The sequence below is a fragment of the Mesorhizobium sp. WSM4823 genome, assembly GCF_055811195.1.
Window position 1 is genome coordinate 282,458 of record NZ_JBVVQL010000002.1, and the last position, 110,787, is coordinate 393,244.

The 110,787-nt window shown below is 62.1% G+C and carries 112 protein-coding genes (2 of these 112 only partly in view); 55 read left to right on the forward strand and 57 right to left on the reverse strand.

The annotated features are described in order from the left end of the window. Window positions 1-1,113, reverse strand: the 5' portion of a protein-coding gene (locus tag AC0L26_RS06225; protein ID WP_473631758.1) for an NADP-dependent isocitrate dehydrogenase. The gene continues 99 nt to the left of window position 1, outside the view; only the first 1,113 of its 1,212 coding nucleotides appear in the window; the start codon lies at window positions 1,111-1,113; the stop codon falls past the left edge of the window. Between the two features lie 218 nt (window positions 1,114-1,331). On the opposite strand from AC0L26_RS06225, the gene AC0L26_RS06230 reads away from it, so the two are divergent. The 6 genes from AC0L26_RS06230 (at window position 1,332) to AC0L26_RS06255 (ending at window position 6,254) form a co-directional block, all read left to right on the forward strand. After that, window positions 1,332-2,177 (forward strand): RNA methyltransferase, encoded by an 846-nt coding sequence (locus AC0L26_RS06230; protein ID WP_473631759.1) that lies wholly within the window; start codon window positions 1,332-1,334, stop codon window positions 2,175-2,177. A gap of 189 nt (window positions 2,178-2,366) precedes the next feature. Continuing rightward, on the forward strand, window positions 2,367-3,179 hold the full coding sequence (gene murI / locus AC0L26_RS06235) for a glutamate racemase (protein WP_473631760.1): 813 nt from the start codon (window positions 2,367-2,369) through the stop codon (window positions 3,177-3,179). A 60-nt stretch (window positions 3,180-3,239) separates the two neighbouring features. Then, window positions 3,240-3,428, forward strand: coding sequence for a DUF3008 family protein (locus AC0L26_RS06240; protein ID WP_023717374.1), 189 nt, complete (start codon window positions 3,240-3,242; stop codon window positions 3,426-3,428). A gap of 366 nt (window positions 3,429-3,794) precedes the next feature. Then, window positions 3,795-4,412, forward strand: coding sequence for a 30S ribosomal protein S4 (rpsD, locus tag AC0L26_RS06245; RefSeq protein WP_029353615.1), 618 nt, complete (start codon window positions 3,795-3,797; stop codon window positions 4,410-4,412). Window positions 4,413-4,549: 137 nt separating this feature from the next. Further along, window positions 4,550-5,437 carry a tRNA 2-thiocytidine(32) synthetase TtcA gene (gene ttcA, locus AC0L26_RS06250; protein WP_473631761.1) on the forward strand — a complete coding sequence of 296 codons (888 nt, stop codon included), beginning with the start codon at window positions 4,550-4,552 and terminating at the stop codon, window positions 5,435-5,437. Then, window positions 5,427-6,254, forward strand: coding sequence for an inositol monophosphatase family protein (locus tag AC0L26_RS06255; RefSeq protein WP_473631762.1), 828 nt, complete (start codon window positions 5,427-5,429; stop codon window positions 6,252-6,254). The genes ttcA and AC0L26_RS06255 overlap by 11 nt, the downstream gene beginning before the upstream one ends. Window positions 6,255-6,291: 37 nt before the next feature. On the opposite strand, the gene AC0L26_RS06260 is transcribed toward AC0L26_RS06255, so the two are convergent. Next, window positions 6,292-7,536: a multidrug effflux MFS transporter gene (locus AC0L26_RS06260; protein WP_354493398.1), complete on the reverse strand. Its 1,245-nt coding sequence runs from the start codon at window positions 7,534-7,536 to the stop codon at window positions 6,292-6,294. Between the two features lie 170 nt (window positions 7,537-7,706). Continuing rightward, window positions 7,707-8,042 carry a Grx4 family monothiol glutaredoxin gene (gene grxD / locus AC0L26_RS06265; protein ID WP_145715131.1) on the reverse strand — a complete coding sequence of 112 codons (336 nt, stop codon included), beginning with the start codon at window positions 8,040-8,042 and terminating at the stop codon, window positions 7,707-7,709. 164 nt (window positions 8,043-8,206) lie between these two features. Between grxD and AC0L26_RS06270 the strand changes: the two genes are divergently transcribed. After that, a complete protein-coding gene (locus AC0L26_RS06270) occupies window positions 8,207-9,001 on the forward strand; it encodes a phosphodiester glycosidase family protein (RefSeq protein ID WP_473631763.1) in 795 nt (264 codons plus the stop codon). Between the two features lie 14 nt (window positions 9,002-9,015). Here AC0L26_RS06270 and AC0L26_RS06275 read toward each other — a convergent pair whose 3' ends face one another. The 3 genes from AC0L26_RS06275 to AC0L26_RS06285 form a co-directional block, all read right to left on the reverse strand. Beyond that, a complete protein-coding gene (locus AC0L26_RS06275; protein ID WP_023674714.1) occupies window positions 9,016-9,249 on the reverse strand; it encodes a BolA/IbaG family iron-sulfur metabolism protein in 234 nt (77 codons plus the stop codon). Window positions 9,250-9,259: 10 nt separating this feature from the next. Continuing rightward, window positions 9,260-11,488: a phosphoribosylformylglycinamidine synthase subunit PurL gene (gene purL / locus AC0L26_RS06280; RefSeq protein WP_473631764.1), complete on the reverse strand. Its 2,229-nt coding sequence runs from the start codon at window positions 11,486-11,488 to the stop codon at window positions 9,260-9,262. 148 nt (window positions 11,489-11,636) lie between these two features. Next, on the reverse strand, window positions 11,637-13,052 hold the full coding sequence (locus AC0L26_RS06285) for an aminotransferase-like domain-containing protein (protein ID WP_473631765.1): 1,416 nt from the start codon (window positions 13,050-13,052) through the stop codon (window positions 11,637-11,639). A 95-nt stretch (window positions 13,053-13,147) separates the two neighbouring features. Here AC0L26_RS06285 and AC0L26_RS06290 point away from each other — a divergent pair, with 95 nt between their 5' ends. Continuing rightward, entirely contained in the window at window positions 13,148-13,393 is a 246-nt protein-coding gene (locus AC0L26_RS06290) for a DUF1127 domain-containing protein (protein WP_473631766.1), read from the forward strand. 40 nt (window positions 13,394-13,433) lie between these two features. Here the strand turns inward: AC0L26_RS06290 and AC0L26_RS06295 are convergent, their stop codons facing one another. The 6 genes from AC0L26_RS06295 to purC are packed head-to-tail and all read right to left on the reverse strand — an operon-like array spanning window position 13,434 to window position 16,581. After that, on the reverse strand, window positions 13,434-14,096 hold the full coding sequence (locus tag AC0L26_RS06295) for a Pr6Pr family membrane protein (RefSeq protein WP_473631767.1): 663 nt from the start codon (window positions 14,094-14,096) through the stop codon (window positions 13,434-13,436). 4 nt (window positions 14,097-14,100) lie between these two features. Next, on the reverse strand, window positions 14,101-14,517 hold the full coding sequence (locus tag AC0L26_RS06300) for a hypothetical protein (protein WP_473631768.1): 417 nt from the start codon (window positions 14,515-14,517) through the stop codon (window positions 14,101-14,103). 46 nt (window positions 14,518-14,563) lie between these two features. Next, window positions 14,564-15,232 (reverse strand): phosphoribosylformylglycinamidine synthase subunit PurQ, encoded by a 669-nt coding sequence (gene purQ, locus AC0L26_RS06305; RefSeq protein ID WP_473631769.1) that lies wholly within the window; start codon window positions 15,230-15,232, stop codon window positions 14,564-14,566. Beyond that, window positions 15,229-15,483: a hypothetical protein gene (locus AC0L26_RS06310; RefSeq protein WP_473631770.1), complete on the reverse strand. Its 255-nt coding sequence runs from the start codon at window positions 15,481-15,483 to the stop codon at window positions 15,229-15,231. The genes purQ and AC0L26_RS06310 overlap by 4 nt, the downstream gene beginning before the upstream one ends. A gap of 19 nt (window positions 15,484-15,502) precedes the next feature. After that, the gene (gene purS, locus AC0L26_RS06315) at window positions 15,503-15,745 is read right to left on the reverse strand and encodes a phosphoribosylformylglycinamidine synthase subunit PurS (RefSeq protein WP_473632137.1); all 243 of its coding nucleotides are present in this window, start codon (window positions 15,743-15,745) and stop codon (window positions 15,503-15,505) included. 41 nt (window positions 15,746-15,786) lie between these two features. Then, a complete protein-coding gene (gene purC, locus AC0L26_RS06320; RefSeq protein ID WP_023674725.1) occupies window positions 15,787-16,581 on the reverse strand; it encodes a phosphoribosylaminoimidazolesuccinocarboxamide synthase in 795 nt (264 codons plus the stop codon). 273 nt (window positions 16,582-16,854) lie between these two features. Between purC and AC0L26_RS06325 the strand changes: the two genes are divergently transcribed. Then, window positions 16,855-17,175 carry a DUF1476 domain-containing protein gene (locus AC0L26_RS06325; RefSeq protein ID WP_473631771.1) on the forward strand — a complete coding sequence of 107 codons (321 nt, stop codon included), beginning with the start codon at window positions 16,855-16,857 and terminating at the stop codon, window positions 17,173-17,175. Window positions 17,176-17,356: 181 nt separating this feature from the next. Continuing rightward, entirely contained in the window at window positions 17,357-18,130 is a 774-nt protein-coding gene (locus tag AC0L26_RS06330) for an HpcH/HpaI aldolase family protein (protein WP_473631772.1), read from the forward strand. On the opposite strand, the gene AC0L26_RS06335 is transcribed toward AC0L26_RS06330, so the two are convergent. After that, window positions 18,127-18,675: an RBBP9/YdeN family alpha/beta hydrolase gene (locus AC0L26_RS06335; RefSeq protein ID WP_354493498.1), complete on the reverse strand. Its 549-nt coding sequence runs from the start codon at window positions 18,673-18,675 to the stop codon at window positions 18,127-18,129. The two genes, AC0L26_RS06330 and AC0L26_RS06335, sit on opposite strands and share 4 nt — an antisense overlap. 248 nt (window positions 18,676-18,923) lie before the next feature. Here AC0L26_RS06335 and AC0L26_RS06340 point away from each other — a divergent pair, with 248 nt between their 5' ends. Then, complete coding sequence (locus AC0L26_RS06340; RefSeq protein WP_473631773.1) at window positions 18,924-19,736, forward strand: VOC family protein; 813 nt, start codon at window positions 18,924-18,926, stop codon at window positions 19,734-19,736. 16 nt (window positions 19,737-19,752) lie between these two features. Here AC0L26_RS06340 and AC0L26_RS06345 read toward each other — a convergent pair whose 3' ends face one another. From AC0L26_RS06345 to AC0L26_RS06360, 4 genes are read right to left on the reverse strand one after another with little or no spacing between them, the layout of a single operon-like run. Beyond that, a complete protein-coding gene (locus tag AC0L26_RS06345) occupies window positions 19,753-20,325 on the reverse strand; it encodes an RBBP9/YdeN family alpha/beta hydrolase (RefSeq protein ID WP_473631774.1) in 573 nt (190 codons plus the stop codon). Next, window positions 20,325-21,632 carry an adenylosuccinate lyase gene (purB, locus tag AC0L26_RS06350; RefSeq protein WP_473631775.1) on the reverse strand — a complete coding sequence of 436 codons (1,308 nt, stop codon included), beginning with the start codon at window positions 21,630-21,632 and terminating at the stop codon, window positions 20,325-20,327. The genes AC0L26_RS06345 and purB overlap by 1 nt, the downstream gene beginning before the upstream one ends. Window positions 21,633-21,691: 59 nt before the next feature. Continuing rightward, the gene (locus AC0L26_RS06355; RefSeq protein ID WP_473631776.1) at window positions 21,692-22,210 is read right to left on the reverse strand and encodes a hypothetical protein; all 519 of its coding nucleotides are present in this window, start codon (window positions 22,208-22,210) and stop codon (window positions 21,692-21,694) included. Then, window positions 22,207-22,932, reverse strand: coding sequence for a DUF2259 domain-containing protein (locus AC0L26_RS06360; RefSeq protein WP_473631777.1), 726 nt, complete (start codon window positions 22,930-22,932; stop codon window positions 22,207-22,209). The genes AC0L26_RS06355 and AC0L26_RS06360 overlap by 4 nt, the downstream gene beginning before the upstream one ends. A 140-nt stretch (window positions 22,933-23,072) precedes the next feature. Here AC0L26_RS06360 and AC0L26_RS06365 point away from each other — a divergent pair, with 140 nt between their 5' ends. After that, complete coding sequence (locus AC0L26_RS06365; RefSeq protein ID WP_473631778.1) at window positions 23,073-23,327, forward strand: DUF2171 domain-containing protein; 255 nt, start codon at window positions 23,073-23,075, stop codon at window positions 23,325-23,327. Between the two features lie 28 nt (window positions 23,328-23,355). Here AC0L26_RS06365 and AC0L26_RS06370 read toward each other — a convergent pair whose 3' ends face one another. Together AC0L26_RS06370 and AC0L26_RS06375 are read right to left on the reverse strand one after the other, a co-directional pair. Next, complete coding sequence (locus AC0L26_RS06370) at window positions 23,356-24,375, reverse strand: P1 family peptidase (RefSeq protein WP_473632138.1); 1,020 nt, start codon at window positions 24,373-24,375, stop codon at window positions 23,356-23,358. Beyond that, complete coding sequence (locus tag AC0L26_RS06375; RefSeq protein WP_473631779.1) at window positions 24,375-25,448, reverse strand: branched-chain amino acid ABC transporter substrate-binding protein; 1,074 nt, start codon at window positions 25,446-25,448, stop codon at window positions 24,375-24,377. Before AC0L26_RS06375 ends, AC0L26_RS06370 begins: the two co-directional genes overlap by 1 nt. A 191-nt stretch (window positions 25,449-25,639) precedes the next feature. Here AC0L26_RS06375 and AC0L26_RS06380 point away from each other — a divergent pair, with 191 nt between their 5' ends. From AC0L26_RS06380 to AC0L26_RS06410, 7 genes are all read left to right on the forward strand, one after another. After that, a complete protein-coding gene (locus AC0L26_RS06380) occupies window positions 25,640-26,134 on the forward strand; it encodes a flavin reductase (protein WP_473631780.1) in 495 nt (164 codons plus the stop codon). 28 nt (window positions 26,135-26,162) lie between these two features. Beyond that, window positions 26,163-27,092, forward strand: a complete 930-nt coding sequence (locus tag AC0L26_RS06385) for an AAA family ATPase (protein WP_473631781.1) — start codon at window positions 26,163-26,165, stop codon at window positions 27,090-27,092. Window positions 27,093-27,096: 4 nt separating this feature from the next. After that, on the forward strand, window positions 27,097-28,347 hold the full coding sequence (locus AC0L26_RS06390) for a vWA domain-containing protein (RefSeq protein WP_473631783.1): 1,251 nt from the start codon (window positions 27,097-27,099) through the stop codon (window positions 28,345-28,347). A gap of 28 nt (window positions 28,348-28,375) precedes the next feature. Beyond that, window positions 28,376-28,714, forward strand: coding sequence for an XdhC family protein (locus AC0L26_RS06395; protein WP_254018040.1), 339 nt, complete (start codon window positions 28,376-28,378; stop codon window positions 28,712-28,714). 6 nt (window positions 28,715-28,720) lie between these two features. Further along, window positions 28,721-29,458, forward strand: a complete 738-nt coding sequence (locus AC0L26_RS06400) for an XdhC family protein (protein ID WP_473631784.1) — start codon at window positions 28,721-28,723, stop codon at window positions 29,456-29,458. Window positions 29,459-29,524: 66 nt separating this feature from the next. Then, on the forward strand, window positions 29,525-31,135 hold the full coding sequence (locus AC0L26_RS06405) for an NTP transferase domain-containing protein (RefSeq protein WP_473631785.1): 1,611 nt from the start codon (window positions 29,525-29,527) through the stop codon (window positions 31,133-31,135). A 31-nt stretch (window positions 31,136-31,166) separates the two neighbouring features. Then, window positions 31,167-32,048, forward strand: a complete 882-nt coding sequence (locus AC0L26_RS06410; protein ID WP_473631786.1) for an alpha/beta hydrolase — start codon at window positions 31,167-31,169, stop codon at window positions 32,046-32,048. Here AC0L26_RS06410 and AC0L26_RS06415 read toward each other — a convergent pair. Continuing rightward, window positions 32,045-33,094, reverse strand: coding sequence for a DUF1176 domain-containing protein (locus AC0L26_RS06415; RefSeq protein ID WP_473631787.1), 1,050 nt, complete (start codon window positions 33,092-33,094; stop codon window positions 32,045-32,047). The two genes, AC0L26_RS06410 and AC0L26_RS06415, sit on opposite strands and share 4 nt — an antisense overlap. A gap of 123 nt (window positions 33,095-33,217) precedes the next feature. Here AC0L26_RS06415 and AC0L26_RS06420 point away from each other — a divergent pair, with 123 nt between their 5' ends. Continuing rightward, the gene (locus tag AC0L26_RS06420; protein ID WP_473631788.1) at window positions 33,218-33,724 is read left to right on the forward strand and encodes a DUF1993 domain-containing protein; all 507 of its coding nucleotides are present in this window, start codon (window positions 33,218-33,220) and stop codon (window positions 33,722-33,724) included. A 49-nt stretch (window positions 33,725-33,773) separates the two neighbouring features. Here AC0L26_RS06420 and AC0L26_RS06425 read toward each other — a convergent pair whose 3' ends face one another. Next, window positions 33,774-33,938, reverse strand: a complete 165-nt coding sequence (locus tag AC0L26_RS06425; protein WP_352934771.1) for a hypothetical protein — start codon at window positions 33,936-33,938, stop codon at window positions 33,774-33,776. Between the two features lie 46 nt (window positions 33,939-33,984). Next, window positions 33,985-34,308, reverse strand: a complete 324-nt coding sequence (locus AC0L26_RS06430) for a hypothetical protein (RefSeq protein ID WP_473631789.1) — start codon at window positions 34,306-34,308, stop codon at window positions 33,985-33,987. Between AC0L26_RS06430 and AC0L26_RS06435 the strand changes: the two genes are divergently transcribed. After that, window positions 34,307-35,374 (forward strand): aldo/keto reductase, encoded by a 1,068-nt coding sequence (locus AC0L26_RS06435; protein ID WP_473631790.1) that lies wholly within the window; start codon window positions 34,307-34,309, stop codon window positions 35,372-35,374. The genes AC0L26_RS06430 and AC0L26_RS06435 overlap by 2 nt on opposite strands. A gap of 57 nt (window positions 35,375-35,431) precedes the next feature. Then, complete coding sequence (locus AC0L26_RS06440; RefSeq protein ID WP_473631791.1) at window positions 35,432-36,697, forward strand: cysteine desulfurase-like protein; 1,266 nt, start codon at window positions 35,432-35,434, stop codon at window positions 36,695-36,697. An 18-nt stretch (window positions 36,698-36,715) separates the two neighbouring features. Here AC0L26_RS06440 and AC0L26_RS06445 read toward each other — a convergent pair whose 3' ends face one another. From AC0L26_RS06445 to AC0L26_RS06465, 5 genes are read right to left on the reverse strand one after another with little or no spacing between them, the layout of a single operon-like run. Then, the gene (locus AC0L26_RS06445; protein WP_473631792.1) at window positions 36,716-37,747 is read right to left on the reverse strand and encodes a histone deacetylase family protein; all 1,032 of its coding nucleotides are present in this window, start codon (window positions 37,745-37,747) and stop codon (window positions 36,716-36,718) included. Continuing rightward, window positions 37,744-38,268, reverse strand: a complete 525-nt coding sequence (locus AC0L26_RS06450) for a GNAT family N-acetyltransferase (RefSeq protein ID WP_473631793.1) — start codon at window positions 38,266-38,268, stop codon at window positions 37,744-37,746. Before AC0L26_RS06450 ends, AC0L26_RS06445 begins: the two co-directional genes overlap by 4 nt. A 39-nt stretch (window positions 38,269-38,307) precedes the next feature. Beyond that, complete coding sequence (gene kce / locus AC0L26_RS06455; RefSeq protein WP_473631794.1) at window positions 38,308-39,237, reverse strand: 3,5-dioxohexanoate:acetyl-CoA acetone transferase; 930 nt, start codon at window positions 39,235-39,237, stop codon at window positions 38,308-38,310. Between the two features lie 3 nt (window positions 39,238-39,240). Next, window positions 39,241-40,620, reverse strand: a complete 1,380-nt coding sequence (locus tag AC0L26_RS06460) for an aminotransferase family protein (RefSeq protein WP_473631795.1) — start codon at window positions 40,618-40,620, stop codon at window positions 39,241-39,243. A gap of 1 nt (window position 40,621) precedes the next feature. Next, complete coding sequence (locus AC0L26_RS06465; protein ID WP_473631796.1) at window positions 40,622-42,262, reverse strand: N,N-dimethylformamidase beta subunit family domain-containing protein; 1,641 nt, start codon at window positions 42,260-42,262, stop codon at window positions 40,622-40,624. 157 nt (window positions 42,263-42,419) lie between these two features. Between AC0L26_RS06465 and AC0L26_RS06470 the strand changes: the two genes are divergently transcribed. The 8 genes from AC0L26_RS06470 to AC0L26_RS06505 all read left to right on the forward strand — a co-directional run bounded on the left by AC0L26_RS06470 (window position 42,420) and on the right by AC0L26_RS06505 (window position 49,522). Beyond that, entirely contained in the window at window positions 42,420-42,668 is a 249-nt protein-coding gene (locus AC0L26_RS06470; protein WP_095489540.1) for a ParB N-terminal domain-containing protein, read from the forward strand. A 234-nt stretch (window positions 42,669-42,902) separates the two neighbouring features. Then, a complete protein-coding gene (locus tag AC0L26_RS06475) occupies window positions 42,903-43,388 on the forward strand; it encodes an SRPBCC family protein (RefSeq protein ID WP_473631797.1) in 486 nt (161 codons plus the stop codon). Between the two features lie 25 nt (window positions 43,389-43,413). After that, complete coding sequence (locus tag AC0L26_RS06480) at window positions 43,414-44,370, forward strand: alpha/beta fold hydrolase (protein ID WP_473631798.1); 957 nt, start codon at window positions 43,414-43,416, stop codon at window positions 44,368-44,370. A gap of 188 nt (window positions 44,371-44,558) precedes the next feature. Then, a complete protein-coding gene (locus tag AC0L26_RS06485) occupies window positions 44,559-44,957 on the forward strand; it encodes a GFA family protein (protein ID WP_473631799.1) in 399 nt (132 codons plus the stop codon). A gap of 139 nt (window positions 44,958-45,096) precedes the next feature. Continuing rightward, the gene (locus AC0L26_RS06490; RefSeq protein ID WP_473631800.1) at window positions 45,097-45,312 is read left to right on the forward strand and encodes a hypothetical protein; all 216 of its coding nucleotides are present in this window, start codon (window positions 45,097-45,099) and stop codon (window positions 45,310-45,312) included. Window positions 45,313-45,487: 175 nt separating this feature from the next. Continuing rightward, window positions 45,488-46,507: a glycoside hydrolase family 25 protein gene (locus AC0L26_RS06495; protein WP_473631801.1), complete on the forward strand. Its 1,020-nt coding sequence runs from the start codon at window positions 45,488-45,490 to the stop codon at window positions 46,505-46,507. A gap of 193 nt (window positions 46,508-46,700) precedes the next feature. Beyond that, on the forward strand, window positions 46,701-48,899 hold the full coding sequence (locus AC0L26_RS06500) for an esterase-like activity of phytase family protein (protein ID WP_473631802.1): 2,199 nt from the start codon (window positions 46,701-46,703) through the stop codon (window positions 48,897-48,899). A gap of 251 nt (window positions 48,900-49,150) precedes the next feature. Further along, on the forward strand, window positions 49,151-49,522 hold the full coding sequence (locus AC0L26_RS06505) for an endonuclease domain-containing protein (RefSeq protein ID WP_473632139.1): 372 nt from the start codon (window positions 49,151-49,153) through the stop codon (window positions 49,520-49,522). Window positions 49,523-49,721: 199 nt separating this feature from the next. On the opposite strand, the gene AC0L26_RS06510 is transcribed toward AC0L26_RS06505, so the two are convergent. The 4 genes from AC0L26_RS06510 to AC0L26_RS06525 all read right to left on the reverse strand — a co-directional run bounded on the left by AC0L26_RS06510 (window position 49,722) and on the right by AC0L26_RS06525 (window position 56,832). Continuing rightward, the gene (locus AC0L26_RS06510) at window positions 49,722-53,501 is read right to left on the reverse strand and encodes a vitamin B12-dependent ribonucleotide reductase (RefSeq protein ID WP_473631803.1); all 3,780 of its coding nucleotides are present in this window, start codon (window positions 53,499-53,501) and stop codon (window positions 49,722-49,724) included. A 615-nt stretch (window positions 53,502-54,116) separates the two neighbouring features. After that, the gene (locus AC0L26_RS06515; protein WP_352934722.1) at window positions 54,117-54,605 is read right to left on the reverse strand and encodes an NUDIX hydrolase; all 489 of its coding nucleotides are present in this window, start codon (window positions 54,603-54,605) and stop codon (window positions 54,117-54,119) included. 216 nt (window positions 54,606-54,821) lie between these two features. Next, window positions 54,822-55,322, reverse strand: coding sequence for a xanthine phosphoribosyltransferase (gene gpt / locus AC0L26_RS06520; protein ID WP_352934719.1), 501 nt, complete (start codon window positions 55,320-55,322; stop codon window positions 54,822-54,824). Window positions 55,323-55,398: 76 nt separating this feature from the next. Beyond that, window positions 55,399-56,832, reverse strand: a complete 1,434-nt coding sequence (locus AC0L26_RS06525) for a pyridoxal phosphate-dependent decarboxylase family protein (RefSeq protein ID WP_473631804.1) — start codon at window positions 56,830-56,832, stop codon at window positions 55,399-55,401. 212 nt (window positions 56,833-57,044) lie between these two features. On the opposite strand from AC0L26_RS06525, the gene AC0L26_RS06530 reads away from it, so the two are divergent. Then, complete coding sequence (locus AC0L26_RS06530; protein ID WP_473631805.1) at window positions 57,045-57,914, forward strand: LysR family transcriptional regulator; 870 nt, start codon at window positions 57,045-57,047, stop codon at window positions 57,912-57,914. A gap of 10 nt (window positions 57,915-57,924) precedes the next feature. On the opposite strand, the gene AC0L26_RS06535 is transcribed toward AC0L26_RS06530, so the two are convergent. From AC0L26_RS06535 to AC0L26_RS06545, 3 genes are all read right to left on the reverse strand, one after another. After that, a complete protein-coding gene (locus AC0L26_RS06535) occupies window positions 57,925-58,758 on the reverse strand; it encodes a universal stress protein (protein WP_473631806.1) in 834 nt (277 codons plus the stop codon). Window positions 58,759-58,931: 173 nt separating this feature from the next. After that, window positions 58,932-59,675, reverse strand: coding sequence for a competence/damage-inducible protein A (locus AC0L26_RS06540; RefSeq protein WP_473631807.1), 744 nt, complete (start codon window positions 59,673-59,675; stop codon window positions 58,932-58,934). Window positions 59,676-60,023: 348 nt separating this feature from the next. Then, window positions 60,024-66,347 carry a kinesin gene (locus AC0L26_RS06545; RefSeq protein ID WP_473631808.1) on the reverse strand — a complete coding sequence of 2,108 codons (6,324 nt, stop codon included), beginning with the start codon at window positions 66,345-66,347 and terminating at the stop codon, window positions 60,024-60,026. A 273-nt stretch (window positions 66,348-66,620) separates the two neighbouring features. On the opposite strand from AC0L26_RS06545, the gene AC0L26_RS06550 reads away from it, so the two are divergent. The 3 genes from AC0L26_RS06550 (at window position 66,621) to AC0L26_RS06560 (ending at window position 68,645) form a co-directional block, all read left to right on the forward strand. Then, window positions 66,621-66,989, forward strand: a complete 369-nt coding sequence (locus tag AC0L26_RS06550) for an Hpt domain-containing protein (RefSeq protein ID WP_473631809.1) — start codon at window positions 66,621-66,623, stop codon at window positions 66,987-66,989. Between the two features lie 99 nt (window positions 66,990-67,088). Next, on the forward strand, window positions 67,089-67,409 hold the full coding sequence (locus AC0L26_RS06555) for a 2Fe-2S iron-sulfur cluster-binding protein (RefSeq protein ID WP_006334837.1): 321 nt from the start codon (window positions 67,089-67,091) through the stop codon (window positions 67,407-67,409). 207 nt (window positions 67,410-67,616) lie between these two features. After that, window positions 67,617-68,645 (forward strand): NAD(P)/FAD-dependent oxidoreductase, encoded by a 1,029-nt coding sequence (locus tag AC0L26_RS06560; protein ID WP_473631810.1) that lies wholly within the window; start codon window positions 67,617-67,619, stop codon window positions 68,643-68,645. Between the two features lie 277 nt (window positions 68,646-68,922). Here the strand turns inward: AC0L26_RS06560 and AC0L26_RS06565 are convergent, their stop codons facing one another. Next, a complete protein-coding gene (locus AC0L26_RS06565; RefSeq protein ID WP_473631812.1) occupies window positions 68,923-69,540 on the reverse strand; it encodes a DUF922 domain-containing Zn-dependent protease in 618 nt (205 codons plus the stop codon). 84 nt (window positions 69,541-69,624) lie between these two features. Here AC0L26_RS06565 and folP point away from each other — a divergent pair, with 84 nt between their 5' ends. The 3 genes from folP to folK all read left to right on the forward strand — a co-directional run bounded on the left by folP (window position 69,625) and on the right by folK (window position 71,448). Continuing rightward, window positions 69,625-70,467, forward strand: coding sequence for a dihydropteroate synthase (folP, locus tag AC0L26_RS06570; RefSeq protein ID WP_473631813.1), 843 nt, complete (start codon window positions 69,625-69,627; stop codon window positions 70,465-70,467). 110 nt (window positions 70,468-70,577) lie between these two features. Further along, a complete protein-coding gene (gene folB / locus AC0L26_RS06575) occupies window positions 70,578-70,937 on the forward strand; it encodes a dihydroneopterin aldolase (protein ID WP_473631814.1) in 360 nt (119 codons plus the stop codon). After that, complete coding sequence (folK, locus tag AC0L26_RS06580) at window positions 70,921-71,448, forward strand: 2-amino-4-hydroxy-6-hydroxymethyldihydropteridine diphosphokinase (protein WP_473631815.1); 528 nt, start codon at window positions 70,921-70,923, stop codon at window positions 71,446-71,448. The genes folB and folK overlap by 17 nt, the downstream gene beginning before the upstream one ends. A 48-nt stretch (window positions 71,449-71,496) precedes the next feature. Here the strand turns inward: folK and AC0L26_RS06585 are convergent, their stop codons facing one another. Further along, window positions 71,497-72,042 carry a DUF924 family protein gene (locus AC0L26_RS06585; protein WP_473631816.1) on the reverse strand — a complete coding sequence of 182 codons (546 nt, stop codon included), beginning with the start codon at window positions 72,040-72,042 and terminating at the stop codon, window positions 71,497-71,499. Between the two features lie 14 nt (window positions 72,043-72,056). After that, window positions 72,057-73,892: a monovalent cation:proton antiporter-2 (CPA2) family protein gene (locus tag AC0L26_RS06590; RefSeq protein WP_473631817.1), complete on the reverse strand. Its 1,836-nt coding sequence runs from the start codon at window positions 73,890-73,892 to the stop codon at window positions 72,057-72,059. A gap of 186 nt (window positions 73,893-74,078) precedes the next feature. Here AC0L26_RS06590 and AC0L26_RS06595 point away from each other — a divergent pair, with 186 nt between their 5' ends. Then, a complete protein-coding gene (locus tag AC0L26_RS06595) occupies window positions 74,079-74,210 on the forward strand; it encodes a hypothetical protein (protein ID WP_473631818.1) in 132 nt (43 codons plus the stop codon). Between the two features lie 98 nt (window positions 74,211-74,308). Here AC0L26_RS06595 and AC0L26_RS06600 read toward each other — a convergent pair whose 3' ends face one another. The 5 genes from AC0L26_RS06600 to AC0L26_RS06620 form a co-directional block, all read right to left on the reverse strand. After that, window positions 74,309-74,863 carry a hypothetical protein gene (locus AC0L26_RS06600; protein ID WP_473631819.1) on the reverse strand — a complete coding sequence of 185 codons (555 nt, stop codon included), beginning with the start codon at window positions 74,861-74,863 and terminating at the stop codon, window positions 74,309-74,311. Window positions 74,864-75,023: 160 nt separating this feature from the next. Then, window positions 75,024-76,112: a YcjF family protein gene (locus tag AC0L26_RS06605; RefSeq protein WP_473631820.1), complete on the reverse strand. Its 1,089-nt coding sequence runs from the start codon at window positions 76,110-76,112 to the stop codon at window positions 75,024-75,026. Next, complete coding sequence (locus tag AC0L26_RS06610; protein ID WP_473631821.1) at window positions 76,109-77,605, reverse strand: YcjX family GTP-binding protein; 1,497 nt, start codon at window positions 77,603-77,605, stop codon at window positions 76,109-76,111. The genes AC0L26_RS06605 and AC0L26_RS06610 overlap by 4 nt, the downstream gene beginning before the upstream one ends. A 103-nt stretch (window positions 77,606-77,708) precedes the next feature. Beyond that, complete coding sequence (locus AC0L26_RS06615; RefSeq protein WP_354493339.1) at window positions 77,709-78,212, reverse strand: SixA phosphatase family protein; 504 nt, start codon at window positions 78,210-78,212, stop codon at window positions 77,709-77,711. Window positions 78,213-78,244: 32 nt separating this feature from the next. Next, window positions 78,245-78,424: a hypothetical protein gene (locus AC0L26_RS06620; protein WP_473631822.1), complete on the reverse strand. Its 180-nt coding sequence runs from the start codon at window positions 78,422-78,424 to the stop codon at window positions 78,245-78,247. 51 nt (window positions 78,425-78,475) lie between these two features. Here AC0L26_RS06620 and dksA point away from each other — a divergent pair, with 51 nt between their 5' ends. Next, window positions 78,476-78,892 (forward strand): RNA polymerase-binding protein DksA, encoded by a 417-nt coding sequence (gene dksA, locus AC0L26_RS06625; protein ID WP_181057150.1) that lies wholly within the window; start codon window positions 78,476-78,478, stop codon window positions 78,890-78,892. Between the two features lie 84 nt (window positions 78,893-78,976). Here the strand turns inward: dksA and AC0L26_RS06630 are convergent, their stop codons facing one another. Continuing rightward, entirely contained in the window at window positions 78,977-79,732 is a 756-nt protein-coding gene (locus AC0L26_RS06630) for a hypothetical protein (RefSeq protein ID WP_473631823.1), read from the reverse strand. 339 nt (window positions 79,733-80,071) lie between these two features. Here AC0L26_RS06630 and cckA point away from each other — a divergent pair, with 339 nt between their 5' ends. After that, window positions 80,072-82,642, forward strand: coding sequence for a cell cycle histidine kinase CckA (cckA, locus tag AC0L26_RS06635; protein ID WP_473631824.1), 2,571 nt, complete (start codon window positions 80,072-80,074; stop codon window positions 82,640-82,642). Window positions 82,643-82,874: 232 nt separating this feature from the next. Beyond that, window positions 82,875-83,585 (forward strand): purine-nucleoside phosphorylase, encoded by a 711-nt coding sequence (locus tag AC0L26_RS06640; RefSeq protein WP_473631825.1) that lies wholly within the window; start codon window positions 82,875-82,877, stop codon window positions 83,583-83,585. Here AC0L26_RS06640 and AC0L26_RS06645 read toward each other — a convergent pair. After that, window positions 83,582-83,887, reverse strand: coding sequence for a ribbon-helix-helix domain-containing protein (locus tag AC0L26_RS06645; RefSeq protein WP_127204129.1), 306 nt, complete (start codon window positions 83,885-83,887; stop codon window positions 83,582-83,584). The two genes, AC0L26_RS06640 and AC0L26_RS06645, sit on opposite strands and share 4 nt — an antisense overlap. Window positions 83,888-84,166: 279 nt before the next feature. On the opposite strand from AC0L26_RS06645, the gene AC0L26_RS06650 reads away from it, so the two are divergent. The 3 genes from AC0L26_RS06650 to AC0L26_RS06660 all read left to right on the forward strand — a co-directional run bounded on the left by AC0L26_RS06650 (window position 84,167) and on the right by AC0L26_RS06660 (window position 86,787). Continuing rightward, on the forward strand, window positions 84,167-84,562 hold the full coding sequence (locus AC0L26_RS06650; protein WP_473631826.1) for a VOC family protein: 396 nt from the start codon (window positions 84,167-84,169) through the stop codon (window positions 84,560-84,562). Window positions 84,563-84,641: 79 nt separating this feature from the next. Next, window positions 84,642-85,172 (forward strand): gluconate 2-dehydrogenase subunit 3 family protein, encoded by a 531-nt coding sequence (locus AC0L26_RS06655; RefSeq protein WP_352934663.1) that lies wholly within the window; start codon window positions 84,642-84,644, stop codon window positions 85,170-85,172. 43 nt (window positions 85,173-85,215) lie between these two features. Continuing rightward, on the forward strand, window positions 85,216-86,787 hold the full coding sequence (locus AC0L26_RS06660; RefSeq protein ID WP_473631827.1) for a GMC family oxidoreductase: 1,572 nt from the start codon (window positions 85,216-85,218) through the stop codon (window positions 86,785-86,787). A 72-nt stretch (window positions 86,788-86,859) separates the two neighbouring features. On the opposite strand, the gene AC0L26_RS06665 is transcribed toward AC0L26_RS06660, so the two are convergent. Then, on the reverse strand, window positions 86,860-88,773 hold the full coding sequence (locus AC0L26_RS06665) for a PhoX family protein (protein ID WP_473631828.1): 1,914 nt from the start codon (window positions 88,771-88,773) through the stop codon (window positions 86,860-86,862). Window positions 88,774-88,893: 120 nt separating this feature from the next. Continuing rightward, complete coding sequence (locus AC0L26_RS06670) at window positions 88,894-89,289, reverse strand: hypothetical protein (protein ID WP_473631829.1); 396 nt, start codon at window positions 89,287-89,289, stop codon at window positions 88,894-88,896. A 300-nt stretch (window positions 89,290-89,589) separates the two neighbouring features. Here AC0L26_RS06670 and urtA point away from each other — a divergent pair, with 300 nt between their 5' ends. From urtA to AC0L26_RS06700, 6 genes are all read left to right on the forward strand, one after another. Beyond that, a complete protein-coding gene (gene urtA / locus AC0L26_RS06675) occupies window positions 89,590-90,900 on the forward strand; it encodes an urea ABC transporter substrate-binding protein (RefSeq protein WP_473631830.1) in 1,311 nt (436 codons plus the stop codon). Window positions 90,901-91,022: 122 nt separating this feature from the next. After that, window positions 91,023-92,639 carry an urea ABC transporter permease subunit UrtB gene (gene urtB, locus AC0L26_RS06680; protein WP_473631831.1) on the forward strand — a complete coding sequence of 539 codons (1,617 nt, stop codon included), beginning with the start codon at window positions 91,023-91,025 and terminating at the stop codon, window positions 92,637-92,639. Next, window positions 92,636-93,868 (forward strand): urea ABC transporter permease subunit UrtC, encoded by a 1,233-nt coding sequence (gene urtC / locus AC0L26_RS06685; protein WP_473631832.1) that lies wholly within the window; start codon window positions 92,636-92,638, stop codon window positions 93,866-93,868. The genes urtB and urtC overlap by 4 nt, the downstream gene beginning before the upstream one ends. 4 nt (window positions 93,869-93,872) lie before the next feature. Then, window positions 93,873-94,619, forward strand: coding sequence for an urea ABC transporter ATP-binding protein UrtD (gene urtD, locus AC0L26_RS06690; RefSeq protein WP_473631833.1), 747 nt, complete (start codon window positions 93,873-93,875; stop codon window positions 94,617-94,619). Window positions 94,620-94,689: 70 nt separating this feature from the next. After that, on the forward strand, window positions 94,690-95,385 hold the full coding sequence (urtE, locus tag AC0L26_RS06695; protein ID WP_473631834.1) for an urea ABC transporter ATP-binding subunit UrtE: 696 nt from the start codon (window positions 94,690-94,692) through the stop codon (window positions 95,383-95,385). A gap of 471 nt (window positions 95,386-95,856) precedes the next feature. After that, entirely contained in the window at window positions 95,857-96,033 is a 177-nt protein-coding gene (locus tag AC0L26_RS06700) for a hypothetical protein (RefSeq protein ID WP_473631835.1), read from the forward strand. Window positions 96,034-96,069: 36 nt separating this feature from the next. Here the strand turns inward: AC0L26_RS06700 and AC0L26_RS06705 are convergent, their stop codons facing one another. From AC0L26_RS06705 to AC0L26_RS06745, 9 genes are all read right to left on the reverse strand, one after another. Then, window positions 96,070-97,221 carry a GGDEF domain-containing protein gene (locus AC0L26_RS06705; protein WP_473631836.1) on the reverse strand — a complete coding sequence of 384 codons (1,152 nt, stop codon included), beginning with the start codon at window positions 97,219-97,221 and terminating at the stop codon, window positions 96,070-96,072. 96 nt (window positions 97,222-97,317) lie between these two features. Continuing rightward, window positions 97,318-98,124: a DUF72 domain-containing protein gene (locus AC0L26_RS06710; protein ID WP_473631837.1), complete on the reverse strand. Its 807-nt coding sequence runs from the start codon at window positions 98,122-98,124 to the stop codon at window positions 97,318-97,320. A gap of 22 nt (window positions 98,125-98,146) precedes the next feature. Continuing rightward, window positions 98,147-98,617, reverse strand: coding sequence for a GNAT family N-acetyltransferase (locus tag AC0L26_RS06715; RefSeq protein WP_473631838.1), 471 nt, complete (start codon window positions 98,615-98,617; stop codon window positions 98,147-98,149). Between the two features lie 34 nt (window positions 98,618-98,651). Then, window positions 98,652-101,573, reverse strand: coding sequence for an excinuclease ABC subunit UvrA (gene uvrA / locus AC0L26_RS06720; protein ID WP_473631839.1), 2,922 nt, complete (start codon window positions 101,571-101,573; stop codon window positions 98,652-98,654). An 815-nt stretch (window positions 101,574-102,388) separates the two neighbouring features. After that, window positions 102,389-102,673: a hypothetical protein gene (locus AC0L26_RS06725; RefSeq protein ID WP_473631841.1), complete on the reverse strand. Its 285-nt coding sequence runs from the start codon at window positions 102,671-102,673 to the stop codon at window positions 102,389-102,391. Between the two features lie 77 nt (window positions 102,674-102,750). Beyond that, window positions 102,751-103,356, reverse strand: coding sequence for an ATP-dependent Clp protease proteolytic subunit (locus tag AC0L26_RS06730; protein ID WP_473631842.1), 606 nt, complete (start codon window positions 103,354-103,356; stop codon window positions 102,751-102,753). A gap of 21 nt (window positions 103,357-103,377) precedes the next feature. Further along, on the reverse strand, window positions 103,378-103,854 hold the full coding sequence (locus AC0L26_RS06735) for an SRPBCC family protein (protein WP_473631843.1): 477 nt from the start codon (window positions 103,852-103,854) through the stop codon (window positions 103,378-103,380). Further along, the gene (locus tag AC0L26_RS06740) at window positions 103,851-104,165 is read right to left on the reverse strand and encodes an ArsR/SmtB family transcription factor (protein ID WP_095492810.1); all 315 of its coding nucleotides are present in this window, start codon (window positions 104,163-104,165) and stop codon (window positions 103,851-103,853) included. The genes AC0L26_RS06735 and AC0L26_RS06740 overlap by 4 nt, the downstream gene beginning before the upstream one ends. Window positions 104,166-104,208: 43 nt before the next feature. Then, window positions 104,209-104,595: a cupin domain-containing protein gene (locus AC0L26_RS06745; RefSeq protein WP_473631844.1), complete on the reverse strand. Its 387-nt coding sequence runs from the start codon at window positions 104,593-104,595 to the stop codon at window positions 104,209-104,211. A 213-nt stretch (window positions 104,596-104,808) separates the two neighbouring features. Here AC0L26_RS06745 and ssb point away from each other — a divergent pair, with 213 nt between their 5' ends. The 3 genes from ssb to AC0L26_RS06760 all read left to right on the forward strand — a co-directional run bounded on the left by ssb (window position 104,809) and on the right by AC0L26_RS06760 (window position 106,752). Beyond that, a complete protein-coding gene (ssb, locus tag AC0L26_RS06750) occupies window positions 104,809-105,330 on the forward strand; it encodes a single-stranded DNA-binding protein (RefSeq protein ID WP_095485305.1) in 522 nt (173 codons plus the stop codon). Window positions 105,331-105,464: 134 nt separating this feature from the next. Then, window positions 105,465-105,890 carry an OsmC family protein gene (locus AC0L26_RS06755; protein ID WP_473631846.1) on the forward strand — a complete coding sequence of 142 codons (426 nt, stop codon included), beginning with the start codon at window positions 105,465-105,467 and terminating at the stop codon, window positions 105,888-105,890. A gap of 130 nt (window positions 105,891-106,020) precedes the next feature. Next, window positions 106,021-106,752: a hypothetical protein gene (locus tag AC0L26_RS06760; protein WP_473631848.1), complete on the forward strand. Its 732-nt coding sequence runs from the start codon at window positions 106,021-106,023 to the stop codon at window positions 106,750-106,752. A gap of 23 nt (window positions 106,753-106,775) precedes the next feature. On the opposite strand, the gene AC0L26_RS06765 is transcribed toward AC0L26_RS06760, so the two are convergent. Beyond that, window positions 106,776-107,405, reverse strand: coding sequence for a MarC family protein (locus AC0L26_RS06765; protein ID WP_473631849.1), 630 nt, complete (start codon window positions 107,403-107,405; stop codon window positions 106,776-106,778). 77 nt (window positions 107,406-107,482) lie between these two features. Continuing rightward, window positions 107,483-108,019 carry a hypothetical protein gene (locus AC0L26_RS06770; RefSeq protein ID WP_473631850.1) on the reverse strand — a complete coding sequence of 179 codons (537 nt, stop codon included), beginning with the start codon at window positions 108,017-108,019 and terminating at the stop codon, window positions 107,483-107,485. Window positions 108,020-108,104: 85 nt separating this feature from the next. Here AC0L26_RS06770 and AC0L26_RS06775 point away from each other — a divergent pair, with 85 nt between their 5' ends. Together AC0L26_RS06775 and gyrA are read left to right on the forward strand one after the other, a co-directional pair. Further along, window positions 108,105-108,959, forward strand: a complete 855-nt coding sequence (locus tag AC0L26_RS06775) for a helix-turn-helix transcriptional regulator (protein WP_473631851.1) — start codon at window positions 108,105-108,107, stop codon at window positions 108,957-108,959. A 191-nt stretch (window positions 108,960-109,150) separates the two neighbouring features. Then, window positions 109,151-110,787: the 5' portion of a DNA gyrase subunit A gene (gyrA, locus tag AC0L26_RS06780; RefSeq protein WP_473631852.1), read on the forward strand. Its footprint extends 1,174 nt past the window's final position; only the first 1,637 of its 2,811 coding nucleotides appear in the window; its start codon is at window positions 109,151-109,153; the stop codon falls past the right edge of the window.

Sequence of the window (110,787 nt, forward strand, 5' to 3'; positions counted from 1 at the left end):
AGTCATGAAACCGGCCTCGACGGTCTGGATGCAAACCCTTTCGAGCGTCTCGGCAAAACGCTTCAGGTCGGCGTTGTCGTCGAGCTTGGCGCGATGGGCGAGGCCGCGCGTCCAGGCGAAGATCGAGGCGATCGAATTGGTCGAGGTTTCCTCGCCCTTCTGATGCTGGCGATAGTGACGGGTGACGGTGCCATGCGCGGCCTCCGCCTCCACCGTCTTGCCGTCCGGTGTCATCAGCACGGAGGTCATCAGGCCGAGCGACCCAAAACCTTGCGCCACCGTGTCCGATTGCACGTCGCCATCATAGTTCTTGCAGGCCCAGACATAGCCGCCCGACCATTTCAGGCTGGAGGCGACCATGTCGTCGATCAGCCGGTGCTCGTACCAGATCTTTTTCGCCTTGAATTCGGCTTCGAACTCAGCCTCGTAGACTTCCTGGAAAATGTCCTTGAAGCGGCCGTCATAGGCCTTGAGGATGGTGTTCTTGGTCGAGAGATAGACCGGATAATTGCGCAGCAGGCCGTAATTCAGCGAGGCGCGGGCGAATTCCCGGATCGACTCGTCGAGATTGTACATGGCCATGGCGACGCCGGCGGCAGGCGCATCGAACACCTCATGCTCGATCACCTTGCCGTCCTCGCCGACGAACTTGATCGTCAGCTTGCCCTTGCCGGGAAAGCGGAAGTCGGTGGCGCGGTACTGGTCGCCGAAGGCATGACGGCCGACAATGATCGGCTTGGTCCAGCCGGGCACCAGCCGCGGCACGTTCTTCATGATGATCGGCTCGCGAAAGATGGTGCCGCCGAGGATGTTGCGGATCGTGCCGTTCGGCGACTTCCACATCTTCTTCAGCTTGAATTCCTCGACGCGCTGCTCGTCGGGCGTGATCGTCGCGCATTTCACGCCGACGCCATGCTTCTTGATGGCGTTGGCCGAATCGATGGTCACCTGGTCGTTGGTGGCGTCGCGGTGTTCGACGCCGAGGTCGTAATATTCAAGCTTGAGGTCGAGATAGGGGTGGATCAGCTTGTCCTTGATGAACTGCCAGATGATGCGGGTCATCTCGTCGCCGTCGAGTTCGACGACTGGGTTCGCCACCTTGATCTTCGCCATGGAAAGAATGCCTCATTGTTGGGGATCGGAACGGCCTTGCCCGCATGGCTTCGGCCGGGGATGCGGCCCGTATATCAAAGCATTTTTGGCCGCGCAAACGGCGATCCGCGCGGCCTGGCTCGACCACCGCCATTGGCCGCTCTTTGTGAAAGCTTCATTTTCGCGGCCGGATATGGCAGGGGACGCTGAAATGCCGCAAACAGCAGTTCATTAAAATCATGCAAGCCAGCAATGACATCCCTCCTGCCGCAGGCCCGGCGATCATCCTCGTCGAGCCACAGCTCGGCGAGAATATCGGCATGGTCGCGCGCGCCATGGCGAACTTTGGCCTTGCCGAACTGCGCCTCGTCAATCCGCGCGACGGCTGGCCAAGCGAGAAGGCGCGCGCTGCCGCGAGCCGCGCCGACCATGTCATCGATGCCGTCACGGTCTTTGACGATCTGGCCTCGGCGGTTGCCGACCTGAACTTCGTCTTCGCCACCACGGCGCGCGCGCGCGATAATTTCAAGCCGGTGCGCGGACCGGTCGAGGCGGGCAGGGCGTTGAGAGCACGCCAGCAAGCCGGGCAGCGCACCGGCATCCTGTTCGGCCGCGAGCGGTTTGGGCTCTACAATGACGAGGTCGGCCTGGCCGACGAGATCGTCACCTTCCCGGTCGATCCCGCCTTCTCTTCGCTCAACATCGCCCAGGCGGCCCTGCTGATGTCCTATGAATGGATGAAGTCGGGTTTGGAAGATGAAACGAAAACCAATTTTTCCAGCCCTGACATGATGCCGGCGACCAAGGAACAGTTGCACGGCCTGTTCGCGTATCTGGAAGGCGCGCTCGAGGCGCGCGGCTATTTCCGCCCGGCGCCGAAGAAGCCGAAGATGGTCGACAATCTGCGCGCGGTGCTGACGCGCGCCGGCTTCGCCGAGCAGGAGCTCAAGGTGCTGCGCGGTATAATATCATCGCTGGACAGGTTCTCGCCGGCCATGCCGCGCGGCGACGGATCGCCGGGCGACGATCCGAGACGGCTTCCGGCAGCCGCAGCACGCGCCGCCAAGGCGAAAGACAACGACTAGGTTCAGCCTGGAGTAACCGAATGTTATTTGGTGGGGCCCATCATTTCAGAATGATGGACTATCGGATGTGCGACCATCTTCCTGCCGTAGTCCCAGCCTTCTCTCTGAGTTCCTTTCTCGCAATCCCACTCTTGTCTCGTAATCCCACTCTTTTCTCGTAATCCAAGTCCTTTCTCCTAAACAATGACAATGACCGATCCCTCAAGCGCCCGCCCGATCCTGATGTTCGATTCCGGCCTCGGCGGCCTGACGGTGTTGCGCGAAGCGCGCGTGCTGATGCCCGACCGTCGCTTCGTCTATGTCGCCGACGACGCGGCGTTCCCTTATGGCGCCTGGGAGGAACCAGCACTGAGGGCGCATACATTGGAGCTGTTCGGCAAGCTGCTCGCCCGGTTTTCGCCGGCCATTTCGGTCATCGCCTGCAACACCGCCTCGACGCTGGTTATCGATGCTTTGCGCGAAAGATTTCCCGGCCATCCTTTCGTCGGCACGGTGCCGGCGATCAAGCCGGCGGCTGAACGCACGCGCTCCGGGCTGGTTTCGGTGCTGGCGACGCCCGGCACCGTCAAGCGTCAGTATACGCGCGACCTGATCAGCAAATGGGCCCAGAAATGCCATGTCCGCCTGGTTGGCAGCGACAGCCTGGCGGGACTGGCCGAGGTCTATATGCGTGAGGGCTTTGTCGACGAAGAGGCCGTGCGCATCGAGATCGCACCGTGCTTCGTCGAACACGACCAGCTCAGGACCGACATCGTCGTGCTTGCCTGCACCCATTATCCCTTTCTGGCCAACCGCATGCGCAAGACGGCACCTTGGCCGGTCGATTGGCTCGATCCTGCCGAAGCGATCGCGCGACGGGCGCTCTCGCTGCTCGTTGACACCGAGGGCAAGAATCGCGGCGAGGCGCTGCCGGAAGGCGCCGATCTTGCTGTCTTCACCTCAAAGAGGGTTGATTTTCCAACTCGCCGCCTGATGCAGGGGTTTGGGCTGGCGATTTCCTGATATTTAGGAACATCATCCGGACCGATACGTTTTCTCTTATTGGCAACAGGAGAAACGATCATGCCAGCCACATCAAAGGCCCAGCAGAAAGCCGCCGGCGCGGCATTGTCCGCCAAGCGTGGCGAGACCAAGAAGAGCGAACTCAAAGGCGCTTCGAAAGGAATGTACAAATCCATGAGCGAAAAGCAGCTCGAGGAATTCGCCGAGACCAAGCGCAAAGGCCTGCCGGAGAAGAAATCGAAACACTAGCCGCTCGTCCGCACCAGGCAGGGAGGTCGGTTCCGGTTCCATGGTTTGATAGCCGCGGCCGAGCCGCGGCGGTTGGGCCGCATCCGCCTGCCATCACCGACGCCAGCCGCAAGCTTGACACCGGTTAAATCTCCGTTTAATCAGCCCACCAACACCGGGCCGCAACGCCCGGTGGTTTCTTTATGTGCGCAAGACGTTTGGGAAGCTCTCTATTTTCCCGGGTCTTGTAAATGACGTGTCCCGTGGGTTTTCCGCCGCGTTGCGTGGGAGAACCCTGTCAGGTCTCGAAAACGGGGGCCAGAGGAGGGCGCGTTTCCTTCACCCGGACCATGAGGTTCCGGGTGTATTGTTTTGAAAGGGAATGCGATGAGCAAGCGCGAATCCGCGAAATACAAGATCGACCGCCGTCTCGGCGAAAACATCTGGGGTCGCCCGAAGTCCCCGGTCAACAAGCGCGAATACGGTCCCGGCCAGCACGGCCAGCGCCGCAAGGGCAAGCTTTCCGATTTCGGCCTGCAGCTGCGTGCCAAGCAGAAGCTGAAGGGTCACTACGGCGACGTTTCGGAAAAGCAGTTCCGCAAGGTCTATGAAGAGGCGGACCGCCGCAAGGGCGACACCTCGGAGAACCTGATCGGCCTGCTCGAATCGCGTCTCGACGCCGTCGTCTATCGCGCCAAGTTCGTGCCGACCATTTTTGCCGCCCGCCAGTTCGTCAATCACGGTCACATCAATGTCAACGGCAAGCGCGTCAACATCGGCTCGTACCGCTGCAAGCCGGGCGACGTTATCGAAGTGCGCGAAAAGTCGAAGCAGCTGGTGATCGTCCTGGAATCGGTAGGCTTGGCCGAGCGCGACGTGCCTGACTACATCGAGGTCGACCACAACAAGATGACCGCGACCTTCGGGCGCATCCCCGGCCTGTCGGATGTTCCCTTCGCCGTGCAGATGGAACCGAACCTGGTCGTCGAATTCTATTCGCGCTGATCGATTTCTTCATCTGCGACAGCATCGAAGGCCGCCCTCGAGGCGGCCTTTTCTTTTGGGCATCCGAAAATCGATTTCGATTTTCGGGCCGATGCGCTAATCCGGGCAGCAACAAGGACCTTTGGGGCCGACGCGCCATGAACATGCTGCCAGATGCCAAGACACTCGAACCGATCGCCGATGCCGCAGGCGGCTTTCATCCGCTGTTTGCCGATGTGCCGTCCTCCGTCGAGTTCAACAAGCTGCGCAAACGGCTGCTGCGTCTCGCCCGTCAGGCGATCGACGATTTTTCGATGGTGAGGCCAGGCGATCGCTGGCTGGTTGCCTTGTCGGGCGGCAAGGATTCCTACGGCCTGCTCGCTTTGCTGCTCGACCTCAAATGGCGCGGGCTGCTGCCGGTAGAGCTGTTGGCCTGCAACCTCGACCAGGGCCAGCCCAATTTTCCCAAACACATATTGCCCGACTATCTCAATACATACGCCATCCCGCACCGCATCGAATATCAGGACACTTATTCGGTGGTGACCGACAAGCTTCCCGAGGGCAGCACCTACTGTTCGCTGTGCTCGCGGCTCAGGCGCGGCCATCTCTACCGCATCGCGCGGGAGGAAGGTTGCTCGGCGCTGGTGCTCGGCCACCATCGCGAGGACATTCTCGAAACCTTCTTCATGAACCTGTTCCATGGCGGGCGGCTTGCCGCCATGCCGCCAAAACTGCTCAACGACGACGGCGACGTCATGGTGCTGCGGCCGCTCGCCTATTGCGCCGAGGCCGATCTCGAAAAATTCGCCGGCGCCATGAAGTTTCCGATCATCCCGTGCGATCTGTGCGGCAGCCAGGATGGCTTGCAGCGCAATGCGATGAAGGCGATGCTCGACGACCTGGAAAAGCGCATGCCCGGCCGCAAGGACACGATGATCCACGCCATGACCAATGTGCGGCCCTCGCATCTGCTCGACAGAAAGCTGTTCGATTTCGCCGCTCTCAACGAGACCCTCACCACAAGGCAAGCCGATGACATTTGACGACACCGCGATCGACTGGCTTGCCAACCTTCTGTCCGACGCTGCCATAGCCGAGATCATGCCGCGCTTTCGCCGGCTGGATGAGGGCGAGGTCCGCCAGAAAACCTCGGCAGCCGACCTGGTGACGGAGGCCGACGTGAATGCCGAACGGCTCATCACCGTCAGGCTGCGTGAGCGCTACCCCAAGGCGATGATCGTGGGCGAAGAGGCCTGTTCCGACGATCCGGCGCTGCTCCAAGGCCTCGGTGAGGCCGATCTCGCCTTCGTCATCGATCCGGTCGACGGCACCTTCAACTTCGCCTCCGGTGTGCCGCTGTTTGGCGTCATGCTCGGTGTCGTGGTGAAGGGCGAGACCGTCGCCGGCATCATTCACGATCCCGTCGGCAAGGACTGGCTGATCGGCGCCAAGGGCGCTGGCAGCCACATACGGCATGCGCATGGCAGCATAGAGAAGGTGCATGTCGCCAAGCCTGTGCCGATCTCGGCGATGACCGGTGCGGTCTCCTGGCAGTATCTACCCGAGCCGGAACGATCCCGGCTGGCGCGTAACCAGACAAAGTGCCTGTCGCAGTTCGCCTATCGCTGCGCGGCTCATGAATATCGGCTGTTGGCGAGCGGCTATGGCCATTTCGCCGTCTACAACAAGCTGATGCCGTGGGATCATCTGGCCGGTGTGCTGATCCATGCCGAGGCAGGCGGTTATGCGGCACGGTTCGACGGCGGCCCCTATCTGCCGTCGCATGTCGATGGCGGCATCATCGCCGCGCCGGACAAGGAAAGCTGGCGCGAACTGCGACGCGAGCTCTGGGCGGAGTAGGCTTTGCCGGGGATCATTCAGGTTGAATGCATCCCGCCTAAACCGGCGGGTTCTGCGGCCGGAAGAACTTGCCGCGTTCCGCGATCAGCACCATCACCAACGCGCCAAGCGACACGCTGCAGAATCCGGCGGCCAAGGGCGTCACCGTGCCGTTGAAGGCTTGACCGATCAGCGTGCCAAGCAGGCCGCCGAGGAAGGTCTGCATGAAACCCAGAATGGACGATGCGGTGCCAGCCAGTTGGCCGAGCGGCTCCATGGCGAGTGCGTTGAAATTCGCGCCAAGTGCGCCGAACGGGACCATCGCGCAAGCAAAGAAGGCGATGAAAAGCCAGAGCGGCATCTTCATTTGGATGGAAACAACCAGCCAGGCGAGGCTGATGGCCAGAAACAAGAGCAGTGCGCTCTGCGACAGACGGCGCATGCCGATACGGCCGACAAGGCGCGAATTCAAATAGTTCGAAAAGGCGAGCACGCCGGCTATCCCTGCGAAAATCACCGGGAACATCTCGCCGACGCCAAAAACGCCGACGTAGATCTGCTGCGCCGAGTTGATGAAGCCGAACATCGCGCCGAAGGCAAAAGTGCTGGCGAAGGCGTAGCAAAGTGCCATGCGATTGGTCAGCACGATGCGGAAGCCGCCGATGATGGATTCGGCAGTTAGCGGCCTGCGGTGTTCGGGATGTAGTGTTTCGGGTAGGCGCAGCAGTGCCCACGCCGACACGATCAGCGCCCCTGCCGCCATGGTGATGAAGATCACGTGCCAGGTCGCGAACAGCATGATGAATTGGCCGATGCCGGGCGCCACCACCGGAATTGCCATGAACACCATGAAGATCAGCGACATGACTTCAGCCATGCGCCGGCCGTCGAACGTGTCGCGCACGATCGAGACGGCGATGACGCGTGTGGCCGCGGCGCCGATACCTTGCACAACCCTGCACAGGATAAGGGTGGCGAATGTCGGCGCGATTGCCGCCGCAGCCGCTGCCGCGACATAGATCACCAGTCCGACGACGAGTGGAGCACGGCGTCCAAATCGGTCCGAGATCGGGCCGAAGAACAGCTGTCCGCCGCCAAAGCCCAGAATGTAAGCGGCAATCACGTATTGGCGGTGGTTTTCATTCTCCACGCCCAGCGAGGCGCCGATTTGCTGCAGCGCCGGGAGCATGATGTCGATGGCCAGCGAGTTGAGCGCCATCAAGGCCGCGCATAGCGCGATGAACTCCCAGCGCGGAATAGGCAAGGTGCTTGCCTGTTGCGGCGCTTGTGCATGCTGATCCACGGCAAAGTCCGATCTTCAAACGAAAAAGCGCCGGTGCGCCGGCGCCTTCATTCGTCTTGTGCCCCGACACCGGGGGTAATTAGTCTGCCGAGATGGGGGCTGGCCCGGCGTTTAGCGCAAGCCCCCGAAAGTCGGGAACCGACTTTCGGAAGGATCATGCACAACAGAATTCAGGCTGCGCCTTTGACGCTCACGCCCTTTTCGACCAGGAACGTCTGCAATTCGCCTGCCTGGAACATCTCGCGGATGATGTCGCAGCCGCCAACGAACTCACCCTTGACGTAGAGTTGAGGGATCGTCGGCCAGTTTGAGTATTCCTTGATGCCTTGCCGCAGCTCGGCCGAGGTCAGCACGTCCACGCCCTTGTAGTCGGCGCCGATATAGTCGAGGATCTGCACGACCTGACCGGAAAAACCGCATTGCGGGAAACCGGGCGTGCCCTTCATGAAGAGAACGACTTCGTTGCCCTTCACCTCGCTGTCGATGTAGTCGTTAATACCGCTCATAGAGAATCCTTTCATGCCCGCGGGAGCCAGGCTCGAAACATACCCTTCAAATAAACCCATAGGTTGCCTGAAACAAGACGTTTGCCGCATCGTCACGCAAATGGCGCAAAGGATGGCCTGATATTGGGCCAAGAGCATCGGGCAGCTATTTTCCCAGGGAAGCGATGAGAAGGCGATATAGCGCGGCGTTCCTAATTGGTGTTCTGCTCATTGTGCTTGCCTCTATCTGGTGGCGCAGGCCATCGGAACACCCGCCTGTCGTTATCGGCTACGAGCTGCCCGGGCCATGCCGCGATCTTAGCTTTGAGACAGTTCCATACATCGTCTGCGAGATCGATCTTCGCGCCTATGACACCGGCGTCTTGCACGCCGGCGACGACGGCAAAGCCTTCGGCTCGCTGGAAAAGTTCGACAAGGCGATGTCGGGCGAGGGCAGGCCGGTGCTGCTCGCCATGAACGCTGGCATGTATCATGAGGACCTGACGCCGGTCGGCCTTCTTATTGAGGATGGCCAGGAGAAGGCGCCGCTCAACCTCGCTGACGGCGAAGGCAATTTCTTCTTGAAGCCGAATGGTGTGTTCCTGGTCCGCAACGACGGCAAGGCGGCGATCATGGAAACGAACACCTATGCCGCCGCGAAGCCGGATGTGGCGTTCGCCACGCAGTCCGGGCCGATGCTGGTGATCGACGGCCGGCCTCATCCTCGCTTCGAGGCGAACGGCACGTCGCGTTACATTCGCAACGGCGTTGGGGTGCGCGACGAAAACACGATCATGCTGGCGATCTCACGCTCGCAAGTCAGTCTCGGCAGCTTTGCACGCCTGTTCCGTGATGCGTTGCATTGCCCCAACGCGCTTTTCTTCGACGGAGTGGTTTCGGCGCTGTCGAATGGCGAGAGGATGATCGTCGGCGGAAACTACCCGGCAGGGCCGATCATTGCCGTCTCGGCGAAAAGGTGACCAGGCGCGGAAAATCAGTCCGGCACGCTGGTCTGCAAGGCGAGCGCGTGCAGCACACCGCCCATATTGCCCTTCAGCGCGTCATAGACCATCTGATGCTGCTGGACGCGGCTTTTTCCGCGAAAGCTCTCGGCCACCACCTCGGCCGCATAGTGGTCGCCGTCGCCGGCCAGGTCGCGGATCGTCACCTTGGCGTCCGGAATGCCTTCCTTGATCAGCCGTTCGATGTCGTGCGCGTCCATTGCCATAGGTGCTACCTTATTCCGTTCCCATGAAGCGAGGAAACCAGGATTCGTGGGCTGCGGTCAATTCGCTGACCGGTATCGCACGCGCCTCGCCGAGTTTCAATTCGCCGCCGCCCGTCGAGCCGATCCACGGCGCAAAGATGCCGAGCTTGCTTTGCTGTTCGCGAATAGTATCCCATTCGTCACTCTGCGGATCGACCGACAGCGTCAAGAGATAGCGGCCCTGATCCTCGCCGAACCAGACCGGGATCGGATCGGTCCCGACCAGGCCGGGGACGGTCGCGCCGATGCCGGATGCCATCGCCATCTCGGCCAGCGCGACAGCGATGCCGCCGTCGGAAACATCATGCGCTGATGTAACGACGCCGGAGGCGATCAGGGCGCGTACATGGTCGCCGACGCGCTTTTCATGGTCGAGGTCGACCGGCGGCGGCGGGCCGTCGGTGCGGCCGTGAATGTCGCGCATATAGGCCGACTGGGCGAGATGCGTTCCCCACTTGGACGGCGCGCCGACCAGCAGGATCATCTGGCCCTCGGCGGCAAAGCCGATCCGCGTCATCTTCGACCAGTCGTCGATCAGTCCGACGCCGCCGATGGTCGGGGTCGGCAAGATGCCTTGCCCGTTGGTTTCGTTGTAGAGCGAGACATTGCCGGAGACGATCGGAAAGCCGAGCGCGCGGCAGGCGTCGCCGATGCCTTTCACGGCGCCGACCAACTGGCCCATGATCTCGGGCCGTTCCGGATTGCCGAAGTTGAGGTTGTCGGTGGCCGCGAGCGGCAGTGCGCCGGTGGCGGTGAGGTTGCGCCAGCATTCGGCCACCGCCTGCTTGCCGCCTTCATAAGGGTCGGCCTCGCAATAGCGCGGCGTCACGTCGGAAGAGAAGGCAAGCGCCTTGGTCGGATGACCTTCGACGCGCACCACACCGGCATCGCCGCCCGGAAGCTGCAGCGAATTGCCCTGGATCAGCGTGTCGTACTGTTCCCATACCCAGCGGCGCGAGGAAAGATCGGGTCCGCCAAGCAGTTTCAACAGCGCCTCGGCGACATCCGCCTGTGGTGCGTCGCCAGCCGCCAGCGGCGCCGGCTTCTTCGGCTCGGCCCACGGGCGGTCATATTCCGGCGCCTTGTCGCCGAGATCCTTGATCGGCAGATCGGCGACCTCGTCGCCCTGGTGCCGCACGCGAAAGCGCAGATCGTCGGTGGTCTTGCCGACGATGGCGAAATCGAGGCCCCATTTGTGGAAGATCGCCTCGGCCTCCTTTTCCTTTTCGGGGCGCAGCACCATCAGCATGCGCTCCTGGCTCTCCGACAGCATCATTTCGTAGGCGCTCATGCGTTCCTCGCGCACCGGCACCTTGTCGAGGTCGAGCTCTATGCCGAGATCGCCCTTGGCGCCCATCTCGACCGCCGAACAGGTGAGGCCGGCCGCGCCCATGTCCTGGATGGCGATGACCGCGCCTGACGCCATCAGTTCGAGGCAAGCTTCGAGCAGGCATTTTTCAGTGAACGGGTCGCCGACCTGAACGGTGGGCCGCTTCTCGTCGATCTTGTCGTCGAACTCGGCCGAGGCCATCGTCGCGCCACCGACGCCGTCGCGTCCGGTCTTGGCGCCGAGATAGACGACCGGCAGGCCGACGCCCTTGGCTTCCGACAGGAAGATCGCATCGGTCTTGGCGAGCCCCGCCGCGAACGCATTGACCAGGATGTTGCCATTGTAGCGTGCGTCGAAATTGACCTCACCGCCGACCGTCGGCACACCGAAGGAATTGCCATAGCCGCCAACGCCGGAAACGACGCCGGCAACGAGGTGTTTGGTCTTGGGATGATCCGGCGCACCGAAGCGCAGGGCGTTCATCGCCGCGATCGGCCGTGCGCCCATGGTGAAGACATCGCGCAATATGCCGCCGACCCCGGTCGCAGCTCCCTGATAGGGTTCGATGTAGGAGGGGTGATTATGGCTCTCCATCTTGAAGACGACGCAGTCGCCGTCGCCGATGTCGACCACGCCGGCATTCTCGCCCGGACCCTGGATGACCCGCGGACCTGATGTCGGCAGTGTGCGCAGCCACTTCTTCGAGGATTTATAGGAGCAGTGTTCGTTCCACATCGCCGAGAAGATGCCGAGTTCGGTAAAGCTCGGTTCACGCCCGACCAGGTCGAGGATGCGCTGATATTCGTCGGGCTTCAGCCCGTGCGCGGCGATGAGGTCCGGAGTGATCGGCACGGAATTGGAAATGGTCATGGGCGGCAATTTGTGTCCTGGGGATCGAGTCCCGTCTTATCGCAAGCTTTGCCGCCGATACACCCATCAAGCGACGAAAAACGATGGAAAGCCACAAGGGCAGCAAGTAGCGAAAGATCGCCACTCGACCCGCCGGTTTCAAGCCGGTTCAGGAGAAACTGTCGTAGCCGGCACGGCCTTCGTCCAGAAGCCGCCTGATTACCGCCAGACCATGCGCTAAGTCCTCTCGCCGTTCCGGCTGTGACACGCCAAAGCGGACGCCATGGAAAACCTGTTCGGAGCGCCCTGCCTTGAACTCGTCCTCATCGTCGATCAGTACGCCATGCTCGAGGCAGGCTTGCTTGAAGGTGCCGGAAAGCCATGGATCGGGCAAAGTCAGCCAAACGAAGGGCACGGTATCCAACGCCTTGAAATCGAAGCCGTCGAGTGTCTCGCGCACGATCGCTATGCGCGCGCTGATTTCGGCAATGCTGCGTTTGCGCATCTCACTGGCCTGGCCGGACAGCACCAGCCGGCTGCCTACCTCTGCCAGCAGGAACGGGAGGCCACCGGTCATCATCTTGTGGGCGACCCTGATGCGATGGCGATAGGCCGGCGGGCAGGCTAGCCAGCCGCTACGAACACCCGCGGCGACCGATTTCGACAGGCCGCCGGCAACGATTGTCCGTTCCGGCGCATATTCGGCGAGCAACGGCGTTGGGTCGTCTGTCATGCCGCCATAGAGATCATCCTCAATCAGGACGACATTGTATTGACGGGCGACACGCGCGATGGCCTCACGGCGCGTTGCCGACAGCGTCACCAGCGTCGGGTTCTTGGCCGTCGGCATCAGGAACATTATTTTCGGATGTTTTTGCGCGCAGATGCGCTCGAAATCCTCGGGATCGATGCCTCCGTCGTCCGCCGCCACCAGTGCGGTCCGGCGCCCGATCAGGCCGGCGCTGCGGGAAATCTGCGAGTAGGTGAGGTGCTCGAAGACGACATAGTCGCCGGGAGTGGTGAGCCCTGCAATTGCTGCCATCACCGCGGCATGGGTGCCGAGCGTCGGAACGATGGTATCCGGGGCCGGGCGATAGGAATTGCGCGACAGCCAGCTTCTGCCGGCCTCAAACCAGCGGTCCGGGAAATCGCGCGTGTAGCTTGAAATCTCGTGCGGATAGTCCTGCGTTGCGCGCGAAAGCACATCGGCGACAATGGCGCCCTGGCCAGTGTCGGGCGCGGCCGTGCTGTCGAGGCGCAGTTTGTCGCGAGGCGCATCGAAGTAGTAGCGCGTGCCTTGCGCGACGGGTTCCAGGAAATCCGGCTTCGCGACGTCCGGGCGCTGCGTCAGGACATAGGTTCCGCGCCCGACTTCGCCGCTGACCAGTCCGCGCTCGCGCAACAACTGGTAGGCCCGGCCGACTGTGCCGACCGTCGTGCCGATATCATATGCCAGATCGCGCTGCGGCGGCAGTTTTGTCCCTGCATCGATCACGCCCCGATCGATGTCCGTTTCAATGGAATCCGCCAGCCGTTGATAGAGCGGACCGGTGCCTGTGGTGAGATCTGGAAGCCAACTTGTCATGGTGACAATTTTCTATATTGCGCCGGAATATGAGTCAATACATATCAGCGTCCGGTGATAAAAGGGTTACAATCACAGGTGTTGGCGGAAAGACAATGGGTACAATCGATACAACTCATTATGCAGAAGCTGGGTTACGGATGACGCGGCCATCAGGTCGGAGGACCTATGTCAATCGTCTCGTCCGCGTGGCCAAATCGCTGTTCAAGTGGATCGACGCCATGGTCGATCGTCGGCGCAGCCGGCTGATATTGCTGGAGATGACCGACGATCAGCTCAAGGATATCGGCGTCTCGCGCTGCGATGCCCACCGTGAGGGTCTGCGGCCGTTCTGGGACTGAAAGACACATTGAGCCAGTGTCATCTTAAGAAGACACGGTCTCAGGTAGCCCTTTTCGTACCTTGATGGACGCCAGGGCTCCTCATCCGTGAGATACCGTGGTCGGCAAGCACGGCGACTATGCACAGCACCAGAAAAAGACCGGTGATGCCGAGCGCCGAAACGGCGACGCTGGCCGCGCCGTTCTTGGCGACGTTGAGGAACGGGTAGGGCACTTCGCCCGATATCGGCGCCCGCGCCAATACATAGGCCAAATAAGCGACCGGATAGATCATCCACCAAGAGATGTCGCGCCACCGTGTCGAGCCGTCGGCGCCTGCCGCAAGCCACCACAGCACGAACAGCACCGGCGTTACGTAGTGCAGCAGGACGTCGCAGAGCAGGAACAGGCCCTGCGGCTGCCAAAGCTGCGCCAGGACCGTCGCATAGACGATGAAGACCAGTGTTATGGCAACCGCAACGCCCGCCCGCATCCGCGGCCCGGCAAAAGCCGGAAACCAGGCATAGCCAGCGGGTGACAGCAGCGAAACATGCACGAGCACTGCGCCGATATTGGTCAGGATGGTGAAGAAGCTGAAGTAGAAGACCAGCGAGCCAACGAAGCTACGGTCTGCTTCCATCGACGCCGGAACGGTGATGCAGATTTGCAGGACAAGCCCGGCCAGACCTATGACCAGCCCCGCTATCTGCAGGAAGCGGCCCATGGCGCTACGCCGCCGCACCGCAAGCCGGATTACCAGTCTGCCAGCGGGCAATGTCCGAGCCGATGCGTGCACCGAGCGGCTCGTCCATCAGCGGACCGAAGACGTCGATGCGACGTGAATTGCCTTGCGCCTGCACGACCAGCAACGGCTTTCCGCCATAGTGCTTGACCGGGACCAGCAGGAAGCGCGGCGTGCCGGTGAACGAATTCAGCTCATTGGCCATCTGGTAAGGCTTGAAGGCAGCATCCTTGCTGGCGATCCAGCATTTGTGGGCTGCGATCGCCACCTGTTCCATTGCAAGCAGCGACGCGCTCTTGCCCGAGGGCGCCGGCGCGCTCTTAGGCTTCGATTGGCAGGAGGCGAGCACAAGGCCGGCGGCGGCGACGAGAGCGAGGCGGGCGATCGTCTGTCTCAGGCTCATGCGGCGCCTATTTCGAGTTCGCGAAAAAGGATGAATGCTAGGGATATCAAGCGGCAATGCCGAGGGCACTTTCGAACAGCGCCCGGCCGTCGCTGCCGCCATGTGCTGCTTCGATCAGGTTCTCGGGATGCGGCATCAGGCCGAGCACATTGCCTTGGCCGTTGATGATGCCGGCGATGTCGTTGATCGAGCCGTTGGGGTTGGTGCCTTCGGCATAGCGGAACACGACCTGGCCTTCGCCTTCGAGCCTGCGGAGCGTCTCGGCGTCGGCAAAGTAATTGCCGTCGTGATGCGCCACCGGCGAGCGGATGATCTGGCCCGGCTGATAGCGGCGGGTGAACATCGTGTTGGCATTGGCAATCTGCAGCTTGACCTGCCGGCAGACGAATTTCAGCGATGTGTTGCGCATCAAGGCGCCCGGCAAAAGGCCGGCCTCGACCAGGATCTGGAAGCCGTTGCAGACGCCGATCACCGTCACGCCCTTGGCTGCCTTTTCGGCGACCGCCCGCATGACAGGCATGCGCGCGGCAATCGCCCCGCAGCGCAGATAGTCGCCGAAGGAAAAGCCACCCGGAATGGCGATCAAGTCGACATCGGGGATTTCGGTGTCGGTCTGCCAGACCGTGACCGGCGGCGTTCCCGAAATTTTGGTCAGCGCCGCGATCATGTCACGATCACGGTTGAGACCAGGCAGGAGGACGACGGCTGATTTCATTTCGGTTCGTAAGGCCTCTGGGCTTCGGCGAGTTCGCGCAGGTCTAAACGGCGATCGATACGCTCCAGGCGTTCGTCTTGTCGGGCGAGAATGCCATACATGTTATGAATATCGCTTTGCGTTGCCACCATATGACCCCGCATCACATTCAATTCCCGTTTCGTCTCGGAAACATCCTGACGAAGCTCACCGATCTCGTGATGCACGCGCTTTAGACGCTCGAACATCAGTTCGTTCGTGACTTCCGCCATTGACCCCTCCGGCACAACCTCAGGTAATCGCCACACTATAGTTCTCAATCACCGTATTCGCCAGAAGCTTGTCGCACATCGCCTTGAGATCGGCCTCGGCCTTCGCCTTGTCGTTCTCTGCAAGCTCGACGTCGAAGACCTTGCCCTGCCGCACCTGGCCGACGCCGTCAAAGCCCATCCCGGACAGCGCATGTTCGATCGCCTTGCCTTGCGGGTCGAGCACGCCGTTCTTGAGGGTTACGGTAATGCGGGCCTTGATCACGCTAGACATGCTCCTGTTCGAAGTGTTGAGCGGCAAAAATCTCAGTGCGGCTTGCCTTTGACGCCATCGGTCGAGGCGACGAGCACCGGTCCGGCGGGACGCGGCGGCTCGTTCTCGTTCATGATGCCGAGGCGGCGGGCGACTTCCTGATAGGCTTCGACCAGCCCACCCATGTCGCGGCGGAAACGGTCCTTGTCGAGCTTGTCTTGGGTCGCCACGTCCCACAGACGGCAGGAGTCCGGCGAGATCTCGTCGGCAACGACGATGCGCATCATGTCGCCCTCGAATAGGCGGCCGCACTCGATCTTGAAGTCGACGAGCTGGATGCCAACGCCCATGAACAGACCGGAGAGAAAGTCGTTGACGCGGATGGCCAGAGCCATGACGTCGTCGATCTCCTGCGGGCTCGCCCAGCCGAAAGCGGTGATGTGCTCTTCGGACACCATCGGGTCGTCGAGCGCGTCGGCCTTGTAATAGAATTCGATGATCGACCGCGGCAGGACCGTGCCTTCCTCGATGCCGAGGCGCTTGGCCAACGAACCGGCGGCGACATTGCGCACGACAACCTCGAGCGGGATGATCTCGACTTCCTTGATCAGCTGCTCGCGCATGTTGAGCCGGCGGATGAAGTGGGTCGGAATGCCCATCCGGTTGAGATGATTGAAGATGTGCTCGGAAATGCGGTTGTTGAGCACGCCCTTGCCATCGACGATTTCGTGCTTCTTCTTGTTGAAAGCGGTCGCGTCGTCCTTGAAGAACTGGATCAGCGTCCCCGGCTCAGGTCCCTCATAGAGGATCTTGGCCTTGCCTTCATAAATGCGGCGGCGATTTTTCATCTGATTTTTCTCTGGATTTCCGGACAGGCGGCAAGCGACCAGTTCCTGTCCGTCCGCCTAAATTAGTGCGGCAACGGTAGGGGTTCAATGCCGGTGTCTATCCCAATCGCACTGTTTGCTCAATCGGCAAATCCTTTCAATCAACCGCTTTCCGGAATGAAATGCCGCAGCGCAGCAAGTGATGTAGCATATTGACCGGTCCGCGGCCTTTTGGTTTGTGCAGCGGAAACACATATTCAACATCAACGAATCGGATTTGAACGGAGGGACGCAATGATCGATATGAAGGACCGCGAAGAGGGCTTCGAGCGCAAATTCGTATTCGACGAGGAACTTCGGTTCAAAGCCTCGGCGCGCCGCAACAGGGCGCTCGGCATGTGGGCTGCCGAAAAGCTGGGCAAATCCGGCGCTGATGCCGAAGCCTATGCCAAGCAGGTGGTTGTCGCCGACATCGAGGAAGCCGGCGATCACGACGTTTTCCGCAAGATCCGCAAGGATTTCGACGAAGCCGGCGTCGACCAGTCGGACCATCAGATTCGCCGCACCATGGACGATCTGATGGCGCAGGCGATTGAACAGATCAAGAACACATGATCTCTCTCTGCGCCAAATCGACCTGCTGGACCAATCGACCGCTCGGCCTAGCCGGGCGGTTTTTCTTTGCCTTTGCCGCCGTTTCCGGCTGAAACTGCCCTAACACCCTCTCGTATCGTGCGTTCCGAAAACCGGTTCCGGGCCGATGCGAGAGCAAGTAGAGAGCAAAGGAAGGCACTTAATGTCCCTGAAATCACGCCTGGCGGCGGATGAAACGTTATGCACCGCATGGTCCGGCGTGCCGGATGCCTTGACGGTGGAAATCCTCGCCAGACAGAGCTTCGATGCCGTTACGCTCGATATGCAGCATGGCGGACATCACGAGGACAGCGTGCTGCGCGGCCTTGGGCCGGTGCTGGCCGCCAACAAACCGGCGCTGGTGCGCATTCCGGTCGGCCGCTTCGACATGGCCAGCCGCGCGCTCGATTTCGGCGCCGAGGCGGTGATTGCGCCGATGGTGAATTCGGTGGCGGACGCCAGGCTGTTTGCCGCGGCCATGAAGTACCCGCCGCTCGGCGAGCGCTCCTGGGGTCCAACCTATGCCTTTCCACGTCATGGCAAGGGTGACTATGCCGACTGGCTGCGCGACAGCAACGAGCGCACCATGGCCTTCGCCATGATCGAGACGCGCGCCGCCCTCGATGCGCTCGACGGCATTCTCGACACGCCAGGTATTGACGGCATCTTCCTCGGCCCATCGGATTTCTCTATTGCCTGGTCGAACGGCGCCACCGTCAACTCGACGCTCGAAGGCATGATGGAAACCGTCGCTTCGATCGCCGAGCGGACACGCAAGGCCGGCAAGCACGCCGCAATCTACGTCGTCGAGCCGGCCATCGCCGGCCGTGTCGTGTCGATGGGCTATCGGCTGCTGGCCATGGGCTCCGAGCATGCGCTGATCGGTCTGGGGGCAAAGACCCTGCTGAAGAGCGTCAAGGACTCGATCGAGTCCTAAAGGTCCGTCAGGAACTTCGCAAAAGTCATCGATCCTTCGGGCCATGGGCCGAAGCCGGAATCGGCATTGAGATGGCCGGCATCGCCGGCATCGATGAACAGCGAGCCCCAGGCTCCGGCAATGTCCTCGGCGACATCGAACGCGCAGAACGGGTCGTTGCGGCTGGCGATCACCACAGAGGGGAATGCCAGCGGCTCGCGCGGGTAGGGACCGAAGGTCATCAGGTGCCTGGGTTTTATCTTCGGATTGGCGACGTCGGGTGGCGCCACGAAGAAGGCTCCGGCCACCGGGCGTTGGAATTGCGGCATGGCCTGAACCGCCGTCGCAACGCCGAGCGAATGCGCGACGATGACGACCGGCCGCTCGGCCTCGTTGACCGCTTTCGCCACGCTCGCCGTCCAGTCTTCGCGCACCGGCTTCGACCATTCTGCCTGCTCGACGCGGCGTGCCGTCGACAATTTCGATTGCCAGCGGCTCTGCCAATGGTCGGGCCCGGAATTGGTGTAGCCCGGCACGATGAGAATATCTGCATCCCTGACTTTCATGGCGCGCATGTAGCGAGCGGCACGGTTTCGTGCAACCGCGATAATCGGTGCAACTGCTCACAATTGTGAACACCATGTTCGCATCTTGCCATCTTGTGTGAACGATCGCGATCGATGATCTGTCGGTAGGAATGAAACAGCCGTGTAAGGAAACCAGGATTTTGGGACTGACACGACGTATAGTGGTGGGTGGCGCCGGGCTCCTGGTTTTGGGGATCTCGTCGAAGGCTGCCCGAACGGAGAATTTGATGAGCGAACTGCCTTTTGCCGCCACCACCCCGGTCAGCGTTTCCCGCGTCGGGTTGCGCGCGCGGGATGCGGAAAGCCTCGCTGCCTATTATCGCAACGTTGTCGGCCTGCGGGAACTGGGCCGCGCCGGTGGCACGATCACGTTGGGCGCCGCCAACCGTCCCTTGCTTGACATCGAGGCGGATGCCGCGGCGAAACCCGACGATCCGCGCACCGCCGGCCTCTTTCACACCGCCTTCCTGCTGCCCAGCCGGGCCGATCTCGGCCGTTGGATCAATCATGCCATCGCGGACAAGATCGGCATCGAGGGCGCTTCCGACCACCTGGTCAGCGAGGCGCTTTACCTGACCGATCCTGAAGGCAACGGCATCGAGATCTATGCCGACCGCCCGCGTGGGGACTGGAAGTGGAATGGCGACAAGATCGCGATGGCAACCGAACGGCTGAACATCCCCTCTGTCGTTGCCGAAGTGCCGTCCGGCGATGCCGGCTGGCAGGGCATGCCGGACAACAGCATCATCGGCCACGTCCATCTGCGCGTCGGCAGGCCGGAAGACGCCGAAGCCTGGTGGCACCAAGAGTTCGGCTTCGACACGGTGGCGAAATATGGCAGCGCGGCGGTGTTCCTGTCGTCAGGCGGATATCACCACCATATCGGCGCCAATGCATGGCAGAGTGCTGGTGCCGGCCGTCGCGACGCTTCTCGGTCTGGCCTCGCCTGGGTCGAAATGCGCTCGGATAATGTGGCTGATGCGACGACCCGCGAAGACCCATGGGGAACGGTGATCAGAACCGTTCCCGGCAAGGCTTGAGCGTTTCGGAAGCGGCTTAGAGCCGGGCCTTTTCCAGCAGCCGGCCGAGCATGAGCAGGCCCGCCGGCCAAAGGCCGAGGCGGGTCTCGTTCCCCATATGGCCGAGATCGCCGGCATCGGCGAGGTCCGCGCCCCAGGCCGCGGCGAAGGCCGTAGCCTGGTCGAACCTGACACGCGGATCGGTGCGGCTGGCCACCACCAGGGTCGGAAACGGCAAGCGTTTCAGCGGCATCGGCGCAAAGGGACGAACCAGGTCGAAGGACGGATCAGGGTCCTCGACATTGGTTGCGGCAACCAGCAACGCGCCTGCAACCTTGTTGAGCTGGCTTTCGCTGGCGCCGGCCGCCCACTTCACCGCTGTCGCCACCGCCAGTGAGTGCGCAAGCAGCACCACGCGCCGAGGTGCCGCGGCAATTGCGGCGTCCACCCGGCCAATCCAGTCCTCGGGGTTCGGCCTGTCCCATTCGGCCTGCAGCACGCGGCTGGAATTGGGGAATGCCCGGCACCAATGCGACATCCAGTGATCCGGCCCGGAATTACCGCGCCCCGGCAGGGCAAGAAAATCGAATTCTCCGGCGGCCGAAATCATCACGCCTCCCCGAACACGCGCCTGAAAATCGTGTCGACATGCTTGGTGTGATAGCCAAGATCGAATTTTTCACGGATCTCGGCCTCGGGCAAGGCTGACGTGACCTCCTTGTCAGCCAAAAGTTCATCAAGGAAATCAGCGCCTTGCTCCCACACCTTCATGGCGTTTCGCTGCACCAGCCGGTAGGCGTCTTCACGGCTAACGCCCGCCTGGGTCAGCGCCAGAAGAACACGTTGCGAATGCACGAGGCCGCGGAACTTGTTCATGTTCTTCAGCATGTTGTCGGGATAGACGAGCAGTTTGTCGACGACGCTGGTCAGCCGCGACAGCGCGAAATCGAGCGTAACGGTCGCGTCCGGCCCGATCATGCGCTCGACCGACGAATGCGAAATGTCGCGCTCGTGCCAGAGCGCCACGTTCTCCATCGCCGGCAGCGCGAACGAACGCACCATGCGCGCTAGGCCGGTGAGGTTTTCGGTCAGCACCGGGTTGCGCTTATGCGGCATCGCCGACGAGCCTTTCTGGCCGGGCGAAAAATACTCTTCCGCCTCCAGCACTTCGGTGCGCTGCAGATGACGGATTTCCGTCGCCAGCCGCTCGATCGACGAGGCGATGACGCCGAGCGTGGCGAAGAACATCGCGTGGCGATCGCGCGGGATCACCTGCGTCGACACCGGCTCCGGCTTCAATCCGAGTTTCTTGGCCACATGCTCTTCGACATAGGGATCGATGTTGGCGAAGGTGCCGACAGCACCTGATATGGCACACGTCGCAATATCCTCACGCGCGTGGACCAGCCGTTCGCGGCAGCGTGAGAATTCGGCATAGGCCTGCGCCAGCTTCACGCCGAAAGTGGTCGGCTCGGCATGGATGCCGTGGCTGCGGCCGATGGTGATGGTGTCCTTGTGTTCGAAGGCGCGGCGCTTGAGCGCCGCAAGCAGGCCGTCGATGTCGGCCAGAAGGATGTCGCTGGCGCGAGTGAGTTGCACGGCAAAGCAGGTGTCGAGAACGTCCGAGGACGTCATGCCCTGATGGATGAAGCGGGCATCCGGCCCGACGAATTCGCTGAGATGGGTGAGGAAGGCTATGACGTCGTGCTTGGTGACGCGCTCGATCTCGTCGATGGCGTCGACGTCGAACTTCGCGGCCCCGCCTTTTTCCCAGATGGTCTTGGCGGCCTCCTTTGGGATCACGCCGAGCTCGGCCAGTGCATCGCAAGCGTAAGCCTCGATCTCGAACCAGATGCGGAACCGGGTTTCGGGCGACCAGATGGCAACCATTTCCGGCCGGGAGTAGCGAGGGATCATCGGTCAGTCCTGACTTGCGAGGGCGTTCGCCCGCGTCCTAACAGAGGCAGACGGAATGCTCAACGCTGCTGGCGCGCAAACCAGATGCTGGCGAGAGCGAGCGCGATGAAACCAAGCGGAAAATAAAGCCGGATGCCCAGAACGATGAATTGATAGAACGCCGTTGCCACGGTGTGCACAAACTGGACTGACCAGGCGACGGTCAGCGCGGGTTCATGCCATTGGGCATAGTAGGAACGATAGTGCAGTGCAAACAGCCCGCCGGTGAGGCCGATCGTAGTAGCAAGAAGGCAGACAAATGCGGCCGCCAAGGCAACTTGCCAATGCCGTCCGAGCGAGACGAGCCGCGCCAGAAATAGGCCAACCGGAAAGGCGAGCGCGCCGCCGGCTGCATAGAGCAACGAGACGAAGCGGATCTTTGCCGGGGTCTCCCAGTCGTCGAACAGCAGATTGAGAAGCGCGCTGGCGCCCATTGCCGCAGCCCAAAGCAGGGCGCCGCAAACCATGGCGCCCGGCGATGGCAAGGCCTTGCGGATTCGATCTAGGACGCGGTTGCCTATGACGGGGAACAGCGTCACAGCCGGCCGGTCACCGCGATCCAGCGATAGTCCGGCCCCTCGAAGCCGTATTGGCGCACCGCTATCAGCACGGCATAGGCGCTGAGGCCCTGCAACGAGAATGTCTGCACCGCGCCGATCCGGTAGCCGTTCGGACAGCCTCTGCTTTTGGGGATCGACTTGTCCTCATGCAGAAGCGCAGTCTTGCCGCCGTCTTTCGCCTCGATGCGCAGCAGGCGAAAGCCGTTGATCTCGCCCAGGCTCTGGCAGCTTTCGGTATCGTTCATGCCGATCTCCTCGAGCCGAAATTCGAGCGGATCATCGACCGGCGAAAAGATCGGCCGCGGGTTGACCACCATGCGGAACGGATCGGCCGAAAGTTCGGTCACCGGGTTGAAGCCGGCAGTGATGCCGCGGTTTGCGGCAAGTTCGGCCTGCTTGACGATGGCTTCGCCTTTTTGCCGGGCCTCAAGACGCGCTGCCTCAAGCGTCGCGTTCTCGTCGTCAAGCCGCACTCTGATCGGCGCGCCCTTGAGGAAACTGTCGTCGGCCGTGTTGATGTAATAGCGATTGGCATAGGGAAATCCTGATCCGTCCTGAATGCCATATTCCTCGAAGGCGAAGACGCTGCCATCTCCCGTGAAGCCGAGGATTTCAAGCTCGGCGACATCGCCGGCATTGGCGGCGAACGACATTGCGAACTGGGCAAGTAGGGAAACGGCAAACAGGACAAGGAATCGCATGGTGTTACTCCCGGCAGCCAAGGTCGATTCAATCACTATCACGACGCGGTCAAAACGTCGTGCGACGTGAAACGCAAAGCCGATGCATCCAATCGTGCCCTCATTTGTTATTGTCGGCAGCTTCAAATGGAGAACTCACAATGACCGATGCAGCCAGCATTCGCGAACATATGGAAGTGATCGGCGCCGACGGCGTCCATGTCGGCACCGTCGACAGGGTTGAGGGACAGCGAATCAAGCTGACCAAGCGCGATAGCGGCGAGGGCGCTCACAAGGGTCATCATCACTTCATTCCGCTCAGTCTCGTTGCCGAGGTGGAGGGTCAGAAAGTACGGCTGTCGGCAAATTCGGATGTTGCGGTCACCTTCGAGGAAGAAAAATCCGACCCCACCTGATCAGGCCCAGTTGAGCACGGTGTGTCGATCAGCGCGATGACCAGACCGGAAACAGGTCGCCATCGGCAGGCGTCGCGGCGAAGACGCCGCGGCTGATAGCGCGCGCCACGGTGGCGCCAGCCGCTGCATAGAGTTCGATAGCGTCGTTGGGCGCAAGTTCGATGCCGCTCTTGCCGGTTGCCAGCGCGAAGACCAGATCCCCGTCGGCCGGCGTGTGCGTCGGCCAAATGGCGCGGGCGAAGCCGTCATGCGCAGATATCGCAAGGCGTTTGGCGGCGGACTTGGTGAGAACGGCGTCCGTGGCGATCACGGCGATGGTGGTGTTGCCGCCGACCTCCGTTCGACTCCCGACCTGCCTGTCGCGGAACTTCAGCAGGATTCTCTTTGCGTCTTCCGGCATCGGCGAAGGATAGCCAAGCCCGCCGAACTCGTCGCCGATTTCGAAGGGCGCCGCCCAGAAGTGCCTGCTACGGGCGATCGTCACCGAACCGGTCGGGTTGACGGCGGCCAGCGCGCCGATGGTGACGCCGCTGTCGAGCACCGTCGAGGCCGAGCCGAGACCGCCCTTGAGGCCGGAGCTCAATGCACCGGTGCCGGCGCCGACCGTGCCCAGCGGAAAGTCGCTGCCGACTGCCTGTGCCGCCTCATAGCCGAGGTCGCGGTAGGGCGGATAGCGGCCCCAATTCTTGTCGCCACCATTGCGCAGGTCGAACAGGATCGCCGCTGGCACAATCGGTACGCGAAAGCCGCCGACCTCCACGCCGATGCCCTTTTCGCGCAGCGCCGCCTGCACGCCGGAGGCGGCATCGAGGCCGAAGGCCGAGCCGCCCGAAAGCACCACGGCATGGATCGCCTCGATCGAATTGTGCGGCTCGAGCAGGTCGGTCTCGCGGGTGCCGGGTGCGCCGCCCAGGATCTGCACACCGGCCACCGCCGGTTCGTCGCAGACGACCGTGGTCACTCCGGATTTCAGCCTGACATCGGAAGCGTTGCCGACACACACGCCGGCGACATCGGTGATGAGATTGCGCGGCCCTGTGCGAAACATCATTTGGCCTCCGCCGGCACGAAATGCGCACCGTTAAAACGAAAGACCCGATAGAGGTTCTCGGTCAAGTCGCCCTTGCCGTCAAAGCGGATGGGGCCGATCGCGGTGCTGAAGTCATGCGCGGTGAGCGCATCGGCCATTGGCTTGCCGGAGCTTTCCGCCAGGGCCGAGGCCGCCTTGGCGATCTCGACCGCCGCATAGGCCGGCAGCGTGTAGCCGTCCGGCTCGATCTTTTGTGTGGCAAAGCTTTCCAGCACCTTGGGATCGGCGACATCGGCCCATTCGGGCGGCGCGACCATCAGTGTGCCCTGGGCATAAGGCACGTCGCCGGGCTGCGTGCGCAGCGTTTCGCCGCCGGCAAATGTGATGCCGGCCTCGAGCTGGCCGGCGTCGCGGCCCATGATGGCGACATCGCTGCCGTCGCCGCCGGCGAAGACATGCGTTGCGCCGGCCTTCTTCAGCCGCCCGACCAGTCCGATCTGATTGTCGAGCTGCGGCCGGAACGTGTCGACAAACACCGGTTTCAGCGCTGCCTGTTCGGCTGCCGCCCGAAGCGTCTCGGCGATTTCGCGACCGTAGATCGTGCCGTCGTCGATGATGGCGAACAGTTCGTTCTGCCATTGACGCGTGAGGATGGAGGCAACGGCGTTGCGCTCGTCGTCGCCACGCGGCCCGAGACGAAAGACTGGCCAGCCGGTCTTGGCGCGCCGGTCGGTCAGGCTTTCGGTACGCACGCCGACGGTGATGACCGGTAAGCTGGCCTCCTTCAGGATCGGCAGAGCCGCCTCGACCGCCTCGGTGCAAAGAAAGCCCACGACCACGTTGACCTTCGCCGCGACGAATTCCCTGGCTGCAGCAGCCCCGCCGTCGGCCGTGCAGCTGTCGTCGACCATCTTGAGCTGGACGCCGTTCGCTTCTGCCGCCAGGCCGGCGCCCGCCTCGATCTGCCTGCCGAGGACTGCCGATGGGCCGGATAGCGGTGCTGCGACGCCGATCAGCAGCGTCTCAGCGTTCGCACCACTGGCGAGAAACAGCCAGGCCAGCACCGCTATTGTCGTTGTCCTGGATCGCATGCGGGCGAAGAATTCCTCCGCGCCGGTCGCGTGTTTGCCGGCGCCACTTGCTGCCAAGACCTAAAGGCTGGTTAGCTTCCACGCAACACGCGAAATTCAGGATGCATGTCAACCACTTCGCTTGTGGCATGCAATATGCCGCCATATATAACGGTTGGGTTCATTTCGCTCCAAACCAATGGAAATCGCCGGTGCTGAAGAAGAACGACATAGGGCCGCAGGCCTATCGCGACGCGATGAGCCATTTTGCCGGCCACGTCCATGTGGTCACCACCGACGGTTCCGCCGGCAGGCGCGGTGCCACTGTTATTGCGGCCTGTTCGGTCTCGGACACGCCGCCGACCATCCTGGTTTGTCTCAATCGCGAAAATCCCAAGAACGAGCCGTTCGTGAAAAACGGCAAGTTCGCCTTGAACACGCTGGCTTCGCACCAGGAGGCGTTGTCGGTCGGCTTTTCCGGCCTCACCGGCCTGCCGGTCGAGGAACGTTTCGCGCTGGGCGAGTGGGACGTGATCTCGACCGGTGCGCCGACGTTGAAGGGCGCGCTTGCCGTGTTCGACTGCGAACTGATCGACATCAAGGATCTGGCCACCCACCGTGTGCTTTTTGGCAAGGTGACAGGCCTGCGCACCGGCGATAATTTGCGGCCGCTGATCTATCACGACCGCGGCTACCACGTTCTGTGACAGGTATGGTTGCACTCACGGAGAGAGAATGACCGAGTTGAAACCGCGCCCCGCGCCGCGGACGATCGACGAGACGCTCGATCTGCTGACCGGCGCGGACTATGTGGCGGACCGGTCTTTGGCGACCGTGCTTTTTTTATCGTTGCGCATGAAGCGGCCGTTGTTCCTCGAGGGCGAGGCCGGCGTCGGCAAGACCGAGATCGCCAAGGTGCTGGCGCAAGCGCTCGGCCGCCGGCTGATCCGCCTGCAATGCTATGAAGGCCTCGATGTCTCGTCCGCCGTCTACGAGTGGAACTATGCCGCGCAGATGATCGAGATCCGCATGGAGGAAGCGGCCGGCAAGGTCGACCGCTCCGACATGGAGCGCAACGTCTTTTCCGAAAAATACCTGATCCGCCGCCCGGTGCTCGACGCGCTGACGGGCAAGGCGGGCGGGGCCCCGGTCTTCCTGATCGACGAGCTAGACCGCACCGACGAGGCCTTCGAGGCATTCCTGCTCGAAATCCTCTCCGACTTCCAGGTGACGGTACCCGAGCTCGGCACGATCAAGGCGGAGGAGCCGCCGATCGTCATCATCACCACCAATCGCACCCGCGAAATCCACGACGCATTGAAGCGGCGCTGCCTCTATCACTGGGTCGATTATCCCAATGCCGAGCGCGAGCTAGAAATCGTGCGCAGAAAAGTGCCGCAGGCCAACAGCCGGCTGTCGGCGGAGGTGGTTTCGTTCATCCAGAAGCTGCGCCAGATCGAGCTGTTCAAGGTGCCGGGCGTCGCCGAGACCATCGACTGGGCTGGCGCGCTGACAGAACTCGACAAGGTGGCGCTCGATCCGGAGACCGTTTCCGACACGATCGGCGTGCTGCTTAAATACCAGGACGATATTGCCCGTATCGAGCAGGGCGAAGGCCGGCGGATCCTCAACGAGGTGAAGGCCGAGCTTTCGGCGGCGGAGTAGGACGATGGCAACGACGCGTCCCGAACCGAAAGAGGCCACGCCGGACGGGCGGATCGCCGACAACATCGTCTATTTCGCCCGCACCTTGCGCAAGGCCGGCATGCGGGTCGGCCCGGCCTCGGTCAAAGATGCGATCGAGGCCGTGCTGGCCGCCGGCATCGGTTCCCGCGACGATTTCTACTGGACGCTGCATGCCGTGCTGGTGTCACGGCATGAGGACCACCCCACCTTTGACGAGACTTTCCGGCTGTTCTGGAAATCGCACGAGCTGATCGAAAAGATGCTGGCGATGTTTTCGCCGGTGGCGCCGAACATCAGTGAGAAGCAGAAGCCGCGCGCTGCGGAAAACCGCGTCAGCCAGGCAATGTTCGAGGGCCACCAGAAGAACCAGCCGGTGCAGGAGATCCCCGAGATCGAGGTCGACGCCCGCTTCACCTTTTCCGGCAACGAGGTGCTGAGGGGCAAGGATTTTGCCCAGATGAACGCCGCCGAGATGACTGACGCCAAGAAGGCGATCGCCGAGTTGCGGCTGCCCTTCGACATGGTCAGGACACGACGCTTCAAATCCAATGCGCATGGCCGCCGCGTCGATCCGCGCGCCATGATGCGTTCCGCCGCGCGCACCGGCGGCGAACTGATCCTGCCGAAATTCCGGTCACCGCGCGAGGTTCACCCGCCACTGGTAGTGCTTGCCGATATTTCCGGTTCGATGAGCCAGTACACGCGCATTTTCCTGCATTTCCTGCATGCGCTGACCGAAAAGCGGCGGCGCGTGCATGCCTTTGTCTTCGGCACCAGGCTGACAAATCTGGCGCGGCAGATGCGCCATCGCGATCCCGATGCGGCACTCGCCGATTGCTCGGCGGCGGTGAAGGACTGGTCGGGCGGCACCCGCATCGGCGATACGCTGGCCGAATTCAACCGGCTGTGGTCGCGGCGTGTGCTGGGGCAGGGTGCGGTCGTTCTTCTGATCACTGACGGACTGGAGCGCGACGACGTCGCCGGCCTGTCGGAGGAAATGGAGCGCCTGCACAAATCCTGCAGGCGGCTGATCTGGCTGAACCCGCTGCTGCGCTTCGACGGCTTCGAGGCACGCGCCCGCGGCGTCAAGGCGATGCTGCCGCATGTCGACGAGTTCCGCTCGGTGCACAATCTCGATGCGCTCGCCGATCTCTGCGCGTCGCTGGACAAGAATTCGGCGCGCTCGGTCGACCCACGCAGATGGATTGAAGGTGGCGCGAGAAGCGCCGCGTAGCCATATGTTTTCTCCGGGAGAAACGATGATGGAAAACAGCATTTATCTGGATGAGGCGCGCGATCCGCTGATCATCGCGGAAGGCTGGATGAAGGACGGCAAGGATGTCGCCATTGCCACCGTGGTCGAGACCTGGGGCTCGGCGCCGCGTCCGGTCGGCAGCCATCTCGTCATCGACGCGGAAGGCAATTTCCACGGCTCCGTCTCTGGCGGCTGCGTCGAAGGCGCGGTGGTGACCGAGGCGGTCGACGTCATCGACAGCGGCAAGGCTAAGATGCTGGAGTTCGGCGTCGCCGACGAAACCGCCTGGCAGGTCGGCCTGTCCTGCGGCGGCCGCATCAAGGTCTATGTCGAGCGGTTGGGTTAGAGCGTGATGGATCCGTATGCCTTAAAGACGCTGAATGCCGAACGCCGCGCACGCCGCGCGGCGATCCTGGTCACCGATCTCGGCGATGGCCGCGACCGCATCGTGCGCGAGGGCGACCAGGTCGCCGGCGAATTAGGCGCTGCAATCGCGAAGGCGTTTCGATCAGGCAGTTCCGGGTCGGTCGAGGCGGAGGGGCGAACCTTCTTCCTCAACGCCTATTTGCCGCAGCCGCGCCTGTTGGTGATCGGCGCCGTTCATATCAGCCAGGCACTGGTGCCGATGGCGAAGATCGCCGGCTATCCCGTCGAGATCGTCGATCCGCGCACGGCCTTTGCCACACCGGACCGCTTTCCCGATGTCGCGCTGCATGCCGAATGGCCGGAGGACGTGCTTTCGCGCCAGCCGCTCGACAGCTATACGGCGTTGGCAGCTGTCACCCATGATCCGAAGATCGATGATTTCGCCCTGAAGGCGGCGCTCGACGCCAACTGCTTCTATGTCGGGGCGCTCGGCAGCCGCAAGACCCATGCGAAGCGCGTCGAGCGCTTGCTGGCATTGGGCGCGACTGCTGACCAGATCGCCCGCATCCACGCGCCGATCGGCTTGGACATTGGCGCCGCGAGCCCGGCCGAGATCGCCGTCGCGGTGCTGGCGCAGGCGATCCAGGCCTTTCGCTCGCGTGGCCTCGAAGCCTCCGCATCGGCCCAAAGATCGGAATCGATTTTGGAGAAGCACGATGCGTAGATTCAAAATAGTAGAGCGTCCTTTGCGCGTCCAAGAGGACGCCCGGCGCTCTACGGGTGCGGCGGCGTGAAATTTGGGCCAATCCCCGTAGACACGGCCGAAGGCGCGCTGCTGGCGCACGCCACCACCGCCGGAGAACGGCGCTTCCGCAAGGCGCACAGGCTGAGCGCCGACGATGTGTCTTTGCTCAAGGCAGCAGGGATTTCGGAGGTCGTCGCGGCTGTTCTTGCTCCCGACGATTTGAGCGAGGACGCTGCCGCCGAAAAGATCGCCGAAAGCATGATCCACCGCAACATCGAAGCGAAGGCCGCCGCGACCGGCCGGGTCAACCTGCACGCCGAGGCAGCCGGCATCTTCACCGTCGATGCGGTGATGATCGACGCCATCAACGCCGTCGATCCGACGATCACCATCGCCACGTTGGCGCAGCATGCGCCGGTCGAAAAAGGCCAGATGGTTGCAACGGTGAAGATCATCCCCTTCGCCGTTGCCTCCGCTCTGGTCGATGCAGTGGCAAGGATCTGCGCCGGCAGCGAGATCTTCGCCGTCAATGCCTATCAGCCGGTGCGTGTCGGCGTCATCCAGACGGTTCTGCCCGGCATCAAGCCGAGCGTGCTCGACAAGACTTTGCGTGTCACCGAAGCCCGCCTGGCGCGCTCGGGCGGCCGGCTGACGGCAGAGCGCCATACGCCGCATGAAGTTGGCCCCGTTGCGGAAGCTGCGGCCTTGCTGGCGCGCGACAACGACATGGTGGTGATCTTCGGCGCTTCGGCGATGAGCGATTTTGGCGACGTCGTCCCGGCGGCGATCGAGAAGGCCGGCGGGACCGTTATCCGTGCCGGCATGCCGGTCGATCCCGGCAATCTGCTGGTGCTTGGCACACTTGGCGGCAAGCGCGTCATCGGTGCGCCTGGCTGCGCCCGCAGCCCCAAGGAGAACGGCTTCGACTGGGTTCTCGACCGGTTGATCGCCGGTCTCGACGTGACGGCCAAGGATATTGCCGGCATGGGTGTCGGCGGCCTGTTGATGGAAATCCCGACGCGGCCGCAGCCGCGCGAGCCACTGCCGGCCAGGGCCGAATTGAAGGTCGACGTCGTGCTGCTGGCCGCCGGCCGCTCCAGCCGCATGGGCGGCCCGAACAAGCTGCTGGCACTGTTCGACGGCAAGCCGCTGGTGCGCCGCACCGCCGAGCGCGCGCTCGGCTCGAAAGCCTCTGATACAATCGTCGTCACCGGCCATCAGCGCGAGCGGGTGCGGACGGTATTGTCGGGCCTCGACGTGACCTTCGCCGACAATCCGGATTTCACTGACGGCCTGTCTTCATCGTTGAAGGCCGGCATTGCGCGGGTCAGCGGTGACGCCGCCGGCGCCATGATCATGCTTGGCGACATGCCTGGCGTCTCGTCGGCCGACCTCGACAGGCTGATTGACGCATTCCGCAAGTCCGAGGGCCGATCGGTCGTGCGCGCCTCGCATGAAGGAAAGCGAGGCAACCCGGTGCTGCTGCCGCGCTCGCTGTTTGCGGCGATCGCTCATCTCGAAGGCGATACCGGCGCGCGCCATCTGGTCGAGGCCGAGGGGCTCGATGTCGTCGACGTCGAGATCGGCAAGGCGGCGTCCATCGATGTCGACACCCGCGAGGCTCTCGAAGGCGCCGGTGGCGTGCTGCAGGATTGACAAACCGAAGCCGAAAAACGATGCCTTTGGCATGGCTTTCCGTTTACCCCTTCTGACCTCGATATTTCTTTTGTTTTCGTGTTTGGCGTATGGCCAAACATTGTCGCTAAAGCCCTTCAAGGACGATCTGTTCGCCTATCCGGCCACGCTCTCGTCCGAGAACAACGGCGCCTATACGGTCATCGACTATCGTGAGATGCGCGATATCAACGCCCGCGACCAGGTGCCGGAGCGCCGCGCGCAGGCGCGGTATGTCGACACCGGCGTGCGCAAGGTGCAGCAGGATCTGCTGCTGAAGACCGACGCCGGCAATGTCCGCCACGTCGCCGCCGGTCGCACGCAAGGTGCTGCCATCATCGTGCTCTACCTGCACGGGCAGGGCGGCAGCCGCAAGCAGGGCGTCGACGATTTCACCTTCGGCGGCAATTTCAACCGCATCAAGAACCTGATGGCCGGCAATGGCGGCCTCTATCTGTCACCTGATTTCTCCGATTTCGGCGACACGGGTGCTGCCCAAATCGCCGCGCTGATCGGCCACTATGCCGAACAATCGCCGGGCGCCAAGATCTTCGTTGCCTGCGGCTCGATGGGCGGCGCTTTGTGCTGGAAGCTTGCCGCCCGCAAGGATATGGGCGGCCGTATCGACGGGCTGCTGCTGCTCGGTTCGCTGTGGGATGAGAGTTTTTTCTCCAGCCCCGCCTTCAAGCGCCGTGTTCCGATCTTCTTCGGCCAGGGCAGCAAGGACCCGGTGTTTCCGGTGGCAAAACAGGAAGCCTTCTTCCGTTCGATCCTGACCAGATCGAAGAGCTATCCGGCCCGCTTTGTCCGCTTCGAGACCGGCACGCACGGCACGCCGATCCGCATGACCGACTGGCGCGGCACGCTCAACTGGATGCTGTCGAAGGCCCCTTAAGGCGCGGTGTTGTAGTCCACCACCGTCTGCGGGTTGATCTCGCCGTCATAGGAGGCGTCGACATCGTACTGCACCAGCGAGAAATTGCCGTGGCGAAACAGATAGGTCCCGGCTGACGAGGCGTCGCCGACGCCGCGCCACTTGTTGAGGGAGGAGATCGTCTTGGTGGCGTCGTCATATTCGGAATTGACCAGCTGGTCGTCGGTCTCGAAGCCTATGACATTGATCGCCTCGACCTTGCCTTCGCTATTGTTGTTCTCATAATGGATATCGAGCTCCGGCGAGGCGAACTGCAACTGCCGGACGCCTGATACGTCGTCGTAGACATAGTAGATGGCACTCTCATTGTAGGCAGCCATCGAGCAGAAGAAGCGGAACAGCCGCGTCTCGCGTTCGGGCGCGTCGGCGTCGGCGCCCGCATCCTTGTAGCGGAGCGAGTAGGCGTCCGGCTCTCCCAAAGGCTCGCCGCCAGGCATCTCTTTGTCGCATTGTTCGCCATAGGCAGCCGCAAACGCCTTCTTGGCCTGCTCCAGCGCCGCATCCTTCTTCGGCGGCGGCGGTCCGTCGCCGCAGCTTTCCGGCACCGCGTCCTCGAAATTGGCCTTCGACGGCTTCAGCGCGCCCTTGTCGATGAAGATCGGGCGGAACGGCGGTTCTTGGATTTGGGCATTGACCTGCCGCAACGTGTAGCAACCGGCAAAGACATTTTCGCTGCCGTCCTTGGCTGTCGCCCGGATGGCGACCGGAACATTGTAATAGATGCTGCCGGCCGCACCGTCGTCCGATACGGCGCCGGTTTTGACGTCGACCCTTTCGGTGCCGTCATAGCCCTTGACGAACGCATTGAAATCTTTGGCCGGCTTGGTGTCGCCGAAATAGTCCCAGGCGCGTGCGAATTCTTGCCGGTTGATAGCGCTGTAGAGCGAGCGGATGAGCGCTTCGGCGTCCGATCTGTCGTCGACATAGGGCGCTTCGGCGGCGAGCACTGGTTGGCCTGTCAAGGCAAGGGAGAAAAAAGCGGTCGCTGCGAAAAGGGCGCTTCTCATCGGGAATCTCCACCAGATGGGAAATCCTATCATACCGATTGCGGCGACGTGGTGACGCTTGAAGAATCGCTTGGGAAGGCGCTACGTCCCGCCGTCGGCGTTCCCGCCGGATAGGAGATTCACGTGACCATATCGATGTACGAAGCGTCTGTGCCGGTGTTTTCGGCCAGGTTGAAGGCGTTATCCAACGTGCTGAGCATCGCCGAGCAGAATGCGCTCGACCGCAAGATCGATCCGCAGGTGTTTTTGACGTCGAGGCTGGCGCCGGACATGTACGCGCTGACGAGACAGGTGCAGATCGCTACCGACCACGCCAAGGGCGCGCCATCGCGGCTTGCCGGCCGCGAGGTGCCGAAATACGAAGACAACGAGGCGAGCTTTGCCGATCTCCAGGCGCGCATCGCCAAGACCGTCGCCCTTCTCGTGACATTCTCCGCTGCCGAATTCGATGGCTCCGATGACAAAATGATCGAGCTGAAGCTTGGCCAACGCGAATTCTCGATGGCCGGCATGCAATATCTGCTGCATCTCGCCATGCCCAATTTCTATTTCCACCTGACCACCGCCTACGACATCCTGCGCCACAATGGCGTGCCGCTGAGCAAAGCGATTTTCATGGGATCGCGTTGAAGAATGGCGAGGCGATATCCCGGCTGAGCCGGGATATCCTACGACCTGACTAGCGAAGCGACATTTCGCGGGCGACGCGCGGGAAGTCGGCTGGTTTGATGCCGATGTCGGCACGGTCGGCATTGCTCATCGAATGAAGCAGCGCCAGAGCCGCGCGGTAGCGCAGACGTTCCTGCGGACGCGGTCGGGCGAACATTTCAGTGAGGAAACCCATGATTCAAGCCCCTGATTGGTCCTCCCCGAATCCCAATATAGGCAAATCATGACAATTGTGCAGTGCAGCATTTGCATGGCAGCCATGCTGCGCTGGTTTTTTTGACCACAATCGACTTGTCCGGTGAAACTTCCAGCGCGGGTAGATCGTATAGCTGAACGCCGGCACAGTGCCGGTTTTTCCTCGCCATTCCTGGCGAAACTCCGGACTGCATGAAAATGCAGTCCGGCTTTTTATTGGCTGCCGCGTAGCCGTTCGAAAAGTCGCCGGCGATTTGTGCCGGGCTTGGAGACTGCCCGGGCCTTCCTGTATGCTGCGGCTTCCTCCTCGCGCAGCCGCGCAAAAAGTTTCCCGCCGGAGAAAGTTCCATGCACAAACGCCGCCTCGGTCGGACCGATCTTCTTGTTTCCCAGATTTGCTTGGGATCGATGACCTGGGGCCAGCAGAACACCGAAGCGGACGGCCACGCCCAGATGGATCTGGCCTTTTCGCGCGGGGTCAACTTCATCGACACTGCCGAGTTTTATCCGATCCCGCCCAAGGCCGAGACGCAAGGCTGGGCCGAGAGGATCATCGGCAGCTGGATGAAAGCGAAGGGTAACCGCGATCAGGTCATCCTCGCCTCGAAAGTGGTTGGCCGCACCGCCAACACATGGTTTCGCGGCAACCGCCCGTCGAAGCTGGTGCGCGCCGATATCTTCGATGCGGTCGAAAAATCGCTGACGAGGCTCAACACGGACTATCTCGATCTCTATCAGATCCATTGGCCGGAGCGCGCCGTGCCATGGGGCGCCAATCCGAACCGCGTCGGTGCCGTAGCGCTGCGGGCCGATTCCGTCGGCGCACCGGCCGGCGAGACGCCGATTGCTGAGACGCTCGCCGTCTTCGACGAATTGGTGAAATCAGGAAAAATCCGCCATTTCGGCCTATCGAACGAGAGTTCCTGGGGCGTCATGCGGTTCATCGCCGAAGCCGACAAAGGCGCCGGCCCACGGCTGGTGTCGCTGCAGAACGCCTATAATTTCGTCAACCGCGGCTTCGAGGTGAATCTCGCCGAGGTCTGCGAGCGCGAACAGGTTTCCCTGCTCGCCTATTCGCCGCTGGGACAAGGCTACCTGACCGGCAAATACGATCATGGCGCGCGGCCGCAAGGCTCGCGTTCTCAGCTTTTCAATCGCGGTCAGCGCTACGAGACGCCCAATGCCGCGGAAGCGCAACTTGAGTACAACGAGCTGGCGCGCTCTTTCGGCATGGAGCCGGCTTTGTTTGCCAACGCCTATGTCACGAGCCGGCATTTCGTCGCCTCGAGCATCATCGGCGCGACGACCATTTCGCAGCTCGAAATGGCGCTGTCTTCCGCCGATGTCGTCTGGACCGAGGACATGCAGAAGGCGGTCGATGCAATCCACCAGCGTGTCGGTAACCCGTGTCCGTAGGCAATACGGGCGGGAGCGAAGTTATCAAATGATTACAATTGGAAAGGGGGACAAAAAATGAATTTTCCGATCGATGCCGTGCGTGAAAAATTTCCGGCACTATCGCTGACCGACAAGGGCCGTCGCCGCATCTATCTCGACAACCCTGCCGGCACGCAAGTGCCGCAAGCGGTTGCCGACGCGGTGTCACGCTGCCTGCTGACCACAAACGCCAATCTCGGCGGCTTCTTCGAAACCACGATCGCAGCGCAACAGGTTGTCGATGACGCCCATGCGGCGATGGCCGATTTCCTCGGTGCTGCGAGCCCGCAAGAAATCATCATCGGCGCCAACATGACGACGCTGACCTATCACATGTCGCGCACGCTCGGTCGCCCGATGAAACCCGGCGACGAGATCATCCTCACCCGCATGGACCACGAGGGCAATGTTTCGCCGTGGCTGCAGCTGGCCGAAGACCTTGGCCTTGTCGTGCGCTGGCTGGCTTTCGACGAGCAGAGCTGGCAGATCGAGGAGGCGGCGCTTGCTGCGCTGCTCACCGACAGGACGCGGCTTGTCGCCTTGAACTACGCCAGCAATCTGACCGGCTCGATCAACCGGGTGAAGGCACTGACCGGCATTGCCAAGCAGGCCGGCGCGCTGGTCTATGTCGACGCCGTGCAGTTCGCGCCGCACGGCCTGATCGACGTTCAGGACCTCGGCTGCGATTTCCTGATCTGCTCGGCCTATAAATTCTTCGGCCCGCATATGGGAATATTGTGGGGCAGGCTGGATGTCATCGATGCCCTGAAACCGTACAAATGCCGCTGTTCGTCCGATGCTCTGCCGGAGCGGTTCGAACTCGGCACGCCACAGATCGAGCTGATGGCCGGGCTGACGGCAGCGATCGACTATTTTGCGGAGCTGGGCGCGGCGGCAGGCGAGGGTGGTTCGCGCCGCGCCAGGATCGCCAAGACGTTCGAAACATCAACAGCTTACGAAAACCCGCTGGCGCAAAAGTTGATCGACGGACTGTCTGACATTTCAGGCCTGACCATCCACGGCATCACCCATCCGGCGCGCGTCGGGGAGCGCGTGCCGACGGTTTCTTTCACCGTTGAAGGTATCCTGCCGGAAACGATTGTACGGCAGATGAATGCGGAAAACATCTTCCTGTGGTCCGGACACAACTACGCCTGGGAGGTCGTCCACCAGCTCGGCCTTCCGGCCGAGCAGGGCGTCGTGCGCATCGGCATCGCCCACTACAATACGGCGGCCGAGATTGAAGAGACGCTGGAGAGTGTGCACCGTGTTATCGCCATGCTGCGACAGCAGCGATCCTGACGCGACATCCGGCTGATATCACCGCTTCCTGCCGCCGCCGAAGCCGGTGAGGAATGCGGTAAGATTGTCGCCGAGTTCGTCGCAGAGATAGCCGCCTTCCTGCACGATCACCGTCGGCAGACCGAGCCCGGCGATGGCCTCGCCGATGCGCGAGAATCCTGGTGTCGTGACCGACAGTCCGCCGAACGGATCGCCCTCGAAGGCGTCGAGGCCGAGCGCGACGACAAGCGCTTCTGGTGCAAAGGCGCGGATGCGTTGGAAAGCCACATCCAGCCCTTCAAGAAATTCGGCATCGCCGGATTTGCGCGCCAGCGGCAGGTTGAGATTGTAGCCGAGCCCGGCGCCTTCGCCGCGCTCGTCGGCATGGCCCCAGAAGAACGGGTAAAAACGCACCGGATCGGCATGCAGCGAGACGGTGAGCACGTCCGGCCGCGCATAGAAAATACCTTGCGTGCCGTTGCCGTGGTGCAGGTCTACATCGAGTATCGCCACCCGCGCTGCATTCTTGCGCAGCGTCTGGGCCGCGACGGCCGAATTGTTGATGAAGCAGAAGCCGCCGGCTACATCGGCAAAGGCGTGATGGCCGGGCGGACGGCACAGCGCATAGGCGGCCGGCGCGCGCGCCATCACTGCTTCGGCGGCCTCGACCGCGCTCCAGGCGCTCCACAGCGCGCTCTGCCAGGTCTCGCCGGAGATCGGGCAAGCGGTGTCGGCCATGTGGTAGCCGGCCTGGCCGACCGCCGAGGCCGGATAGGAGCCGTTTCGCGCGATCGGGTGAATGTTCGGTATCACTTCCGCCGAAGCGCCCTCGATGTGCTGCCAGCGCGCGAAGATGTGCTCGAGAAAATCGAGATATTCGGGCGTATGCACCGCAGCAACCGGCCCAAGCCCGTGATTTCCCGGCCGTTCGATCGTGCAGCCGGCGGCCTTTGCGCCGGCGAGCAGCCGTTCGACGCGTTCCGGTTTTTCCGGATTGGGCTTTTGGGCACCGCTGGAGAGGAACGCTTTGGGATCGTGGCGCTTCTGTTCTTCGGCATAGAAGGCTTTCATCTTGGATACTCATCGTCCGGCGCATCGGCGAAGGCGAAGAACGCGTCGCCGACGATTTTCTGCACCTGCTCGTAGCTCGACCAGGCAATGCCCAGCCTTTCGTAAAAGGCCTTGGCGGTCTCATTGTCGGTATCGACGGACAGTCTGAGGTAGACGCCGCCGTCCTTCCGGCATTCTCGCGCGGCTCGGCGCAGCAGACGCTCACCGATCCTGCGGCCGCGAAACCGGTCTTCGACATAGAGATCCTGCACATAGACGCCGGGCCGCCCCATCCAGGTCGAGAAGATCGGGAAATGCAGGCAGAGGCCGGCGAATTCGCCGCCGACTTCCGCGATCAGCGTCGAAAAGGCAGGGTTTTCGCCAAAGCCGTAGGTGCGCAGGTCGTCGGCCGTAGAAGTAATTTCCTCCGGCGCGCCGATATGGGCGCCAAGTCGCAGGATTGCGGCATGGATGGTTTCGACGTCCTCGACGGTTCCGGGCCGGATCAGAATATCGTTGGAGGCTGGATTGGCAATTGTCACGACAAGCGAGGCGGCAAGAGGGGAGTGAAAGCAACCATCTCAGAACGCTACCCTATCGCCACCCTTGAGCGCCAGCATCTCGCGCGCCTCAGCGGGCGTGGCGACCTCCAGCGATAGCCCATCGAGCACGCTGCGGATACGCTGCACCTGGTCGGCATTGGACTTTGCCAGCTGGCGGCCGTCGTAGAGGCTGTCCTCCAGCCCGACGCGGACATTGCCGCCCATCGCTGCCGCAATCGAGATCATCGGCATCTGGTGGCGTCCGGCGGCCAGCACCGAAAACTGGTAGCTGTCACCGAACAGTTTGTCTGCGATGCGCTTCATATGCACCAGATTGTCGGGATCGGCGCCGATACCGCCCAGTATGCCGAACACGAACTGGATGAACAGAGGTCCCGACACCAGCCCCCGGTCGCGAAAATGCGCCAGCGAATAGAGGTGGCCGACATCGTAGCATTCGAATTCGAAGCGTGTGCCGCAGCCCTTTCCAAGTCTTTCGAGCACGGTCTCCATGTCGGCAAAAGTGTTCTTGAAGATCGTGTCGCGTGTCGCTTCCAGAAGCTTCGGCTCCCACTCGTGCTGCCACTCTCTTGGCCGGTCGAGCATCGGGAACAGCGCGAAATTCATCGAGCCCATATTGAGCGAGCACATTTCGGGCTCGGCCCTGAGCGGGGCTGCCAGCCGCTGGTCGAGCGTCATCAGCGAGGAGCCGCCGGTGGTGATGTTGATCACCGCTGATGTCGCCTGCTTGATACGCGGCAGGAACTGCATGAACACGTCAGGATCGGCCGTCGGCCGCCCATCCCTGGGGTCGCGGGCGTGAAGATGCAGGATCGAGGCACCGGCTTCGGCAGCGGCGATCGCGTCCGCTGCGATCTGGTCCGGCGTTACCGGCAGATGCGGCGACATCGACGGCGTGTGCACCGACCCGGTGACGGCGCAGGTGATGATGACTTTTCGCGGCGCCATTTTTCAGCCTTCGACCGGCAGATCGAGCTCGCCGGCCAGAACCTGCAGCGAGTCACCGATGATGGCGACGATCTCGCCGATCTGCTCTCGGGTGACGATCATCGGCGGCGCCACCATGAAGTTGTCGCCGTCGACACCACCCTTGACCTTTCGGCCATAGATGATCAGGCCGCGCTCATAGGCGAGGTCGAGCAGTCGCTGGGTGGCCTTCTTCGCCGGTGCGATCGGCCTCAGCGTATCGGGGTCGGCGACCATCTCGGCACCTAGCAGCAGGCCCTTGCCGCGCACGTCGGCGATGAACGGAAACCGCTTGGCCAATCGCTTCAGCTCATCCATCAAAAGATCGCCCATGTCAGCCGCATTGGCGATCAGGCCGAGGCGGTCCATTTCGCCGAGCACGGCGAGCCCGGCGGCGCAGGCGAGCGGATTGCCGGCATAGGTGTGGCCATGCTGGAAGCCGCCGGAAGCGAGCAGCGGTTCGACCAGCCGCATCGGCGCCGCCAGCGCGCCGAGCGGCGCATAGCCCGAGCCCAGTCCCTTCGACAGCGCGACGATGTCGGGCTTGCAGTTCCAATGATCGCCGCCGAGGAATTTTCCGGTGCGGCCGGCACCGCTCATCACTTCGTCGTGGATAAGCAGGATGCCGTAACGATCGCAGATTTCGCGGATGCGCGGGTAATAGCTGTCCGGCGCCACCAGCGCCGCTGTGGCAGCGCCGCCAATCGGCTCCATGATGAAGGCGAGGACGCTTTCCGGTTCCTCGGCGAGGATTTTCTCCTCCAGCATGTCGGCGTAGCGGATGCCGCGCTGTTCCATCGAGAGGTTGTCGCGGTCGCGCCATGCAGCAGGCGCCGGCACGGTCGGCATGACCTGCATCATTGGTGTGAATGTTTCGGCCAGCGCATCGTCGCCGGTGATGGACAGCGAACCAAGCGTGCCGCCATGATAGGAGGGAAAGCGCGTGATCACTTTCCAGCGCTTGGGCTGGCCTGTCGCCACGGCCCACTGCCGGGCGAGCTTGATGCAGGATTCCGTCGCCTCCGAGCCGCCCGAGACGAAAAAGATGCGGTCCATGCCTTCGGGGAGTTTTCCGGCCAATTCTCGCGCCAGCTCCTCGGCCGGCTCGTTCTCGAAATGCAGCCGGTAGGCGAAGGTGGCGCGGTCCATCTGCCGCTTCATCGCATCGAGCACGTTGCGGTTGGAATGGCCGATATTGGCGACCATCGGTCCGCTCGATCCGTCGATGAAGCGGCGGCCGTCCTGCGTCCAGATGTAGATGCCTTCGGCACGGTCGACCAGCGGCCGGCGCAGGCTGGATAAATAGAACAAATGCGAGGGCGGGCGCGTCTCGGTGTCCGGAGCAGGGGTCTGGGATTTCAGCATGTCAGGACTTTCCAAGATAGCGGTCGAGAACATTTTTGGTGACGCGCTCGACCATGGCGTCCTGCCTTAGCAGGCCGGCGACCCATTCGCAGCTTCCGGCGTGGAACACCTCGCCCTTGCCGCGTGGGAAATTGACGATCATGCCGTTGGCGCGCTTGACCTTGTCGAGATTGGCGTCGCTCGCCTCGCCGAACAGCGTCTCGGCGGAAAAGCGGCCGTCGGCATCGCCGAGGAACTGGTCCTCGAACGCAATGTCGGCGCTCTCCTCGACTTGGGCAGCCATGCCGACGGCAAGGATTTGCAGTCCATCCGGCGCGCCGCTGTCTGATGTGGGATAGGGCAGGCCGCCGCGGATTTCGTGATCGAGCCCGTCGACCTCATAGCCATAGACATGGCTGTCGGCGCCGAGCAGGTCGCCGTAATAGATTCCTGTGCCGGCGAATGCCCAATGCTCCGGCCGGTAGACCGGAAAGCCTCGCACGCCGCGCGGCGCGCAACCGCCCCAGCCGGCATAGAGGCCCTTGGCCGCATTGAGCCCGAAGGTTGCGGCACCCGGCCGGCCAATCTCAGGTGCTTCCCATGAATTGGTGGCGCGGGTCACGTCGCCGCCTCGATAGGCCGGATCCTCGGCGCGGGCACGATATTTGTAGCAGACCTGCCGGCGTCCTTCGTCCTCCAGCCTGGTCTGCCACATGAAATTGCCGGCGAAGCGCGCCGCATGGCCGCCGCGTTCGACATAGGCATCGACCGCGTCGCGCATCTCCCAGGTCCAGTATTCGTCATGGCCGACGAAGACGACGCAGTCATAGCCGTCGAGGATTTCGGGCGAGAAATGCAATTCATGCTGGCTGGCAAGGTCGACGGCATAGCCGGCACGCTCGGCAAAACGAAAGAAGTGGCTGTCATAGCTTGCCCAGCCGGACGAGGCGTATTTCTTCGAATGGCCGGTGGCGAAGGCCCATTCCATATGCGGATAACGCGGCACGGTTTTCGGCGGCACCGCGACCTCGAGCGGCACACGCGGCGCCTCCTTCGGCAGAACAACGAAGCCGCGGCACCACGGCCGCTGCGTCGACACCTCAGGCGCATACTGGTCGCGGTTCGGACCGGTGATGCCCTGATAATGGTTGGAGCCGCCCCAAGTGTTGTAGGAAAGCCATGTGCCCGTGGCTGCAACCTGCAGCACACGGCCGCGTTTTTTGCCGGGATGGGGACTGACGATGAAAAGATGATGGTAGCGGATCGGCTTGCCGTCGCGGCCGTCCGCCGTCAGCGTGATGCGGTAGGCTCCGGACTGCCAGTCATCGCCGATGCGGAATTCAAACGACGCGTCCCAGCCGCAGCCCACGACCGAACATTGGTCAGGTGTTTCCTGCCAGCGCGCCGCGATCCCAGCCTGCTCGAATACCTGCGTCTCGGAGCCGCCGTCGCGGACGATCGCCATACTGAAGCTGGGGGCTGTCGAGCTGACGTGCAGTACCACCGTCTCGCCCCGGCGATATGAAAAACGGTCGCTGTAGCACCAGATCTCGCCGCGTTCGCCATCCATCCCCGGCCATTCGTAATAATGGCCGCGCACCGCTTGCCGGCGCTGGTGGGGCGTCAGGCCGAAATCGGGGAATTCGGTAGGAAGCTTGGTCATGAACGCCTGTGAAGGGTCGAACGCGTCATTTCGACCATCTGCCGGCCAACCGTCAATTGGAAACGATCGGGCCAGCGATAGCTCACAGCCGGCCTTGGCCTTGCCTTCCAAACCGACTATCTCACAAAGGGTGGCCTTTTTCGCCACGGGAGCCGACATGCTGAGAGTGCAAAAGGTCAGGGTTGACGACATCTACGTGCCGACCGCGCGCAAGAAGACGCTGCATCCCGAAACCGTTCGGCATCTTGCCGAGGACATTCTGGAGAACGGCATGAAGACGCCGATCCAGGTGCGCCATGACGGCAAGCGCCATATCCTGGTCGAAGGCCTGCACCGGCTGGAAGCGGCGAAGTGGCTCGGCGAGACCGACATCGACGCCTATCTGGTGCAAGCCAAGCGCCATTAAGCCCTCATTCGGCGTCCGCCGGAATCGGCTTGAGCATTTTGCAGCCAAGTGGAATCGCTTGGCGTCGCAGAAATGCGGCTAAAACAAATAGAGCGGGATGCCCTGTTCAATTTGAATGCATCCCGCTCTAGGAAGTTTTTCGCGGGACCGTGTCGGGCTGCGCGTTGCCGGCTCGTCCTTGAGACGGAAACCAGAATTCAAGCCAACCCTTTTGCAAGCAGTGAGGAGACCATCATGACCACCAAGCTCGACATCGCCCCCAGCTCCGACCGTGAACTGGTTCTTGCCCGCATTATCGATGCGCCGCGCGAGAGCGTCTATCGCTGCTGGACTGAGCCGAAACTCGTGACGCAATGGTTCGCGCCAAAGCCGTGGACGACGCCCCGCGCCGAAATGGATGTGCGCACCGGCGGCTCCAGCCTGGTCGTCATGGCGGGACCCGACGGCAATGAATTCCCGAACCCCGGCATTTTCCTCGAAGTCGTGCCGGGCAAGAAGATCGTTCTCACCGACGCCTATACGAAGGCGTGGGAGCCGTCCGAAAAGCCGTTCATGACGGTCGTGCTGACCTTCGAGGATGAGGGCGAGGGCAAGACCCGCTACATCGCCCGGGTTGCGCATTGGTCCGTCGCCGACCGCGAACAGCACGAGAAGATGGGCTTTCACGAGGGTTGGGGCCAGTGCGCCGACCAGCTCGAAGAACTGGCGAAACGGCTTTGATATCGGCGGAAGCAAGGAGACCGACATGTCCAGATCGATGTTTTTCGCCATTTTCGCCTCGGCCGCAGCGCTCTTCGCCGCGCCGGCCCCCACCATGGCCAAGGAGGCAAAGCCCGCCATGACCGCTGAAACGAAAGCAATGCCGTACCCGGCGAAATCCGGCCTGCTGCCGATCAACGGCCTGAGCTACTATTACGCCGTCTACGGCAAGGGCGAGCCGCTGCTTCTGCTGCATGGTGGTCTCGGCACGACCGACATGTTTGCGCCGATCCTGCCGAAGCTTGCCGAAAACCGCACCGTCATCGGCGTCGACCTGCACGGCCACGGCCGCACCGCGCTCGGCGACCGGTCATTGAGCCTGGAGGCGATGGGCGACGACATGGCGGCGATCGTCAAGGCGCTCGGCTACGAACAGGTCGACGTCATGGGTTATTCGCTGGGCGGCGGTGTCGCCTTCCGCATGGCCGTCCAACATCCCGAGGCCGTGCGCCGGCTGGTCCTGGTTTCGACCGGCTATGCTGCCGACGGTTTTTATCCCGAGATGCGCGGCCAGCAGGCGCAGGTCGGCGCGGCGATGGCCGACATGATGAAGGACACGCCGATGTACAAATCCTACGCCGCGGTAGCACCGCACCCGCAGGATTTTCCGAAGCTGCTCGATCAGCTCGGCGCCTATATGCGGAAGGACTACGATTATTCCGCCGACGTGCCGAAGCTGAAGATGCCGGTCATGCTGGCTTTCGGCGACGGCGACATGTACCGGCCCGAGCACGAAATCAAGTTCTATCAGTTGCTCGGCGGCGGGTTGAAGGACGCCGGCTGGATGCGCGAGAATCTGTCGCAGAACCGGCTGGCCATCCTGCCGAACCGCACCCATTACGATGTGTTCTTTGCGCCGGAATTGACAGCCGCCGCACTGCCCTTCCTCAATGGCGAGACCAAGGTGAAGACCTGGGACGAGATCGTCAGCGAAACGAACTGACGCCTGACAATCGCCTGCCGGCCGTCTTCCGCAAGATGGCCGGCAACGCTGGTTACGCGTCGCGCCTCATCGCACCGCAAGTTCCGCCGGCAGCATCACGCCAACAGATAGCGCCATCAAAGCATTTCAATTGACGCTCCTGTGCCGGCAGCTACCTTGGCGCCAATCCTAGGAAAAGGGACGCAAATATGGCTAGGTATCAGGGTGGCTGCCTGTGCGGCGCGGTGCGCTACCGTACTGATACCGCGCCAATCAACGAGCGCGTCTGCCATTGCCGGCTTTGCCAGAAGGCGCTGGGCGCGGCCTTCAACGCCCGCGTGCTGTTCCGCATCGACGACGTGACGACGGAAGGGCCGGTGGCGTTGGTGAATTCCTCGCCCGATCTCAAGCGCGGCTTCTGCCCGGCCTGCGGCACGACGCTGTTTTCCCGGCGCGACTCCGCCGGCATCATCGGCATCACCTCCGGCTCGCTCGACGATCCTTCGGTATTCAAGCCGCAGATGCATATGTGGACCGCCTCGAAGCAGCCCTGGGTACAGCTCGACGATGGACTGCCGCAATATGAAGGCGCGCCGCCGCCCGCCTAACCTTTTCCCAGAAGGGGAGAGGCAAAGGCGCGTGCCCATTTTTTTCATCGGGGACACGAGATAGCCGGCAAAGCGTCATTGGCGAGCCATCATTGCCACCTATCTATTGCTTGCGGGTCGGCGGTCGAGGAGGCGACGGATGAACGATAAAATCAACACCCTGGATGAGCTTTTGAGCGATCCGATGGTCAAGCTCGTGATGGAGCGTGACCGCGTGCAGCCGGCCGAGCTTCGCACGCTGCTTGAGGAAAAGGTTCGCCGGGCGGAGGATGATGCGCCGGTCAACCCCGATCGCTTTGTACCGCCGGCTCACATGGTAGCCGAGACCTGCCACAAGCTATGGCTGTGCAGCTAAGCAGAGGTGCCTGACAGGGTCAGCAATCTCTGGCGCTGCCCCGCGGACGCTTCGATGAAGAGGCTCCTAACAATTTGATTCAAACTTTGTTGGTAATTTCTCGTTAGTAATCTGGACTGGTTTGTCCGGCGGCGTTGTCTTGCCATCGGTCTGTTGTGTTTGCGTACAGGTCCAGATGCGGTTATCAGGCGTCGTCATCTTCTCGATCGCAGCGCTGTGCCTTGCCGGCTGCACGTCGACGTCCGGCGTCGATGCGCTGCAAGTGCCGTCCAGTGAGACGACCAGCTCGGTTGTGCGGCCGCCCGCGCCGGTGGCCTCGGTCGATGCGGCCGATGCCGCACCCGCCTTCGCTGAGGAAGAGGCGATGGACCAAGCCGTGGCGATGGCCCCTCCAGAGCCTGTGGAAAGCATCGAACCACCCGCCGAGCCGATTGCCCTGGTGGCGCCGCCGAAGCGGATCGCACGCGCGACACCGATCCTCGCCGAGCCGGTCCAGCGCTATCGTTTTCGTGACGCCAAGCCGATCAATTTCGGCAAGGCCTCGCCCAGGCACCTCGCCGTTCACGGCGTCGATGTCTCGCGCTGGCAGGGCAATGTGAACTGGGACAAGCTGCGCGCGCAGGGCGCGAACTTCGCCTACATCAAGGCGACCGATGGCGGCGATCATCTTGATCCGATGTTCATGAAAAACTGGCGCAATGCCGACGCCGCCGGCCTGAAGCGCGGTGCCTATCATTTCTTCTACTGGTGCCGCACCGCCGGCGAGCAGGCCGACTGGTTCATCCGCAACGTGCCGAGGGTCGAGGGCGCGCTGCCGCCGGTGATCGATGTCGAGTGGAATGGCGAATCCAGCTGCAAGCGGCGGCCGTCGCAACAAAAGGTGCTGGAGAAGATGCAGGTCTTCATGGACAAGCTGGAACGCCACTACGGCCAGCGACCCATCATCTACACCGCGCCCGATTTCTACCGCGACAATCTCAGAGGCGCTTTCCCAGACTATCCGTTCTGGCTGCGGGCGGTGGCACAGCACCCGTCAAAGGTCTATCCCGGCCGCAAATGGGTGTTCTGGCAGTATTCCGGCTCCGGCCTGTCGCACGGCGTGAGAGGCCGCATCGACCTCAACGTCTTCCATGGTGACGAGAGAGCCTGGCGGAACTGGGAAGGCGGGCGGCAGATGGTGGCCGAGGCGGAGTAGGGGCCGGCTGGGAGCATCCTGCCGCTCGCGCCTGCGGCACTGATCGCGGCCGCAGAAACCACCGTTTGCAGGCATTGGGGTGAATATTGAGGAACCCTGACCGACTGTCGCGGAATTGTCATGGATCCGTCATCGCATTGAAATGTCGCTCCTCCAAAGCAGGTGGCTTCCATCCAAACAGGAGACGCCACCCGTGCCCCGCCATTCCGCGCTTTTCGTCCTGACGGCAGCGCTTGCTGCCTCCGTTTCGCTGCCGGCCCATGCCGATGTGATGTTCAACCGGGTCGCGAGCTTCGCGGTCGCCGGAAACCTTCCCGCGGACGTCGAGAAGACCTCGCCGACTTCGTCCGAAATCATCGCGGCCAGCGAAGACGGCATGACGCTGGTCTATTCCGACAGCCCGCTCGGTGCAGTCGGCTTCATCGACATCGCCGATCCCAAGTCGCCCAAGGCCGGCGGCATCGTCAAGATCGATGGCGAGCCGACCTCGGTTGTGGTCATCGGCGGCAAGGTGCTGGCCGGCGTCAACACATCGGAGAGCAAGGCCAAGCCTTCAGGCAATCTCACCGTCATCGATCTCGCCTCCAAGGCGATCGAAAGCACCTGCGACCTCGGCGGCCAGCCGGACTCGCTGGCGCTGAGCAAGGACGGCAAGTTCCTGGCCATCGGCATTGAGAACGAGCGCGACGAGGAGGTGAACGACGGAGAAATACCGCAGATGCCGGCGGGCGACCTCAAGATTTTCACCCTTGCCGAAGGCCAGCCCGATTGCGCGACGATGAAGACCGTGAACCTGGCGGGCATCGCCGAAGTCGCGGGGGACGATCCCGAGCCGGAATTCGTCGCCTTCAACGAGGCCGGCGAGATCGCGGTCACGCTGCAGGAAAACAATCACATCGCCATCGTCAATGCCGAAACCGGCGCGATCGTCACCCACTTCTCCGCAGGCTCGGTCACGCTGGACAAGATCGACACTAAGAAGAACGGCGCGTTCTCTTTCGATGGCAAAATGGAAAACGTCGCGCGTGAACCCGACGCCGTGAAATGGCTCGACAATGACCGTTTCGTCGTCGCCAACGAAGGCGACTACAAGGGCGGCTCGCGCGGCTTCACGATCTTCAGCAAGAAGGGCGAGGTTCTCTACGAATCCGGTCCGTCCTTCGAGTATGAGGTCGCCAATGCCGGTCATTATCCCGACGCCCGCAACAAGAAAGGCGTCGAGCCGGAAGGTATCGAGACCAGCACGTTCGGCGAAGACAGGCTGATTTTCGTCGCTTCAGAGCGTGGCTCCGTGGTCGGCGTCTACAAGGACACCGGTGCAGAGCCTCAGTTTGTCCAGCTCCTGCCGTCCGGCATCGGCCCGGAAGGCCTAGTCGCGATCCCGTCGCGCAATCTCCTGGTCACCGCCAACGAGACCGACCTGGTCGAGGACGGGCTGGCCCGCTCGCAGGTGATGATCTACGAGCGCTCCGAGGGTCCCGCCACTTACCCGATGATCACGGCAAAGCTTACGGCAGACGGCACGCCGCTCGGCTGGGGTGCGCTTTCGGCGCTCGCCGCCGGCGACGCCGCCGGCAAGCTGTTCGCTGCCTCGGACTCGTTCTACGCCAACGCGCCCTCGATCTTCGAGATCGATGCCACGCAGACGCCGGCGCTGATCACCGGCAAGACCATCGTCACGCGTGGCGGCCATCCTGCGCAGAAGCTCGACATCGAAGGTCTTGTCGCCGACGGCGAAGGCGGCTTCTGGCTGGCCAATGAAGGCGATCCAGCAAAGCTCGCCCCGCACGCCATCCTGCGCGTCGACGACAAGGGCGAGATCAAGCAGGAAATCGGCTTCCCGATGGAATTGCTCGCCCACCAGATCCGCTTCGGTCTCGAAGGCATCACCGCGATCGGCGAGGGCGACGACCTGACGCTGGTAATGGCAGTGCAGCGCGAATGGGCCGACGATCCGAAGGGCCAGGTCAAGCTTTTGGCCTACAAGCCGAAGGCCAAAGAATGGTCGGCGGTGCGCTATCCGCTCGAAGCGACCGAAGCTGGCTGGATGGGCCTGTCGGAGATCACCGCGCATGACGGCAAGCTCTACATCCTCGAACGCGACAACCAGATCGGCGACCTGGCCAAGGTGAAGCGCGTCTATTCGGTGGCGCTCGACGCCTTCAAGCCGGCCAAGCTCGGCGGCGAATTGCCATTGGTCGAAAAGACGCTGGTGCGCGACATCATCGGCGACCTGAAATCAGCCACCAACGGCTATGTCGTCGACAAGGTCGAAGGTTTCACCATCGACAGGAACGGCGATATTTTCGTCGCCACCGACAATGACGGCGTCGATGATTCATCCGGCGAAACGCTGTTTTTACGCTTGGGTAACATCAGCGCCGTGAACTGAGGGGCTGTTCTTCCCTTCTCCCCTTGTGGGAGAAGGTGTCGCCAAAGGCGACGGATGAGGGGTGTTCCAGCTTGGCACGGACGGCACTCCGTCCAACACCCCTCATCCGTCTCGGCGCTGCGCGCCGATCCACCTTCTCCCACAAGGGGAGAAGGGAGAGCGCTGGCATTTCGCGCTTTGGCCAATCTCGAATGTCAGCGATTTGCGTGACGATGGTGCTGGACGGAGCGCCAAGGCTGGTTAATCGCCCGATGCCGCACCAGCCCGTCGCTCCGACCAAACGTCGTTTCGCCCGCTCGATGCGCCGCGAGCCAACGGAGGCGGAAGACCGCCTGTGGCACGAACTGCGCGGGCGCAGGCTCGATCGCATCAAATTCCGGCGTCAGGTTCCTGTCGGCAAATTCATCGCCGATTTCGTTTGCGCCGAGGCCAGGCTGATCGTCGAGATCGACGGCAGCCAGCATGCGGATTCGAACTATGATCGGGAGCGAAATGCCGAATTGAAGGCGAGGGGCTTTCGCGTGCTGCGTTTCTGGAACGACGACGCGCTGCGGGATTTGAACGCCGTCTGCGATACCATCATCGCTTATGTCCGCGATGAGCGTTTGCAGCCGTGGCGGTGAGGCCTTTCCTTCTCCCCTTGTGGGGGAAGGTGGATTGGCGCGCAGCGCCAAGACGGTTGAGGGGTGTTGGACGGAGCGCCGTCAGTGCACCTTCTTCCACAAACAAGGGAGAAGGAAGAGATGATCACGGCGCTTAACGGATTTCGGCCCGATCTTGCGACCGAGCCGATGATGTTACGTTCTGGCGCTGCAGATTTCCTCAACTGCACCCGCTCGTCGCTCCACACGTATCGCACTTCTCACACGTCCCGTTCCGCACCATCGTAAAATTCTGGCACTCGGAGCAGGAATTGCCGGTGTAGCCCTGGAGCAGCGATTTGGCGCGGCGGTCGGCGGCTAGTTTCTTCGCCTCGGCTGCCTCGTTGGCTGCGGCATCGGTGAACAGCGCCGCCGTGGTGTCGGAAGCAGCACCCGCCGCCTCCTCGAAGGCGATGTCCTCGATCAGCTCCTTTGCCCGCTCCTCATAATCACGCTTGTAGGCGGTGGCTTCCTCGCTGGCCGGCTTCAGCGCCAGTACGTTGGAGCCGGAGAATGCCGTCGGCGCGGAGCGGGCACTGGGCGAGCCCGAACCGGCAAAGCCCTTCGGATCGTTGCCGCTCACCCTCGACACCAGTTTCACTGGCGAGGCGCCGCGGGTCAGGCCCTTTGAGACGGCGTCGGTCTTGCCTTCGCTGATACCGCGGCCAAGTGCGGTGTTGGAAAAATCCGACTGGTCGACATGGGCGAGGTCGTTGCGGCCGAGATAGGAGATAGCGAGCTCGCGGAACACGTAGTCGAGGATCGACGTCGCGCTCTTGATGGCGTCGTTGCCCTGCACCATGCCGGCCGGCTCGAATTTGGTGAAGGTGAAGGCATGCACATATTCGTCGAGCGGCACGCCATATTGCAGGCCGAGCGAGATGGCGATGGCGAAATTGTTGAGAAGGCCGCGCAAGGTCGCGCCCTCCTTGTTCATGTCGATGAAGATCTCGCCGAGACGGCCATCATCATATTCGCCGGTGCGCAGGAAGATGGTGTTGCCGCCGATCTTGGCCTTCTGCGTGTAGCCCTTGCGGCGAGACGGCAGCTTCTCCTGCTCGCGCGAGACGCGCTCGATGATGCGCTCGACGATCCGCTCGGTGATCTGTGCGGCGCGTGCCGCCGCCGGTGCTGCGATCAGCTGCTCGACGGCATCGTCCTCGTCGTCTTCGACGTTGGCAAGCAGCGAGGCGTTGAGCGGCTGGGAGAGCTTCGAGCCGTCGCGATAGAGCGCGTTGGCCTTCAGCGCCAGCTTCCACGACAGCATGTAGGCGCCCTTGGCGTCTTCCACCGTCGCGTCGTTCGGCATGTTGATGGTCTTGGAAATGGCGCCGGAGATGAAGGGCTGCGCCGCCGCCATCATCTGGATGTGGCTGTTGATCGACAGTGAACGCTTGCCGATCTTGCCGCACGGGCTGGCGCAGTCGAACACGGGCAGATGTTCGGCCTTCAGGAACGGCGCGCCTTCCAGCGTCATTGCACCGCAGACATGGATGTTGGCGGCCTCGATGTCTTTTTTCGAGAAGCCGAGCGCCGGCAGCATCTCGAACGAGAAATCGTTGAGCTGCTCGTCGGTGAAGCCAAAAGTCTCCTTCACCCAGTCCGCACCCAGCGTCCACTGGTTGAAGACGAACTTGATGTCGAAGGCCGACTTCAGCGCCGCATTGAGTGCCGCGATCTTCTCGTCGGTAAAGCCCTTGGCCTTGAGCGAGCCGGGATTGACGGCGGGCGCCTGGTTCAGATTGCCGTGGCCGACAGCATAGGCCTCGATCTCGGCGATCTGGCTTTCCGAATAGCCGAGCGTGCGCAGCGCTTCAGGGACAGCGCGATTGATGATCTTGAAGTAGCCGCCGCCGGCCAGCTTCTTGAACTTGACCAGCGCGAAGTCCGGCTCGATGCCGGTGGTGTCGCAATCCATGACCAGACCGATCGTGCCGGTCGGCGCGATCACGGTCGCCTGCGCATTGCGGTAGCCATGCTCCTCGCCGAGCTCGATGGCGCGGTCCCAGGCAGCCTTGGCATGGGCGGCAAGCTCCGGCTGCTTCAGGTCGGAGGCGACCAGCGGCACCGGATTGACGGCGAGCTTCTCGTAGCCATCCCTGTCGCCATAGGCCGCTCGGCGATGGTTGCGCATGACACGCAGCATGTTCTGCGCATTGCGGTCATAGTCGGGGAAGGCGCCGAGCTCGGCGGCCATTTCGGCCGAGGTGGCATAGGCCGTGCCGGTCATGATTGCAGTGAGTGCTGCGCAGATGGCGCGGCCCTCGTCGGAATCATAGGGGATGCCCGAGGTCATCAGCAGGCCGCCGATATTGGCGTAGCCGAGGCCGAGTGTGCGATATTCGTAGGAAAGCTTGGCGATCTCCTTCGACGGGAACTGCGCCATCATGACGGAAATTTCCAGCACCATGGTCCAAAGCCGGACCGTGTGCTCGTAGGCTGCGATGTCGATGGTACCGTCGGCGTTGCGGTAGGGCAGCAGGTTGATCGACGCCAGGTTGCAGGCAGTGTCGTCGAGGAACATGTATTCCGAGCACGGATTGGACGCCCGGATCGCACCGGCCGAAGCGCAGGTGTGCCAGTCGTTCATCGTCGTGTTGAAGTGCAGGCCCGGATCGGCCGACGCCCAGGCGGCATAGCCGATCTTTTCCCATAGATCCCTGGCCTTCAGCGTCTTCAGCACCTTGCCGTCCTTGCGGGCGGTGAGGTGCCAGTCGGCATCCTCTTCGACGGCGCGCAGGAAATCGTCTTTCAACGAGACCGAATTGTTAGAATTCTGGCCCGAAACGGTGAGGTAGGCATCCGAATCCCAGTCGGTGTCGTAGGTCTTGAACGACATCGAGGTGTAGCCCTGCTTGGCGAACTGAATGACGCGGTAGATGTAGTTCTCCGGCACCCCGTCCTTCTTGGCCAGCTTGATCTCGCGCTTCAACGCGGTGTTGATCGCAGGATCGAAGCAATCGTCGTCCTGGCCTTCGCAGTTGATGCAGGCCTTCATGATCGCTTCGAGGTGCTTCTTCACGATCTTGGAGCCGGTGACCAGCGAGGCGACCTTCTGCTCCTCATTGACCTTCCAGTCGATGAACTCCTCGATATCGGGATGGTCGGCGTCGACGATGACCATCTTTGCAGCGCGGCGCGTCGTGCCGCCCGACTTGATGGCGCCCGCGGCGCGATCGCCGATCTTGAGGAAGCTCATCAGGCCGGACGAGCGGCCGCCGCCGGACAGCTTTTCGCCTTCGCCGCGCAGGAACGAGAAGTTGGAGCCGGTGCCGGAGCCGTATTTGAACAGGCGCGCTTCACGCACCCACAGGTCCATGATGCCGCCTTCGTTGACAAGATCGTCCTGCACGCCCTGGATGAAGCAGGCATGCGGCTGCGGATGCTCGTAGGAAGACTTCGACTTGGTCAGCTTGCCGGTGAACGGGTCGACATAGAAATGACCCTGGCTCGGGCCGTCGATGCCGTAGGCCCAGTGCAGGCCGGTGTTGAACCATTGCGGCGAGTTCGGCGCGACGCGCTGGGTGGCCAGCATATAGGCGAGCTCGTCGCGGAAGGCGCGCGCGTCTTCCTCCGATTTGAAATAGCCGCCCTTCCAGCCCCAATAGGTCCAGGTGCCGGCGAGGCGATCGAAGACCTGGCGGGCATCGATCTCGGAGCCGTAGCGCTCGGCCTCGGGCAATTTTGCCAGTTCGGCCTCGTCGGCAACGGAGCGCCAGAGGAAGGAGGGGACGTCATTCTCCTCGACCTTCTTCAGGTGTGCCGGCACGCCGGCCTTGCGGAAATATTTCTGCGCCAGGATGTCGGCGGCAACCTGGCTGAACTGCGCCGGCACGTCGATATTGTCCAAGCGAAACACCACCGAGCCATCCGGATTCTTGATCTCCGAAAGCGCCTTGCGGAATTCGATCTCCGCATAAGCCGATTGACCCTGCTTGGTGAAACGACGCTCGATGCGCATTGGCCCTTTTCCCTTTGTCTATATATAGCGCTTTCGTCAGGAGATTTCTGCCCCCAATGCGAAACGCGCATGTCCGCCGTCCGCCGGCGTTCGAAAACGGCCGGCTCCTTTTCACAGCCTCCGCCCGCCCTGCTGGTCGACCTCCTTGCGAAGGTGCCGTCCAACGCGCTGACGAACCCTGCGGGTCCCTCAAGACTGAAACTTTTTTGCGACTCCCTCAATCGAGGGAACTTCACACTATCTAGCGTCGAACTTACCTGCAAACACTAAATATAGTATTAACAGACAATTTATTCCAGTCCGACAATTTTCCCTTTCGTCTCCCCAAGCCCACCAATCCCAACGCTTCCGCCGGCCTCGTAACCAGGCGGAAATGCGGGCAAAACGCACAAAATCCGGGAAAAAGACCGGGCTCAGAACTTTCCGGTCGCGCTCTCAACAGGAGCGCATGGCCTATAAAAGGCGACTCGTTTTGCGCCGTCAAGGATTCGTTTGCGTAGCTTTTGTGACCCCAACATCTTGTGTGTCACACATGTGGATAACGGGGATAGAAAGTGGCGCGCAAGATTTCGATTTTAAGCCGCGCGATGCGCGGTCGGTGCGTCTATGTCCAACTCAGGAGAATTGACGCGGGTCGGCACAGAAATAGGCGATGATCTGGCAAAGGTCCGGCTCGTTGACCATGCGGACCGCCTCGGCGGGGCTGACCCATTTGCGGGTGCGCGACCGCTTTTCCTTCCACCGGTCGGCGATCTTGTCGACCTGCAGCGGAAACACCAGGACTTCGCAAGGCACTTCCTCGCCGGAAGACAATGCCTTGGCATAGAAATAGCGACCGGCTTCGTGGTGGGAGATCGTGCCGCGCAGTCCGGCTTCCTCGCCGGCCTCGCGCGCCGCCGCCTCGCAAAGCAGTTCCTTGGCCTCAGGCCAGCCCTTGGGAAGCACCCAGCGGCCGGTATCGCGGCTGGTGATCAGCATGATCTCGATGCCATGTCCGGTATCGCGCCAGGGCAATGCTGCAACCTGCAGGCGGCACGGCGCTGCGCCGAAGAGCCGCTGGACCCTTTCGGCCAAATGGTTGTGCGTTGCTGGCGTCGTCAACATCGGAGAAGCTTGCCCCAGCCTCCAGAATCATCTGCCGTCTCGTGAATCTTACGGCTAATCATAAGTAATAAAAGTAAAAAACCTCATACGAGGTGGTTAACCACGACAAGGTGCGTCGATTCAGGAAATATCGTGCGCCGCGGCGTTCTTTCAAGAAGTGGTCGCCAGCAGGAAGTGGCCGCCAGCTATCCCACGAGAACAAGCACTTGCCGCGAATCAGCCGACGTGGTCGTCGGCGATCGGCTTCTGGTAAGTGAAGCCCATATCCCACGGAAAATAGATCCAGGTGTCCTGGCTGACTTCGGTGACGAAGGTATCGACCAGCGGCCTGCCTTTCGGCTTGGCGTAGACGGTGGCGAAATGCGCCTTGGGCATCATGGCCCGCACGATGCCCGCGGTTTTGCCGGTGTCGGTGAGATCGTCGATGATCAGCACGCCGGCGCCGTCATCGGCGAGCAGTGCAGGCGTCACCTCCTTCAGCACCTGCAACTGCCCCTGGCTGGTGTAGTCGTGGTACGAGGCGACGCAGACCGTCTCGATGATCCGGATCCCGAGTTCACGCGAGATGATGGCAGCCGGAACCAGCCCGCCGCGCGTGATGCAGACGATCGCCTTCCATTGGCCTTTGTTGGCGCCGGCAAGCCGCCAGGCGAGCGCACGCGCGTCGCGGTGGAACTGATCCCAGGAGACGGGAAAGGCCTTTTCGGGAAGGGACATTTTTCTGCGCACTCCGCAGCGCGCGAAAATCGCGCGCAGACACTTGAAGGAATGCGCGCGGAATTAACTGGAAAGCCTAGGTGTTGGCAAGTGGCGCAACCTCCAGTCCGATCGGCGCAGCCACTTCTGGCGTCAGCACAGAAGTCGCGGCCGCGATCGCCCGCTTCACATCCTGCTCGCTGGTGCGCCAGTTAACCACGCTGACGCGCATGGCGCGGTGGTTGCGCCAGGTCGTGCCGGAGAAGAAGGCTTCGCCTGTGGCATTGATTTTTTGAATCGTTTCGTCGGTAAAAGCGTCGTTTTCCGCAGGTGAAGCGCGAGGCCGAGCGAACCTGAGCAGGCCTTGATTGAGCGTTGGCCTTGCAAGGATCTCGGCGCCCGGTAGTTCGCCGATCCCCTCGACGATGCTGGCGCAATGCGCGCAGCAGCGATCAACCAAAGCTTCCATGCCGCTGCGGCCGAGTTGCTTGAGGGCAGCATAGACGGGAACGCCACGCGCGCGGCGAGAGTATTCCGGGTTCCAGTCTGACTGGTCCCGCGCAATTGTGGTTGGCGCGACATAGGATGCGCTCGATGTCATGGCAGTGCGATGTGCTTCCCGGTCCGCGACAATGGCGATACCGCAATCGAAAGGAACGTTCAGCCATTTGTGGCCGTCGGTCGCCCAGCTATCCGCCAGTTCCACGCCGTCCAGCAGGTGGCGGTACGTTCGGCTGGCGCGTGCGAACAGGCCGAAGGCACCGTCGATGTGAACCCAGGCGCCGGCTGAATGCGCCATCGATATCAACTCCCTGAACGCGTCACAGGCGCCGATGTTCAAGTCGGCAGCATTCAGCACCAGCATGGTCGGTTTGGAGCTGTCGGAAAGCGCGCCGTCGAGAACCGCAGGAGAGACGCGCCCATCCTCGTCCGTTTTCAACTGATCAATAGCCTTGCGGCCGATCCCCAGAAAGCGCACCGCGCGGTCTACGGTGACGTGTCGCTGGTCGCTCGTCAGCACCCTGATCCTGGGCGCGCCAATCAGCCCGTCCTCTTCCACGTTCCAGCCGACGCGCCTCAGCAGCGCCGCGCGTGCAGCCGCAAGGCTGGTCATATGCGCCATTTGGCAACCGCTGGTGAACGCAAAAGAGGCGTCTCGCGGCAGGTCAAGCAACTCCTTGATCCATTCGCCGGCTGTTTCCTCGATCACGGCGGAGGCCGGACTGGAGGCATAGACGGTCGCGTTCTGATCCCAGGTGGTTACCAGCCAGTCGGCCGCCAGTGCGGATTCCAGGCCGCCGCCAATCACCCAGGCAAAGAAGCGTCCGCCTGCGCTGCCATGCATCCCGGGGCCGGCATCCCTGGCAAGTGCTTGAACCACTTCCTCTGCACTGCTGCCTTCGTATGGCAGTGGGCCGGCAAAAGACCGTTTGAGATCCATAAGACTGGCCGTTGCAGCCACCGAACGTTCATCCAATCCGTCGATCCAGGCTCGTGCTGCACGGTAGGCGAGATCTAGCGCCGTGTTCATTGAGTGGGTTCCTCAAGCGGTGTATTTGCCCATGCCCAGACGCAGCTAGCCGGTCACCATGCCGGCTGTGCAATTGGTTTTACTCAGTTTGGCCAAGGCTGATTGCTCCGACAAACGAAAAGGACTTACACTCGACATCAACGAAATTGGCGAATTGGGGCTTGCCACTCATGCCGAACCACGCACGCTCAGGGCCGGATTCGGGCGTTCTGTTGGGGCTGGACAACTCGCTCCTGCGTACTCTGATGGCGGTTGTCGACACAGGCAGCTTCATCGGTGCTGCCCGAACAGTGCACCGGACGCCATCTGCCATCAGCATGCAAATGAAACGGCTTGAAACGCAGATCAGACAGCCGATCTTTGTGCATCAAGGGCGCTCGATAATGTTGACGCCAGCAGGTGAAGCGCTTCTGACCTATGCGCGGCGCGCGCTTGGAATCGCCGAAGAGGCGATAGTGCGATTCAATCGCCTGTCGCACGGACGCGCTGTGCGGCTGGGAATGACGGATGAATATGCGGTTGCGTTCCTTCCCTCGGTTCTCGCCAGCTATACAGCGGCCTATCCGTTGGTGGAGATCAGCGTGACGTGTCGCACAAGCAGCACGATGTCGCGGATGCTGGATGAGGGCGAACTGGATGTCGCACTGGTGACAGCTGGCGCGACGGGTCGAACTGGATCGCCCGACACGGCCATCCATAGAGATCGGCTTGTGTGGGCAGGCCTTGCGCATGGAACCGCCCATCTCCGTCGTCCGCTGGCGGTCGCCGCAGGTCCAGCGAGTTGCATTTGGCGGAAGTCAGCCATCGACGCGCTCGACGCAGCCGACATCTCTTATCAGATCGCTTGTACAAGTGAGAATCTTGCGGGCCAGCTTGCGTTGGTGGTGGCGGGGCTGGCAGTCGCGCCGTTGCCGATTGCAACCTTATCGGGAGAACTGGTGCCGTTTGGGCCTGAGCAAGGCCTTCCGTCGATTGGTTACTATGACGTGGCCTTGCGGCGCAGCCCTCATGCGCCCGATGACCTGACTTCCACCGTCGTTGACCATGTCGGGGCGTATTTCGCCGCGCGCCAGAGTTCTTGATCTACGCTTCTTACCGCGACAGGAAGGCTGCCACCGGCACCGTGCGCAGCACCGTGCGCGTGACGCCGCCGAACAGAAGCTGGCGCAACCAGGAATGGCTGTAGGCGCCGAGCACGAGCAGGTCGGCGCCGGTTTCGGCAACCCTGGTCTGGATCACGTCGTCGACCGAGAGGCCGCCCGATTGCAGGACCGAGACGCTGACCGCGGCGCCATGCCTGGACAGGGCAGCGGCGATTTCGGCGCCGGCCGCCTCCGGCGCCGCGTCGAGCGTATCCGGTGGGTCGATGACGACAACATCCGTCTTCTCGGCCTCGATAATGAAGGGCAGGGCGTCGAAGGCGGCGCGCGCGGCTTCCTTGCTGCCGTTCCAGGCGAGCAGCACATGCTTGAAACTGGTGACGAGCGGGCCCGAATGCGGCACGACCAGCACCGGCCGGCCGGCGTCGTAGACCAGCGTGTCGACGTCGGCGCTCGGATCGCCGCCCGACTCGCGCTGCGCGGCGATGATCAGGTCCGCCGTGCGGACGGTCGGGATACCGGTCAGCGCGCTATCTCCGGAAAAGCTTTCAAGGCTGCGCCACTCGAAGGACAGGCCGGAATCCTCGATATGCCTGAGGAAAACCGCCCGCAATTTTTCAGCGCGTTCCTTGTTCATGTCAGCTGAAACCTGCAGGAACTCGGTGTCGGGAAAACCGGTGGCCGAGGTGTAGGGGACGGGAAGCGCTTCGGCATGAATGCCGATGAGATGGCTTTCGAACTTGTCGGCAAGCGGAATGGCACATTCGAGCACGCGCTCCGCGTCCTGTTCGTTCTGCAGTATGGCGACGATGGTCTTGAATCGCATGGTAATCCCTCATTTTACGGCGATCGAAACTCGCCCGCGAGAAACGTTACAGTACCATGCTTGGTTCCGGCCTGATGCGTGTCGCCCAAAGTCCGCAGCGGTTTGGGACAGCGACATGCATGAACAAGACCTAAAGCGCATCGCATGGATTCCTTCAGACGACGCGCTTTAGCTCAATTGGCCGCGCTGGCGAGGCCTGCGACCATTGCCTCGACGTCGGCGCGGGCGGCCTCCAGCGCTTGCTGGCTGCGGGCACGGACGACCAGCTCAGTCCAGAATTTGCCGTCGCCATATTTCGGGTAGGACCCGATGATCGTGTCCGGATGCGCCTTCTGGATGTCGCCCAGCGGTCCGCCGACAAGGCCTTCGCCAAAGGGACAGTGCACCGTGGCCGACAACATTATGGTGCCGGCCTTCAGCGTCGGCACCACATTGTCGAGCATCGCCTGGAAAATCGATGGGACGCCGGCCATCACATGGACGTTGCCGATGCGAAAACCCGGCGCGATGGACACAGGATTGTCGATATGATCGGCGCCGCGCGGCATTCGTGCCATTCGCTTGCGCGCCTCGGTGTATTCGATGCCGCGCGCGGCATAGCTCGCTTCCAGCATGGCATAGGCCTTGGCATCGTATTCGCAGGGCACGCCGAAGGCCTTGGCGATCGAATCCGCGGTAATGTCGTCATGCGTCGGACCGATGCCGCCGGTCGTGAAGACATAGGTGTAACGGGCACGCACGGCATTCACCGCGGCGACGATCTCGCCTTCCTCGTCGGGAACGATGCGCACCTCCTTCAAGTCGATGCCGATCGCCGTCATGATGTCGGCGAGGTGGCCGATATTCTTGTCCTTGGTGCGGCCGGACAGAATCTCGTCGCCGATGACGAGCATGGCGGCGGTAACGATTTCAGGCATGGGAGACTCCGGCAAACGTCGACCTGAAGCAGATAGGGTCGCCTGAAGCAGACAGGATCGCCTGAGGCAGACAGCGGTCGCCTGAGATAGCGCGGCAGATGGCCGGCGGCAATGCGGTATTGATGGCGCTGCCGCAGCAGAGCAATTGCTTCAGGTTTGCGCTGCCCGTCACTGCCTTGCCGGGTGTTGCTATACGAGAGAAGGTCCCGGCAGGCGGAGGCGGTGAGGCGGCGCGGCCGACGACATGCAGTGAACATCACGTCACAGCTTGCTGCCCTGGGGCAAACAAGAGGCTTGCCTGGGGCAAACAAGAGACGGGCCGAGGCCCGCCTCTTGTTTGGCGCCCGATCAATGCAGGCGGCCGCTGGCGTGGGCAAGCATCGTGTAGACCTTGCCAGTGTCCGATGTCAGGTAAGTCTGCGCCATCATGTTGTCGCGGTCGTTGCGTGACACATCCTTGAGCAGCTTTTCGAAATCATCGCAATAACGGTCGACGGCGGCACGGAATTCCGCCTCCATCTGGTATTTGCGGCGGATCTCGTCGAAAGTCTGCTGGCCTTTCAGCGTGTAGAGACGCCGCGTGAACACGTCACGCTCGCCGCGCCGGTAGCGGTTCCACAGCTCGATCGAGGCATCGTGATCGATGGCGCGGGCGATGTCGACGGAGAGCGAGTTGAGCGACTCCACGACATGAAGCGGCGAGCGCTGGGCAGGTGCCGAGCGTGGCGCTTCCGAGGGCGCCGCGGGCATGGCGACCTCTTCGCGCGATGCCCCGGTCAAGAGATCGCGCACCCAGCCGCCCTGCGGCGCACGGCCAGGGTCGCGCTGGCGCGGCGCCGTCTCAGCCGGGCGTTCCAGGTCCAGCGTGCCACGCAGTGCGGTGTCACCCGATGGCGTCTGCGGGGCACGAGGTTCCGGTTGCGGGGCCGAAGGACGGCGCTGCGGTTCAGCGGCGCGCGCGGCAGGCGCTTGCGGTGCCGGACGCAGATTGCGCGGCTCCGAGGAGTCGGTGCTGCGACCCGATTTCGCAACGATTTCAGACAGTTCCTTCAACGCGTTGATCTGCTCGGAAACGGCGCGGCGGATGGCTGTGGTCGATTCCTTTGCCTCCTCGGGCATCTCGATGACGCCCTTCTTGAGCTCGGCGCGGGTGAGGTCGAGCTCGCTCTTGATCGAGCCGGCGGTGCGTCGCATCTCCTCGGTCGCGTCGGCGAAGCGCTTCGTTGCCGAATCGACGACGTCGGAGATGGCGGTACGGATCTTGTCCGCAGATTCCAGCGTCTTGCCTTCGGCATTCTGCAGCGTCTGGCCGACCAGAGTCTCGAACGAGCGCATGACCTTTTCGAGATCTTCCGATTTCTTGACCAGGCCGACGGCGAGGTCTTCAAGCGACGACTGCCTTTCCAGCGTGTGTTCGAGGTTGCTCTGGGCCGAACTCAACAGGTCCGAAGCACTGGACAGCAGACGGCTGTGCTCGTCGAACTTGGTGGCGATCGAGGCGACCTCGCGCAAGGTGGCAGACGACAATTCGGTAAGCCGTGTCGTATTCGAATCGACCAGGCGCGCCGAACTGGCGAAGGTCTGTGCGGCTTTTTCGGTCGTTGCCGCGAAGCTCTGCGTGCTGCCGCTCAGGCGCTCATCGACCTGGCCCAGATTGGCCGCCGCTTGCTCGATCAGCTGACCGAGCTGCGCGCTGGAGTTGCTCATGCGGCCGATGAGATCAGCGACACTGTCGGCAAGCGTCGAGCGCGCTCCTTCGACGGCCGACAATGTTTCGGCCGTGCGGCTGGCGAGCGCGTCGACCAAGGCGGCGTTTTCGCTGCGCAGTTTCTCGGTGGCGCGTTCGGTGACTTCTTCCATGCTCTTTTGCAGTTCCGAGCCACCCTGGGCGAAGCGCTCGACCAAAGGCCGTGCCGTTTCGTCGAGGATCTTCGAGATTTCCGCCGAACGCGCCGCAAGCATGGTGTTGAGCTCGCGGGTGTTGGTGCCGATCGTCTTCGCCGCATCGTTGGTGCTCTGGCCGATATGCTGGCCGACTGCGGTGAAGGTTTCCGCGATCGAATTGGCGCGCGAAATGAGTTGCGCCTCGGCGGTCGAAACCTGCTCGTTGAGCTTCTGGCCCAACGTCTCGGTGGTGTAGGCGAGACGGTTCTCGACGTTGGCAACCTGCTCCTCGACGCGAGCCGCCGCAGCCGCGGCGCTGGACGCCAGGCGCTCGTCGGCGCCGGCCAGCGCCTGCTCGATTTCGCGGGCATGGACGGCAAGTTCCTGACCGGTCTGCCTCGCCCGTTCGGCAACCCGCTGCTCGGTGCTGGCAAATGCCCCCACGATGCTCTCGGTATGCTCTCCGATCGTCGACGAACTGTCGGCGATGCGGGACACCAGACGGTGATCCGCCTCGTCGAAGATACGGCCGATCTCGGACGCGCGGGCCGACAGCGCTTCCGAACCTTCGGCAATGCGCGACATCAGCTGCTGATCGGCGGCATCGAAAATGCGGCCAAGGTCGGATGCCCGCGCCGCGAGCGCTTCGGCCGATTCGCCAATGCGTACGCCGAGCCGTTCGTCGGCGCCTTCGAAATTGCGCAAGATGTCGCCGGCGCGTGCGGCCAGCGACTGCGCCGTTTCGACTGCGCGGGCAACCAGCTTCTGGTCCGCCGCATCGAATGTGCCGGCGATCTCGCTGGCACGGGCTGCCAGCTGGTCGGCCGTTTGCTGGGCGCGCGCCAGCAACGAGTTCGACGTGTCGTCGACATGGGCGATGATTGCGCTCGATGTATCCTCGGCCCTGGCAATGAGCGCGCTTGATCTGTCCTCGGCACGTGCGGCGAGGCGGCTGTCCGCCTCCTCGAAGGTGCGGGCGATATCCTCCGCCCTGGCGAGCAAGGCGGCCGAAGTCTGCTCGGCACGCTCGGCGATCTTGCGATCGGCGTCGCTGAACGCCGCGCCTGCCTGTTCATGCAGCGCGCTGGTGACTTCCATCACCTTTTCACGCAGCGCTCCCGCAACGAAGACGGCGCTCTTTTCGAGCACGCTGCGGACGTTGTCGACACCGGTCGACAGCGCGCGCTCCATGGTTCCGGCGCGCTCCTCGATGATGCCGGTCTGGCGACTGAACGCCTGCTCGATCTTTTCGACATCCGCGGCAATGGCATCGGAGATGTCGCTGCTTCTGGCGGCGATCTGGTCGATATGACCGGACAAGGAACGGTCGACTTCCTTGCGTGTGTCGGCGAGTTTGGAGAGATCGTCCTCCAGCGCACGGGTCAGCGCGTCACGGCCTTCGGCCAGCTTGCCGACATGCCCGGCGATGATCTCGTCTACGTCGCTGCGGCTCACTGCGATTTTCTGCAAATCTGCTTCCAGCGCGCGTCTGAGGATGTCGCGGCCTTCGGCCAGTTTCTCGACCTGGCCGGCAACCAGCCCGTCGATGCTCGACCGGCTTTCCGCCAGCTTGGCGAGATCGTCTTCGAGCGCCTTGGAGAGGATCGAGCGGTCCTGGATCAGCTTCTCGGCATGGCTGTTTACAAGACCGTTGACGCTGCCGAGATCGGCCTCCAGGGCCCGTGTAAACTGTGCACGATTGTCGGTCAGTTGCTGGGACTGATCGGCAACGACACCCTTGATCGTATTGAGGTCTGCTTCCAGCGCACGTCTAAGGATGTCGCGGCCCTCGGATAGCTTCTCGACCTGGCCGGCAACCAACCCGTCGATGCTCGACCGGCTTTCCGCTAGCTTCGCGAGATCGTCTTCGAGCGCCTTTGACAGGATCGAGCGGTCTGTGGCGAGCCTGTTCATGTGATCGGAGACAAGGCCGTTCACATTCTGCAGGTCGGTTTCCAACGCTCGCGACAGTTGACCACGGTCTTCCGCCAGCTTCTCGGACTGGCCTGATATGACGTCCTTGATCGTGTTGAGATCGGATTCCAGTGCGCGCTTGAGAATGTCGCGGCCTTCGGCCAACTTCTCGACCTGGCCGGTAACCAGACCATCGATGCTCGACCGGCTTTCCGCCAGTTTGGCGAGGTCGTCCTCGAGCGCCTTCGACAGGGTCGAGCGGTCCTCGGCGAGCCTGTTCATGTGATCGGAGATAAGGCCATTCACACTGTGCAGATCGGTTTCCAAAGCCCTCGAGAGCTGACTACGGTCCTCCGCCAGCCTTTCCGACTGGCTCGATATGACGTCCTTGATCGTGTTGAGATCGGATTCCAGTGCGCGCTTGAGAATGTCGCGGCCTTCGGCAAGCTTCTCGACCTGACCGGCGACCAGTCCGTCGATGCTCGACCGGCTCTCAGCCAATTTGGAAAGGTCAGCCTCGAGCGTCTGCGAAAGCAGGCTGCGATCGTCGGCGAGCCTGCCCGAATGGTCTTCGATCAAGCCTCGGATGCCGGAAAGGTCGCTTTCGAGCGAGCGCGAAAGCTGCGTGCGATCTTCCGCCAGCTTGGCGGAATGGTTCTCGATGAGGCCCTTGATGCCGATAACGTCGGCTTCCAGCGCCTTGGCGAGGATGGCGCGACCTTCAGCGATCTTCTCGACCTGACCGGCGACCAGCCCGTCGATACTGGCGCGGCTGTCGGCCAGCTTGCCGAGATCAGCTTCGAGAGCGCGTGAAAGAATGCTGCGGCCTTCGGCCAGCTTTCCAACATGGCCGGCAACCATTTCGTCAATGATCGTGCGGGTTTGTACAAGTTTCCCGGAGTCTTCGTTCAAAGCCTGTGAAAGCCTGTTGCGACCCTCTTCGAGCCTTTCGAGATGGCTGCCGAGCGAAGCATCGATGGTGGCACGCGACTCGTTGACCTTGCGCAGATCTTCTTCGAGAGCGCGCGAGATCAGGTTACGGCCTTCGGCAAGCTTCTGCACCTGGTCGGTGACCGCTGCGTCGATGCCGGCGCGGCTTTCGGCGAATTTCGCCAGATCGGCTTCCATTGCCGCCGCCATGCGTTCGCGGCTTTCGGAAAGCTTGCGGCTGTGGTTCTCGACGGCTTCCTCGATGCCGACGCGGGCATCGGCAAGCCGCTGGATGTCGGCGTCGAAGGAGCGCGACACCACATGACGGGCCGCTTCCATACGCCCGGCGAAATCGCCAGCGCGCGCTTCAAGCATGGACGAGGTCGACGAAACGATGTCGGCCATGTCGGCGCCGATCTGGGTCTTGCCCTGATCGATCATCGCCGACAGCGTCTCTTTGCTGTCCTGGAAGGTATGGGCGATTTCGCGTGCGCGCTCGACCAAGGTCTCGTTGATCTGGCGTGCTCGGGCCTCGAGCGCGGCGTTGAGCTTCTGTGTGCCGGTGTCCAGCGCTTCGGCGCGGGTTTGGAATTCGCTGATCAGCGCCTGGCCGCGCTCTGCCAGCGTCCGCTCGATGCCGTCAAGGCTGGCTTCGAATTCGGAGTTGAGCGTGCGCGCGGCGCCGCCAAGCAACGAAACCATGCCGGAGGTCCGATCGTCGAGCAGATCGGTCAGCGACCGGGTGAGGCCGTCGGTCGTGTCCGTCAGCTTGGCAATGCGTGTATCGAGGAGACTGGCGAAGGCTTCGCCGGAGGTCGAGAGCCGGTCCGTGATCGATTCGAGACGGCCTTCCACCGAATCGAAGATCGACATCGAGCTTTGGTTGATCCTGTCGATCAGCGTGTCGCCTGAGTTGGTGATGGTCATCGACAAGTTGGTCGAGGCGTTGAGGATGCTGTCGCGAATGATGTCGCTGGCAGCCCCGATTTCGTCCTTCAGCGTCTCGTGCGCGCCGGTGATCGAGGCACGCACGCGTTCGGCGTGGGTGACCACCGCTTCGCGCTCGCTGCCCAGCCCGTCGACAAGCGAGCGGATGCGGGATTCATTCTCCGAGTAGGAGCGTTCGATCTGGTTGACTTCGCTGTGCACCAGGGTTTCTAGCTCGACGGCACGCGCAAGCGTGCGCTCGATGCCTTCGCCCATGGCCGCCACCTCGCGGCGAACCGCCTGCCCGATCATCATGACGCGATCCTGGGCTATATTTTCCGGCTCGGTGAGGCGGAAGGCCACTTCCGTCATCGACTGAGCGGCGATGCGCATTTCCTGCGCGCGGCGAATCATGGCTGCAAACGCCCAGAACAGAAGGAGGGGCAGAATTGCAGCGGCCGCCAGGCCTATTAGTTCGGGACGGGCGAAAAACTGGTCGGGCGTACGGATCTGCCAGATGCTTGGTCCAAACAGCATATTGGCCAATGCACCGGCACCGGCGATCCAGGCGAGCGAAACGAGCGCCACGACCCAGTAGATCGTGTTGGAAGCACGCCGATTGAGAGTGTGCAGCAGCGTTTTGTAATCTTTTTGACGGGGATCGTTGGCTGGCGTGAAACCAGCCGGCTGCTGGCCATTGCGCGTTTCCACAGGGCGCAGTTCAGCCGGCTTGGCCTTTGCCTGGTCCTGGTTGGTGACCGGCTCCGCCTTCTGGCTCTGGTTCGCGACGGGCTCGACGTCCGGGCTTTGACTGACGACAGGCTCGGCATTCTGGTTGCGGCCTTCGCGTGCCAGTTCGTCGGCAGCCTGCGATATCTGGGCTTCCAGATCTTCCATCGACGCCGCGATATCGAGATCGCCGCCGACGTCCCCGCTCAGATCGATTTCAAGTGCTTTTTCGAGTTCCCTGGCTACGTCGCTGTCGAGCGTTCTTGCCGTCGTTGTTTTCTTCGCCATGCCTTCGCTACCCTGTACAAGCTGCCGCGGGACTTATGATTCTGCTTGCGGTGTCCCACGCAAGAGGCTGAAAATGGACCTGTCGTATCGTAATGACACACCCGGGTAAAGAAAACATGCATTCGGCGCGATACGTAAAACTTTAAATATAAGGTTAACAGAACCGTGATTCCGGCGCCGTTATCGCGACATTTTTCCGGGCCAATCATTAACCCGTTATCCACAGGGTGCGCCTAATTTTCCCCGGCGGTCGAAGAACGGAGTTGCAGATTCATGCGTGGCGAAAACGGTATTGCCTTCTCTATGCCTGGAGGCGACGTGTCGGGAACGGCCGGATCGCGGCCGGTGGACCTGGCGCACCTCGCACGCCAGACGATGGGCGACCGCAGCCTTGAACAGGAGGTGCTGGCGCTGTTCGTGCAGCAGGCGCTTTCCGTTCGCGATAAGATCGTCGATGCCGATGTGGGACAAAGATTGCTCCTTGCGCATGGGCTGAAAGGCTCGGCGCGCGGTGTCGGCGCTTTCGCTGTCGCCGACTGCGCCAGTGCGATCGAACATCAGCCTGAAGACACCAATACCCTCAAGCAGCTTGGTTCGCTGATCGAAGAAGTCCGCGATTTCGTCGCCGCCATCAGCCGTTAAACCCGTTTCCGAAAAAACGGCATAGAACGCCGCTTTCGCGCGGCAGTTGACTTGTCTGCCGGAGTGATTATCTCGGCTGGGACTTCCTTCAGGTGACAAATGACCAAGCTGACCTTCATCGCCCATGACGGCACACATTTTGACGTGGATGCCGAAAACGGCTCGACCGTCATGGAGAACGCGATCCGCAACGCCGTGCCGGGGATCGAGGCCGAATGTGGTGGCGCCTGCGCCTGCGCGACCTGCCACGTCTATGTCGACGAGGCATGGACGGCGGAGGTCGGCGAGCCGGAAGCGATGGAAGAGGACATGCTGGACTTCGCCTACGACGTCCAGCCGAACTCACGGCTCTCCTGTCAGATCAAGGTGCGCGACGCTCTCGACGGCCTGGTTGTGCGCGTGCCGGCCCGCCAAGGCTGAAGAGTGAAGGCTGAAGCGCGGGTATATGGCCGATTTTTCCGGCCCCCGCTTGGCAGCGGGCCAATGGTCATGCAGTGTCGCGCCGTTCTCTACAGCGTCGCGCGCCTCTTGGACACGCAAAGGACGACTGTAGCACCATGATCTGGCGCATGGTCCCAACGGAAATCGATTCTGATTTTCGGGGTCATGCGCATCAAAGGCGCATCCATGACCGATACCACCAGAACGGACGTATTGATTGTCGGGGCAGGGCCTGTCGGCCTGTTCGCCGTGTTCGAGCTCGGCCTGTTCGACATGAAATGCCATCTGATCGACATACTCGACCGGCCCGGCGGGCAATGCGCCGAACTCTATCCGGAAAAGCCGATCTACGACATTCCCGGCTGGCCGTCGATCTCGGCGCAGGGGCTGGTCGACAAGCTGCTTGAGCAGATCGCGCCGTTCAAACCCGACTTTACCTTTAACCGCATGGTCTCGAGCCTCGAAACGCTCGAGGACGGCAGCTTTCGCGTCATCACCGACGAAAACGAGGTGTTCGAGACGAAGGTTGTGGTCATCGCCGCCGGCGGCGGTTCGTTCCAGCCGAAGCGGCCTCCGATTCCCGGCATCGAGCTTTATGAAGGCAAGAGCGTCTTCTACTCGGTTCGCCGGATGGAGGAATTTCGTGGCCACGACCTCGTCATCGTCGGTGGCGGCGATTCGGCACTCGACTGGACGCTGAACCTGCAGCCGGTGGCCAAGAGCGTGACTCTGGTCCACCGACGGCCGGAGTTCCGCGCGGCACCCGACAGCGTCAACAAGATGTACGCCATGCAGGAGATGAAGGAACTGGATTTCCAGGTCGGGCAGGTGACCAGCCTGACCGGCACCGAAGGCCAGCTTTCCTCCGCGACGATCAAGGGACCGGACGGGGACATCGAGGTGCCGTGCACGCGGATGCTGCCGTTCTTTGGCCTGACCATGAAGCTCGGATCGATCGCCGAGTGGGGGCTCAATCTTCATGAAAACATGATCCCGGTCGACACCGAGAAATTCCAGACGTCGGTGCCAGGCATCTTCGCCGTCGGCGACATCAACTGGTACCCCGGCAAGCTGAAGCTGATCCTTTCGGGCTTCCACGAAGTCGCCCTGATGGCGCAGGCGGCCAAGCGCATCGTCAGCCCCGGCGAGCGCATCATATTCCAGTACACGACCTCGTCAACCAGCCTGCAGAAGAAGCTCGGCGTCGCCGGCTAGTGGTGAAGGCCTGACGCTTGGTACCCGAGTCGTGAGCTGTCGGAGCCGACATCACCCCGCGGCCCACCATTGTCAGCGCTAGATCTTTTCAATGAGGGTGACACCTGGCAGGCTCTCGAAACGCTTGTCACAAGTCAGGAGCGTCGCGTCATGCGGGATCGCCGGACTACCGACCGGCATGCGTTTCGTTTAACAGCGGCGTGGCAATAGCAGGCGATCCCCGATGTGTCGAGGCGAAGGCGCTGCCAGTGCCTAAATCGTTACCGTCTGGCGCAGGCTAGCCCGGCAGCCGGCCGTTTTCGATGCGCTCCATGCGATAACGCAGCAGCCTGAGGATGCGGCTTTCGAAATTGATGGTCTCGACGCGATCGAATTGCACCTGGGCCCGGTCGTGCTTGGCAAGAATTGCGGCGGCTATCTCCGCAGCCTTGGCCTTGGCCTCCTGGCAATTCTTCCGCGGGTAGCTCGCCTTCAGCGCATCCTCGAGTTCGCGGGCATGGTTCTTGGCGATCTCGACATGGCGGTCCTCATGTCGCTTGATGTCGGCGGACAACGTATCCCAGAACAGCCTTACGCCCGCATCGGCCTTGCGCGAGCGGCGCCACTCGGGAAGGATCACCTTGACCTTGACGATGACGTTGGCGTGGGCAATCCGGCAGGAATTCGATTTTTCCGCGTAGCTGACGCGGGTGGTGAATGCCATCTGTGTGGCGCCCGGATGCCGCATCCCGGTGCTTTTCACCTGGGGCCCGAGTTTCGTAAGCTGGGTTCCGATGTCGTCGAGCGTCCTGCCGCCGATGCTGAAGTAGCTATATGTTTTTACCAGACTCGCCGTGCTCGCCGGCAAGGCGGAAAAACCGAGCATCAGGGCACAGAGCAGGGAGCGTTTCATCATGTTGCCTCTTCGCCCACCTTGCGTTACGGCCGTTGCCGACGCAATGGAATTGATCTTTGATGGATCACACATGGTTGATGGACAATGACGACAGGGCGATGGCAGCTGGCGCATGGTGCCCGTCTCGACCTTAGCGGCAAGGCTGTGATCGTCGGCATTCTCAACGTCACGCCGGACAGTTTTTCCGACGGGGGGCTGTTCGTTACGCCCGAACAGGCGGTCGCCCAGGCGCGCCGGATGGTGGAAGAGGGAGCCGCCGTCATTGACGTCGGCGGGGAATCGACACGCCCCGGCGCATCTCCGGTCACCATCGAGGAAGAGCAGGCCCGCGTGATGCCGATCATCGAGGCGCTCACCAGATTTGGCAAGGCGCTGATTTCGGTCGATACCTATCGCGAGGACACCGCCCGGCTTGCCGTCGCCGCCGGCGCTCATATCGTCAACGATGTCTGGGGCCTGCAGCGCGAACCCGGCATCGCGCGGGTCGCGGCCGAGACCGGTGCCGGGCTTATCATCATGCACACGGGGCGTGACCGGCAGAAACTGCCTGATGTGATCGACGATCAGTTTTTCTTCCTCAGGAAATCACTGGAAATCGCCCGGCGAAGCGGCGTTGCCGACGACCAGATCGTGCTCGATCCGGGCTTCGGCTTCGCCAAGGAAACAGCGGAAGAAAACCTCGACCTGATGGCACGGTTTTCCGAACTCGGTGCGTTGGGTTTTCCGCTGATGGCGGGCACATCGCGAAAGCGCTTCATCGGCGCCGTTACCGGCCGCGACGCCTCGGCCAGGGGCGCCGGAACAGCGGCGACGAGTGTCATCCTGAGACTCAAGGGCGCGCAGCTATTTCGCGTCCACGATGTCGCAATCAATGTGGATGCGCTGGCGCTTGCGGATGCTATGCTGGCGCGTGAAACCACCGCATAGGTTCGGAAATCGGAATCGATTTCGGCGCGATGCGTAGATTTAAAGCGTTAGAGCATAGTTTGTGCGTCCAGGCGGACGCACGTCGCTCTAATCGAGCGGGACGCCGAGCGATGTATGTCATCCGCATGAAGAACTGCGCCTTCTTCGCCCGGCACGGCGTGCTGGATGAGGAGGAGACGCTCGGCCAGCGCTTCTATGTCGACGCTGCGCTCACCGTCGAACCCGGCCGCGCGCTGGTCGATGATTCCATCGATGACACCGTCCACTATGGTGTCGCCTTCGGGGTGATCGAAAGGATCATAACCGGAGAGAGGCGTTTTCTGATAGAAGCGCTGGCGCTGGAGGTGGCCCGGGCGCTGACGGCCCGGTTTCCCCAGATCAAAAGGGCCGAGATCACTGTGCGCAAGCCGAACGCGCCGGTGCCCGGCGTGCTCGATCATGTCGAGGTGACCGTTGTCTGGCCAGAATAAAAACAACAATAATAACACTGTATATCTCAGCCTTGGCGGCAATATCGGCGACCCGGCACGGTCGATGGGCGCGGCCCTGCGCATGATGGATGCCGACGAGAACACGCGTGTCGTCGTCGTCTCCTCCCTTTACCGCACGCCACCCTGGGGCAAGCTCGATCAGCCGGATTTTCTCAATGCGGCGGCCGAAATTTCGACCGCACTCGCACCACATGCATTGCTCGATCTTTGTCTCGACGTCGAACGCAGATTGAAGCGGGTGCGCGAGGAACGCTGGGGGCCACGCCTGATCGACATCGACATTCTGGTGTTCGGCGATCGGGTCATTCACGAAACCGGGCTGGAAGTGCCGCATCCGCGCATGCTGGAGCGCGCCTTCGTTCTGGCGCCGCTGGCCGAGATCGCGCCTGGCCTCACCGTCGGCGGCAGAAGCGTGCCGGAGCGGCTTGCCGCTCTCGACAGCACCGGCATCGAGCAATTGCCGTCTGGCCGGGATTGGTGGCGCGCCTGAAGCATCGGACCCAAACCGGTAACCACCTGTGGGTCCGACGCACTGAACTCAGCCGGAAAATCCGCCTCCGTCGAGGAACACCTGTTCTTCCGCCGTCGTCTCGCGGCCAAGCATTCTGTTTCGATGCGGAAAGCGGCCGAAGCGCTGAATGATCCCCAGGTGCTCGACCGCATATTTCAGATAGGATGGGGCTTTGGCGGTAAACAGCTCCATCGATTTGAGCTGATCGGCGAGATTTTCCGAATGCTCATACGGCAAATAGAGGAAGGCGCGCAGGTCTTCGTCCAGCGCCAGATCCTGGCCGGCGGCGATAGCCCTTGCGGCGAAATGCCTTGCCAGCGGATCGGTGGCATACATATGGCCGGTGCCACGAAAGCAGTTTCGCGGGAACTGGTCGAGCAGGATCATCAGCGCCAGCGAGCCTTCGGCATGCTCCGACCAGTCGTCACATTCACGCCGCGCGGCTGCGTAGTGCAGGTCGAGAAACCGGTTGCGGAACTCCGTATCGAAGATGTCATGTTTCTCGAACCATGCATCCTTCCCGGCGTCACGCCAGAACTTGGTGACTGAAAACGCTCGCGTGTCGATGTCCATGAGTGATTCCTCGGTCAGTCCGCAGGTTCGGATTTATGCAGCACGCCGGCGGTCTCCTCGTTGAGTGCCTGGCCGGTACGACGTGGCGGGGTGAGCGGTGTCGGAATGGGCGTGCCGATATTGCCCTTCAGGAAGCGTTGTCCGGCCCGAATGCCTTCGGCAAGCTGCGTTTCGATGCGGGCAGTATCGCGTCGCCGGACATCTTCGATCACTTCGGCGACCTCTTCCGGGTCGACACCCAGGGCTTCGAGGGTGGAACCACCGAAAACGAGGGCTGATTCGAAGGTTTCCCGGAGCTGGAAGTCGACACCTACACGAATCAATTGCAGCGCTGTGCCACGGTCAAAGGCTCTTGCCAGCACCGTGAGCAAGGGGAACTCCGCCTTGATGAGTTCGGCAATGCGGATGGCGACATCTGCCTTGTCGACGCATATGAGCACGGCGCGTGCGCGGCCGGCGCCCGCGGCATGGAGGATATCCAGCCGCGTGCCGTCGCCATAGTAGACCTTGAAGCCGAAATCGGCGGCCGCCTGGATCATCTCGACATCATTGTCGATGATCGACACGTCGATCCCGCGCAACAGCAGCGGCTGGCTGGCGATCTGGCCGAAGCGCCCAAAACCGATGATCAGCACGCTGCCGGTAAGGCCATCGGCAATGTCGACGCCTTCGAGCGACTGCTCGTCGCGCGGTGTCAAATACCGCAACGCCACGATGGCCAGAGGCGTCAGCACCATGGAGATGATGACGATCGCCGTCAGGGTCGCATTGGCCTGGCTGTCGATGATGCCGACCGCCGCTGCGGCGGAATAGAGAACGAACGCAAATTCGCCGCCTTGCGCCATGAACACGGCACGCTCGAGCGCTTCGCGGTGACCGGTCTTGAGGATGCGGGCGACGAGATAGATGCCGATCGCCTTGATCGCCATGTAGGCGACGACGTAGACGGCGACAAGCCGCCAGTTCTCGACGACCACGTGCAGGTCTAGCGACATGCCGACCGCTAGGAAGAACAGCCCGAGCAGGACACCGCGGAATGGTTCGACATCGGCCTCCAGCTGATGGCGGAAGGTGGATTCCGACAACAGCACGCCGGCCAGGAAAGCGCCCATCGCCATCGAGAGGCCGCTGAGCTGCATGACAAGCGCTGATCCTAGAACGACCAGAAGAGCAGCCGCCGTCATCACCTCGCGGGCGCGGGCATCCGCCAAGATACGGAAGAACGGATTGAGCAGATAACGCCCGGCCAGCACCAGTCCGAGGATGGCAGCAAGGCCGATGCCCACCTCGGTCAGCCGCTGCGTCAGGCTCATATCGGCGCCGCCCGGTGCCAGGAAGGCAATCAGCGCCAGCAGCGGCACGATCGCCAGATCCTCGAGCAGCAGGATAGAGACGATGCGCTGGCCTTTGGGCGCTGCAATCTCGCCGCGTTCTTCCAGAAGCTGCATGACGATCGCCGTCGAGGTCAGCACGAAGCCGGCGCCGGCGACAAAGGACTGCGCGATCGGAAAACCGCCGGCCAGTCCGACGCCGGTAAGCAACAGCGCGCACACGCCGACCTGCAATGCCCCAAGGCCAAAGATCTCTCGCCTGAGGCCCCATAGCCGTGACGGCTGCATCTCCAGCCCGATGATGAACAGGAACATGACGACGCCGAGTTCGGCGACGTGAAGAATGGCTTCCGATTCGGAAAAGATACGAAGTCCGAACGGCCCGATCACCACACCGGCCGCCAGATAGCCTAGGATGGAGCCAAGCCCCATGCGCTTGAAAATCGGTACGGCGACAACACCTGCGGCGAGCAGCGCCACCACGTGGATAAGATCGCTGCCCGCTGCCTCTGCCGCCATGCCTGCCATTCCGTTCTCTAGAGGACCGCTGCACGTGCTGCGGCATCGAGCGGCCAAGATAAGGGCTTCGGCGGAGAACGAACAGTCCGAATCCGGAAACTGGCGCGGCAGTGTTGCAGGCGCGCTCCACAGCTTTTACCCACCCGCTGCGTTGCGTGCTGCTGTAGCGCCAAGGACGCGCGGCCTTTGGCCGTTGAAGGGCGGAGGACGATCAAGTCGGCCAAGGTCCAGGCGGTCACAACCAAATATCAGGGCACCACGACGGCCGACGAGGCCTGCAAGGCCTATGACGAGCTGATCACCGCCATCAAGGGCTGAGTATCGACTTGAGTTTGGAAAAAGCGGTGGCCGCAGCTGCCGCTTTTTTGCTACTGGAGTAAGGCATCGCGCGTCTTATCGAATCGCAAAATAATCGCTTAGTTCGGCGCGATAGAGCCGACCTCGAGCGCATCGACCCGCTTCAGCTTCATGCCGATGACCGGCACCAATTGCTGGTCGACACGCACCGCAACCGTGACCGTCATAGAATTGTCGTTGGGGACAAGGGCTTGCATGACGCCGCGCAACTGGTTGCGGTTGATGGTGAAGACGACCTTGTTGGCGCTGACCACATTGCCGCCGACGATGTCGAGGCCGGAACCGGCGGCGCCGCCCATGAAACTGCCCTTATAGCCTTCGCGGCCCTTGCGCTGGATAGTCGCCGACATCTGCTGGGTGAACATGCCGACCCGACAACCGCCGTCGAGCGACATGCCGATCTTGCCGTCAGGTGTCGAGCCGGTGAAGCTGCAGGTGAATTTCGTCCCCTTGTACTTGCCGGCCACGATTTCTCCGGGACCGACCCATTTGCCTTCCACCGATTGAAAGAACTGCTTGTCCGGTTCTGCTGCAAAGGTCTTTTCGACCACGCCAGCAGTTGTTGAAACGATGACCGCCAGGGCCAGGACGTTGGACAAGATCACGCTTTTCATCGACGACACCCGGCAACAAAGAGACTGGTTTTGGAACCCGTCCGACCATGAACAAGATTGGTTAATGCTTCGTCACCGCTGGTGCATGACCCGGAACCGAAAGACTGCGTCAGTGCATACAGCGCCCTTTGCGCGCCACTGAAACCGCGCCGGGCTGGAGTCACGCGTCGGAAGCGGATGTTTCCTTCTGCTTTTTGGTTGCGAACGACGTCAGAGCGGACAAGAAATCGCCCATGCCGGGCCGTTTTGTGGCGCTGAAGGGCAGGGGCCTCGCGGTTTCCATCGCCGCAATGCCTATACGCGCCGTCATCATGCCGTTGACGACGCCTTCGCCAAGCTTTGCCGAGAGCCGGGCAGCGAGGCCATGGCCGACGATCTGCTGAACGAAACTGTCGCCGACGGCAATCGAGCCGGTCACTGCCAGATGGGCGAGAACGCTGCGGGCCAGCCGGAAGAATCCCAGCGTGCCCGGCCGGCCGCCATAAAGTTCCGACAGGCGGCGAATCAGCCGGCCGGCTTCGAACACGACGTAAGCGACGTCGACCAGAGCGCGAGGACTGACCGCCGTTACCAGCGACACACGCTTTGCCGCTTCGAGGATCATCACCTTGGCGCGCGCATCGAGGGGCCCGAGGATTTCGGTCTCGGCCAGGCGCACCAGATTGCCACCGTCGATGATCTCGTCGCGCAATTCGGCCAGCGCGCGTCGGCCGGCTGCGGTTTCTGGCTTGGCCGCGACAAACGCCGAGAGCTCGTCGACCACGGCGCGGGCGGCCTTAGGGTCGTCGCGGGCAACGGCGTCGAGTGCCCGCTTCTGCAGTTTTTCGACCTCGGCGAGGCGGGCGATCGCCAGGAATTCGCGGACAAGGATGACCAAAAGCGCCAGCACCGCGATCACGGCCATCCCGGCAGCCAGCCAGCCCAGCCATTCGGCGCGTGCGAACAGATCGCGAATCAGCTGGTCGGTCCAAAGCCCGAGGGCCAGCGAAACCAGAACGCCCAATGCGCCGAAGAACAGGCTGCCAAGCAGCGAACGCTTCCGCGGCGCGGTCGCCGGCGGCGGTTCGGCGGCGACGATGTCGGGCTCGTCGAAGACATCGATCTCGGCCGGCACGACGACTGCGCCATCCGTCTTCACCGCGCGCGGCTTTCGCGCTGACGGGGCGTCGGGCTGGCGGAAGGCCGCCTGTTCCTTTGGCGTGGCTTCCGGCTCGATGCGAAATGCCGCCGGCTTGCGGGGCGCGGTCATGCCAGATGATCTCCGATCAGGAACTGCAGGGCGCGGTCAAGCCTGATATGCGGCAGCGACAGCGTGATTCCCTCAGCAGTGCGTTCGAGTTTTGGCGGGCGAAAGCGCACGAAACGGATCGCCGGGTCGTCATTATTCTGCCGATGGTCCGGGCTTTGCCGTTGGTCTGGTCCAGAGTCACCGAACACCGCATCAATTTTCTCCGGTAAATCACCGGGAAATATGGCTGTTTCGGTGTTTCCGTCAAATGTTTCGCCGTTGATTCTTTCGCCTTTCAAAGGTGTGCCGATGATGACCGGCAACGTTTCGCGGCCTTGCTTGACCGTGCCTTCGCGGGTCGCGCGCACGGCCGCCAGGGCAACCACGTCGACATCGGCACCGGTGAAATTCGCTCGCGCCACGGCACGGTCGGCAAGCCGCCGCACGATCGCCTGCAGCCGGTCGTGACTTTCGTGGTGCAGATGGTCCGCCTTTGTCGCCGCCACCAATATGCGGTCGATGCGCCTCGAAAAAAAGTCTGTCAGGAAATTGCCGCGGCCGGGGCGGAAACAGGCGAGGATTTCGGTCACCGCACGTTCGAGATCGGCCATCGCGCCGGGGCCTGCGTTCAAGGCCTGCAGGGCGTCGATCAGCACGATCTGGCGGTCGAGGCGTGTGATGTGTTCCCGAAAGAACGGCTTGACGACATGGGTCTTGTAGGCCTCGTAGCGCCGTTCCATCATCGCCTGAAGCGACCCCGAACGCGCCCGCCGCTCGCTCAGGTCCGGCAAGGGCGCGAAGGTCAGCGCCGGCGAGCCCTCAAGATCGCCGGGCATCAGGAAACGACCCGGCGGCAAGGTCGAAAGCGCCCGCTCATCCAGCTTGCATGCCTTGAGATAGGCGGCGAAGCTCTCGGCGAGGCGGCGCGCCGTCATCTCGTCGGCGTCTGCATTCGGGTCGACCGCGGCCGATAGCGTGCGCCATTCCTGCGAAAGATCGACGCGCACCGGAAGCGCAGCCATCTCAAAGGCTTCGCGTGAGAAATCGCCGTAGGATTTGCCGAGCAGCGGCAGATCGAGCAGCCATTCGCCTGGATAGTCGACGATATCGACCGACAGTCTGCCTGATGAAAACATGCGGCTCCAGCCGGAGGCCGATTCATATTCGATGGTGAGCCTCAGCTCGGAAATGGCACGTGTCGAATCCGGCCAGAGGCGGTCGTTGACCAGGGCCGCGATGTGATCTTCGTACTGGAACCGCGGCACGGCGTCATCCGGTTGCTCTTCGAGGAAGGCACGGGCGATGCGTCCCGATTTTTGCGCCTCGAACAGCGGCAAGCGCCCGCCATGGATCAGATTGTGGACAAGGGCCGAGATGAAGACCGTCTTGCCGGCTCGGGAAAGGCCGGTAACACCCAGCCGCAGCGATGGCGAAAAAAGCCCGGTAGCGCGCCCCGACAACGTATCCAAGGCAATCTTCGCCTCGTCGGTGAAAGTGGTCAGCGATGATGCCAAATCGGTCCTCTCGGGCTTAGGTACGCTCCGATATAGACGTTGCCGCCTAGTGTGGCGAATCTGAAATTCGCAGCAAATCCACCACGCTACGTCCGAAATGGCGTCAGAAATCGGCCGGCGTCACGAAGGCTTCAAGATAGCCCGTGCCTTGCGCGGCGTTGGCAAGACTGCCTGGAAAACGGACGGCCGCAAGGCCGGAGGTCGGGAATCCGTAGTTCAGCATTGCCCTCGCAGCCTCGTCGCCGTCGCCCGAAAGCGCGATCGCGAGATCCTCCGTCATCGGATTGTGGCCGATGAGGAGCAGCGAGCCTGGCCCGCCATTGCCGCGGATGATCGAGAGATAACCGGCGGCATCCTCGCTGTAGAGCGTGTCCAGGAACAGGACCCGGCCTGTATCGGTGTGGCCGGCAACGCCCTCCAGCGTTTGCAGCGCTCGCTTTGCTGTGGAGCAAAGGGTGAGGTCCGGAATGTAGTTGTGGGCCCGCATGGCCGCACCCATAGTTTCGGCATCGGCGAGGCCGGATGCGTCGAGCGGACGATCGAAATCACGCACGCCCGGCAGGGCCCATCCGGCCTTCGCATGCCTCAACAGGTAAAGCTTGCTCACCGGCCCCTCGCTTGTGCCAAACACCGAAACCGTCAAAAAGGCGCTGCAGGATTAGCCATGAGAAAAGCCCGGTTTACAATGGCCGGCACCTTCAAACCCAACGAAACATAGGCGAATTCGGTCGCACCCTTCATGCGAATGATGCCGCCAATACCTTTTTGGCCGACATTAACAATTGCGTGAAACTGTCGTCGATTACGCTTGTGCAGCATTCGGTCCGCGAATATATAGGCGCCAAATTTGGGGCTGTTTGGGTGAGTCGAATGAACGACATCGTTACCGCCAATTACGTACCCTCCGAAGACGAGCCGTTCATGAACGAGCGGCAGAAATCTTACTTTCGCCTAAAGCTCGTCACCTGGAAGAACGACATACTGCGCGAAGCGCGCGAAACTCTCGAAATCCTGCAGCAGGAAAACGCCAACCACCCCGATCTCGCCGATCGGGCCTCCTCCGAAACCGACCGCGCCATCGAACTTCGCGCCCGCGATCGCCAGCGAAAACTCATTTCAAAGATCGATTCCGCGCTGCAGCGCATTGATGAAGGCACTTACGGCTATTGCGAGGAAACCGGCGAGCCCATCGCGCTGAAACGGCTCGATGCACGTCCGATCGCGACCTTGTCGATCGAGGCGCAGGAGCGCCACGAGCGTCGCGAGAAAGTCTATCGCGACGACTGAAGCACACGCGAAACGTCAAAAAGAAGCCAATAGGGAACTTTGCCGTGGCCGGCCTCCGGCCTTTTTTGCTGGCCGGTCTGGCGCTTACCTTTTCTGGCTGGACAGCTCCCCGAGAAGCTTCGTCATCTCGTCGTCGAGAGACGGCGGCGCTTTTGCCGCCGGCTTGTTCTCCGGCCGGGCGGGCTGCGGGTCATCAAGCGAGACCTCGAGCTCCCTCATCAGTGTATCGTCAATAGAATCCCGAGAGTCCTGCCTGGTTGGGGATTCGTGCCTAGTCGGGGTGTCCTGTCTTGCCGACGACGGCGCGTGCCGAACGGCATTGGCGTTCGCCGATTCGAAGGCGGGCAGCGGCGTGACGGTCGCCGACTGATAGCTTTGCGTTGCCGGTGCCGCCTGATGGGATCGGGTAGGCGTTGAGGCCGCGCTCACCGGCTGCGGAGGCGGTGCTTGCCTCACTGGCGCAGGAGCGGGTTGAGGCGCGCGCGGCCGCGGGGCCGGCTGATGGCCGCCACCATCTCCGGTCAATGCAGGACGGCGCAGCGCCGACAGCCTGATGTCGCGTTCGACGACGACGTCGGTCGGGCCTCCGATCAGCAGCAGGTGCTCGATATCGTCGCGGCGCACCAGCACCAGCCGGCGGTGACTGTCGACAGCGGTGGCGTCCATGACGGCCAGCCGCGTCTTGCGATTCCTGCCGCCGGCGACGAATGTCCCAAAGGTCAGATTGCGGATCAGCTTTACGATGAGGAGAATGACGGCCAGGAGGACAAGCGCGACAAGCGTCCACAGGATTGCCGGGGCATAACCAGGACCCGCCACGCTATCCAGCCACTGCAGCATTGGTGCCCCCAAATATCGGCTATCGAAGAAGACGCGACACTAGACTGTTGCGGCACGCCACTGCAAGTTGCCTTTCGCGCTTCGTGAACGGCTTGACGGCGTCAGCGTTCCGGAACTGCAAATCCACCACGCTGGATTTTTTCAGCAAGTTGCTGGCGTGATGAAGCCGAAATTTCGCTCTGCGCTGCGCCAATGTGGTGCGAATTTCGGATTCGTCACACCGGGCGCCGGACGGGCGTCATTTTTAGCGGACATTTGCCGCCAAGGCCTTTTCCAGGCCCTGAGAATGTGATTCAACCGGGCAGGGGCAAGTACCGGAATTCACGAACAAGGGGGCACATGGCCAAGGAAGCGCGAGGCGATTTCTATCCGGTACCGATCGTCGACCAGAACACGCGACCGGGTGCGGTCACCCGGCTCATCGTCTTCATCGCCGTTCTGACGGGTGCCGCGATCGTCTTCGGCCTTTTCCGCGAACGTCTTGGCGATCCCTTCCTGCTTGGAATGCTTGGTGTGCTGGCGATGATCGGCGTCGGCTTCCTGTTCGCTACCGCCATCGGTTTCGTGCAGATTACGCCGCGCTCGACGAGTGACGAGCTGTCGAAAGCCTTCGTCGATTCGATGTCGCAAGGTCTTCTCGTCACCGACACTAAGGGGCGTGTCGTCTACGCCAATCGGGCTTATGCCGATATGACCGGCGCGGCGTCGGCGGCGGATCTCAAGACGGTCGAAGGGTTGCTGTCCGATGTTCCCGAGGCCTCGGTGACCATATACCGGCTGGCCTCCGGCCTGCGCGACGGCCAGTCCGGCGATGGAGAGTTTCGGCTTGCTCAATCCATTCGACCCGGCGCCGAGCCGGGCGCGCGCTGGTACCGCGCCCGCGCCCGCGCCTTCAGCGTCCCTGGCCAGCGGTTGCCCTTGCTCGCCTGGCAACTCGCCGACATCTCGGAAGAACGGGCCGAGCAGGAGCGGTTCTTCCTCGATCTCCAAAAGGCCATCGATCATCTCGATCATGCGCCGGCCGGCTTCTTTTCGGCCGACCAGGAGGGCCGCGTCACCTATATCAACGCCACGCTTGCCGAGTGGCTGGGCATCGACCTGACGAGCTTCACGCCCGGTGCCGTAACGCTTCCGGAGATCGTCGCCGGCGACGGTATGGCGCTGGTCCGCTCGGTCAAAGCCGATCCCGGCACCACGCGCAACGCCGTCATCGATCTCGATCTGACGACAGTGAAGGGCGAGGCGCTGCCCGTGCGTTTCATGCATCGGGTTTCGGCCAGCCGCGAGGGCGTCAGCGGTCCGACGCGCACCATCGTTCTCAACCGGACGCAAGGCGAGGACGCTTCCGCCGATCTTCGCGCCTCCGAGGTCCGCTTCACCCGCTTCTTCAATTCGACGCCGATGGCAATAGCGGCCGTCGACAACAGCGGGCGCATCTTGCGCACCAACGCGCCCTTCCTGTCGCTGTTTTCCTCCGTCGTCGACGGGGACGCGGTCGATCGGCGCGTGCGGCTCGACACGGTGATCCATGAGCGCGATCGGCCCGCTTTTGCCGCGGCGTTCGAGAAAGCGAGACAACGGCAGGCCGACATCGAACCGATCGATACGCTTCTGCCCGGCAATGAAGAACGGCACATGCGCTTCTACGTCAACGCGGTTGCCGACGGTACCGGCGAGGGCGCCGAAGAATCGGCCATCGTCTACGCCGTCGAAACCACCGAGCAGAAGGCGCTCGAGGGCCAGATGGCGCAAAGCCAGAAGATGCAGGCGGTCGGCCAACTCGCCGGCGGCATCGCACACGACTTCAACAATGTGCTGACCGCCATCATCATGGCGTCGGACCTTTTGTTGACCAACCACCGCCCGTCGGACCCGTCCTTCCCCGACATCATGAACATCAAGCAGAACGCCAACCGGGCGGCCTCTCTGGTGCGGCAACTCCTGGCCTTCTCGCGCAAGCAGACGCTGCGGCCGGAGGTGCTCAACCTGACCGACGTGCTTGCCGATCTCCGGATGCTGCTGGCCCGCCTGGTCGGCAACGACATCAAGCTGAAGGTCGACCATGGCCGCGACCTGTGGCCGGTGAAGGTCGATATCGGGCAGTTCGAGCAGGTGGTGGTCAATCTGGCGGTCAATGCGCGCGATGCGATGCCGACCGGCGGCGACCTGACCGTGCGCACCCGGAATGTGACTACGGAGGAGAGCAAGAGCCTTTCCTACCGCGAACTGGTGCCGGCCGACTATGTCGTGGTCGAAGTCGAAGACACCGGCAGCGGCATTGGCCCCGAAGTGCTCAAGAAGATTTTCGAACCCTTCTTCACCACCAAGGAGGTCGGCAAGGGCACCGGCCTCGGCCTGTCGATGGTCTATGGCATCATCAAGCAGACGGGCGGCTTCATCTTCTGCGATTCCGAAGTTGGCAAGGGATCGGTGTTCCGCATCTTCCTGCCGCGCTACATTGCAGAGGCGAGAACGGCGGGCGAACCCGGCGAGGCGCCGGCTGCACCGGCAAAGATCGCCGATGTCGCCAAGGATTTGTCGGGCTCGGCAACGGTGCTGCTCGTCGAGGACGAGGATGCCGTGCGCATGGGTGGCATGCGAGCGCTGACGTCGCGCGGCTACACTGTCCACGAAGCGTCGTCGGGCGTCGAGGCGCTGGAAGTGTTCGAGGCGCTCGGCGGCAAGGTCGACATCGTCGTTTCCGACGTGGTGATGCCTGAAATGGACGGGCCAACGCTGCTTGGCGAATTGCGCAAGCGGCAGCCTGACATCAAATTCGTCTTCGTTTCAGGCTACGCGGAGGACGCGTTCGCCAAAAACCTGCCGGCAGACGCGCATTTCGGCTTCCTACCGAAGCCGTTTTCGCTCAAGCAATTGGCCACGATCGTCAAGGATGTGCTCGAATCCTAGACCAGCCAGTGCATTGCGCTCTTGGTGAAATAATCTAAGGCGCGCGGTCTGAATGTGATCTAGCGCACAGACGCCAAGACCATGCCGTTTACACTTACCGGCGCCGGAGAGGGAACCGTCCGTTCATAACCAGTGAGGTCCGGCCACTGGAGTTTCGCAATCGCGGCTTGCGTATCGACGCCAGCCTGCCATGATTGCGACGACAACGCGGCGGGGATTTGGGGTAGATGCCGTGACGCCGCACAACGAGGCAAGCAGGGGCGATTATGCCGAGACGGTGCTGTTGCCGGGTGACCCGCAGCGCGCCGAATGGATGGCAGAGACTTTTCTCGAGGCGCCGCGCTGCGTCAACCGCCGCAGGGGCGCCCTGGGTTTCACCGGTCTTTTCCAGGGCATGCCGGTCAGCATCCAATCGACGGGGATCGGTGTCTCGTCATTTCTCATCTACGCGCACGAACTATTGGATTTCCATCGCGTCAGGACGCTGATCCGCACCGGTACCTGTGGCGCCTTGACCGCAAAGGTCGGGCTGCGCAGCCTGGTGATCTCGCAATCGGTTCATGGTGAAAGTGCGGGGAGTGGCCAGGTCTACGGGCTCTACGACGCCGCTGCTGGCCCCGATCCGATGCTGCTTGCCCGCGCTGTGGCCAGGGCTGGCGAACTCGGCATCGAACATCATGCCGGGCTGACCGCCTGCAGTGACATATTCTATCACCCGGAGGGGTGTGCCCGCTTTGCCGGGGTGCAGGCTGAAGGCGCGCTCGCCGTGGATATGGAGACCAGCGCGCTCTATCGCATCGCTGCGCATTTCGGCGCCCGGGCCCTGTCGATCCTGACTGTCGTCGACAACGTGGTGACCGGCGAGCAAACCGACTATTCCGAACGCCAGGCGCTTTTCACCGATATGACCCGGCTGGCGCTCGATGTTGCAGCTGAAAACTAAGCCGCCTGCCGCTTGGGCGCCGTGTGTTCTTCGATGCCTGGCCGATGGCCTTTCAGATAGAGAGCACAGGTCGTGCGCAACATCGAGGCGAAGTTCGGGATCTGGCCGTTGATCTCAATTGCCTCGTCATAGAGCTTCGAGATGAATTTCGGCGTCGTCAAACCTTGGCTGTCAGCGATCTCGTCGAGCAACGCCCAGAACGTCGCTTCGAGCTGGATGCTCGTCGAATGCCCGTCGATGCGGATCGATCGGTTGATCTGTCGATAGCCCTCCGGATCCTGCCCGGCAAAAACCCTGCACATCGTTACCTCCCGTTCTATTCGTTTTGGCCGTTCTTATTGGTCTTGGCCATTCTTGTTGATTTTGGGCGCAATCAGCAGCGATTCGCGCCTTTGAGCAGTGCCTGTCGTGGCCGATTATCTTCAGCCGGAAAGCGGAAAACAGCAATCGGACTTTCGTCCTTAAACGGTCTTTCATCCCGCCGTTAGCGTAGCGCGTGGTAATCGGCTGCCACCACCTTTGCAGTAACCCGCGCATAATCACCCCGACGCGCATAAGGCGCTGTTGCGACGGAGTGTCATTTGGCGAAGACGATTCACACCATGATCCGGGTTCTGGACGAGGCCCGGTCCGTCGACTTCTACCGGAAAGCCTTTGGGCTTGATGTCGCCGAACGGCTCGCTTTCGAAACCTTCACGCTCGTCTATTTGAGCAATGCCGAGGCAGAGTTCGAAGTCGAGCTCACCGTCAACAAGGGCCGGCAGGAGCCTTATTCGCTCGGCGACGGCTACGGCCATATCGCGGTTTCGGTCGCCGATCTGGACGGCGAACACGACCGGCTTGGCGCGCTTGGCCTGAACCCAAAAAAGATTGTCGAGTTCAATCGCGACGGAGCGCTGCTCGCGCGCTTCTTCTTCATCGAGGATCCCGACGGCTACAAGATTGAGGTCCTGCAGCGTCAGGGTCGGTTCAAATAGGAGACATCAGGTCGCGCCGGCCAGCGCGGCGCCAGCCACGGCACCTTTACGGTGCAAATAGCAAGCAAGGGAGGAAGAAATGGTCACGATTTACGAAAGCAAGCCCGGGCTGTCGCGCCGCGAACTTCTGAAACGCGGCGGTGTCGGCGCGTTGCTGGTCATTTCGGGCAGCGCCGTCATCAGCCCACAACATGCCTGGGGTCTCGAAACGTCGGCGCTCAAGCCTGAAACCATGGCGACCCTGATCCAGATGGCGCGCGACATCTACCCGCACGACCAAGTGCCTGACAAATATTACGCAATCGCCGTCAAGGCCCATGACGAGCAGGCCGGCAAGGACCCAGCCCACAAGGATCTCATCGAAAAGGGCATCGCCGATCTCGACTTGAAGTCGGGCAAGGACGGCTACACCGGCCTCGGCTGGGAGGAGCAGCGCGTCGCGGTGCTGAGAGAGATCGAGGACACGCCGTTCTTCCAGGCGGTCCGCGGCGGGCTTGTCGTTGGCCTCTACAACCAGAAGGAGGTCTGGCCGATCTTCGGCTACGAGGGCGAGTCCTACTCCAAGGGCGGCTACATGGCGCGCGGTTTCGATGACATCGAGTGGCTCTGAGCCCCGCCGCAACCGCAGACAACAGACATCATGGGAGGAAACCATGGCAGCACCATTTGATCTCAAGAACGATGGCGTGGTCGTCATCATCGGCTCGGGCGCCGGCGGCGGCACGCTCGGCAACGAGCTTGCCCAGAAGGGCATCGATGTCGTTATCCTGGAGGCGGGCGCCCGCCACGAATACGAGGATTTCATCAACGACGAGTGGGATTCGTTCGCCCAGCTCGCCTGGACGGACAAGCGCACGACCTCGGGCGACTGGCGGGTTGCTAAGGATTTCCCCAACCTGCCGGCGTGGATCGTCAAGTCTGTCGGCGGTTCGACGACGCACTGGGCAGGCGCCTCGCTGCGCTTCCAGGAGCACGAATTCAAGACGCTTTCGACCTACGGAAAACTGGAAGGTGCCAACCTGCTCGATTGGCCGATCACGCTGGCCGACCTGGAGCCCTACTACGCAAAAGCCGAAGATAAGCTGGGCGTGACGCTCACCAACAACATTCCAGGCCTCCCCGGTAACAACAACTTCAAGGTGATGAAGGCCGGCGCCGACAAGCTCGGCTACAAGGAGTGCCACACCGGTCGGATGGCGATCAATTCCGAGCCGCGCGACGACCGCAATGCCTGCCAGCAGACCGGCTTCTGCTTCCAGGGCTGCAAATGGGGCGCAAAATGGTCGACGCTGTATACCGAAATCCCGAAAGGTGAGGCGACCGGTCATCTCGAGGTAAGGCCGAATGCCATGGTGATCAAGATCAACCACGACGCATCAGGCAAGGTGACCGGCGTCGTCTATGCCGACAAGGACGGCAAACTGCAGGAACAGAAGGCCCGCATCGTCGCCGTCGCCGGAAACTCGATCGAGAGCCCGCGGCTGCTGCTCAACTCGGCATCGAGCCAATTTCCCGACGGCCTTGCCAATTCGTCGGGGCAGGTGGGCAAGAACTACATGCGCCACACCACGGGCTCCGTCTACGGCATCTTCGACAAGCCGGTGCATATGTATCGCGGCACCACCATGGCCGGTATCATCCGCGACGAAGCCCGCAACGATCCTTCGCGCGGCTTCGTCGGCGGCTACGAACTCGAGACGCTGTCGCTCGGCCTGCCGTTCATGGCCGCCTTCCTCAATCCGGGCGGATGGGGACGTTCCTTCACCACGGCGCTCGATCACTACGACCATATGGCCGGCATGTGGATCGTTGGCGAAGACATGCCGCGCGAGGAAAACCGCATCACGCTGCATGCCGACATGAAGGACGAGCACGGTACGCCTGTGGCGGACGTTCATTTCGACGATCATGCCAATGACACGGCGATGCGCAACCACGCTTACAAGCAGGGCTCGGCGCTTTACGCGGCGGTGGGCGCGACGCGGACTTTCCCGACGCCGCCCTATCCTTCGACCCACAATCTCGGCACCAACCGGATGAGCGAAAAGGCGACCGACGGCGTCGTCAACAAGCATGGCCAGGCGCACGACATCAAGAACCTGTTCGTGTCGGATGGCAGCCAGTTCACCACCGGCGGTGCCGAAAATCCGACATTGACGATCGTGGCGCTGGCGATCCGTCAGGCCGATTATATTGCTGAGCAGATGTCGGCGAAGAGCATCTAACTGTAGCCCTCCCGGCTGCTGCTGGCGCGGAGCCTTGCAAGGTTCCGCGCCTCTTTTTTGTCGGCGCCGGAGCTACGCGCCGACCGGCTTGCCATCCTTGCGGCGGATGGCGACCACGGCGGGCCGCGGCGGTTGGCCGTCCTTGAAGTCGGGCCACAGCGTCGCGGCCTTGTCGAGCGTCTCGGCGTCCTCGGCCGGGTGCTGGACCGACAGGAACAGCGTCGTGCCATCCGGCGTGAAGCAGGGGCCGCTAGCCTCGGCGCCCTGCGGGCAGGTGAAAAGCAGCTTTGGCAGGCCGCGCGCCGGACCTTCGGTGTCTATGCCGTAGACACCGTCCGGCAGGTCGAAGTCGTTGGCGCCATCGGTTCCGACCCAGAGCCGCCCGGCCGGATCGAAGGTGATGTTGTCGGGGCAGACGAACCAGCCATCCTCCGACGTGTCCGCATGGAAGGTCGCGCCGACCGCCGCGTCCTTGGGATTGCCACAGAGCACGAACAGGTCCCATTCGTATTTTTCAGCGGTATGGTCGGCCTCGGCACCACGGCCGCCGGGCGGGATCAGCTCGACGATATGGCCCCAAAGGTTTTCGGGCCGCGTGTTGGCCGGATTCACCTTCGACTGGTCGCGTTTCTTGTTCTTGGTCATCACCGCATAGACGCGGCCGGTCACCGGGTTGGTCTCGATGTCCTCTGGCCGGTCCATCGGCGTAGCACCCAACGCATCGGCAGCCAGCCGTGTCTTCAGCAGCACCTCGGCCTGATCGGCAAAGCCGTTTTCGCTGGTGAGCTTGCCCTCGCCGTGAACCAGCGGCAGCCAGGTCATCGTGCCGTCGGCATCGAAGCGCGCCACCGACAGCACGCCGTCATCGAGAAGGTCCTTGCCGGAGGCCGGGTTCGCCGGATCGTACGCCTTGTTCGAGACGAAGCGGTACATGTATTCGAAATAGTCGTCGTCGCCCATGTAGACGGCAACGCGGCCATCCTTGTTGACGACGACGGTGGAGGCTTCGTGCGACATGCGGCCGAGTGCAGTGCGCTTCACCGGCTTCGAAGTCGGATCATAGGGATCGATCTCGACCACCCAATCGAAACGGTTTGCCTCGTTCGGCTCCTTGTCGAGGTTGAACCGGTCATGGAAACGGGCGCGGCCATAGAAGTCGGAGCCGTCGAAAGCGTAGCGATCGAGGATGTCGGCAATGGGCGCCTTTTTCGGATCGCCACCGAAAATATCGGAAACGCCTTCCTCGCAGGTGAGCACCGTGCCCCATGGGGTGACACCGCCGCCGCAATTGTAGCTGGTGCCGAGAACCTTGGTGCCGGTCGCGTCCGCCGAGGTTTTCATCAGCGCATGGCCGGCGGCGGGACCGGATACGGTCATCTCGGTGTTGGCCGTGATGCGGCGGTTGAGCGGGCTGTCCTCGACTGTCGCCCACTTGCCGTCCTTCAGGACAATCTCGACGACCGAATGGCCCATCGCGGCCATGCCGAGATCGACCTGTTCCCTGGTCATCATCTTGCCCGCATCGTCCTCGGTCATGCCGGGAAACATCACATTGGGAGAGATGTACTCGTTGTTGACGCAGAGCAGGCCGTGGTCGGAATTGGCCGAGCCTTTCGGCAGCGGCATGAAGGCGATGTAGTCGCAATTGTAGCCGAAGCGCTTCTCCTGCTCGTCGGCGGCGACCTTGTTGCCGTCGAAATCCGGCAGGCCGGTTGCGAGCGCGTCGCCCCAGCGTGCCACGATCGTGGTCTCGTACCCTTCGGCGACGGCATGGGTCTTGTCGTAGACGCGCTTCAGCTCGGGAAAGCCCAGCGTCGAGAGCGCGGCAGCGGCATGTGTTTCGCCGGCAAACAGTGAGCCGACGAAGCTGCCGCCGGCAATCAGCGCGCCGGATGCAAGGCCGCCTTTCAGCAGACCGCGGCGTGAGACGCGGTCGGCGATGACGTCGCGAATGACAGGGGAGGGTGATGACGGGGAGTTGGCCATGATGTCTGCCTCTCAGGGTGGATGGTGACGGCGCAGCGCTGCCTATGCTGCTTCGGCAACACCCGGATGACATGAGAGGAAATACTTCTTGCTAACGGGTCGGCGGCCCTGAGCCGCCGCTCAACGCTTTGTGCAGGTTGAGGCGGTGAAGGCGCCGTCAGGCTGCTTCATGATGATGTCGAAGGACGGGCTGGTTTGACCGTCCAATGTGGCCTGCGTGAGCGAGATCGAGTTGCCGCCGGTCGTATAGCCGCCCAATGGACCCAGCCAGGTGATCTCGCCATTTGCATTCATCTGATAATTGTAGCCCTGCCGGGCGGCTCCGAAGGTCACCGGGCCGCTATAGACATTTCCCTTGATAGTGATCTCGCCGAGACTGAGGAACATGCCAAGCAGATAGACTTCGCAGTGATAGGCCCCGTCGGGCAGTTTGCCGTCGGTGAAGTCGGCGCGTGCGCTGCCGGTGGCCGCAACCAGAAGCATGGTGATGAAAATATGAGAGATCCTGGAGGCCATGACGTCGCTCTTTTGAAGATCGAATTTGCCCTATTTTCCTGCAAAGCTGCAACGGGTCATCGCTCGCGACATAGGATTGCTCAATATTTATGCACTAATTGATGCTTGGGCAAAAATTAGGCGGTAGTTTGCGGTTTTTTCTCAAGCGGAACACGGATGACAGCGCACACATCTCGCCGCTAATATACTAACCAGCTGATAGACCTAGGAAATCCCAGCGCGTTCAATTTTGCTCCCGCGGTTGGCACAGCCGTTGCATGGTCTGTTGCGATACGATCAACCAGCTTGGGAGTGTGGAATATGAGGGGCAGTTTCTCGACAATAACAAGAATGGTTTCGGCGGGCGTGGTCGCGGCGGGTCTGTTGACGCCCATTCAGGCTAAGGCGGCTGACGATACGATCAAGGTGGGCATTCTCCATTCGCTGTCGGGGACCATGGCGATTTCGGAGACGACGCTGAAGGACGCCATGCTGATGCTCATCGAAGAGCAGAATGCAAAGGGTGGTCTGCTCGGCAAGAAACTCGAAGCGGTCGTCGTCGACCCGGCTTCCAACTGGCCGCTCTTCGCCGAAAAGGCACGCGAGCTGATCTCCAAGGACAAGGTCGCGGCCGTGTTCGGCTGCTGGACTTCGGTGTCGCGCAAGTCGGTGCTGCCGGTGTTTTCCGAACTCGACAACATCCTGTTCTACCCCGTCCAGTATGAGGGCGAGGAGAGCGAGCGCAACGTGTTCTACACCGGAGCGGCGCCGAACCAGCAGGCCATTCCCGCGGTCGACTATCTGATGAGCGAGGACGGCGGCTCGGTGAAGCGCTGGGTGCTTGAGGGCACCGACTACGTCTATCCGCGCACCACCAACAAGATCCTTGAAGCCTATTTGAAGGCTAAGGGCGTCGCCGCAGAAGATATCATGGTCAACTACACGCCGTTCGGCTTCTCCGATTGGCAGACCGAGGTGTCGGCGATCAAGAAATTCGGCTCGGCCGGCAAGAAAACCGCCGTCGTCTCGACCGTCAACGGCGATGCCAACGTGCCGTTCTACAAGGAGCTCGGCAATCAGGGCATCAAGGCCGAGGATATCCCGGTCATGGCCTTCTCAGTTGGCGAGGAAGAGCTTGCCGGTCTCGACACGGCGCCGTTGGTCGGTCATCTCGCCGCCTGGAATTACTTCCAGAGCATCGACACGCCCGAGAATGCGAAGTTCATCGCCGACTGGCACAAGTTCATCAAGAACGACAAGCGCACCACCAACGACCCGATGGAAGCTCACTATGTCGGCTTCAACATGTGGGTGAAGGCGGTCGAGAAGGCCGGCACCACAGATCCTGACAAGGTCATCGATGCTGTGATCGGCGTCTCGGTGCCGAACCTGACCGGCGGTTATTCGACCATGATGCCGAACCACCACATCACCAAGCCGGTGCTGATCGGCGAAATCCAGGCCGACGGCCAGTTCGAGACCGTCTCGCAGACGTCCGGCCTGGTGATGGGTGACGAGTGGTCCGATTTCTTGCCCGATTCGAAGGACCTGATCTCCGATTGGCGTGCGCCACTGTCCTGCGGCAACTTCAATGTCGCCACCGGCAAGTGCGGCGGCAAGGGAACCAACTGATCCTCCCGGGTCTGACGGTCGTGGATTTCTCCACGACCTAGACCGCGATGCGTCCGGGCGAGCTCCTCTCCTCCAGCCCGCCCGGACGCCAAATTCAACCCTTCGAGAGTCGCCAGAAACCGATGATCTTCATCCGCGCGATTGGGCTGACGCTGCTGCTCCTCCTGGGGATGCTGTTGCCGTCGAACGCTGCCGAAGCGGATCTGCGCGCCATCATCGCCAAATTTGCCTCCGCCTCCAATTTTCCGGCGATCGAAGCCGTCGTGGACGAGCTCGCGGCCACCGGCGATACTGCCGTCGAACGCCCGCTTGGCGCGCTTGCGGAGGGCGATCTCTACGTCCGCAAGACCGATTCGCAGATTTTCATCGGCAAGGAAGCTGGCGGCAGCGTTGAGCTGCTCGACCCGTTGAGCGGTGAAAAATCCGGCGATGCGGTCAAGGGCGAGATCGCCAAGATCAAGGTCAACAACACGCTGCGCCGCGCCATCCGCGATGCTCTGGGCACGCTGACGCTCGGCGCGAAAGACCCGGCTGCGCGCATCGCTGCCGCCGACACAATGTTCAAGACGCCCGATGCCACAAACATCGAGCCACTCGATGCCGCGATCGGCAGTGAGACCGTGGCAAGCGTCAAAGCGCTGCTCGAACAGGCTCGCGCGGCGTCGGTTCTGGTATCGGACAGGCCGGAGGCCGACAAACTGGCGGCGATCGGCCTGATAGGCGCGCGCGGCGACCGCAACGCGGTGTCCCTGCTCACCTCCGTCGAGGCCAATTCCGAAGGCACGGTCAAGGACGCGGCGACGGCGGCGATCGCCAACATCAATTCGACGCTGGCGCTGTGGGATGCGGGACAGAACATCTGGTACGGCATTTCACTGGGGTCGGTACTGCTGCTCGCGGCGATCGGCCTCGCCATCACCTTCGGCGTCATGGGCGTCATCAACATGGCGCATGGCGAGATGGTGATGCTCGGCGCCTACACCACCTTTGTCGTGCAGGAAGTGATCCGCAATTCCTTTCCCGGCCTGTTCGACTGGTCACTGGCCATCGCACTGCCGCTCGCGTTCCTCGTCGCGGCGCTCGTCGGCCTTGCCATCGAACGCGGCGTCATCCGTTTCCTCTACGGCCGCCCGCTGGAAACGCTGCTGGCGACATGGGGCGTCTCGCTGATCCTGCAACAGGCGGTGCGCACCATCTTCGGACCGACGAACCAGGAGGTCGGCAATCCCTCCTGGATGTCCGGATCGTTCGATGTCGGCCAGCTTGCAATCACCTGGAACCGGCTCTGGATACTGGTATTCGCGCTCGGCGTGTTCGCGGTGCTGCTCTATGTGATGAAGCGCACGCCCTGGGGCCTGCAGATGCGCGCCGTCACCGCCAACCGCCGCATGGCCGCGTCGATGGGCATCAGGACGCCATGGGTCGACGCACTGACCTTCGCATTGGGCTCCGGCATCGCCGGCATCGCCGGCGTCGCGCTCAGCCAGATCGACAATGTCTCGCCCAATCTCGGCCGCGGCTACATCATCGACAGCTTCATGGTCGTCGTCTTCGGCGGCGTCGGCAATCTCTGGGGCACGCTGGTCGGCGCCTTCTCGCTCGGCATCGTCAACAAGTTCCTCGAACCCTATGCCGGGGCGGTCCTCGGCAAGATCGTCGTCCTGGTCCTGATCATCCTGTTCATCCAGAAACGCCCGCGCGGCCTGTTCGCGCTCAAGGGCAGGTCGGTGGAAGCATGATCACGGGACGCTTCTTCGCCGCCGGCGCCGACCGCCGCATCGCCATCACCATCTTCATCCTGCTAGCGGTCGCCATCATCGTGCCGCTGCTCAATCTTGCGGTCTCGCCGACGAGTGCGTTCTACGTGCCGTCCTATATCGTCGCGCTCACCGGCAAATATCTGTGTTACGCGCTGCTCGCCTTGGCGCTCGATCTCGTCTGGGGCTATTGCGGCATCCTTTCGCTCGGCCACGGCGCCTTCTTCGCGCTCGGCGGTTATGCGATGGGCATGTATCTGATGCGCCAGATCGGCTCGCGCGGCGTCTACGGCAATCCTGTGCTGCCCGATTTCATGGTGTTTCTGAACTATAAGGAATTGCCATGGTTCTGGTACGGTTTCGACCATTTCTGGTTTGCCGCGATCATGGTGCTAGCGGTGCCCGGCCTGCTCGCCTTCGTGTTCGGCTGGTTCGCCTTCCGCAGCCGCGTCACCGGCGTCTATCTTTCGATCATCACTCAGGCGATGACCTATGCGCTGCTGCTGGCGTTTTTTCGCAACGACATGGGTTTCGGCGGCAACAACGGCCTGACCGATTTCAAGGATATTTTGGGCTTCAACGTGCAGGCCGATGCGACACGCTCGGCATTGTTCGCGGCCAGCGCCGTCACGCTCGCGCTCGCCGTCTACGTCACCTGGGCCATCGTCGGTTCCAAATACGGCAAGCTGCTGATGGCGGTGCGCGACGCCGAGAGCCGCACGCGCTTTCTCGGCTGGCGGGCGGAGAACGTCAAACTGTTCGCCTTCACCGTTTCGGCCGTCATGGCCGGTATCGCCGGAGCGCTCTACGTGCCGCAGGTCGGCATCATCAATCCGGGCGAGTTTGAACCGTCGAATTCGATCGAGGTCGTGGTGTGGGCAGCCGTTGGCGGACGCGGTACCATCGTCGGGCCGATCATTGGTGCGCTTGTGGTCAATGCCGGCAAATCCTGGTTCACCGGCGTGCTGCCCGAGTTCTGGCTGTTTGCGCTGGGCGGGCTGTTTGTTGCCGTCACGCTGTTCCTGCCCAAGGGCATTATCGGCATGTGGGACGCTTGGCGTGGCAATGCCAAGGCGCTGCGCGCGGCCTCGATCGCCGAGGAAGCTGGCACCGATCCTGACCTCCCGGCGCCACCGAAGGTCGTTCGCGGTGCTGCGAGAGCGCCCGGCGACTGGTCCGCTTCCGGCCCTGAACCGCAGCCGGCGGAGTAGAGCGATGTCGAAGTCGAACACGATCCTCTATCTCGACGGCGTCTCGGTTTCCTTCGACGGCTTTCGCGCCATCAACAATTTGTCGCTGGTGCTCGACAAGGGCGAGATGCGCGCGATCATCGGTCCCAACGGCGCCGGCAAGACCACGATGATGGACATCGTCACCGGCAAGACGCGGCCCGACCAGGGCGAGGTTTACTTCGATGGCCAGGTCGACCTGACCAAACATGACGAGGCCGAGATTGCCATGATGGGCATCGGCCGCAAATTCCAGAAGCCGACCGTCTTCGAAAGCCATACGATCGAGGAGAATCTGATGCTGGCGCTGAAAGGCCCGCGCTCGATTTTCCCAGCGCTGTTCCATCGCCGCTCGGCGGCGGAAGTGCGGCAAATCGACGAGATCCTCGGCATCATCCGGCTCGGCGACAAGCGCGATGAAATCGCCGCCAATCTCAGCCATGGCCAGAAGCAATGGCTCGAGATCGGCATGCTCTTGGCGCAGGATCCCAAACTACTGCTGGTTGATGAACCGGTAGCCGGCATGACCGACGCCGAGACCGAGGAAACCGCGCGGCTGCTCAAGGATATTGCGCGCGATCATTCGGTCATCGTCGTCGAGCACGACATGCATTTCGTGCGTGAGCTCGGCGTCAAGGTCACCTGCCTGCACGAAGGCTCGGTGCTTTCCGAAGGCTCGCTCGATTTCGTTTCGGCCGACGAGCGTGTCGTCGAAGTCTATCTGGGGAGATGAATATGGTCTGGCGCGTTCCGTTCCATCATTTCGACCTTTCGTTCTTCAGGCGTTGGAGAAAGCGCTGACCATGCTCGAAGTCTCCAACGCCACGCTCCACTATGGCGCCGCCCAGGCGCTGCGCGGCGTCTCGCTCAAGGCCGGCGCGGGCAAGATCACCTGCGTACTCGGCCGCAATGGCGTCGGCAAAACCAGTTTGATGAGATCGATCGTCGGCCACCACCGGCTGACGAGCGGAAGTGTTGCCTTCGAGGGGAAGGCGCTCGACCGGAGCGCGGCGTATGATCGCGCCCGGTCGGGCATCGCATTCGTGCCACAGGGCAGGGAGATCTTCCCGCTGCTCACCGTGCGGGAAAACCTCGAATCGGGCTTTGCGCCGTTAAAGCGCGCCGATCGCAACATTCCCGGCCACATCTTCGAATTGTTCCCGGTGCTGAAGCAGATGTTGGCGCGCCGCGGCGGGGACCTTTCCGGCGGTCAGCAGCAGCAGCTCGCCATCGGCAGGGCATTGGTGATGCGGCCGAAACTGCTGGTCCTCGACGAGCCGACCGAAGGCATCCAGCCGTCGATCATCAAGGACATCGGCCGCGCCATTCGCTATCTGCGCGACCAGGCAGGCATCGCCGTGCTGCTGGTCGAACAGTATCTCGATTTCTGCCGCGAACTGGCGGACGAGGTCAACATCATGGACCGCGGCCAGATCGTCCACACCGGCCCGGCCGAGGATCTCGACCGGACGGATGTCAGGAAGTTCCTGACCGTTTAGTGTCGCAAACGTCCAAGACTAGCCGAACCATCCCCCCTTCGTCATCCTGGGGCGAAGCGACGCGGCGCAGACCCCAGGATGCCATGCCGTGCCGTCGGTCAAAGAATGCAGCGGTCAAGAACAGAGGCCGTTTTCCGGCGTACACCATCCTGGATTCTGCACCGTGGCGATGCTCTGAAGTTACGGCATGGATCCTTGGGTCTTCGCTACGCTTCGCGGCGCAGACCCCAGGATGACGAAATCACAATGGCCTACGAGATTTTCTTCAATCCACCGTTTGCAACTCTGGCGCGCTGAAGATTGCATGCTAGGCTTTACTTGGCCTTGTTGAGTCGGCCGCTTTCCGTATCAGTCTCGTTGACAGATCAAGGTGAGGCGCGGGCTCAGCCGGCATGTTCCATGCGAGCAGCCCCCTTCCTGCGATCTGATCGTTGTTCAATACATTGGGGCATTTGGCGCCAGGGACAGCCGATGGAACGTTATGTCGAGGACCACCAGAAACGACGGCTCACCGAACGCGTCGACATCATGACCGCCATCAATATTCTGAAATCGCAAGGCTACGATCACGACGAGCTGATTGCGGAGATCACCAAGGTCTTCTACGTCGATCTCGATGCCTATAACGAAATCGTCATGGCAGCATAAGAGCTGGCGGAGGGGGCGGCTGCCCGCCGCGAGCGGCTAGCTCGCTCGCAGCAATGTCGAGGCCGCGACGCGGTTGCGGCCGCTGCGCTTGGCCGTATAGAGCGCCTTGTCGGCGGCGCTGAGCACTTTGTCGAAGCTCATCCTGTCCTTGCTGCCGAACGCGTATCCGGCGCTGACCGTACATGTCAGCGGACGGGTTTCCGTCACGATGACGCGCGCGGCGAAGGCGGTGCGTATACGCTCGGCGGTGAATTCCACCGTTTCGGGCAGCGTCCGCTTCAGAACCAGCGCGAATTCCTCACCGCCCATGCGCGCGGCGACATCGGTCGGGCGAAGGGCCTCGGTGAGTTCCTCGGCGAACACTTTCAGCACCTGATCGCCGGTAGCGTGGCCGAATTCATCATTGATGGCCTTGAAGCCGTCGAGGTCGAATACGACGACTGCCGTGAAGGCCCCGATCGGGGCGTCGCCGTTGAGATCGAACAGGGCGCGGCGATTGAGAAGGCCGGTCAGCGGATCGGTCAGCGCATCCAGACGGTGATGCCGAGCCAGACGGCCCTGGTTGAGCGCCAGCGAAAGCGCGCCAATGCCGGTCAGGCCGGCAATGACGATGACGAGGCTCAGATCCTCGGCCCAGTTGCTGGGCGCATGTCCGAGGACAAGCTTTCCATCCCATGCCAGAGCCATGGCACACAGCAGGAAGGAAATGCCGGTGGTCGAGTAGAGCACGGCGAGGCCGACGATGGGGACGGGGGCCTCGGTGCGCCCGATCCAGTACTGATAGGCCGTTGCAAACAGGAGCATGGCGGCAAGGGAATTTTCGAGAATGAAGCCGAGGCCGTCATAGCCGAGCGCCATCGGCGGCAGCGCCAGGGCAAGTGTGACGCAGCTGCCGAGAACCGTCAGCGGGATCGGCGATCGGCCTGACCTGAACTGGTAGGCGGCGCCCAGCATGGTCGAGAACCCCACCAGGAGCAGCGTGAACGTAGCGATGCCGAGGATGCGTCCGGGCGTCGAGATATAGTCTTCGTAGATAAAAACGTCGCCGACGATCAACAGCGCACTGATCGACCATGTCAGCAGGAACTTTTCGGTTCGCGCAGTCAGCCAGATGCCGAACAACGTCAGGCTCAGGCAGGCGGCGGAAAAACCGACAGCCAGCAGAAGTGAGTGGTAGTCGAGCGACATGCCCTAACCCGCGGCTGCCCTAGCTCCGCGGATTCATGCAGCAAGGAGGTATCGATAAGGTTACGATGGTGATGAAGATGTCACAATTCCAGGCCGTTAGCCTGTAACACGCTTCATCAGCGCCATGGCGCCGAACGGCGCGCGGACCTTGCCCTCGGTGATAAAGTAGACGAACACATCACGCGGTTTGACCGGTGCGTCGGTTGAGGGATCGGCGCGCGGCAGGTCGGCCGGCACCTTGCCTTCCGCCCAGACCTTCGCCCGCGCCGCCCATTCATCGAGCGCCTTTGGCGTATAGCAGTCGGGGTTGTCGTCGCTGCCGGTCTGCAGCCGGGCATAGATGAAATCCCCGGTGACGTCGGCAATACCAGGATATTTGGCGTGGTCGGCATAGACGATCGCGACCTTGTACTTGCGTGCCAGCGCGGCGAATTCCGGCACGACGAAACTGTCGTTGCGCACCTCGACCGCGTGGCGCAGCGCGACACCGTCCTGCTTTTCCGGCAACAGTTTGAGGAAGGCCTCGAAATCGTCCGGATCGAACTTTTTCGTCGGCGCGAACTGCCACAGGATCGGCCCAAGCTTATCGCCGAGTGCGGCGACGCCCGACCCCAGGAAGCGCATCATCGACTCTCCGGCCTCGCCGAGAACGCGGCGGTTGGTGACGAAGCGGTTGCCTTTCAGCGAATAGACGAAGCCGTCCGGCGCCTCGTTAGCCCATCTGATGAAGGTCGGCTCCTTGAAACTCGAATAATAGGTGCCGTTGACCTCGATACTCGGCACCTGCCGGCTGGCATAGTTCAGTTGCTTGGCCTTGGGGAGCTTGTCCGGATAAAAAGAGGTATCCCACGGCTCGAAGGTCCAGCCGCCCATGCCGGCGCGGATTGTTCCATGGCTGCTCATTGTCGTCCTCCCTAGAAAGCGATCAAGCCGGCGTCACGGTTTCGACCGGCTTTGCCATGTCGACGACCATCCATCCCGGCCGATAAGGGTTTGGCCGGCGGCCTGTCTCGCGAAAGCCATAGGCTGTGTAGAGCGCAATGTTCCGTTCCATCCTGGCGTTGGTGTAGAGCCGCACCTCCGGCAGATGCCACAGCCGTGCCTGCTCGTCGGCGAAGTCGAGCAGCGCGATGCCGAAGCCCTTGCCCTGGAAGGCTGGGGAGACGGCGACGCTGAAGATCATCGCATGATCGGGATGCCGCTCGAGAACCAGAAGTCCGGCCACCTCCTTGCCGCTCTCCAGCAGCCAGACTTCGCCACGTTCGATCCGTGGAGCATAATCCTCGGTGACCGGGATTGGCGGCGCGCCAAGCAAGGCGGTGTAGGGGGCATAGGATGCTTCGGTCAGCCGGACGACTGCATCAAGATCACCGGCAAGCGCTTTTCTGATCTTCATTTAAAAGTTCTTCCAAACGCTAGCCAGTCCTCATTCACTCCGCCGCTTCGCGCTTGCCCCCAGGCCTTCGCTCCAGCAATTCCCGCAGGAACTGGCCGGTGTAGCTGCGCTTCTCGCGAACGATGTCCTCCGGCGTGCCCGACGCCACCAGCTCGCCGCCGCCGTCGCCGCCTTCGGGACCGAGATCGAGCACCCAGTCGGCGGTCTTGATCACTTCAAGATTGTGCTCGATGACGACCACCGTGTTGCCTTGGTCGACCAGCTCGTGCAGCACTTCGAGCAGCTTGGCGACGTCGTGGAAATGCAGGCCGGTGGTCGGCTCGTCCAGAATGTAGAGCGTCTTGCCGGTCGCCTTGCGCGACAGTTCCTTGGCGAGCTTGATGCGCTGAGCCTCGCCGCCCGACAGCGTCGTCGCCTGCTGGCCGACATGGATGTAGCCGAGGCCGACCTGCTTCAGCGTATCCAGTTTGTCGCGCACGCCGGGCACGGCGGCGAAGAAATCGACGCCTTCCTCAACCGTCATGTCGAGCACGTCGGCAATCGACTTGCCCTTGAACAAGACGTCGAGCGTCTCGCGGTTGTAGCGCTTGCCGTGGCAGACGTCGCAGGTGACATAGACGTCGGGCAGGAAGTGCATCTCGATCTTGATGACGCCGTCGCCCTGGCAGGCCTCGCAGCGGCCGCCCTTGACGTTGAACGAGAAGCGACCGGGCTGATAGCCGCGCGCCTTGGACTCCGGCAGGCCGGCGAACCAGTCGCGGATCGGCGTGAACGCGCCGGTGTAGGTGGCGGGATTGGAGCGCGGCGTCCTTCCGATCGGCGACTGGTCGATATCGATAACCTTGTCGAGGAATTCGAGCCCCTCGATGCGGTCATGCTCGGCCGGATGCTCGCGCGAGCCCATGATGCGGCGCGACGCCGCCTTGAACAGCGTCTCGATCAGGAAGGTCGACTTGCCGCCGCCGGACACGCCGGTGACGGCGGTGAACGTGCCGAGCGGGATTTCGGCGGTGACGTTCTTCAGATTGTTGCCGCGCGCACCGACGATCTTCAGACGCCGGTTCTTCTTGGCCTCGCGCCGCACCGCAGGTGTGGCCACTTCAAGCTCGCCTGACAGATATTTGCCGGTGATCGAGGCGGGGCTCGCCATGATCTGCTGCGGCGTTCCCTGGGCGATGATGTGGCCGCCATGGATGCCGGCGGCCGGGCCTATATCGACGACATAGTCGGCATGCAGAATGGCGTCTTCGTCATGCTCGACGACGATCACCGTGTTGCCGATGTCGCGCAGATGCTTCAGCGTGTCGAGGAGCCGCGCATTGTCGCGCTGGTGCAGGCCGATCGACGGCTCGTCCAGCACATAGAGCACGCCGGTCAGGCCGGAGCCGATCTGCGAGGCCAGCCGGATGCGCTGGCTCTCGCCGCCCGACAGCGTGCCGGAATTGCGCGACAGCGTCAGATAGTCGAGCCCGACATCGTTGAGGAAGCGCAGCCGCTCGCGGATCTCCTTGAGCACGCGCACCGCAATCTCGTTCTGCTTGTCGCTGAGCGAGGCGGGCAGCTCGGTGAACCAATGGTCGGCCTTGCGGATCGACAGCTCGGTAACCTCGCCGATGTGCTTTCCAGCGATCTTCACCGCAAGCGATTCCGGCTTCAGCCGGTAGCCGCGGCAGGCCGGGCAAGGCGTGGCCGACATGAAGCGCTCGATCTCTTCGCGCATCCAGGCGGATTCGGTCTCCTTCCAGCGCCGCTCCAGATTGGGAATGACGCCCTCGAAGGTTTTCGTCGTCTTATAGGAACGCAGGCCGTCATCATACTGGAAGGTGACCTCGCGCTCGCCGGTGCCATGCAAGATGGCTTGCTTTGCCTCTTCGGTCAGATCCCGGAACTTGTCGCCGAGTTTGAAGCCATAGGCCTTGCCGAGCGCCTCCAGCGTCTGCACGTAATAGGGCGAGGTCGATTTCGCCCACGGGCTGACCGCGCCGGCACGCAGCGACAGATTGTCGTCGGGCACGATCAGGCTGGCGTCGATGGCGCGCTGGCTGCCAAGGCCGTCGCAGGTCGGGCAGGCGCCGAACGGGTTGTTGAAGGAAAACAGCCTGGGTTCGATCTCGGGTATGGTGAAGCCGGATACCGGACAGGCGAACTTTTCCGAGAACAGGATGCGCTCATGCGTCTCGTTCTTCGACTTGTTGACCGAATCCTCGCCGGTCTGGCTGGCGTCGAGCGGCCGGTCGGCAAATTCGGCCACCGCCAGCCCATCGGCGAGCTTCAGCGCGGTTTCGATGGAATCCGCAAGCCGCGTCGCCAGATCGCCGCGTACGACGATGCGATCGACGACGACGTCGAGATCATGCTTGTACTTCTTGTCCAGCGCCGGCACGTCGGCGATTTCGTAAAAGACACCGTCGACCTTGACCCGCTGGAAGCCTTTCTTCTGCAGCTCCAGCAGTTCCTTGCGGTACTCGCCTTTGCGGCCGCGTACCATCGGCGCCAGGATGAACAGGCGCGTGCCTTCCTCGACCGCCAGCACGCGGTCGACCATCTGCGACACCGTCTGGCTCTCGATCGGCAGGCCGGTGGCCGGCGAATAGGGGATGCCGACGCGCGCGAACAGCAGCCGCATATAGTCGTAGATCTCGGTGACGGTGCCGACCGTCGAGCGCGGGTTCTTCGACGTGGTTTTCTGCTCGATGGAGATAGCCGGCGACAGACCGTCGATCTGGTCGACATCAGGCTTCTGCATCATTTCGAGGAATTGCCTGGCATAGGCCGACAGGCTCTCGACATAGCGGCGCTGGCCCTCGGCATAGATGGTGTCGAAGGCGAGCGACGACTTGCCGGACCCCGACAGGCCGGTCATGACGATCAGGCTGTCACGCGGCAGGTCGAGATCGACATTCTTCAGATTGTGTTCGCGCGCCCCGCGAATGGAAAGATATTTATGGTCGGCCATCGCCGGTCGCCGCCTCAGATCTGGAATCTCATGGGATGGCGGGTTGTCCCGGCCATCCCCTATGTAGGTAATTTCGTCACCTTTTCGAGAGACGCCACAACTCTCGACCAAAGCCTTTAACCGTCTTTCGCGCGGGCGAGCAAGCGGAAAGAACAAAGACCGAACACGCTCCTGACAAAAGCGTCCATGAAGCCAGCTTCACAAAGCGCCCTATCACCGTCAAAGTTCCGGGCGTTTGCCAGCTCGCGAACGCAGCGGCCGACGCCGGCTGCTTAAAACAGATGAAAATTTCGGATTCGCCACACGAGCGATCACATTTTCTGTAATCGGCTAACCAACTGTTGACGTCCCAGCCTCAGAGAGTCAGACTCCCAACGTCACCGGAGCCAACCGTCTTTCGATGGCCTCGCCACCTTATGGCGGCCTGCGAGACGCCGCAGGCTTTTGCGATATGCGCTTCGGGCGACACCGGTCGCAATGGACAGAAAAGGAGAGCAGAGGAATGACTCCACCGGACAGTTCCTTGAGGCTCCGCTTATCGCTGGAGCCGCGGCAGGCATAAGTGCCAGGGTCAGGCGTGTGCGCCGCCCGACAAACCGTGACCTGCCGATCCCACTAAAATCAGAGACTACTAGTCGGATCGTCGGCTGAACGCCGCGAAGCATCCGAAATCAAAAGCCGGCAGTGTACTCCCGGCAAGTTTGGATTTTAGATCCAAAAAAGCCCCGACCGTTTGCGGAAGCAGCGGCGGGGCTGTTCATTTCAGACAATCGCGAGCACGAGCACCTTCAGATTGTGGCAGCGATGAAGGCTGCCTATCGCCTGGGCGCGTTGATCGCGCCGACCCCGACATCGAAGGTTACGCTGCCGGAAATCCTGACATCGGTATCGCCGATCTTGAACTCGCCGTTACCGTTGCTGGATATGGCATTGTCGGGCTCGGGAGACGGCTTGGCGATGCGGTAGTCGTTGGCCACGCCGGGCAGCGTGCCATTTTGCGGCGAACTGTCATCGGCAAACGCGTTGCCGGTCAGCAAGCAGGCACTGGCAAGTGCTGCGGCGGCAAGGCGCAATGGTCTTGATGAGCGGCTGTCGGTCATTTTGCGGACTATAGTGTTACGCCGGGTGCCAGGCCAGACCGGCTGCGATCAAATTGCCACGTGTCAGCCGGCATGCTTCACGCCGCCTTCTTGCGCGTATCAAAAACATGGTCGACAAGGCCCCATGTCTTTGCCTCCTCGGCGGTCATGAAATAGTCGCGGTCGAGCGTGCGTTCGACCTCTTCATAGGTGCGGCCGCAGTGATGCGCATAGAGTTCGGTCATGCGCTTCTTGGTGCGCAGGATGCCTTCGGCGTGACGCTGGATATCGGAAGCCTGGCCCTGAAAGCCGCCCAGCGGCTGGTGCAGCACGATGCTGGTGTTTGGCAGCGCGATGCGCCGTCCCGGCGTGCCGGCCATCAGCAGGAACGAGGCCATCGACGCTGCAAAGCCCATGCAGACGGTCGATACGGGGCAAGAGATGTATTGCATCGTGTCGTAGATGGCGAAGCCGCTGGTCACCACGCCGCCCGGCGAGTTGATGTAGAGCGAGATCTCCTTGTCTGGATTGTCGGATTCCAGCGACAGAAGCTGGGCACAGACCAGCGCCGACACGCCGTCGTTGATCTCCCCGTTGATGAAGACGATGCGCTCGCGCAGCAGCCGCGAAAAAATGTCGAAGGCGCGTTCGCCGCGGCTCGACTGCTCGATCACCATCGGCACCAGATTGGCAAAACCGCTCATCGCTTTTCTCCGTTGTGTCGCTCAGGCCGCGCGCATGAACAGGCGAGGCGTGTTTGTGGCAATGGTCTGTTTGGGGCGGTGTGCGTTGAGCGAAAGTCGGCAACCGGCACCCACCATCGCGACCGCAGGCGGAGCTACCCGCGCGAATCCATCGTGGACGATGCGCAGATGCGTGCCGCCCGACACGGTGCGGTCGAGCGTGAAGGTGACGATACTGTCAAGCGGATCCGGTGCATTGCCCGGCGCCGCTCGCTCGCGCCAGGAATAGCGCAGCAGGCGTTCGGGCTCGGCGTCGAGGATTTCGCACTCGATCGGCGCATCCGCCTTGGCAAAGGCAAAGCGGCTGCCGATCTCGGGCTTGATGTCGTTCGGCATCATCCAGGCCGCGAGCAGGTCTGGCACCGTCAGCGCCCGCCACACTTTTTCCGGCGGGTCTGGAAGCTCGCACTCGAACTCGATCGAGTCTGCTGCCATGTCCGAATGCTGTTTTACCGTCATTGGTCCATATCCTTCAAAACCGCCTTGAGCCGTTCGATACGCTCGGGCCAGAACGCACGGTAGCGTTCGATCCAGCCGAGCAGAGGGTCAAGCCCTTGCGGGTCGGCGCGATAATAGGCGTTGCGGCCGGCTCGCCGCTCGGCCACCAGGCCGGCGCCGCGCAGCACCGCGAGATGCTGCGACACGGCCGGTTGCGATACGGTCATGCCGCTGCGCAGTTCCGACACCGTCATCTCGCCGGCGGCGAGCCGTTCGTAGACGGCGCGGCGCGTCGGGTCGGAAAGCGCTCGAAAAATCTCTGCTTCGATCATGGCGGAAGCATAAGTCGATACTTATTGGTTTGGCAAGTGCGTTTTAGGGCGCCGGAAGCCAGCGTCTCACCGGCTCGGCAGATCCCTCAAAAATTGCCTCGAAGATTGGTGACGCCAGCACGGCATGGATGTGAAGCGTCTCAGTGCCGACATTTCGAAAGCCGTGTTTCCTCTCCGCAGGCACAAGAAGCGACTGTCCGGCAGCCAGCGTCATGCGGTCGTCGTCGATCCACATTTCGGCGGTTCCGGCGATGAGGGTAAGCACTTCCTCAACCGAGTGCCAATGTGTCGGAGCCCCGACCCCGGGCTGGACCCATTGTTCAAATATGCAGAGTTGGCTGGCACCGTTGCCGGCTGAAACCTGCATCCGGGTTTCCACGCCCGCCCGCCACTGCTCTTGCGGCTGGTCCATGTGTGCGATGACTCTCATTCGCAGCCGCCCAACTTTCGACCCGACATATTCGCAATTTCAGACAGACACCCTACCTCTTGCTGACATTCCTTGACAGCCGGGAGTGACAAGAATAGAACAAAAAAAGAACAAAAACCTTGTGGGAAAAGGCAGCCACGGCAGGCGGGGATTGTCCGCAGTCTATAAGGTGAGCGACAGAAATTTTGTTTCGGATGAGCGCGGAGAAGTATGATGGCGGGTAGCGTCAACAAGGTCATTCTGGTGGGCAATCTCGGGGCGGACCCGGAAATCCGCCGTTTGAATTCGGGTGAGCCGGTCGTCAACATCCGCGTCGCCACGTCGGAAAGCTGGCGCGACAAGACTTCCGGCGAACGCAAGGAAAAGACCGAGTGGCACAATGTCGTCATCTTCAACGACCAGCTCGCCAAGGTCGCCGAGCAGTATCTGAAGAAGGGTGCGAAGGTTTATGTCGAGGGCCAGTTGCAGACGCGCAAATGGCAGGACCAGACCGGCAATGATCGCTACACGACCGAAATCGTGCTGCAGAAATTCCGCGGCGAGCTGCAGATGCTCGACGCGCGCGGGCAAGGCGAGGGCGGTCAGGTCGGCAGCTATGCCGGTGGCGGCAGCAGCCGCGGTTCCGATTTCGGCCAATCCGGCCCGGGCGAGAGCTTCAATCGCGGCGGCGGTGGCGGAAACAAGGGTGGTGGTGGCGGTTCGTCGCGCGAACTGGACGACGAAATCCCGTTCTGATCCTTAGGGCGGATGGCCCCTACGCGGGCGAAAAACGCCAGCTACTTGAGGCCACGAATTGGCGTCCCGAAAATCTGTCTTGGATTTTCGGGACGTTCTGCGTTTGAGTGGTGCGCGGTGAAAGGACATATCAGGTGAAAGCACGGGTCAAATGGGTCGAGGAGCGCACCTTTGTCGGCGAGTCCGGCAGCGGTCATAAGCTGGTGCTGGGGACCGCGTTCGGACCGGACGGCAAGACGCCGGGGCCGAGCCCGATGGAACTGGTGCTGCTCGGCACTGGCGGCTGCTCGGCCTATGATGTGGTGCACATCCTCGAAAAGGGGCGCGAGGCGGTCGAAGACTGCGTGGTCGAGCTCGACGCCGACCGGGCGGAAGTCGATCCCAGGGTGTTCACGCGCATCCACATGCACTTTATCGTCAAGGGCCGGGCGCTCTCGCCCGACAAGGTGAGGCGGGCGATCGACCTGTCGATCGAAAAATACTGCTCTGCCTCGGCAATGATAGCCAAGACCGCCGAGATCACCCACGACTTCGAAGTTATTGATACGACGGCGAAGTAGGATAACGTCCAGTGGTGACGGTTCGTCGCGCGAGGGGAACCTTGTTGCAAGTAATTCGGCAGATCAGTTCTATGGACGTTTGATCCCGTTCAGCCTAGAAGTTTGTTCTCCGGTTCAGTTGAGCGTTAAGATGTCAAATGTTGCTTCCGGCAAGACAGCTCTCTACGGCCTGTTGGTTGCAGAGATAGCTCGAAACGCGGTGAGTCACTATCCGATCGGATTGGACGCCGAAGGTAGGCGTGTTGAGCAGACTGATCGCGATCCAGCAAAGCTTGGTCGCAAGGGATGCGTTTTTCATCACAGCTACATGTCAGCTTTTGAGAACGCATGCTTCGTGCTCTGGGCATTGGAGATCGCTGAGCCTGTTGAATTCTTGGAGGGACGGTGGGAGGTGCGGCGCGGACGCAGAGAAGCTTTTCATCCCTACTTTCAGCTCCAGCATGACGTCGAAGATATCGCAAATATTGCTGCCCCAAATGCAGATCAGTTATTTCCCTCGATCGACTATGCCTTGTACACCTACATCGAAATCATCGAACAGATTTTGACCCCTTTCGTGACGCTTGATGCTTTGTTGAAAAATGAAAGCGACTTGGATTCAATTGCACAGCTTGACGGACTGGTCGCGTCTGTCCTGCCAGATGATTATCGCGGGCGGCGGTCGCAGTTGCCTATTGTGATCGAGACATCAGTTCCCAATATGGCGGCGCTGCTGGAAAGAGCAGGCTATCTCGTCTACGAACGCGGACGACTCACTTGGACAAATGCAGCCGCTCCAGCCTTGCGCGGCAACCGCTACGCCTTGCAAGGCGGCGATGTTAGCACCGATGAAGGGCGCCCTCGGCTTCGGCTGGCGAACTAGAACGGTGGGTGTCGGAAGCGACTTCAATCAACCATCAGCGCCTTGATGCCGTCGGCGACGAACTGCACGGCAAGCGCCGCCAGGATGACGCCGAGCAGCCGCGTCAGGATCGAGCGGCCGGTCTGGCCGAGGATGCGGTCGATGCGCTCGGCCAGCACGAACACCAGGTAGGTGATGACAAGGCAGATCGCGATGATGCCGACAAGGGCTGCCTGCGCGCCAAAACCTGGAAAAGAGCCGGAAAGCAGGACGGTCGCTGAGATCGCGCCCGGACCGGCGATCAGCGGGATTGCCAGTGGAAAGGCGGCGATGTTGTGGATCATGTCCTTGGTAATGGCGACGTCGCCGATCTTCTCTTTGCGGTCCTGCCGGCGCTCGAACACCATTTCGAAGGCGATGAAGAACAGCAGGAAACCGCCGGCGACGCGGAAGGCCGGCAGTGTGATGCCGAACACCGACAGGATCGACGCGCCGGCGATTGCGAACAGCGCCATCACCAGAAAACCGATGATCGAGGCGCGGACGGAAACCTGGTTGCGCTCCTCGCGGTTCATGCCGCGTGTCACGGCCAGGAAAAGCGGCGCCAGGCCGGGCGGGTCGATGGTCACGAGAATGGTGACGAAGGCGTTGAACAGGCTGTCGAAGCTCGGCATCTCTGACCCTCCCCGCCGGGCTGCGCCCGAGACCTTGCATTGGTAGAGCAAAGCAGCGTCAGGGGAAACCGGGCGGATCAGGTGCTGCCAGTTCGCCGCGCCAGGAACTCGACTTCGAGCCGCCATGTCGCGCCGCCGTCCTGCGAGCGTTCGCCCAGCCAGCGGAACGAATTTTCGGTGATACGCGAAAAGCTCCAGCGCACCGAGGTGCCACTACCGTCTGCGCCTTGCTGGACGATGCTGTCGCCCTCGGCGCGGCCGAGCTGGCGGCTGTAATACTGGGTGCGTGGATCGCTCCAGAAGATGTGCCAGGCGTCGACGCCGGGATCATAGACGCGCAGTGTCGTGCCATAGAAGGTCCATTTGCCGAGAGAGGGCGAGGGGCCGGCGTCGCGTGCGGGCAGGATCCATACGTCCTGGATCGCGCGGCCTTCGAGCACCCAGCCGAAATGTACCTCGCCGCGCCCGGTCAGCACCTGGCCGTCCTCGAGGTTGCGCGTGGCGTCGAATGTCCAGGCGCCGACGAAGCGGCCGTAAAGGTTCAGTTTTTCGGCAAGGTCCGTGGCCGGGCCGTTGCTATGCAGGGCTTCGGCAAAGGAAGATGAATTGAACATGATTTCGACCTCATCTTGTCAGGAGATTGTGGGAGTAGGCGGCAGCAGGGTTCTGTGCTTGGGAAAAATTGCTATCTTTCGAGCCATGACAACGAGCGCGCGCACACTGGCGTCCGGTCGGGGCTGGCAGGTGTCGGACTTGGTCTGCACCGCCGGCACCGCTGATCGCCCATTCGAGGAAGAGCATCGCAACTTCTGCGTCGCCGTGGTGACCAACGGCACATTCCGCTACCGGGCACGCCAGGGCAGTGCGATGCTGACGCCGGGCGCGCTCCTGCTCGGCAACCCTGGCACGTGCTACGAGTGTGGGCACGAGCATGGCGCCGGCGACCGCTGCCTCTCCTTCCAGTTCGAACCGGCCTATATGGAACGGATCGTTTCCGACGTGCTGGGCGTGAAGACGCTGGCCTTCGAGACGCCGCGGCTGCCGCCCTTGCCGGCGCTGGCAGCGCTGCTTGCCGAGGCGGAATCCGCACGCGAGATGATCGACGGCGACGCATTCGAGGAAATCGGCCTGCGGATTGCCGGCGCAGCCGTCGCCACCGGCGTCACGCCTGCTGCCCGGCCACCGAGCCGCCGCGACCAGAAACGTGTCGCGGACGCGGTACGGCGCATTGAAAAGGATGCCGAAAGGCCGGTCTCGCTTGCCGATCTTGCAAGCGAGACGGCGACCAGCCCCTACCATTTCCTACGCAGTTTCCGGCACGTAGCGGGCGTGACGCCGTACCAGTTCCTGCTGAAAACCAGGCTGCACAGGGCGGCGGTGCGGCTGCGCATGTCGGACGAGGCGATCTCGACAATCGCGTTCGAGGCGGGGTTCAACGATTTGTCGACCTTCAACCGCCGTTTCCGGCGCGTGATGGGGGAGGCGCCCGGCGCCTATCGGGCCCGGCGGCGAGGTGATAAATTGTCGAATGAATCGGCCGTTCCGGCTTTGTGACGCAAAATTGGCCGGACAATCAGCTTTAACCGACGACCACGAAAAAGCGCCTCGGCCATATCGTCGCAATCAGCCATATCCTTTTGAAATCGCCACAAAAATCGTCATTGGAAAACTGCCGCGGACATTGGAGTTTCGGCCGCGCTTCCTATATAAGCACCGAGTGATTCCTGATTAGATTGTGACCTGATTTGACCGACCAGAAGACACCGCGCGGCGCCGACGGCGGCCCCACCGGCATCGAGCCGATATCCATCATCGAGGAGATGCAGCGCTCCTATCTCGATTACGCCATGAGCGTGATCGTCAGCCGTGCGCTGCCGGACGTGCGCGACGGGTTGAAGCCGGTGCATCGCCGCATCCTCTATGCCGCCCATGAGAGCGGCTACCATTGGAACCGCAAATATGTGAAGTCGGCCCGCCCGGTCGCCGACGTGATGGGTAAATACCATCCGCATGGCGACGCCTCGATCTACGACGCTTTGGTGCGCATGGCGCAGGACTGGTCGCTGCGCGTGCCGCTGATCGACGGACAGGGCAATTTCGGTTCGATCGACGGCGATCCGCCGGCGGCGATGCGCTACACCGAATCGCGGCTGACCAAGGTCGCGCATGAGTTGCTGGAAGATATCGACAAGGACACCGTCGATTTCCAGGACACTTATGATGCGTCCGGCAGCGAGCCGAAAGTCCTGCCGGCGCGCTTCCCGAACCTGTTGGTCAACGGCTCCGGCGGCATCGCCGTCGGCATGGCCACAAACATCCCGCCGCACAATTTGGGCGAGGTCTGCAACGGCGCCATTGCCCTCATCGACAATCCGGCGATCGACCTGCCGGCGCTGATGGAGATCATTCCGGGGCCGGATTTCCCGACCGGCGGCATCGTGCTCGGCCGCTCCGGCATCTACAGCGCTTATTCGACCGGCCGCGGTTCCATCGTCATGCGCGGCCGCGTCAATGTCGAGCAACGCGGCAACGACCGTGAATCGATCGTCATCACCGAGGTTCCCTACCAGGTGAACAAGGCCTCGATGATCGAGAAGATGGCCGAGCTTGTGCGCGACAAGCGCATCGAGGGCATTTCCGACATCCGCGACGAGAGCGACCGCCAAGGTTACCGCGTCGTCATCGAACTGAAGCGTGACGCGGTCGCCGACGTCATCCTCAACCAGCTCTATCGCTTTACGCCGCTGCAGACGTCGTTCGGCGCCAATATGGTGGCGCTGAACGGTGGCAAGCCGGAACTGCTGACGCTGACCGACATGCTAAAGGCGTTCGTCGCCTTCCGCGAGGAGGTGATCAGCCGGCGCACGAAATTCCTACTGCGCAAGGCGCGCGACCGCGCCCACGTGCTGGTTGGCCTTGCCATCGCTGTTTCCAACATCGACGAGGTGATAAAGCTGATCCGCAGCGCGCCCGACCCGCAGACGGCGCGCGAGCAGTTGATGGAGCGGCGCTGGCCCTCGGGCGACGTCGAATCGCTGATCCTGCTGATCGACGATCCGCGCCACCGCATCAATGAGGACGGCACCTACAATCTGTCCGAGGAACAGGCTCGCGCCATCCTCGAATTGCGCCTGCAGCGCCTGACCGCACTCGGCCGCGACGAAATCGCCGACGAGTTGAACACGATCGGCGACGAGATCAAGGATTACCTGGACATCCTGTCGTCCCGCGCCCGCATTCAGCAGATCGTCAAGGATGAGCTTGCCGCCGTGCGTGACGAGTTCGGCACGCCGCGCCGCACCGAGCTCTCCGAGGGCGGGGCGGACATGGAAGACGAGGACCTGATCCAGCGCGAGGACATGGTCGTGACGGTCAGCCATTC

What these genes read in the sequence shown, in the direction of transcription:
- AC0L26_RS06415 (WP_473631787.1), bottom strand. Translation starts at nt 33,094, where the DNA reads ATGAGAAGCGCCCTTTTCGCAGCGACCGCTTTTTTCTCCCTTGCCTTG.
- AC0L26_RS06435 (WP_473631790.1), top strand. Translation starts at nt 34,307, where the DNA reads ATGCACAAACGCCGCCTCGGTCGGACCGATCTTCTTGTTTCCCAGATT.
- urtD (WP_473631833.1), top strand. Translation starts at nt 93,873, where the DNA reads ATGTCGAAGTCGAACACGATCCTCTATCTCGACGGCGTCTCGGTTTCC.
- AC0L26_RS06550 (WP_473631809.1), top strand. Translation starts at nt 66,621, where the DNA reads ATGCGTGGCGAAAACGGTATTGCCTTCTCTATGCCTGGAGGCGACGTG.
- AC0L26_RS06365 (WP_473631778.1), top strand. Translation starts at nt 23,073, where the DNA reads ATGACCGATGCAGCCAGCATTCGCGAACATATGGAAGTGATCGGCGCC.
- AC0L26_RS06620 (WP_473631822.1), bottom strand. Translation starts at nt 78,424, where the DNA reads ATGCTGCACAAGCGTAATCGACGACAGTTTCACGCAATTGTTAATGTC.
- AC0L26_RS06370 (WP_473632138.1), bottom strand. Translation starts at nt 24,375, where the DNA reads ATGTTTCGCACAGGGCCGCGCAATCTCATCACCGATGTCGCCGGCGTG.
- AC0L26_RS06325 (WP_473631771.1), top strand. Translation starts at nt 16,855, where the DNA reads ATGATCGATATGAAGGACCGCGAAGAGGGCTTCGAGCGCAAATTCGTA.
- AC0L26_RS06560 (WP_473631810.1), top strand. Translation starts at nt 67,617, where the DNA reads ATGACCGATACCACCAGAACGGACGTATTGATTGTCGGGGCAGGGCCT.
- AC0L26_RS06240 (WP_023717374.1), top strand. Translation starts at nt 3,240, where the DNA reads ATGCCAGCCACATCAAAGGCCCAGCAGAAAGCCGCCGGCGCGGCATTG.
- AC0L26_RS06425 (WP_352934771.1), bottom strand. Translation starts at nt 33,938, where the DNA reads ATGGGTTTCCTCACTGAAATGTTCGCCCGACCGCGTCCGCAGGAACGT.
- uvrA (WP_473631839.1), bottom strand. Translation starts at nt 101,573, where the DNA reads ATGGCCGACCATAAATATCTTTCCATTCGCGGGGCGCGCGAACACAAT.
- rpsD (WP_029353615.1), top strand. Translation starts at nt 3,795, where the DNA reads ATGAGCAAGCGCGAATCCGCGAAATACAAGATCGACCGCCGTCTCGGC.
- AC0L26_RS06600 (WP_473631819.1), bottom strand. Translation starts at nt 74,863, where the DNA reads ATGAAAAGCGTGATCTTGTCCAACGTCCTGGCCCTGGCGGTCATCGTT.
- AC0L26_RS06655 (WP_352934663.1), top strand. Translation starts at nt 84,642, where the DNA reads ATGGTCACGATTTACGAAAGCAAGCCCGGGCTGTCGCGCCGCGAACTT.
- kce (WP_473631794.1), bottom strand. Translation starts at nt 39,237, where the DNA reads ATGGCGCCGCGAAAAGTCATCATCACCTGCGCCGTCACCGGGTCGGTG.
- AC0L26_RS06460 (WP_473631795.1), bottom strand. Translation starts at nt 40,620, where the DNA reads ATGCTGAAATCCCAGACCCCTGCTCCGGACACCGAGACGCGCCCGCCC.
- AC0L26_RS06710 (WP_473631837.1), bottom strand. Translation starts at nt 98,124, where the DNA reads ATGAGCAGCCATGGAACAATCCGCGCCGGCATGGGCGGCTGGACCTTC.
- AC0L26_RS06765 (WP_473631849.1), bottom strand. Translation starts at nt 107,405, where the DNA reads ATGCCGAGCTTCGACAGCCTGTTCAACGCCTTCGTCACCATTCTCGTG.
- ssb (WP_095485305.1), top strand. Translation starts at nt 104,809, where the DNA reads ATGGCGGGTAGCGTCAACAAGGTCATTCTGGTGGGCAATCTCGGGGCG.
- dksA (WP_181057150.1), top strand. Translation starts at nt 78,476, where the DNA reads ATGAACGACATCGTTACCGCCAATTACGTACCCTCCGAAGACGAGCCG.
- ttcA (WP_473631761.1), top strand. Translation starts at nt 4,550, where the DNA reads ATGAACATGCTGCCAGATGCCAAGACACTCGAACCGATCGCCGATGCC.
- AC0L26_RS06735 (WP_473631843.1), bottom strand. Translation starts at nt 103,854, where the DNA reads ATGACGGTAAAACAGCATTCGGACATGGCAGCAGACTCGATCGAGTTC.
- AC0L26_RS06715 (WP_473631838.1), bottom strand. Translation starts at nt 98,617, where the DNA reads ATGAAGATCAGAAAAGCGCTTGCCGGTGATCTTGATGCAGTCGTCCGG.
- AC0L26_RS06730 (WP_473631842.1), bottom strand. Translation starts at nt 103,356, where the DNA reads ATGAGCGGTTTTGCCAATCTGGTGCCGATGGTGATCGAGCAGTCGAGC.
- AC0L26_RS06525 (WP_473631804.1), bottom strand. Translation starts at nt 56,832, where the DNA reads ATGAACACGGCGCTAGATCTCGCCTACCGTGCAGCACGAGCCTGGATC.
- cckA (WP_473631824.1), top strand. Translation starts at nt 80,072, where the DNA reads ATGGCCAAGGAAGCGCGAGGCGATTTCTATCCGGTACCGATCGTCGAC.
- AC0L26_RS06310 (WP_473631770.1), bottom strand. Translation starts at nt 15,483, where the DNA reads ATGGCGGAAGTCACGAACGAACTGATGTTCGAGCGTCTAAAGCGCGTG.
- AC0L26_RS06510 (WP_473631803.1), bottom strand. Translation starts at nt 53,501, where the DNA reads ATGCGCATCGAGCGTCGTTTCACCAAGCAGGGTCAATCGGCTTATGCG.
- AC0L26_RS06585 (WP_473631816.1), bottom strand. Translation starts at nt 72,042, where the DNA reads ATGGACATCGACACGCGAGCGTTTTCAGTCACCAAGTTCTGGCGTGAC.
- urtA (WP_473631830.1), top strand. Translation starts at nt 89,590, where the DNA reads ATGAGGGGCAGTTTCTCGACAATAACAAGAATGGTTTCGGCGGGCGTG.
- AC0L26_RS06495 (WP_473631801.1), top strand. Translation starts at nt 45,488, where the DNA reads ATGCGGTTATCAGGCGTCGTCATCTTCTCGATCGCAGCGCTGTGCCTT.
- AC0L26_RS06760 (WP_473631848.1), top strand. Translation starts at nt 106,021, where the DNA reads ATGTCAAATGTTGCTTCCGGCAAGACAGCTCTCTACGGCCTGTTGGTT.
- purQ (WP_473631769.1), bottom strand. Translation starts at nt 15,232, where the DNA reads ATGAAATCAGCCGTCGTCCTCCTGCCTGGTCTCAACCGTGATCGTGAC.
- AC0L26_RS06390 (WP_473631783.1), top strand. Translation starts at nt 27,097, where the DNA reads ATGGCAACGACGCGTCCCGAACCGAAAGAGGCCACGCCGGACGGGCGG.
- AC0L26_RS06660 (WP_473631827.1), top strand. Translation starts at nt 85,216, where the DNA reads ATGGCAGCACCATTTGATCTCAAGAACGATGGCGTGGTCGTCATCATC.
- AC0L26_RS06430 (WP_473631789.1), bottom strand. Translation starts at nt 34,308, where the DNA reads ATGGAACTTTCTCCGGCGGGAAACTTTTTGCGCGGCTGCGCGAGGAGG.
- purL (WP_473631764.1), bottom strand. Translation starts at nt 11,488, where the DNA reads ATGACCATTTCCAATTCCGTGCCGATCACTCCGGACCTCATCGCCGCG.
- AC0L26_RS06745 (WP_473631844.1), bottom strand. Translation starts at nt 104,595, where the DNA reads ATGAGAGTCATCGCACACATGGACCAGCCGCAAGAGCAGTGGCGGGCG.
- AC0L26_RS06630 (WP_473631823.1), bottom strand. Translation starts at nt 79,732, where the DNA reads ATGCTGCAGTGGCTGGATAGCGTGGCGGGTCCTGGTTATGCCCCGGCA.
- AC0L26_RS06295 (WP_473631767.1), bottom strand. Translation starts at nt 14,096, where the DNA reads ATGGGCCGCTTCCTGCAGATAGCGGGGCTGGTCATAGGTCTGGCCGGG.
- folB (WP_473631814.1), top strand. Translation starts at nt 70,578, where the DNA reads ATGTATGTCATCCGCATGAAGAACTGCGCCTTCTTCGCCCGGCACGGC.
- AC0L26_RS06705 (WP_473631836.1), bottom strand. Translation starts at nt 97,221, where the DNA reads ATGTCGCTCGACTACCACTCACTTCTGCTGGCTGTCGGTTTTTCCGCC.
- AC0L26_RS06545 (WP_473631808.1), bottom strand. Translation starts at nt 66,347, where the DNA reads ATGGCGAAGAAAACAACGACGGCAAGAACGCTCGACAGCGACGTAGCC.
- purC (WP_023674725.1), bottom strand. Translation starts at nt 16,581, where the DNA reads ATGAAAAATCGCCGCCGCATTTATGAAGGCAAGGCCAAGATCCTCTAT.
- AC0L26_RS06275 (WP_023674714.1), bottom strand. Translation starts at nt 9,249, where the DNA reads ATGGCAATGGACGCGCACGACATCGAACGGCTGATCAAGGAAGGCATT.
- AC0L26_RS06385 (WP_473631781.1), top strand. Translation starts at nt 26,163, where the DNA reads ATGACCGAGTTGAAACCGCGCCCCGCGCCGCGGACGATCGACGAGACG.
- AC0L26_RS06300 (WP_473631768.1), bottom strand. Translation starts at nt 14,517, where the DNA reads ATGAGCCTGAGACAGACGATCGCCCGCCTCGCTCTCGTCGCCGCCGCC.
- AC0L26_RS06445 (WP_473631792.1), bottom strand. Translation starts at nt 37,747, where the DNA reads ATGAAAGCCTTCTATGCCGAAGAACAGAAGCGCCACGATCCCAAAGCG.
- AC0L26_RS06290 (WP_473631766.1), top strand. Translation starts at nt 13,148, where the DNA reads ATGGGTACAATCGATACAACTCATTATGCAGAAGCTGGGTTACGGATG.
- AC0L26_RS06400 (WP_473631784.1), top strand. Translation starts at nt 28,721, where the DNA reads ATGGATCCGTATGCCTTAAAGACGCTGAATGCCGAACGCCGCGCACGC.
- AC0L26_RS06360 (WP_473631777.1), bottom strand. Translation starts at nt 22,932, where the DNA reads ATGCGATTCCTTGTCCTGTTTGCCGTTTCCCTACTTGCCCAGTTCGCA.
- AC0L26_RS06700 (WP_473631835.1), top strand. Translation starts at nt 95,857, where the DNA reads ATGGAACGTTATGTCGAGGACCACCAGAAACGACGGCTCACCGAACGC.
- AC0L26_RS06470 (WP_095489540.1), top strand. Translation starts at nt 42,420, where the DNA reads ATGCTGAGAGTGCAAAAGGTCAGGGTTGACGACATCTACGTGCCGACC.
- AC0L26_RS06345 (WP_473631774.1), bottom strand. Translation starts at nt 20,325, where the DNA reads ATGATTTCGGCCGCCGGAGAATTCGATTTTCTTGCCCTGCCGGGGCGC.
- AC0L26_RS06670 (WP_473631829.1), bottom strand. Translation starts at nt 89,289, where the DNA reads ATGGCCTCCAGGATCTCTCATATTTTCATCACCATGCTTCTGGTTGCG.
- AC0L26_RS06540 (WP_473631807.1), bottom strand. Translation starts at nt 59,675, where the DNA reads ATGCCTGAAATCGTTACCGCCGCCATGCTCGTCATCGGCGACGAGATT.
- AC0L26_RS06645 (WP_127204129.1), bottom strand. Translation starts at nt 83,887, where the DNA reads ATGTGCAGGGTTTTTGCCGGGCAGGATCCGGAGGGCTATCGACAGATC.
- AC0L26_RS06410 (WP_473631786.1), top strand. Translation starts at nt 31,167, where the DNA reads ATGGCTTTCCGTTTACCCCTTCTGACCTCGATATTTCTTTTGTTTTCG.
- AC0L26_RS06330 (WP_473631772.1), top strand. Translation starts at nt 17,357, where the DNA reads ATGTCCCTGAAATCACGCCTGGCGGCGGATGAAACGTTATGCACCGCA.
- grxD (WP_145715131.1), bottom strand. Translation starts at nt 8,042, where the DNA reads ATGAGCGGTATTAACGACTACATCGACAGCGAGGTGAAGGGCAACGAA.
- AC0L26_RS06255 (WP_473631762.1), top strand. Translation starts at nt 5,427, where the DNA reads ATGACATTTGACGACACCGCGATCGACTGGCTTGCCAACCTTCTGTCC.
- AC0L26_RS06475 (WP_473631797.1), top strand. Translation starts at nt 42,903, where the DNA reads ATGACCACCAAGCTCGACATCGCCCCCAGCTCCGACCGTGAACTGGTT.
- AC0L26_RS06775 (WP_473631851.1), top strand. Translation starts at nt 108,105, where the DNA reads ATGACAACGAGCGCGCGCACACTGGCGTCCGGTCGGGGCTGGCAGGTG.
- AC0L26_RS06230 (WP_473631759.1), top strand. Translation starts at nt 1,332, where the DNA reads ATGCAAGCCAGCAATGACATCCCTCCTGCCGCAGGCCCGGCGATCATC.
- AC0L26_RS06555 (WP_006334837.1), top strand. Translation starts at nt 67,089, where the DNA reads ATGACCAAGCTGACCTTCATCGCCCATGACGGCACACATTTTGACGTG.
- AC0L26_RS06505 (WP_473632139.1), top strand. Translation starts at nt 49,151, where the DNA reads ATGCCGCACCAGCCCGTCGCTCCGACCAAACGTCGTTTCGCCCGCTCG.
- AC0L26_RS06665 (WP_473631828.1), bottom strand. Translation starts at nt 88,773, where the DNA reads ATGGCCAACTCCCCGTCATCACCCTCCCCTGTCATTCGCGACGTCATC.
- AC0L26_RS06340 (WP_473631773.1), top strand. Translation starts at nt 18,924, where the DNA reads ATGAGCGAACTGCCTTTTGCCGCCACCACCCCGGTCAGCGTTTCCCGC.
- AC0L26_RS06285 (WP_473631765.1), bottom strand. Translation starts at nt 13,052, where the DNA reads ATGACAAGTTGGCTTCCAGATCTCACCACAGGCACCGGTCCGCTCTAT.
- AC0L26_RS06605 (WP_473631820.1), bottom strand. Translation starts at nt 76,112, where the DNA reads ATGACCGCGCCCCGCAAGCCGGCGGCATTTCGCATCGAGCCGGAAGCC.
- AC0L26_RS06565 (WP_473631812.1), bottom strand. Translation starts at nt 69,540, where the DNA reads ATGATGAAACGCTCCCTGCTCTGTGCCCTGATGCTCGGTTTTTCCGCC.
- AC0L26_RS06590 (WP_473631817.1), bottom strand. Translation starts at nt 73,892, where the DNA reads ATGGCGGCAGAGGCAGCGGGCAGCGATCTTATCCACGTGGTGGCGCTG.
- AC0L26_RS06485 (WP_473631799.1), top strand. Translation starts at nt 44,559, where the DNA reads ATGGCTAGGTATCAGGGTGGCTGCCTGTGCGGCGCGGTGCGCTACCGT.
- urtB (WP_473631831.1), top strand. Translation starts at nt 91,023, where the DNA reads ATGATCTTCATCCGCGCGATTGGGCTGACGCTGCTGCTCCTCCTGGGG.
- AC0L26_RS06725 (WP_473631841.1), bottom strand. Translation starts at nt 102,673, where the DNA reads ATGACCGACAGCCGCTCATCAAGACCATTGCGCCTTGCCGCCGCAGCA.
- AC0L26_RS06535 (WP_473631806.1), bottom strand. Translation starts at nt 58,758, where the DNA reads ATGCGATTCAAGACCATCGTCGCCATACTGCAGAACGAACAGGACGCG.
- AC0L26_RS06740 (WP_095492810.1), bottom strand. Translation starts at nt 104,165, where the DNA reads ATGATCGAAGCAGAGATTTTTCGAGCGCTTTCCGACCCGACGCGCCGC.
- AC0L26_RS06490 (WP_473631800.1), top strand. Translation starts at nt 45,097, where the DNA reads ATGAACGATAAAATCAACACCCTGGATGAGCTTTTGAGCGATCCGATG.
- AC0L26_RS06515 (WP_352934722.1), bottom strand. Translation starts at nt 54,605, where the DNA reads ATGTTGACGACGCCAGCAACGCACAACCATTTGGCCGAAAGGGTCCAG.
- urtE (WP_473631834.1), top strand. Translation starts at nt 94,690, where the DNA reads ATGCTCGAAGTCTCCAACGCCACGCTCCACTATGGCGCCGCCCAGGCG.
- AC0L26_RS06465 (WP_473631796.1), bottom strand. Translation starts at nt 42,262, where the DNA reads ATGACCAAGCTTCCTACCGAATTCCCCGATTTCGGCCTGACGCCCCAC.
- AC0L26_RS06270 (WP_473631763.1), top strand. Translation starts at nt 8,207, where the DNA reads ATGAGAAGGCGATATAGCGCGGCGTTCCTAATTGGTGTTCTGCTCATT.
- AC0L26_RS06375 (WP_473631779.1), bottom strand. Translation starts at nt 25,448, where the DNA reads ATGCGATCCAGGACAACGACAATAGCGGTGCTGGCCTGGCTGTTTCTC.
- AC0L26_RS06440 (WP_473631791.1), top strand. Translation starts at nt 35,432, where the DNA reads ATGAATTTTCCGATCGATGCCGTGCGTGAAAAATTTCCGGCACTATCG.
- AC0L26_RS06395 (WP_254018040.1), top strand. Translation starts at nt 28,376, where the DNA reads ATGGAAAACAGCATTTATCTGGATGAGGCGCGCGATCCGCTGATCATC.
- folP (WP_473631813.1), top strand. Translation starts at nt 69,625, where the DNA reads ATGACGACAGGGCGATGGCAGCTGGCGCATGGTGCCCGTCTCGACCTT.
- gpt (WP_352934719.1), bottom strand. Translation starts at nt 55,322, where the DNA reads ATGTCCCTTCCCGAAAAGGCCTTTCCCGTCTCCTGGGATCAGTTCCAC.
- urtC (WP_473631832.1), top strand. Translation starts at nt 92,636, where the DNA reads ATGATCACGGGACGCTTCTTCGCCGCCGGCGCCGACCGCCGCATCGCC.
- AC0L26_RS06770 (WP_473631850.1), bottom strand. Translation starts at nt 108,019, where the DNA reads ATGTTCAATTCATCTTCCTTTGCCGAAGCCCTGCATAGCAACGGCCCG.
- purB (WP_473631775.1), bottom strand. Translation starts at nt 21,632, where the DNA reads ATGATCCCTCGCTACTCCCGGCCGGAAATGGTTGCCATCTGGTCGCCC.
- AC0L26_RS06480 (WP_473631798.1), top strand. Translation starts at nt 43,414, where the DNA reads ATGTCCAGATCGATGTTTTTCGCCATTTTCGCCTCGGCCGCAGCGCTC.
- AC0L26_RS06335 (WP_354493498.1), bottom strand. Translation starts at nt 18,675, where the DNA reads ATGAAAGTCAGGGATGCAGATATTCTCATCGTGCCGGGCTACACCAAT.
- murI (WP_473631760.1), top strand. Translation starts at nt 2,367, where the DNA reads ATGACCGATCCCTCAAGCGCCCGCCCGATCCTGATGTTCGATTCCGGC.